This window comes from Chlorogloeopsis fritschii PCC 6912 (assembly GCF_000317285.1).
Classification (GTDB): domain Bacteria; phylum Cyanobacteriota; class Cyanobacteriia; order Cyanobacteriales; family Nostocaceae; genus Chlorogloeopsis; species Chlorogloeopsis fritschii.
The window spans coordinates 1-115,343 of record NZ_AJLN01000085.1 but is presented as its reverse complement, the minus strand read 5'-3'; the positions used below and the strand labels follow the sequence as shown (position 1 = coordinate 115,343).

Here is a 115,343-nt window from a genome sequence, read left to right as displayed (position 1 = left end):
TAGTACTCCCAAGCACAAAGCCAAGAGTGCAACAATTACAGCGCGAAACCTCATGGTCAACCTCAGTGTCAAAAATGAATATTTAATGGTTTTAGTTTGGGCGTATGAATAAGTACGCCCCAGCACACACAGGGACGCAAACAGATACCTCGCAGGAGGATACAAGCGTGGACTTCCGAACGCCTGCCCCAAGTTGAGAACGGTTATAATTGCCGTTGCTGCAACTTTTTTGGACAGCTTCCAGATGTCCCGTAAGTGCTGCTAGCTGGTTTACCTTTGTGGTATAACCTTTGTCGTTCTGCGTGACGTATGTGTCGCCACTATATACAGCCCATTTTGTTATGGGGAGATCAGCCAGATCATACGATTTTTTTAAACTCAAAATCAAAGCGCTCTAATATTTGTCAAGAATGCTGGGATCGCATTGAACTAATTAATAACTCTACCAAACCTAATCCCCTCTTGCTCATCAATCACAGCAATAGGCTTTAGGTACAAATGCGGTTACAGCCTACTTTGACAAAATTAGGTTCAATGGCGAACAAAAGAAAGTCAAAAATCTCCAGTAAATTTATTTAGACCTCATTTACATAAGGTGGCATGAAAAACGGCAGAATTTTTGAGCCAGAGAAATTATCTGGCAAGCTGCAAGATATTGCAACGGAAGTACATAACGCAGTGCAATTTTGTCAAGGGGATACTATAGCTCTTCTAGCTTTACTGCGGCAGTTGGAACGACTACACCGAGAGATCCGAGATGGAGCTTTTCAAGAAAGTTTGCCTAATAATCGTCAGGCACTTTACTCACTGTTAAAAGATATTGAGTCTGAAGGTGGATGGCCTTATATCGAGCGCATGAGGCTGCAAGAATTTTTAACAAATTTGCCACAACAAGTAGCCTTTGAGGAGGAGTGGGGAAGCGACGGAATCAGCGAATAATATAGCTTTTCCTCACCTTTACCTTTTAATTGAGAATTAGCGCTGGGTGGTAACACCATCACAACGCGTGCGATCGCACTGTTCTATATTGCGGTTGTACCAAAGATAATTACTTACCCAGTTGCAACCACGCACTAGCAGTTTTTCTAAGTACTTTTTTGTAGGCAGTACTTTCTTGACAAATTTTAAATCGGAGTATAATTGATGTCGCACTTCCCTCCATTTTGCCTGTTAGAGGGAAGTTGTCATAGTTACATCTGATTTGTCAATACTTTAGGTATAGCCATTTTGTGAAACGATGGCTGTTACCCTACAGCAATAAAGCTAAATTCTATTCAGAATAAGCACCGCAAACTTGAATAGTGAATAATCTCAGTGCCACAATCCTTGTTTGGTTGCTGTAAAGTGTTACTACATCAAAACAAATCTTGAAGAAGATATCTCCAAGTCAGCAGGCAGGTTTTCTGCGATTACTGAATAACAGGAGCATAATTAACGATTTGGAATAAAGTGTGGAAGAGGTTTGAATGGCTGGCATAGCATCAGTTTCCCGTAAACTTCTAGCAGGAAGACGTAAAAAATTACGTCAAAAGCGACAGACAAAAATTTTTCAAGCTATTTGGCGAACCCTTGCCGTTACGGGTTTGGCAAGTAGTTTGCTGTGGGTAACGCTTCAACCGATTTGGGTTCTCAAAAATCCCAAAGATATTGTAATTTCAGGCAATCAATTACTTTCGGATCAGGCAATTGAGTCTCTTTTGAAGCTTTCTTATCCCCAGTCTTTATGGCGGATTCAACCATCTCGAATTGCCTCTGCATTGCAGCAACAACCGACTATTGCAAAAGCGATCGTCACTCGTCGTCTTTTTCCTCCCGGATTAATAGTGCAAGTTCACGAAAGAATACCTGTAGCAGTCGCACAAATGCATCGAGAACAGACAAATAGTGGTAATGGTAACAAAAAAGTATCTGTGGGTTTACTAGACGCTAATGGAGTATTGATGCCTTTAGAACAATTTAATTCACTGAATTCCACAGTTAAAGTACCAACTTTAAAAGTAATCGGCTCACCAGAACAATACCGTCCTTACTGGACTCAACTATATCAAGCAACAAGTCAATCTACTGTGAAGGTAATAGAAATTGATTGGCGAGATCCAACAAATTTAATTTTGAAAACCGAAATAGGTAAGGTACATTTTGGTGTTCCCACCTCCCGATTACCTGAACAAATCAAATTACTTGCTCAGATGCGTCATTTACCCTTACAACTTAGTCCCAATCAAATAGATTACATAGATCTGAAAAATCCAGACCATCCAATAGTACAAATGAACCAAACTCAAAGGAAAATTAATTCCAAGACTCCCTAAAAACATTTGTATTTTTAATGTACAAAAGGTTTCTGATTAATAAAGAAGTTTTATGCTGATGAATCTTATTTATTACTTTTACTTTTATCGCACTCCATGCAATAATCAGCACTAACTTCTAATTAGAATAGTGAAGAATAATCACAAAACATCTCTAATTTGACAGAAAAAGCTCCTGTGTTTTTACCCTAAGATCTCACTGATAGGATGCAACTTTATGACCCTGTTCAATGTGTATAGAAAACCGACATGAGCATTCAAGGTCTTATGTTTAAACAACTTCAGGCGCAAGCAAGGTAAATTAAACCACAATTAATCGGGTATTAAATACCAAATCGAATTACTTTTTTGTTTCTCTAGCTCAAGGGTAGGTAAATATAAAAAAAGTTCTGTATTTTTAAGTTGCAATTATCTTCAATCAGGAATCCGATTGAACATATTATTAAGACAGGCAAGATGCATATTGGCGTGTCTTAGCAAGTAACATATCATTTACAAGTAATACAATTAGCTATTAAGTGCTGAAATACTTTGTACTGTGATAAATGTATAAAGAGAAACTAAAATATTACGAGTAAAATTTAAAAGCCGTAAAAGTTACTTCGTAATAGCTTCCAATTTAGTTATTTTCTCATACTTTTATACAAAAAACACTAGTAATTGTTGTGAGTAAAGAAAAAAACAACATCAACAACTGTAAAATTAATGAGCCATATAAATTACCAGTAGCAAAAAGAAGATGTTATTGGGATTACCAAAGGCATACCGAGCAAAATCAGCAAAAAAGCAGTGAATATATTAATCACCAGTGGGAGTTATACAGGTCAATTTTAGCTAAATATGGGTATACTTCTCTAGAATTAGCTGGTCAAACAGGTGCTTCGATCGCCGAACTCATCGCAAATTTTCGCGCCTCCAATCCTGAAAGGGTTGGAATTAGTGAGAACAAGAAAGAACAATGCTACAAGTTGTGGCAGCGTCAAACTATAGTTGACTCTTAGGTGAATAACACCTTAAAAAGTCGTTTATCTACCTTTGTGAATCCAATGACACTCGATAATAACCAAGGGCTTACCTATAGAAACTCTCAGTCTCCAGGACAGTCTGCTTTCTCGCTAGCAGTAAACTCTGCCAATCCCTTTAATCACTCAGGGTTGAACTTTGGGCAAAACAACGACAGCAAGAAGATTCCTAACGAGGATACCCGAATCGGTGACATTGTTCCAGGCCGGGTTGCCAACATCAAAGTGATTGGTGTTGGTGGTGGTGGTAGCAATGCCGTTAACCGCATGATCGCTTCTGATGTATCTGGAGTAGAATTTTGGTCAATTAACACCGATGCCCAAGCTCTAACTTTGGCAGCTGCTCCGAGTCGGTTGCAAATTGGACAAAAACTAACCCGTGGTTTAGGAGCAGGTGGCAATCCAGCCATCGGTCAAAAGGCTGCTGAGGAATCGCGGGATGAGATTTTAACCGCTTTAGAAGGTGCAGATTTAGTGTTTATCACCGCTGGCATGGGAGGCGGAACTGGCACCGGAGCAGCACCAATTGTGGCAGAAGTAGCGAAAGAAATGGGTGCCCTCACTGTGGGTGTGGTAACGCGTCCATTTATCTTTGAAGGGCGTCGTCGTACCAGTCAAGCGGAGCAAGGTATTGAAGGGCTGAAAAGTCGGGTGGATACGTTGATTATCATCCCCAACAATAAGCTTTTAGAAGTGATCCCAGAACAAACTCCGATGCAGGAGGCTTTTCGTTACGCAGATGACGTGCTGCGGCAAGGTGTACAAGGCATATCTGATATCATCACGATCCCCGGTTTGATCAACGTTGACTTTGCGGATGTACGGGCAGTAATGGCAGATGCGGGATCGGCTTTGATGGGAATCGGAATTGGTTCTGGAAAATCGAGAGCGAGAGAAGCAGCGATCGCTGCCATTTCTTCGCCATTACTCGAAAGTTCGATTGAGGGAGCCAGAGGCGTTGTCTTTAATATCACTGGTGGTAGTGACTTGACTCTTCATGAGGTAAATGCAGCGGCAGAAACAATCTATGAAGTCGTCGATCCGAATGCCAATATTATCTTTGGAGCAGTAATTGATGACAGGCTTCAAGGTGAAGTTAGACTTACTGTTATTGCCACTGGATTTACAGGTGAAGTGCAAACAGCACAACAACCAAACGTCACTCAAAACCGGGTAGTACAACCCGCACAGCCAAGACGCCCAATGCCACAACCTCCAGCAGCTAATCCTCCTACCCAAGTTCCGGAGCCTAAAGAAAAATCGATTTTGGATATTCCTGACTTCCTACGAAATCGGCGACCACCACGCAACTAAGCTATTAATAGCTGTTTTGTTGCTAGCTTATAGCTGTTCTATTAAAATATCAATCTCTTACCAGGGGCAGGGATAAGCTATTTCGTGCCATCCCTAAGTTGCTAATTGCTGGCGATTATCTCGGCAAAAAGGTTTCTCTTTTCGCCCCATCATCACTTGTCTGAGTAGGGGAAAATTTACCCAACTATAGAAGGCGAGACGCTATATGTACGCAGTCTATTTTTGCGACGATGCCCGTCTATGGTTGGAATCGGTACGGTTCTTAATCTCAATAGACGTTCATTTTGTTGCCTTTAAAAACAAGTTCATTTCCTACCAGATTGGTTTAAACGGCAGCGTTTCTTAAAGCTGTAACTTCCAATCTGTTGTCAATTATTAATTTTTACTGGGGGTGCAAGGAAAATTTTGTAGGTATAGTTCCAGCAAAATAAAGTTCATTTTTAACAAGGTAGCTGGAATGAATATGACAGTGATGTTGTGCAAAGCAGTAAATAACAGAGGCTGACCATAAAAAACCAGGGAGCGTTCAACCATACGCTAATGATAATTTTCTGGTCAGCGATTAACAGCAGCTAACTGTTAGAATCTGCGCAGGTGAGTTTTAGTTTTATACGTAAACTGTATCCATACGCAAAGAACGGCAAGCAAGAATCAAATCTAAATTATTTTTTATTTTTACTGTGTAGAGCCTGCTCAATCCATTTAATAACTTCATGGCCAAGACGAGTGCCGTCCAGTCGATCTATTTCGCGCACTCCTGTGGGACTTGTGACGTTAACTTCAGTCAAATAGCCACCAATAACATCGATCCCGACAAAAATTAAGCCATCTTGACATAGAGTTGCGGCTATTTGAGAGCAAATCTCGTGTTCTCTTGGGGTAATGTCAGTTTTGGCAACTGTGCCACCAGTTGCCATGTTGTTGCGAAATTCACCTGCTGCTGAAAGACGATTAACAGCACCAATGGGTTCGCCATTGAGTAGAATTATTCGCTTGTCTCCTTCTTTAGCATCTGGGATAAACTCTTGCACCATAACAGGCACACGACCTTGGAGGGTGCTAAGTTCGATGATAGAGTTGAAGTTGCGATCGCTTGGTTGCAAAATTAAAATTCCTTCGCCGGCTTTGTTACCAAGGGGTTTGAGAACCGCTGTTTCTTTGGCTTCTACAAATTGCCGAATAATCTGTTTATCTGCGGTAACGATAGTTTCTGGAATTACTTTACTAAACTGAAGGGCATACATTTTTTCGTTTGCTGCTCGAATCCCACTGGGATTATTAATCACCAAAGTTTTCTTTGGATCTATGTAGTCCAGAATATAAGTGGCATAGAGGTAGGGAACTGTAACTGGTGGATCTGTCCGCATAAATACGGCATCCATTGTTTCCAAACACATAAATGTGCGATCGCTCAACTTGTACCAAGGGTTTGCCGCTACCCAGCGTCCCTCCACCAGTTCTATAGGCACAAGCTCCACACGTTCTAAGACAGCCCAAGCTTTACCTTCTACCACACTTAACGAATTAACTTGGGCAATCCAAACTTCGTGTCCCATAATATGCGCCGCTTCCATTAAGGCAACGCTGGTATCATGGCATGGGTCAAGAGTAGAGATAGGATCGATAATAAAAGCCAGTTTCACGCTTTCTGCCTCAATTGCCAGCAACTTCCAAAGTCACTTTTAATTATCCCTTGATGATTTAGCTTCTTGGCGATCGCTTTTGCAGAAAAACCCGATCGCTACTCTGGCAATCCTACACACTATTGCTAGAAGCAAGTAGCGGATCTAGCTTGCCTTGAGCATCTAAAGCATACATATCATCACACCCGCCAATATGAAAATCGTTGATAAATATTTGTGGTAGAGAACGCCTTCCATTTGCCCTTTGAGCCATTTTGTTGCGCGCTGCCTCGTTGCCATCGATACTGTATTCGACAAATTCCACCCCTTTTTTCTTCAATAGGCTTTTGGCACGAATACAAAATGGGCAAGAACTCCAAGTGTAAATTTCTACTTTAGCAGCCATAACTTCCTCAACTGAGCGTAATAATTCTTAATTTTAGAATGTTGTTGCTGGCTGTGGGTACTGGCGATCGGGTATTAGGTATCGGGGATTGGGAAGAGGACAAGCGGACAAAGGGACGCGGAGTATAGCAATTTTTGTAGGGTGGGCACTGTCTAACTTTCCTCAAACCCTTATTTTTACGTTGTGGACAGTGCTCCGAAGTTCCCTACGGCGGGAAACCCGCCTGCAGGACTTCTCTCCACCTTACGGTTGTTGAGAACGGTGCAAGCTCTCAGTTAAGTTATAATTCCTAGTCCCTAGCCCCTAGTCCCTATCCACTGTCCTAAAAAAAGCTTAAAAGTGCTGATACACTTCTAAGCCTCGTCATTAAAGTCAATATAAGTTGAATAGTGTTGTTTAATTCTGAGAAAGAAACTGTTTGTTTTTCTTCATCAGTCGCCACGTGCCTACGGCAGCAAATAAACCGAGAGCAGCGGTTGCACTATGTTCGGGTACCTTTTGAGGAGGGGGTGGAGGAGGAGTGTAGTAAGGAGCCGTGCCTTTGAGCTTGCTACTTCCTTCACGACTATTTCCAGAGCCTACACTCATCAGACGCACTCCAAAATTTTGCTCAGAAAACTGAGCCAGAGTTAAAGCTTTGGAAATATGGGACAAGGTAAAAGTGGTTGATTGAATGTCGCCTTTGTTTCCACCTATACCTTCCTTACCAATTTCTACTCCAGCATCAAAGTAATTCCTCTGGTTACCATTGCCGTTGAGATTGTTGCTACTACTGCCAACAGAGGTAATTGTCCCAGCCGGGCCAAATTTGCTGGCTGTTACATCCGTACCTGCGACTTGAATACCGCTAAGAAGCGAGTCATCCAAAATGTTGAAGAAAATACCGCGTATATCAGCGATAGTGTTACTGCCAGTTGCTAGATAATCTACTTTAAATTGAACTTTACCCGATCCTGCTATTTGATCGTCCAAGGTAAACTTCACTCTGGTATCAGATCCGGTGAAGTCGTCGATGGTAAAAGATAAAGAAGCAGCATTGGCAGGAGCGAGAATAGAGGATGCTATTAGAACAGTAGTAGCAGCCAAAAAGGATGGTACTACTGACATTGAAAAGAAATTTTTCATGTTAATTCAGCACTTGCAAAACAGAATTGTGAGACTCAACTAGTAAAAAACAGACATGGTAAATTGCTACCGAACTCATGCTAAAAGTAACCCCTGAATGAGCCTTATCCAATCCTAAGTACTGACCTAGAAGTTGTCGATAATACAGTCTATATATTCAAAAACACTTTTTTTTTGGCTTCATAATATTAAAAAACTCAGTATTGCTACTGAGTTCTGAAATTTAAAGATAGAATGAAATTTGTTTATTTATTTACCGATAGTCAACGGCATACTGAACTAGTTGACCCAAGCGCTGACGCAAGGTTTCTAACCCCAGACGCTGACGCGCGGAAAGAAATACTCCCAAGGGAAACTCTTCTCGTGCTTGGGCGAGGGTATCGCTGTCTACTTGGTCAATCTTGTTAAAAGCGACTACTGCGGGGCCAGGTGTTACTGGCATTTGCGCCAAAATTTCCCTCACAGAGCGAATATGACTCAACCAAGCAGGATGAGATAAATCTACTAAATGCAGTAGGGCATCAGCTTCTGTCACTTCTTCTAAAGTGGCGCGGAAGGCATCCATGAGGGATGCGGGTAGTTCGTGAATGAACCCTACTGTATCTGTGACTAGAATTTCTTGGGGTTCGCCAGTTGCTGCATGGGGAACTACTAGGCGGCGCGTAGTTGGATCTAAGGTGGCAAACAACTGGTCAGCTGTGTAAACCTCGGCGTTAGTTAGAGCATTCAGCAAAGTAGACTTGCCAGCGTTGGTATAACCCACGATCGCCACCGAGGGAATTTCTCGATGTTGCCGTCGCTGGCGCAACCGTTCTCGATGGGCTTGTAGTTGGTTTACTTCTTGTTGCAGGCGGGAAATACGACGCCCAATGGCACGTCTTTCGGTTTCTAGTTTAGTTTCACCAGGGCCGCGAGTACCAATACCACCACCAAGTCGGGACATTGCCTGACCTCTACCAGCCAGTCGCGGCAGCATATATTCCAACTGTGCCAGTTCTACTTGCAGCTTACCTGCACGGGACTGGGCGCGTTGGGCAAAGATATCTAAAATTACTTCGGTGCGATCGACTACCCGGATACCAATTTGAGTTTCTAAATTACGGGCTTGGGAAGGTGAAAGATCGCGATCGAAGACAACAAGATTAGCTCCCAAGGTTTGGGCGGTGAGGGCAATTTCTTGCACTTTTCCTTCCCCGACTACAGTTTGGGGATGAATGCGCGATCGCTTCTGCCAGAGAGTCTGCAACACCTCTCCGCCAGCAGTGTCTACTAATCGTGCTAATTCTGCTAAAGTGTCTTGGAATTGTTGAGGTGTCATATCATCGGTCATTACCCCGATAATTACTACGCGATCGCGATCGCTACTTACTTCCTGGGCAACAAACTCCCGCTGGAATTCCTCTTCCAGCCCTTCCACCATTTCGATAAAATCCTGCTGCGAGAGCACATCCAAACTCATGGGTGGCGACACGCTCCAACTAGGAGATTGAACGTTGCTCACCTCTAGCTTGGCAGAAGCTGGACTGGTGATGAGGGCGCGAGATTCTTGGGGGACGAGGTGTGCTAAAAAAGCTTCTTTGACGTAACCTGTTACTCCACCACCCCGCTTTTGAAATCCTGTTCCCGTAACGTTAAGCACAACTAGAGCATCGAGACGCTGTAGTGCCATCGCTGTCAATGCCGCTTCACTGGGTGAATCTGGCTTGAGTTGAGTGGCGATACAACGGATACCGCTAAGTCGTTCTGCACCGTAACGGGGCAATTCTAGTGGTGGGATTTGCGTTTGACGCACAGTGCCTACCCCTACCCGGATAACTTGTCCACGACGATTGAGGTAGGCACATACAGGCTGATTGATTTCAGTACTGATTGCTGCCAAACGCTGGGCAAACTCAGGCGTTGTGATGCGATCGCCCGGAATGCGCTGGTGATACAGCCGCTGTAGTTGCTTAAGCTGGCTAGACTTTAAACCCTGAAGATTACCGAAGATAGTCTCGATAAGCGTCTTTTACCAGTAAACTGGTTCCTCGAATCCTACTTTTTATATTTTACAATACTGTTTTTGTGTCAAAACTCTTACTAATGGGGGATGCTTTAGGGATAATTGTTCCAGTTATCACGATTTAACGCTATTTTGTAATCAAGCCCTGCACCCTATAGAGCAATGGTAACTACACGCATTTCCTCGGCACAAAGGGTTGTATTGAGAAACATCAGCTGGCAGACCTATGAAACCATGCTAGCTGATATGGGAGAGGATCGAGCCTCTCGACTTACCTATGACCAAGGTATGTTAGAAATCATGACTCCACTCTTGCCTCACGAATATTGGAAATGTTTAATTGAGCGCTTAATTTTTGTGCTAGGGGAAGAGTTGAATTTAGAAATTTTTCCTACAGGTTCGACAACTCTAAAACGGGAAGATTTGAGGCGTAGTGCGGAACCAGATAGCAGCTACTATATCCGGAATGAAGCACAGGTGAGGAATAAATTTGAAATTGACTTGAACAGCGATCCACCACCTGATTTAGTAGTAGAAATAGACTTAACTAGTTCATCGCTGGATAAATTTCAGATATATGCTTCTTTAGGTGTTCCTGAACTTTGGCGCTATGAAGAAGGTGTACTGAGAATATATCAACTGCAACAAGGGCAGTATGTAGAGTGCAGTAATTCGCCCACTTTTGCACAATTGCCTTTAAATGGAATTCCGCGATTTTTGGAAGAAAGTCAAAGAGTTGGGGTGATGGGGATGACGCGAAATTTTCGGAATTGGGTGAGAGAACAGATTTAAGTAAGAGGAAGTTTTTCAGTTTTAGGTAGCTAATTATGAAAATTTTTACAGCTTATATTGAATGGGATGCTGAAACAAAATTATATGTTGGTATTGTACCTGGAATTCCAGGCGCTCATACTCAGGGTGCTACTTTAGATGAACTTAAGGAAAATCTCAAAGAAGTTTTGGAGTTGTGTTTAGAAGAATACAAAGATTCAATGGAAGATTTACCTCAGTTTGTAGGGTTACAGCAAATTGAAGTAGCAGTATGAGTCGTCTTCCTAAATTATCTAATACTGCTTGCTCAATATTCATTATTCATCGTAGTAACTACTCTTGAATTAATGCTTGAAAGCGTTTATCTTCTCTAATACTATCAAAATTAGAGTCAGTTTTTGCCATTTCTCGATATGCATCAGGATTGACATTAATTGCTTGTGCAAGAGCTTCTATTGCCTGCTCAAAATTACCTTGTAAGGCATAACAGCAAGCTTTGTTATACCAGATTCTGTTGATTTTCCTGCACCGCGATGACCTGCATAAAGTTGACAAGTCATCCTGTCAGAAAATAGTATTTCCCTACCTATTTCTACCAGGATGTCGCCTTCTCCCCGCACTTCTCGACAATCAACATAAGCTGGATCTCCTGCAGGTAAGGGTCGAAATGGGTCAAAAACATTATATAAGCGTCTTAAAAGCGCAAAGTCTTGCGTCATAATTCAAAATCCCCCCAACCTAGCGCTATAGTAACCTAGAACTTTATCTCTACCCCTATCCCATCGAGGTTTAGATACTCGTTGACGAGATTCTGCTCCTCGTTGCTGCAGTTCTAATACTCGTTATCGGACTTCTAATCCTTGTTGACTAAGTTTCAATACTCATTCATGAAGCTTAAATACTCGCTAGTGAGGTTCTAACACTCATTCATGAAGCTTAAATACTCTTGAAAGAGATTCTAATACTTATTAATAAAGCTCAAATACTCGCCAGTGAGGTTCTGATACTCATTAACGAGGCTTAAAGACTCGCTGACGAGGTTCAAAGAGTTGTTAACAAAAGGATTATAAGAAAACTCGAAAATTTTTACTCGCCTCTCCTTACAGGGGTTAAGGTATATACACAAATGATTTAATCACTCCAAACCCCCTTTTTTCTCTTTCCCAGGCTGGCAGCCCAAGAAAGCATTGATTGAGGCTCTGCCTCATGAAGAGGAGGCGGAGCCTCAGAGTTTTCATCACCATGCAGAGCATGGTAATGAGAAAAATAGACTTGTGTGTACACCGTAGCCTTACAGTAGAGAGACTAGGGCTAAAGTATTTCGCCACCGCATCACTGCTGTTTGTAACTCCTCCGACAACCAGGTATCAAACTGCGGATACACTGGTAACCTTGGCACTAACTCCCACCCCGCAGGCTGTAAAATTTCTCTCAATTCCTGCTCCTGAAGATGAGGATAATCGGGATTCACTTCATCTTTTGGCCCGATGCCGCCTAAGTCTCTTGCACCTGCTTCTACACAAGCGATTAACCAGCGCTCATCTTTGACTAAGTTCGGCGGTATTTGAATAGTAATATCTGAGGGTAAAATTTGACGTGCCTGAAAAATTACTTCTGGTAGTTGATGGGGATCGAAGGGTGGTGCTGCAAAACTTTGCTGACTTCCGGGGCTGTGGGGCTGGAGGATGACTTCTTGGATGTGATGGTAACGGTGATGGAGATTAGCGATCGCTACTAATGTCTCCCACCAATCAGCTTCATTTTCTCCAATTCCCAATAACAAACCTGTTGTAAACGGAATCTGTAATTCTCCCGCCCATTCTAATTGTTGCAGCCTGAGTTCTGGCTTTTTACTCGGTGCGTATTTATGCACGGTTTTCAGTAATTCTGGGGTTAACTGTTCTAACATCAACCCCATCGAAACGTTAACATTTTTCAGCTTTTGCATTTCTGCAAAACTCAATGGCCCAGCATTTGTATGCGGTAAAAAACCAAGTGATAGCGCTAATTGACACAATTCATAAATCCGCGCAAACCATGCTTGGCGCTGCGATGAATGGGGGTGTACTTCACCACTGAGTATTAAAATTTCACAGATATTTTGGTGTTGAAGTGGTTTAAGAATACTTTCTGCTGCTGCTATTGTCATCCAAGGACTTTGGCCAGGTTCGCTGCGAAAGTTACAGTAACTACAGCGGTTAAAGCATTCGTAAGTAGGAACGATTGTGTAAGCAGGACTATAAGTAACTTGGCGGGAATGGGAATTTGGCATGGAAGTAGTACTGCTAACCAAGGGAAAGAAATGATTGGGCGAATAGAATTTGCTACTACACAAACAAAGTCCAGATGGTGCGTGGACTTAGTATTTTTGACTTGTTTGTAGCGAATAACGAGATAAAATTCTTTTGATTTTCAAATCGCTGATTTTTGCGATCGCCTCTACTAGTTCTTTCTGTTCTCCCTGCAATTCTAACTTTGCTAAAGCTTGAGCAAAATTATCACCAGTCCGTAAATTTTGATTGAGTTGAGTAATTTGGGAAGAATCTAAAACTTTCATAATTTCCCTGTTTCTGCGCTGACGTACAGCCTGGAGTTGTTGGCGCATTTGGGGAGTCAGCTCCATCTGTGGGGATGAGTTGGCTATCTGGGCAACAATTACAGTTGAATTAGTATTAAATTTCACTATTTCTGCCCAAGCAAGTTCTGGCAAGAAAAAGAAATGGACAAGAATGATAGCTAATACAGACAGTAGTTTTGTAAGTTTGATAGCCATATTTATCTCAAGAAGAAGGCAGAGGGCAGGAGGAAGAAATAGGGACTAGGGACTAGAGACTAGGGACTAGGAAAGAAGCACCAGGGGCAGAGGGGAAGAATTCTTCTCCTTGTCTGGTTGTCTCCTTGTCCCCCAATCTTCTTTCTCCGTGTCCTCTTCACCCGTTCCCTTTTAATCCGACCTTTGAATTTTATTAATTTCTCTTTGCAGTTCTTCAATTTTTTTGCGCAAATTTTCTACTTCTTGATTTTGGTTAGTTTGTGCTGTCACATCTACTGCTCCGGATGCAGGCGATCGCTGATAATTTCCTTTTTTGATTTGTTGATATTCTTCCGATCCTGCCCACTGTTGTAGATAATGTACGCGTTCGACAGCAAAGGGATGACTGAGCATCATTCCTTGAGCACCGTTGTAGATTAAAAATTTATATATTTGATTGAGTCCATCTTCATCTAAAGCCTGGTAATTTTCTGATTGACGGATAAACTCTTGTAAACTGCATTCATTAGCATATTTTATACTGCCACCCGAAATCTTCATCATTGATGACATGACAGTATTTAAGTCATCAATTACTAACATGGCAGCCCGATCTGCTGTTAGCTCTGCTTTGCGTCGCCATTCAAAAAAGGCATATATCAAAGCACTACTGACGAAATTACCAATGCCAAAGGTTAATTCACCCAAGGCGGAAGCAGCGCTCATCGCCCACATGGCCATTTGAATTAAAATAGTATGACCACATTTAATATGCCCCAGTTCATGGGCTAACACCGCCCTAATTTCGGCTTCGTTAAGTAAGTCTAAGATCCCTGTATTTATGACTATATAAGGATGCTCTTGCCCCAGTGCATAACTATTTGCGAGGGGATTTTGTGATACAAACAGTGTTGGTTCTGGGTAAATATCCAAATCCCGCACGCATTCCCGAAACATATGGTAAATAGTGGAATATTGGCGAGGCCCGACTTGAATGGTGTTGCCCATTAGATAAACTAACTGGGGGCGTTCGTAAACAAATTCCACAAATTTACGGGCGATTAAATCAAATCCTGGGAAACTGCGTAGGGCTTGCTCGGCTTGCCGATCTAAAGGATGCCTGAAAGCTTCGCTGGAAATTCCTGTATAGGTTGGCATAATTCAGGATAATTGGTGATCGCTCATTAGTCATTGGTCATTGGTAAAAACAAATGACTAATGTCAACATACATAATGGTAATGGGGCTGTTACAAGTAAAATCACTTTGTATGGGATGAAAAGCGTGTGATTGAGGCAGAAGTTCATTTATCATTACATAACTTCCTGCGATCGCAGGCGGGCTTCCCTTCGTGGCCCCATCATTTGACGATGGCACGGTTGGTAGCACGCGCCTTGCGCTTGGAACGTAGTGCCCTAATTCAAGTTGGTGCAGTTTGTGGCTATCAAGGACGTTATCGTACAAGCTTTGTCGCTTCGGCATTGATGTGGCCTGGCCCTGTGATTATAGTTGCTCCAGAAGTTGTGCAGCAACGCTTGACAAAAGTAGAAATTCCCCGTCTTCAACAGTGGCTACAAGTCAGTAAGGCAATTAGGACAGGTGACGCTTGGCCTGGTGGTGAGTTCCAAGGACTGTTGTTGATTTCTCCTCAAGCTTGGTTAAGAGCACAATTGGCAGAAAAAGAAGAATTTCCCAGTGGCATTCCTACAATTATTGATGGCGTAGACGATTTAGAAGATTGGGTGCGCGAGCAACTCACCGTGACTTTGGCAAGCAGTGATTGGGATCAACTCATGCTGGCTTGCCCTCATCAAGCTGAGGCAATTCGTTCTGCGCGAGTACAATTGACACATGAACTATTCCAACATCCTGCTAATCCCTACGAGTGTTATCTAATTTCCCAACAAGAAGTAGAAATCCTTAGCCACCTTTATTCAATTTTGGAGCTAGGAGATTTACCGGATGCTTGGCAAAAGTTTTGGCAGCAATTTCAAAAAGTAAATACAAACCTTTCTTCCTCTCCCCTGTTGTGGGCTACAATTGCTCGCCGCCAAGGTTTATTTTCTTTGCACTGCGTTCCCGTTGAAATTGCGAAAATACTTTCACCGATTTGGCAACGACAACCAGTAGTGTTAATTGGCAATACTTTAGAACCGGAAACAGAGGCTCCAATTTTCCGTCAGCGCTTTGGATTGGGCGAGTTGACTTGTCTGAAGTTCTCGGATAGTCAAACAGAGGCAATTCAACTTTATGTACCATACCAATTGCCTTTGCCTAATACTCCAGAATTCCAAGCTGCTTTTATTCACAAAGTCCGTACTTTAGTTTGTCTGAGTGCTACATCACCAGGGTTAACGGTTGTGTTGGTGGGAGATGTGCCACTCAAGTCTCAGGTGGGGACAATTTTAGCCTCGGAGTTTGGTTCGCGGGTGCAAGTGGAAAAAACTTGTTTGGATGAAAATGGCATTTTAGTTACTGGTTGGGAATTTTGGCGAGAGCATCAAGCTTGTTTGCCTGCACCCCAACTAACTGTTATTGCCACTTTACCCTTACCATCATTAGAAAATCCTCTTGTGGCTGGCAGAGTTGCTTTTTATAAGCGATCGCATCAAGACTGGTTCCGTTTATATTTGCTGCCAACTGCCCTGAACGAATTGCAGCGGGCGATCGCTCCAGCTAGAGAAAATCAAGGAATCGTAGCATTACTCGATCGCCGTGTAGTCAACCGCAGTTATGGTGCTCAAATTTTGGCTGCCCTCAGTCCCCTAGCACGCATTAACTACCTTGATCCCAGCCTCTTCTCCCAATCCAGTCAAGATAATTCTCCGTAGTTAACTAAAATGTGCAACTTGCCCGTCTCGGTCGGGCAGGTATCTTGTCCAACTTATGAAAAAATATAAATGCGATCGTATTAAGTTAAAAATGACGTCAATAATTTTAACTATGTAAACGTTATTATCAGCCTTAGAAATAATTTAATTTCTGAATATAGGTGAAGCAAATGGGTGAAGCAAAGCGTCGTAAAGCCACACTGGGAGAAAAGTACGGAAAGGAACAGGATTCTCGGATTATGCCTTGGGTTCCAATCACTAAATCTCAAGCAGAACTATTTATGAAATGGACAACTCGCGGTGCCTGGATTGGGATCGGCGGTTTGGTTGTAGCTTGGGTGACAATCCGTTTTATCGGCCCCGCTTTTGGTTGGTGGCAAGTAGTTTGAATTAATACACCTAAGAATTTTGTAAAAAAAGACAGTTCGCCGAGCTGTCTTTTTTACATTTAATTTTTACGTCCCGGTAAAATCATGATGTTAATGACTAATAAATCAGGAATATTACTCTACCTAAATTAATTTATACTACTAATGTATATATTTTGATTTGAATTTACCTTATTTAATAGGTAATTTACAACTCTTATTTTATTCACAGATAGTGTAATTAGCTACATTTTTATAATGGTTTAATCAATAATACTGCCGAAATGGCAACATCTGTTAACAAGGTTTAGTTATTGTCAGGGATAAGTCAAACGATTTGGAATTTACATTTGGGATTGTGGATTAAGTAAAATTACTGTACAGTCATCCCTGTAAAACTGTTACTAAATCCCCGCAACTCTCAGATTACCAAGGTCATCTACCAAACTCTATCCAGGATACAATGGGTAGCTGAACCACAACTTGAGTAATTTCAAATCACGCAATTAAATAAAGCACATACCAACTACGGATGCAAATCACTCATAAAAGACGTGAAATGGTGTAAAAGTTGGCCAACAACCGATTCCTGGCTGTAAACTGCCAATTAAGACGCAATATGTAGTTTTTCTATTGTTGACTTGTGGTGATTATGAGTTACTCTTATAGCGGGTTGTTTTATGCAACCATCTGCCCTGATAGAAGTGTATAAAGATAATATTAGGCTTGGCAGTTCTGTCTGATATTTTGTTTTTGCAAATTGAATATTTTGATACGGCACCTATTAGCCGCAATCAACTACCTTAAGCTAGGTAGCTATTTATCAAATTTAATCATGTCTGGGAATTGTAATGAATAGTTTACAATACCAGTTAATGGGAAAATCTAAAGAAAATATAAAAGGGATCACGCGACCGTGGTGGTAGGAGGAAACTAGTGTTTCTAAGATTAGCGCAACAACATCGACAATTCGTCCAAGACTTGGTAATGAACCTGCAAGCCTTGGCTATTGTACTTGAGCGACGTGGTTATCCTGCGTCTTGCTATACATGTGGCGACCAAATGAATAGTGCTTCGTTTATGGTTAGCCTGGGAGAAAACCACCTGATTCGGTTTTTAGTGTCTGATTACGGTATTACTTGGACAGAAATGCGGGATGACCGTGAATTAATGAAGTTAGAGGGTGCAGAGGCAGTAAATCAGTTACAAGAACTAGCTAATATTGTCAAGTACCCTACTCAACCTCAGCTCGGTAATAAAACCCTTGCCAAGCGTTGCTAATGATACTATGCGCATCAAGGTAGTGCGAAAAAAGTGATATCTATATTTTCTGTTGCCAAGCTCTGACAGAAGTAGTGTTGCTTTACTGAAAACAATCACAATCCATTTCCAATCAAAATAAAAGGTGCCCAATAATAGGGATGATTGAGATTAGCTTCAATTGCTGCTGATAATTGGTTATTTCTGCTTTGTTGTTGAACAATAGCAGGCAACTTTCCTGTTATCAAAGCAATTTGTGCTTGTCGTAAGGCTTCGACTTTTGTCAATTTTCCGGAGGGTAAGAGTGTGTAAAAAGCACTCATTAAAGCTTGTGTACCACCATCATCTACAGTCCACAGCGAAGCAATAGCTGACTTTGCACCTGTTTTTTGGATCTGGTAACCAAAGCCCAAAATCTCCTCTCCGTTACCCAACTTGCCTCCTAATCCAGTTTCGCAGGCACTTAATACTACCAAATCTACGCGGGGTAAAGACCAAGTAGCGACATCTCTGAGGGTGGCGCGATCGCCATTCCCAAATAAGATAAAGGAATCTTCTGGCTTACCAACAATAAAGGCTGCATGAGTTGCCAGATGAACAATTGTGTAATCATCCATCTGGGGCACTGTCGTATCAAGGCTAAAGGCATCATCTAAAATTTTCTTGGTATCGGGTACCGTCGCTGCTAAACTTTCTACTTCCCTGGCAGCAAAAGGTAATCCGGAAAAGGTAAGTTGTCGGTTAGCGACTTTCACTTCATAGCTACCTTTGGTGAATGCCGCTGCTAAAACACGCATTGCTGATGGCGGTGGGCTGTTAAAGTTAGTTAAACTGGCTGCGGTAATGTGATTGATACCAAAGCGCTGAATTAGCCATTGTTTGCCATCGTATAAAGCGGCTAAAGGAATATAGCGCAACTGTCCATCTGGTGCGTAGACAATGGTTTTAACATTTGCTTGCTTGAAGTCGTTTTCAAGCGGTTTGATCAGCCAGTTATACAACTGACGTGCGGGCTTTTTGACATCTAAACTGGGATTTTCCAAAGCTCGACGAAAGGCAAGTATAGTTTGGTTGAGCTTGTCTTGATTAACAGCAACGCTACGGCGAATTGGCGGAGAATCGGGAGTTACCAATACCAATTCCAAGCTGTCTTTTAAAACTAAAGGATAGACAAGTACAGATTTTTCGGGTAATTGTGATAAATTATCCCGAATTTGGTTGAGGCTCTCTAAATCTAGATTTTGCCGCCTTGCCGTGCGGTTAATTTCTTCTACTTGCGCTTTTACATCTGGGCTATCGATGAAGTTGTTAAATTCCTCCAAAATTTGCTGCTGGTTCTTTACCAATTGTTGAATGCGCTGTTTTTGTTGTGGCAATCGCTGCTGTGGAGGAATCTGGCGTAGCTTTGTCAGTTCTTTTCCCAGCACGATCGCGCTATCTAGAGTTTTATCTAACTTTTGTTTAATAGGTTTTTCTGCTGGTGCCAATTCAATGCCTTTGGCAGTGCGTTGATTGCCTTGGACATTGTTAAGATACTCCTCTAGTTCTTCAACTTTGATTAAATCCATAATCCGTTGCCCTTCCTCAACGCGATCGCTTCTGAGCAACCCTTCACCCAAAGCGCGGTATGTCTGAGCAACTGTTAAAGTATAGGCATCTAGCTTTCGTCCAGAAAAAGCTGTTGGATTGAGGCGAACTTTTTCACGGTTGTTGACGCAGTGCTTGTAAAAGAAAATTGCTAATTCTGGTTGATTCTGGGTTGAGAGTAAGTATCCTAAATTACTATAAGTTTTGCCAAGAGCAATGTGAGCCTGTCCAGGAGTTTTTTCTTTCAGGCTAAGTTCCTTGTTTATAACTAAAGCTTGCAGATAAGATTTTAATGCTTGTGAATTCTGCCCTTGTTGTTGATAGACTCTGCCAATATTGTTAAATGTTGCCGCTTCCAGAGAGAGATCGCCAATTTCTCTGCTTATAGATAAAGCAGTTTGTAATTTCTGTTGTGCCTGTTGAAATTTACTTTGCCGAGATAGAGCGATCGCCTCTTGATGCAGTCTCACTACATCTTGAATAGAGGTTGCAGTTTTAGTGTTTTCCGCATTTTGGTTGTTGATATTTGTCTTTTTAGCTACTGAAATAGGTGTTGTAACTACTATTCCCGAACCCGCAACAATCAGTACGGTGGCAGTAACAAGATGGAAATAAAATTTTCGAGGGTACATCCAAAACCCCCTATATTGGTTTACTGGCTGCTAGAGGAAATTAGTTGCACAATGCGACTATTTTTTATGCTATTTCAGTTGTGGAACATCTTTAATAGTTGCTACGAAGATTTAAGATGTCTGAAGAAAAACAAAATAATCACCAATTACCTACCAGTGCTATTGCCAATCAATCGAGTCGTACACCTGAGTACTGGTTTGAATATCCGGTGAGAGTGCAACCTCACCATACCGACTATTTAGGCGTCGTTTGGCACGGTACTTATATAGCTTGGATGGAAGAAGCGCGAGTCGAATGCTTGCGCTCTATAGGTATTGATTATGCCGATCTAGTGGCTTTAGGTTGCGATCTACCAGTTGTGGAGCTGTCGCTACGCTATCATCGTTCTATTCAATTAGGTATGGTGGCGATAGTAAAAACACGCATGGCAGAAGTGACAGGCGTTCGTATCAATTGGGATTATGTGATTGAATCGCTTGATCGCCAGGAATTGTATGTTACTGGTACAGTCACTTTAGTGGCATTAGATCGTGAAAGAGGCAAAGTTATGCGTCATTTGCCTGCAAATGTTAAGGATGCATTGGCAAAAATTTCGACATCTTTAAATAAGTAAAAAAGAAATCAAGTATCAGAAAATTAAGTGGTTGTGCAAAATAAAAAGGAACTCTTAACTCTTAATTTCTCATTACCATGCTCTGCATGGTGATGAAAACTGCGAGGCTCCGCCTCTTCATGAGGCAGAGCCTCAATCAATGCTTTCTTGGGCTGCCAGCCTGGGAAAGAGAAAAAAATAAGTAAAAAAGAAATCAAGCATCTCGTGAACAATAAGATCCCCGACTTCTCTAAAAAGTCGGGGATCTGTGTCTTTTAATGTTTCACACATCAAATAGGACTAGTGACGTACTCCACACACTCCTTCGATAAGACGTGGAGCTTCTGTCGGTTTCAGCTAAATTATCGCGGTAGGGTTTGAGTCAACTTTACTATCTGATTCCAAATATCTTGAGGGCTAATGCCATAACCAACCTGTAACAAGACGATAACGGCAGCAATCATCAGTGCATTTTTTACAGTTGTTTTGATGACTTTAACTAATATAGTGAATACTATCCAAGCTATAATTAGCGCAACTAGCATAGTTATAAGTTCCTAAATAGTCGCCCTTTTTTGGGAAGTATTTCCGGAGAAAAGGCGAATTTATTTTTGTTAATAATTGTTAATTGTCAAGATTCTTAATTACAAAACACTCAGATATTAACTGTTTAGAAGTTAGTATCTCTATTCAATTTAGTTACAAATTAACTACTTCAAAATTCTTATTACTTTGTTGTTATATTTATTTACCAACTATTACTTAGAGAGTAGCTGTGGTGTTTTGTATAATTTATACCCATTTATCAATGGACAATAGCACAATTCAATATATTTTGAGTAGTCTTTTTTAAAGAGCCTTTGTAAATGTTTTTTATATTAATTAAATTTCTTATATATAGAACTTATAATTAGTTAGTAATAATTTTTTATTCAAAACCCTGATTTAACCTAGAAAACACTGAAAGTTTCTATCAGTTACTACTAAAATCAGCGCATTATACCGTATAAAATTTAGTGTGAGGTGTGGTGTGATTTGTAGGAGTTTCGTTCTTACGCTGTTCTCTGTTTTTGCACCATTATCGATTGTTTTTTCTGCATCGGCGCAACAGGCAAGTACTAATAACTCATGGCTGGATCGTCCGCTCGTGAACTGGAATCGGCAGGGAAAAGATTTTCCACAACTACCAAGCCCGTCTAAAACGGCAGGTGAATCGCCTTTAGTAAGTCGGTGTCGGGAACAGGTGCGTCAACCAGCGAGTGCAGCAGAAAGAGCTGTTGTGCAAAAGGGTTGGACTTTATACGGTCAAGTGTACAGCCATGGGACGACGACGGTTTTTACAGCGATGTCAGGCGTCGATGGAATGTGTCGACCGCTGGGCTATCAGGCTTTCGTGTATTCTGAAGGCAGGTATGCCGGAACACTTTCGCCTGTGCCAATGGATTCGCGCACAGACTCTTCGCTCACCAACATTCGCTTGATCGGTGCAACACGTATCGCTGCGGAGTTTGCACGTTACGGTAAGTCCGATCCGCTCTGCTGTCCGTCAAAAAAAAGCACCGTAAATTACAACCTTAGAAATGACGAGATTCCAGATCTTACGCCTGTTAACGTGAATACCGTAGCAATGTGTCAAACGAACAAGCCAGCGGAAGGCAGCAATAACAATGATGCGACTTCACTTTTTGGTAAGCGGTGGCTCTTAACCGAAATTGGAGAACAAAAATTAAGCGCTAACAAGCTCTACATAGAATTCGACAAAAAACAAAGCAGAGTCTCCGGCGACAGTGGATGCAATCGCTTTTTTGGTGGATTTGAAATCAACGGTACGTCGTTGAAGTTTTCGCCTTTAGCCAGTACCAAGCGGGCGTGTCTGACGCCAGAAGCAAATCGCCTGGAAACGAGTTTTTTGCGATCGCTTGAAGAAACGACACGCTTCGATGTTCAGGGAAAAACATTGCGCCTTTATGCGGGTGAGCGTCAGGTTCTTGTTTTTACGAGTGAATGATAAACGAATTTTGTAGAGACGCGAAATTACCCTACGGGAACCCCTGCGGTGTACGCGTCTCTACACCATATGCATTTGTATCAGAGTTTTGGTGAAACGGTGTAAAAACTTGGTTAATGGTTTCGGGAAAAAAGCAGCGTTCAGCTTACTACTGAACGCCGATCTATTTAAGCTTTTTATCGTAAAGAAATGATCCGCGAGCGAGAATCTATCTTTTCAGAGGCTAGTAAGACTTCTTGTCTAGCCCAGCGATCGGCAGCCAAAATGTCATCTAAAGAAGGATTTGAACAGTTATCGGATGAAAAGCGATCGCACGCCCATTCGATACACCGGGCAATATCTAAATAGTCAATTTTTTCATCTAAAAACAAAGCTACGGCTTGTTCGTTGGCGGCATTTAAGACAGCGGGCATGGAACCGCCAGCTCTACCGGCAGCATAAGCCAACTGCATACAAGGATATTTTTGGTGATCTGGTTCTCGGAATGTAAGATTGGCAACTTTGACTAAATCTAGTCGTTCCCAATCAGTATAGATGCGATCTGGCCAAGATAAGGCATACAGTAATGGTAAGCGCATATCAGGCCAGCCTAATTGAGCTAATACCGAAGTGTCTTGTAGTTCGATTAGGGAGTGAATTATGCTCTGGGGATGAATAACAATTTCAATATTGTCGTAATCCAACCCAAACAGGAAATGAGCTTCTATTACTTCCAGCCCCTTGTTCATCAAAGTAGCAGAGTCTACAGTAATTTTCCGCCCCATCGACCAATTTGGATGTTTGAGAGCGTCGGCGACAGTCACTTCTGCTAGTTTCTCTGTTGCCCAATCCCGGAAAGCACCTCCAGAAGCGGTAAGTAAAATTTTTCGCAACCCACCTTTTGGTACGCCTTGCAAACACTGGAAAATTGCCGAATGTTCGGAGTCAGCTGGTAGTAATTTTATTCCATGCTTTTCAACCAATGGTAGAACAACAGGGCCTCCAGCAATTAAAGTTTCCTTATTGGCTAAGGCAATATCCTTACCAGCTTCGATGGCAGCGATCGTGGGTAACAAACCTGCACAGCCAACAATACCTGTAACTACCGTTTGAGCATCGCCGTACCGAGCAACTTCTATGACTCCTGCTTCACCAGCCAGTAAGATAGGTTGGGGATCGACGTCGGCGATTAATTCGCGCAGTACTGGCAATTTTTCTTCTAAGCAAATTGCTGCTATAGTCGGTCGAAATTGCCGAATTTGCGAAGCTAACAATTCCACATTGTTTCCAGTCGCTAATCCCACTATCCGGAACTGATCTGGGTACTGAGCGACAATATCTAAAGTTTGAGTACCGATTGATCCCGTAGAACCAAGAAGAGTAATCGCTTTCACATTCACAATTATTTAAGGATTGACAGACAACTCCACTATAAATTGCTTAGGACTCCCAAATAACAGTATTTAAATTACATTCTTAAGTGATTATCTACGTAATTATCAATCCAACAACAACTAGTCTTTCCCAAACCACCAGTCTATGGTTCCAAAACAGTTAGTTCTCAAAAAAGATTTACTAAAAAACGATTTAATCTTTCCGGGCGCGATGTGGCTTGGCAGCAGAATGGTGATTTGGAGTGCCATGTTATTGATTGCCACTCTGTTGGGTGCGCCACCAGGAGGCAAGGCTGCTACATTTGGCTGGGATGTATTTGACGCTTGGGATAGCATACATTACCGCAGTATTGCTACTTCTGGGTATGAATACATGGCTGACGGCAAGGGACATAATATTGCTTTTTTTCCTTTGTTTCCCTTGATTGTTAGAGGTGTCATGAGCCTTGGCTTCCCGTTTGAGGTAGCAGGAACTTTGGTAAATAATATAGCATTTATTGCCGCTCTTTACTGCGTATATTTATGGGTGAAAGAATCTCACAGTATACAAGCTGCACGTTGGGCAACTGCTGTCTTGGCTTGGTGCCCGCCATCGCTATTCACAGCAGTAATTTATACCGAAGGACTATATTTGCTTTTAAGTACGATGGCTCTGCGTACATTTGAAGAACATCAATATAGTTGGACTGCCCTTTGTGGTGCAATGGCAACAGCAACACGCCCGACAGGAATAGTACTGATCCCCACATTTTTGATTGCTGCCTGGAAAGAGAGGCGATCGCCTATTGCTTATTCGGCTGCTTTAGCCACGTCAACGGGATCGCTGCTATTTAGCGTATACTGTGCCTTGGAATTTGACGATCCTTTAGCATTTATTCATGCCCAACGGGGATGGCGAGCAACTTTGGGATTTGATTGGCTGGGTTGGTTGAAAATGCTCATGCAAATTACAGTTGGCACAACTAACTGGAATCACGGCTATCTTAAAAATCCTTTGCATCCTCTATTGTTTGCCATCATTGTTGCTTTGGGATATTTGCTATGGCGCTACCGTCAGCAATGGGGTGCTGCGAAGGTAGATTATGGCTTTGCGATTTTATTCTTATTTTTATGGATACTAGCGGGCGATCCTTTAATTAATACTGTTTCTGTTTTAGGTGGTGCTTATTTGTTATGGTACTTACGCAAACAATTGACTTTGGTAACAGTGATTTATGGTTTTTGCGCCTTAGGGTTAATTCTTGTTTCTGGCGGAACTTGGTCACTTAATCGTATTGCCTACGGTATTGTGTCATTAAGCATCGCTTTGGGTGTATTGTTATCTCGCCAGCCTCGCTGGGGATATTTAACTATGTTCTTCTTCGCAATTTTACTTGCTAGTTTTTCTGTCAGATTTGCTCAAGAACTCTGGGTAGGGTAGGCAGGTAGAAAGTAGGGAACAGGGTTGAGGAAACAGTATAGAGAATGTGTAAATAATTTTATTTACTCATATCTTGGATCTGTACTCTTGTCCACCAAGAAATTTATTTCTTGGCTTAAAACTAAAGTCTGATAAATCAGACTAGGTAAGATTTTAAGTCAGTTTTAACTGATAGTAGCTCTAAGCCTAGAACTGAAGTTCTAGGCGTTTTAGGGACGAGGTACTTAAAAGTTAAAACTAAAAAAAAATAATTGCTTGTAACTGAGGGTGAAAAAACAACTCATAAAACTTCGCATTATTGGTTGGATGATGGGCGTGAGTACCTTAATTATGTTAGGGTGCAGCAGCTTACGGCACGAACTGTTTCAATCATCTGCCTGGGATCTGGGAATTTTCGATCAGGCGATCTACTTAATTAGCCAAGGGCAGTCTCCAATTTCTTCGTTTCTAGGATTTCACATTCTTGGAGATCACGCCGCGATCGTTTTGTATCCACTAGCTTTGCTTTATAAAATTTATCCTACTGTTTATTGGTTGTTGGTTGTACAGGCAATTGCTTTAACATTAGCTGCGCTGTTTATCAATTATCTTGCCCGTCAGGCTGGATTAACGGCGCGGCAAGCAACAACGATCGCAACAGCTTACTTGTTATATCCATTGGTATTTAACATTAATCTCTATGACTTTCACCCAGAAGTAATAGCTCTACCCGCACTCTTCGGAGCAATTTTAGCTGCTCGTCTGAAAAAAATTAGCTGGTTTTGTTTCAGTATTTTCCTCGTGTTGGGATGTAAAGCGGTATTATCCCTGACGGTGGCAGCGATGGGATTTTGGCTGTTGGTATTTGAGAAAAAGCGATTATGTGGTGCGATCGCTCTTTTGAGTGGAATTGCTTGGTTTGCGATCGCTACTAAAGCAATCATTCCTTTTTTTGGTGGCGAAGCCGCTTCAGTAGCACGTCACCTTTCACGCTACAGCCATTTCGGCAACTCTTTCATTGCCATAGCTCAAAATTTACTTCTCCAACCCAATTTAGTACTGGGAAAAATCTTTTCCCTCGCGACTCTAGAATATTTGGCTTTGCTGATTGCACCAGTCTTGTGGGGAATTTCACCTCGATATCTTTTGCCTTTGGTAGGCGCTATTCCCACATTGACTTTAAATATTCTCGCTAATGCTACTCAACAGAGAAATTTAGTTCATCAATATTCTCTACCAATCCTACCTTTTCTCTTCGTTGCTGTGATGCAAGCCTTTGCCAGTCGGTATGCTTGGATACAAAAACCACGGGCAATTATTCTTTGGTCTTTAGTAGCTTTTTTAGCCTTGGGTAAATACGGCTACTTTTGGACAATTTATCTAGATTCTTTGGATACTTGGCAGGCTACACGGAAAGCGATCGCCCTAGTTCAAACCAAAGGAGGTGTTTATACAACTGCTGAAATCGCACCTCATTTAACTCATCGCCCACTAATCAAATTTACAGATGCCAATTCACCACCAGTAGATTTAACAAAATTTGAATACATTCTCTTAAATGTTCGTCATCCAGGCTGGTTGAGTAATGAAGATTTTGCAACCAATTTGGTTAATCAACTCAAACGCACAGAAGTATTTCAACTCAACTACCAGCATGACGACGTTTATTTATTTGTCAAAAACTCTTCTGGTGAAAAGAGTAAAAAATTACTTTAAAACTCTCTATGTCTCCCCATTTTTCCTGAAAACAGAAGATGCGAAGATATGGAGGTACTCATAATGATTGTTACAACTTAGGGTGATAAAACAATTTTTTAAGCTTGGCGCTGTCGGTTGGATGATTGCCATTAGTGCCTTATTGTTCTTTGTATGCAGCAGTACGCGCCATACATTATTTCAGTCAGGCGCTCTCGATCTGGGGATCTACGATCAGGTAGTCTATTTAATCAGCCAAGGAAAGCCACATATCTCTTCTTTTTTAGGCTTTCATCATATGGGTAATCATGCAGCTTGGGCAGTCTATCCCCTAGCTCTACTCTATAAGATTTATCCAAGTGCTTACTGGTTATTAGCTGTGCAAGCTGTTTCCCTAGCTTTGGGTGCTTTGCCTACTTATTATCTTGCCCTTCAAGCAGGGTTAAAGGAAAGCCAAGCAATAGCAATGGCAGGTGTTTACCTGCTGTATCCGTTAGTTTTTAATGTCAATTTGTTTGAGTTTCACCCAGAAGTAATGGCAGTTCCCGTTTTTTTGGGGGTAGTTTTGGCAGCACGGCTAAATAAAGTAGCTTGGTTTTGTGCAGGCACTATCTTTATTTTGGGTTGTAAAGCTGTGTTATCGCTAACAGTGGCGGCAATGGGTTTCTGGCTGTTAGTGTTTGAAAAAAAACGCTTTTGTGGAATATTTGCCTTGATTGCAGGAATAAGTTGGTTTTTGATAACCAGCCAAGTTATTATTCCTGTTTTTAGTAATAATGAGGCAGCAGCAGTAGCACGTTATAGCTATTTAGGCGACTCTGTTTTAGAGATTGCCAGAAATCTAGTCATTAAACCAGAGCTAATTTTGGGGAGAATATTTTCACTCAAGACGCTGGAATATTTGGTGCTTTTAGTTGTACCACTGATTTGGGGGCTTACACCCCAACATCTCACTCCTTTGGTGAGCGCGATGCCGACATTGGTTTTGAATATTCTTTCTGAAAAGCCAGAACAACGCGATTTAATTCACCAGTATTCTCTGCCGATACTGCCTTTTTTGATGATCGCAGTAATCGCCAGTCTAGCTGCTGGTAAAGGATGGTTGCGTACCAAACGGGCAATTATTGTATGGGCGCTTTTAGCTTTTATTGTCCTAGCAAAATATGGCTATTTTTGGTCGCGATATTTAAGAAGTGTTGATAACTGGCAAGCAACCCGTGAAGCGATCGCCCAAGTTCAATCCTTTGGTTCTGTTTTAACCACCCATAGTATTGCCCCCCATTTGAGCCACCGCCAGACAATCCATTTTGTAGATGATATTAGTGGTTTACCTGCGGATATTACTCAATACGATTATATATTGCTCAATGTACGTCACCCAGATGGCACTCGTAACCCAGCGTTTGCTGCTAATTTCGTCAACCAACTTCAAAATAATCAGTTATTTCAACTGCGCTACCAACGCGATGAAGTCTATTTGTTTGTGAAAAATCCTTTAATCAAATGACAGTTATACCTATGAATACATAAATTATCTCTGGTTAAACAAAAATTCAAAAAATTACTAATCTATAATCTGTATCAATATGACCAGATTGAAAAATTTCTTCCATCAATTCATTATTATATTTCTCTTTATTTGTTTTGTACTCGCTATTAGATTTACACCAATTTCGCAAACTTTTGAATTCGATTACGATGAAGGATTTAATCTAATCAAAGCCTTCCTTTACTCGCAAGGCTTTTCTCTCTACACTCAAATTTGGAACGATCAACCGCCTCTTTTCACTGTCCTGTTATCATATTGGTTAAATTTATTTGGTCATTCAATCTTTGCCGCACGTATATTAATACTGATATTTTCCGCAGTATTAATACATTGTTTTTATAAAATTATTAGTACTGAATTAGGAAGATTACCAGCATTAATAGCCACAATTCTATTATTTACTTCTTGGTTATATATTCGTTTGAGTATTTCCGTAATGATTGGTCTTCCTTCCCTATCATTGGCAATGTTGTCGATTTATTTGTTGCATCTGTATCAACAAAATTATCGCAAGTTTTATATCATTTTCTCTGGAATTTCTCTAGCCTTATCTTTACAAACTAAGTTATTTACAATTTTTCTTGTACCTTTAATATTTTTTTATTTATTTAGTTTTAATAGTAAAACTATTGCTAGCATTAATTTCTCAAAACAAAATATTGTCAATGCTGCTTTATGGTTAGCCTCTCTGGGATTAATGTACATTTTAATCGGCATATTATTCCAGCAATTTTGGAACTACGAACAATTAATTATTACTCATCTTAATCAACCTCAAAATTCCAAAATAGAAAATTTTAATAATCAAGAATATCTTCGTTATATGATAAGTCAAGATTATGATTATATATTTCTAGCTTGTGTTGGAATTGGGGCAATTTTTTCTAAAAAATACAGAAACGGAATATTTCCTCTTGCTTGGCTAATAACGTCTGTACTAATTTTACTAAATCATCAACCACTTTGGTATCACTATTACCCTTTACTTGCTATTCCTATCTGTTGGCTAGCTGCCTATGGAGTGGCATTCTTAATTGATTCATTTTTCAAAAAAAAGTTAATTAACGCTAAACAGCTTATTATTCCTTCCTTATTAGTTGTAATCCTGATAGGTTTGGTGATTGCAACTCCTCCCAATCCAAAAGGAAGCGTCCCCAAAAATGCGGAGCTTATGCAACAGGTTTTGAAATATAAAGATGCCACAAACTGGATTTTTACGGATCATCCTATATATGCTTTTTATGCTAAATTACGCGTTCCCCCTGAAATAGCCGTGATGTCATATAAAAGGCTCAACTCTGGAGAACTTACATCCCCAGAAATACTTGCTGTTTTACAAAACTATCGTCCTGAGCAAATTGTTCTGAGCAGGTGGACTTCTCAACTGAAGAGTGATAATAAATTTATGGCTTATATTAACGATAATTACTCAAAAACTTACACAAACGAAATAGGTAGTGAGGAACATTATATTTTGAAGTAAGTCTGTTATTTAAGAGTACAGGAAAACTGTTTTTATTTTGAAGACTATTAATACACTCACAGATGAATATGGCTACTACTAATAAGTCTAGTCATTTTCCTTTTTTGTAAAATTGTGTATAACAAGACTGCTAACTTAAATAAAAATATTTAGGCTAATATTAATGGTATTTAAATATTAACTACTGAATACATAAATTACTTTCAGTTAGTTACTTGCTTGGGAAAGGAGTGAAATGCATAAATTATTACCAAGAAATTTTAGTGTCATAGCTATAAGCATAAGAATAACTTCAAAGGTATAAAATACTTAGGCTTATGGCTCAAGTTCAGATATTTATCAAAAAAGTTTTATGGAAAGATGATTTCCTATTTCCAGCAGCAATCTGGCTAATAAGCAGAATATTTATCTGGGCTGTCATGTTGCTAGTTGCGCCACATCTACCCCAACCTCCACAAGGAATTGTACCCAGCTTTGGCTGGGGGGTATTTGATGCTTGGGATAGTGTACGTTATCGCAGTATTGTGACTTCCGGCTATGAATTCATTAATAATGGGCAGCAATACAATATTGCTTTCTTTCCCCTATTTCCCTTAATTATTCGGGGTTTGATGAACTTTGGGTTGCCATTTGCAGTTGCAGGAGTGCTAGTAAACAACTTGGCATTTCTGGCAACGCTTTACTGCCTGTACTTTTGGGTTCAAGAACAACTTGGCACAAACGAGGCAAGGTGGGCAATTGCTGTAGTGGTTTGGTGCCCTCTATCCCTATTCGGGACTGTAATTTACACCGAAGGATTGTATTTATATTTGAGTACGGCTGCTTTGTATGCTTTTGATCGCAAGCAGTACGGTTGGGTTGCCTTTTGGGGTTCCCTGGCAACTGCAACACGCCCGACGGGGATGGCACTGATTCCAGCTTTTTTAATAGCAGCTTGGAAAGAAAAGCGATCGTCAACTGCATATCTTGCTGCTTGTGCTAGTGCGATCGGTTTGCTTTTATTTAGTCTCTATTGTGCAATTAATTTTGCCGATCCAATCGCATTTATTCATGCCCAGCGAGGATGGCGCCCTTCATTTGGATTTGATTGGCGGGGTTGGTTAAATATGCTGTTGGAATTAGCAGCAGGTACATCAGATTGGCAAAATATTCAGCTCAAAAACCTACTGCATTTGCTGTTGTTTGGCGTCATTGTCGCTAGCGGCTGTATTTTATGGGGCAAACGCAAACAATTGTCCAATACCAAAATAGTTTACTGTTTTTACGCTGTAGTTACATTTTTATTAATACTGGCTGATAGGCAATTTATTAATAACTTACTTAATGTGACTATGGTTTTAGGAGGTGGTTATTTTTTATGGCACTTACGCAAACGCCTAACCCCTGTTACTACCTGCTACGGCTTTTGCGGTATAGCTTTACTGCTAGCCTCCGGTGGTACGATATCTCTGAGTCGTCTAGCCTACGGTATTGTACCCCTGAACTTAGCTTTGGGTATTCGCTTGGTAGGTTATCCTCGTCTAGGTTTACTAATTTTGGGCTTGTTTTCCGTTCTACTTGCTAGGCTAGCGATCGGCTTTGCTCAAAATCTCTGGGTAGGGTAGAGGAATCTAACCAAAAAGACTATTCAGCCTCGTTTTAGGGCTGGTTTCTGATTTCATTTGAAAATCTAGCAATAAAAAATCTTTACTAATCCATATTGCTTTTTGTAATGTACAGAGTTTACAACATCTAATTGTAGATAAAGAAATTTGAATATATAAATCAAATGTGAAAATTGCTTCAATAAATTTTATAAATTATGTATATAATTTTACTTTTAAAGCAAATGTCAAATGCTTGAATAAAGTAACAACCCAATTAAATAGAGTTGCCGATCAAATACAGAATGTTCAGAACTTACGCAAAATAGCTCTCTAACTCTTATGTCTCCTTGCTCGAAACAGTTCTATTTGTTCGTGACTAGTGCGTAAGTCCTAATATTTTTTAAGTATTTGCACTGTTGTCATATGTATTAACATTGAATATGTATTATGTAAAAGATAATAGCTTATTTGCGCTTAAAAGCTTTCTTTGGAACTAGTGGAAATTTCGACTAGTCTGCATATACTTAAATTAACTAGCAAAAACTCAGTATTAAAACTGCTGCTTCATCAATAGCCTTGTCTAACAGAGCTATTAATAATATGGAATTTCAGTAGTTTGCCCAAGAGTATATCTAAAGCCAATCTTTTACTGTCGCTGAAGAAACTATTTTGACTGATTGGCGTCTACCTGCTTCAGGTAAGTTTGGTTGCAACAGTAATTTATAAACTTAACATTTGTTTTCAAGGTAGCGCTCTAGTTCCGCAGTAGAATATAATTTGTCAAGCGAGGAGAATTAATATTTTATATTTAAAAAGCCTAACAATTGTACGCATAAATATTGTGTTGTGCACCTATAGCTTTATTGACTTTTACTAATAGTTAACTTTGATAGGTAAGGTAAATCAAGCTGCTATTAAAGCTGTGATTTTATATTTATAATAAGCAAATTTCTGTGAGTCTATATTGCAATTTACGAGATACACAGAATTTTATTTGTATCTAAATATTATCTGAATAAATTATCTGAGAAATTGTTCTAGAAACTATTATCAGCAGGCTAACCGATGCTTAAATTTGCCAAGGAGCTGTGATGTGGAAAATAATAAATCGTTTTTCTGGCCGCAAGGAATATTACTTGCACTTATAGCCTTAGGTGGCAGCTTGAGCCTTGGCTTGATCGTGCCTATGAGTCTCAATAATTTTAATACTGAGACAACCAGTGCAGTGAATTTGAAGGATATCGAAATCAAAGGAGGAACTCAGCAGCGCCTCAATCAATTCAAGTTAGCAATGTTGACGAGTTGGCAACAACAAGCAAAAGTAAAAGGCTTATCCTACAATATCCCAGCACGCTTTCAAGGAGTAATAGTTAATCAAGCCAAACTTCCTCCAAACCAGAAAGTAATTGCTCTTACCTTTGATGATGGGCCTTGGCCTGAGTATACTGCAAAAGTGCTGAATATACTTAGAGAAAATAATATCAAAGCCACATTTTTTGTTGTGGGCCAAATGTTAAGAAATTACCCCGAATTAGGCAAGCAAATTGTGGCTGAAGGTCATGTTATTGGTAACCACACTTGGCATCATTGGTATCACTTTTTTAATCAACAAGCAGCTGCTTTTGAAATTGACCGTACATCAGATTTAATTTATGAACTAACAGGAGCGAAAACAACTTTGTTTCGACCTCCTGGTGGAATGCTGCATAATGGTTTGGCTGCATATGCTAAAGGTAAAAAGTATACTGTAGTAATGTGGTCAGCCGATCCCGTAGACTACAAAAGCCCTTCTGCGTCTGTTTTGACTAATAAAGTGCTAAAACAGGGATCGCCTGGCGGTATTGTGCTAATGCACGATGGTGGCGGTAATCGCTCCCATACTGTGACAGCATTACCACAAATTATTAGTAAATTTAAGCAGCAAGGTTATCGGTTTGTTACTGTTCCAGAACTCTTTGAATTGCAAGAAAAAAACGAAAAGATGATTGCAAATATAAAGAAATAACGGCGTTGCTGATTTAGGCTATGAAAATAATTTTTCTAATGCCAAAACCCCTGCCCAGACGCAATATATCGCGTCTCTACACATCAAATTCATACCGCGATTCAGTAACGCCGAAATAACAATCCATTATTAGTAATTGCTAATTAACTAGAGTAGTTTGGAGAAACAAGTCCCCAACTTCTCAAAGAAGTTGGGGATCTGTGGGTTTAAGTATCCATTTTTGAAGTTAATGCAAAAATTTAACTGAAAAGATATAAAGCAAAATACAGAAGGAAACACTTCTGCATTTTGCCTTTTTCCTCACAATTAAACCGGGCTTAACTGCTTTTCTTGTTGAGAATTGGCTTCTGGGCTATCAGCTTCAGAAGGTGGAACCAGTTGCCAGAACTTGGGTAAGAACTCTTGCCAGTTTTCTAGAATTCTCTTCGCTTTCGCAGAGCCAGTTCGCTGTGCGTGAGCCGCGATTAAATCTTTCAGTTGCTTTTCGCCTGCGGCTGTAACTACTCGCTGAAGTGTGACAATTTCCCGATTAACCAAATCAGGGAAATTACCATCTTCATCTAAGAAGTAACCAATTCCACCAGTCATGCCAGCGCCTACATTGCGCCCGACTTTGCCGAGAACGACAACTACGCCACCAGTCATGTACTCACAGCAATGATCGCCTGCTCCTTCAATTACCGCCGTACCTTTAGAGTTACGCACGGCAAAGCGTTCTCCGGCTAAACCATTGGCAAATAAAACGCCACCAGTTGCACCGTAGAGGCAGGTATTGCCAACGATCACGTTTTGTGATGGATCGTAGGTAGCATCCACAGGCGGCTTAATAATAATTTCACCACCGTTCATACCCTTACCTACGTAGTCGTTTGCTTCTCCTTCTAGGGTAAGAATCATGCTAGGCAGGTTGAAAGCTCCAAAGCTTTGTCCAACACTACCTTTGAAGTTCAGGTTAATTTGCCCTTCAAAGCCATTGTCACCATATTGGGAAGCGATCGCTCCTGCTATGCGTGTGCCAATTGTTCTGTCGGTATTGACAACTGTCACCGTCTTAGTTACAGCTGACTGGTTTGTGATCGCTGCTTTGATGTCAGAATCGGCAAGCAACTGATCATCTAAAACAAAGCCGTTGCTGTGAACTTCTTCATGTGCCAACCAACTGCGGTTTTCTCTGGTATCTGGCAACTGAAGTATGCAATCGAGATTCAATGATTGGGTTTTGGTAAGCTTTGCCTCTGCTCGTGTTTTCAATAAGTCGGCACGTCCAACTACTTCTGATAGCGAACGGTAACCCAAATGTGCCAATAAACTACGCACTTCTTCGGCAACAAAATAGAAGAAATTCACAACGTGTTCCGGTATGCCCGTGAAGCGCTTGCGTAAGTCTTCTCTTTGAGAAGCAACACCGACAGGACAGTTATTGGTGTGGCAGATCCGCGCCATGATACAACCTTCGGCAATCATGGCAATCGAGCCAAAGCCGAATTCTTCTGCTCCCATCAATGCGCCCATTAGCACATCCCAACCACTCTTGATGCCACCATCCACGCGCAAAATAACGCGATCGCGCAGGCTATTTTCCATCAAGACACGATGCACTTCAGTTAAACCGAGTTCCCACGGTGAACCTGCGTGCTTAATCGAACTCAAAGGTGAGGCACCCGTGCCGCCATCATGTCCAGAAATTTGGATGATATCAGCATTGGCTTTTGCTACACCTGCCGCGATCGTACCGATGCCGATTTCAGCAACTAACTTCACCGACACCTGTGCTTTCGGGTTAATTTGGTGTAAGTCAAAAATTAGCTGTGCTAAGTCTTCAATCGAATAGATGTCATGGTGAGGTGGCGGCGAAATCAAGGTGACACCGGGTTTTGAGCGCCGCAACATGGCAATATAAGGACTAACTTTTTTACCTGGTAGTTGTCCGCCTTCCCCTGGTTTTGCACCTTGAGCAATTTTAATTTCTATTTGCTTGGCGCTCATCAGATACTCTGGCGTCACACCAAAGCGCCCTGATGCTACTTGCTTGATAGCGCTAGAAGCAGTATCGCCATTTCGCAATCCTTTCAGGTGAGATAGGGTGGGCGAGTGCCCATTTTCATCTACATCATCCAAGATAGTAAAACGTACTGGATCTTCTCCGCCTTCGCCAGAGTTGGATTTACCACCGATGCGGTTCATGGCAATAGCCAAGGTTTCATGAGCTTCCCGCGACAAAGCACCCAAAGACATACCGCCTGTGCAGAAGCGCTTGACAATTTCGCTTACCGATTCGACTTCTTCGATGGGGATGCTGGGGCGATCGCTTTGGAAGTCCAACAAATCTCGCAGCGCAGTTATCGGTCTATCTTGCAAGTACTTCTTGTAAACTGCATAGTGATCGTAATTGTTGCCATCAACTGCCTTATGCAGTGCTTTTGCCAGTTCGGGGCTGTTCATGTGGTATTCACCACCGGGGCGATACTGCACAAAGCCCAGGTTTTCTAGCTTTTTCAGGTTTAGTTCTGGGAAAGCTTTGCTGTGAATACACAATACTTCTTGTGCCAACTCGCTCACACTCAAACCGCCAACGCGGGAAGTTGTGCCCAAAAATCCTAGTTCTAGTAAATCCTTGCCGATGCCGATCGCTTCAAAGATTTGCGCGGCTTGATAGCTAGAAAGCAGCGAAATACCCATCTTGGAGAGAATTTTTAGCAAACCACCCTCTACTGCCTGACGATAGTTGCCGATCGCTTGCTCTAGGGTGAGGGTAGTAATTTTACCCCGTTCCATAAACTGTTGCGTCTTTGGATCTGTCCACCAATCAAGCACCGTCTCTAGAGCCATATACGGGCAAACGGCAGCAGCGCCGTAACCAATCAAACAAGCAAAGTGATGGGTACTCCAACATTGAGCTGTATCAACTACCAGAGATGCTTTTGTCCGCAACCCTTGGCGAATTAGGTAATGATGTACCGCACCTACCGCCAACAGAGGAGGAATGTAGCTGTTTTCTGTACTGATACCTGCACCAGCGCGATCGCTAAGAATTAAAATTTTTGCACCCGCCCGTACTGATTCGGCAGCTTGTGCTTGCAATCTCTCGACAGCGGCTTGCAAACCTTCCGGCCCAGATGCTATTTCAAATAGTGTTGGCAACTCAGCCGTTGCAAAGCCAGATGTCTTAATAGCTTCTAGTTCCGCCTCCGTCAGTACTGGAGAATCCAGTTTTAGTCTCCGAGCATAATCTGGCTTAACATCTAATAAGTTGCCTTTTTCACCCAGTTCCACTTTCAAAGACATCACCAATTTTTCCCGCAAGGGGTCAATTGCCGGGTTTGTGACTTGAGCAAAGCGCTGTTTGAAATAGTCGTAAAGTAGGTGCGGTTTTTCTGACAGGATTGCTAAGGGAATATCATCACCCATGCAAAAAGTTGCCTCTTTACCTTCCATCGCCATTGGCTGAATCACCATTTCCACATCTTCTGTGGTGTAGCCAAAGGCTACTTGTTGGCGTAGCAGAGTTTGTCTGTCACTGCTATTGGTTGTCTGGAGTCCTTTACCGTTGTCATTGGTTATTAGTCCATTCCCATTAGTCATCTTTCCTTTGCCATTTGCTAATGACGAAGGACTACTGACTAAGGACTTAATTTCTTGGCGGTGCTGTCGCAACCACTCCCCATAAGGATGCTTTTTCGCAATGCGCTGCTTAATCTCCCAATTTTTCAGCACCTCATGAGTTTCCAAATCCACGGCAATCATTTGCCCTGGCCCTAGTCTGCCTTTTTCAATAATATTGGCTTCCGGCAATTGCACTACACCCGCTTCTGAAGCAACAATGATGTAATCATCTTTGGTGATGCAGTAACGAGCTGGTCTTAAACCATTGCGATCTAGGGTTGCTCCTACTTTCAATCCATCGCCGAATACCAAAAGTGCAGGGCCGTCCCACGCTTCTTGCAAACCGCTATAGTATTCGTAGAAATCAATAATTTCTGGGTAGTTACGCAATTCCGGCTGGTTTTGATAAGCTTCTGGAACCATAATCATTAAGGCTTCCAATGGGCTACGTCCGGAACGTACCAGTAACTCAAATACGTTATCTAAAGTAGCGGAGTCACTATTGTCAATATGGACGAAAGGCTTGAATTCTTGAATGCGATCGCCCCAAACTGGATGTTCTAAACTTGCTTCTCGTGCCGTCATCCAGTTGATATTACCCAATAAGGTATTGATTTCGCCGTTATGCCCCAACAATCGCATTGGTTGTGCCAAAGGCCATTTGGGCATCGTGTTGGTACTAAAGCGGCGATGATATACAGCAAAGGCACTCTTATAAGCTGGATTTTGTAAATCGCGATAAAACTCTCCCAAGACTGCCGAGCGCACCATGCCTTTGTAAACAATTGTGCGGCTAGACAGAGAACAAACATATAGTTCTTCTGACCAATCTTGACTTAAAGCGCGGATGGCTTTAAAGATTCTACGGCGGGTAATATACAGTTGCCGCTCAAGTTCGTCACCGCTTTTATCTTGTGAGGCAACGAAAACTTGTTCAATTTGGGGCTGATTGTCTCTCGCTTGTATCCCCAGTAAATTTGGCTGCACAGGTACTACTCGCCAACCTAATACAGTCAACTTTTCCTCAGCCGCTACTTTTTCAATTGTTGCTTTCGCTGTTTGCGCTGCTTGTGGATTTTGCGGTAAGAAAATCATTCCGACAGCAATGTTGCTGCTCACGGGCAGTTGTATTCCTCGTGCAGCAAAATCTTGTTGAAACAACTCCCAGGGAATCGCGGTTAAAATTCCCGCGCCATCACCAGAGTCTTGATCGGCACTACAACCACCTCGGTGTTCCAAACACGTCAAAGCTGAAAGAGCTTTGGCAACAATTTCGTGACTGGCATGATTTTGGCGATGGGCAATAAAACCCACACCACAGGCATCTCTTTCTTCTACTAGCCACCTTTGCCCTGGATAAATAGAATTTGAGGAATCATCTGCAAGTCTGATTTTCTGGTCTTGAGGCATCGGTTTTTTATTCATACACTATCCCTGTCAGCTTGAGTAAAGAATTTTGTCACTAAGTAGTGAGTAAATTTCTAAGTGAACGAAATTGAAAGCACGGAATAACGGAAATTTTAGGGAAAAAAAATTTTAACTTCGGTTTTTTGATTAAGACCGTGTTAAAATCATGGATTTATTTTTATGTATTTATCCTGAGTTCTGTTCGCGCTTGTTCCAAGAGTGTTTTATTTATATCTTGAGGCTATGTAATTTCTCAATTTTCTTTTTCCAAACCCAAATAAAATTCCAGGCTATGATGATTTTTGCTTTACCTGAAACAAAAATCCTATTTGAAACTTCTGTATCTTTTAGGAAACTAAAATTATTCCGAACCCACGCAAAAATCAGCGTATTACACTATATGCCCATTTGACAATTCCTAAAAAATTTCTCTCGGTTACTCTCTAGATTTTTACTGTCTAGTTTGTGTCACCTTTTTTGCTACAAGTTAAACTTCATCTAAGTAGCAAATATCAGGTAATATGTGGCTTGTCGGAACTCAACGTGATTTTAGGTTGGAAATTGCTGCAATAGTTGATTTAACGCTAGTGTGATTTAGCACACTCAATAGCTGTTTTAATCGTGGTAGCATTACTTGTTTGGTTCAACAGGATACAGAAATCCAATATATACATTATCACGTTAGTGTTCACAACTCTGGTCATTATTTTTTGACATTTAGCAAAGTCGTTAGTTTGTGCAATAGTTGGGAGTTATAAAAAATACTTAGCTACTTATGGTAAAAATGCCGAATTTTTGCCGACAATACCGCAGTGCTATTGAAGAAAAGAGCAATAGCAGATTTTTCAAGGTTTTAGTGTCGCCAGTAATTTTTTCAGTACTGTGTTTAACAGCTACTTATGATTCTGCAATTGCCCGTACCAGTTATGACCGTGTTATCCCCAACACATCCCCAGCTTCTCAAGAACAGAAATTAGGGGTTAGGGTTGCACAATCCTCAACTGGTGTGAAGCAAATACCAGGATCAAGTCCAAGACCGCCTGCACCTCCTGTGAAAACAGGGGTAATATCCTATGGTAATCAAATTTCTCTCAATGGTCGAATCTCATCCGGGGGATGGTTGCAGCGACGCACCTCAAAAGGTCAAGTCACCACTCTCCTTAGCGATGGCGCACTCAGGCAATTAATTGGGGTAGATTTGTTAGATACCAGCCAGCCAGCCAGACAGCCAATCCAGTGGTATTCCTCTCATGCCAAGCCCCAGATTTTAGGCAGCTTGTTGGCAGGGGGTTACCGTTATTTAGACATTAGCCGTTTTGCAAACACCTTTGGATGGCAGATGCAAGTTCAAGGTAAAACCTTGGTACTTTCCATGCCCAGTGCAAAAATTACAAATATTAATCAAGGAAAGCATGAGTTTGGCGATCGCATCGTTCTCAACTTAGATCGTCCGGCTCCTTGGCAAATTGCTCAAGGGTTACCAGTCAAGCCAAATCAACCTTTATCCGACGATCCGAATAGCCCAGCGATTACACCTTCCTCTCCCACTACCAGAGAGTGGAGAATTACTCTAGATGGAATTGCCGATCCAAGTTTAATTCAGCGCTATGCCCCTCCTCCACCTGTTCCCTTATCACCTCCAGACAACCAATCAAAGCAACAGACGCAGGAGAATGAGCAAGAACCACTTCAGCCACCAGCACCCCCTCCACTCATCAAGCAAGTACAGGTAGTCAACAATCAAACGATTGTTAGTTTGGAAGTTCCCTTGGGTTTAGCTCCTTTGGTTAGCACTTTACCTAACCCAAATCGCCTAGTCATTGACATTCGACCAGATGCACTTTTACAACGTTCAATTAGTTGGGCACCAGGATTGCGCTGGCAACAGCAATTTGTCAAATTAGGTCAAGAACGCTTTCCTATTGTCTGGTTAGATGTTAATCCTCGCACCGTCGGGTTAAAACTCAAACCAATTGTGACAAACTCCGATACCCTTGTCGGCACTGCTCCTTTAATTCAAACAGCTCAAAAGTATGTAGCAGTAGCAGCAATCAATGGTGGTTATTTTAATCGCAATAACAAATTACCTTTGGGTGCGATTCGTCGGGATAATCAGTGGTTGTCTAGCCCAATTTTGAACCGAGGAGCGATCGCCTGGAATGATTCTGGACAATTTTATATGGGTCGTCTGGCTGTGCAAGAATCTTTAATCGGCTTAAATAATCTGCGATTGCCGATTTTGACTCTCAACAGTGGCTACGTCCAAAGTGGCATTGCCCGTTACACTCCAGCTTGGGGAGCAAATTACATTCCTCTGACAGACAACGAAATTATTATTGTTGTTCAAAAAAACCAAGTTACAAGTCAGTTACCAAGTCTCAAAGCAGGGCAAACTGCTATTCCTATTCCTCAAGATGGATATCTGCTTGCTTTACGCGGCACTAGTGTTAGTAATGCCCCTGTTTTGCCTATTGGCTCTTCAGTGCGGATAGAAAGTTTGACTTCTCCTGCTGAATTTAGCCGTTATCCCTATATCCTGGGAGCAGGCCCGCTGCTCCTGCAAAATCGCCAAGTAGTACTAGATGCCAAAGGCGAAAATTTTAGCAACGCCTTTATAGCCCAAAAAGCTGTTCGTAGTGCTATCTGTACAACTGCAACAGGGAATCTCATTATTGCCGCCGTGCATAATCGTGTCGGTGGTGCTGGCCCTACTTTGGCAGAACACGCACAACTAATGCAGCAAATGGGATGTGTGGATGCATTGAATTTAGACGGTGGAAGTTCTACCAGTCTTTATTTGGGAGGACAACTTCTTGACCGTTTTCCCAACACAGCAGCTCGCGTCCACAATGGTATAGGAATTTTCTTGCAACCCCGTCGATAAGAGGACACGGAAGGGGACAAGGAGATAAGCAGAGTCAGAGCAATTGTAGAGACGCGATTAATCGCGTCTCTAGCAACCAATGACTAATGACTAACCCCTCTTTTTTAAAGCCCAGTAAAAAGTTTAATTTTCCTTAATTAAAGACTTGGTATAGATACACTAATTCAATGAGTTATATATGACACCTTCACCTGTGATTTTGCTATCTTGGCATAGGATGTATGACTGAGTTTTTAGGTTGGCAACATAGCACCATATTTATTCATCAATATCTTAAGAGCACCAAAATTTTTTATGTCTCAGGAAGTTACTATGGCTCATTATCAAGACACAACGCACGCTAATGCACTAACATTACCTCCAAGCGTTACTCCTAGAGGTGTTGCTGCAACTGAGTTGCGTCCTTGGGGTTCTTTTACAGTTTTAGAAGAAGGGCGCGGATACAAAATCAAGCGTATCGAAGTTAAACCTGGACATCGTCTTAGTCTCCAAATGCATCACCATCGCAGCGAACACTGGATCGTAGTGTCTGGTACAGCTAGGGTAATTTGCGGCGAGCAGGAAGTGCTGTTGAGTAACAATCAGTCCACATACGTACCCCAGTGTACGCCTCATCGTTTAGAGAATCCTGGTGTCATACCCTTGGTTTTGATTGAAGTACAAAACGGAGAATATTTGGGAGAAGATGATATTATCCGTTTCCAAGACGACTATGCTCGTACTGATGGTTAGATTCCGTACAATCAATTCGTTGTTGCTAGGCATAGCTGCTCGAATAAAAGCAAAATAAATACATTTAAATCAGAAGCGTTATCTGTTGACCTTAGCCTGTAAGATTTGAGGATGAGGTCTTTAATTATTGTCTGACAAATGTGATGATTAATTTGACTCAAGCAGCCACCAGCGAGATTCAAAGATTGCGGTCTAAGCAGCAGTCAAATCTTTTGTTTCGATTGGCAGTTAAACCCGGTGGTTGTTCCGGGTGGTATTATGATATGTCCTTTGATGAAACAGTAAAACCAGGCGATCGTACCTTTGAGTGTCATGGTATTTCAGTGATCGTAGATGCCGAAAGCTGGAATTATTTAAACGGTCTAACCTTGGATTATTCAGAGGATTTGATGGGCGGTGGCTTTCGCTTCCACAACCCCCAAGCAAGTGCTACCTGTGGTTGTGGTAATTCTTTTTCTATTAGTCAAGAGTTAGTAGTTGGTGGTTAGTAGGGGCGGGTTTTGCTGATAATCTTGCCTTTCAAATCGGGAATTTATCTTCTAAACCCACACGGCAGTCGCACTCGACGCGCTTAACCCGACGCCAGGTGCTACAAGTCGGCAGAGCGCAAGGGCGCACTGGCTCCGCAACGCGCTGCCTCCCGTACAGTGGTTAATGGTTAGTAGTTAATCACTATCTACCAACTACCAAAACAAAATAATTGACACAAAACCACTAAAAAAGATATAATCAGGATTTGTTGTTAAAACTTAGACTAGAAGCAGCTTCAGGCGCTGTAACTCATGCCAACAATACAGCAGCTAATACGTAACGAACGCGAAAAAGCGCGTCAGAAAACCAAGTCCCCAGCTCTGAAGCAATGCCCGCAACGTCGGGGAGTTTGCACCAGAGTATACACGACCACGCCGAAAAAACCTAACTCGGCTCTGCGCAAAGTAGCAAGGGTCAGGCTAACTTCTGGATTTGAAGTTACAGCTTATATTCCAGGAATTGGTCATAACTTGCAAGAACATTCTGTTGTGATGATTCGTGGCGGTCGGGTTAAGGACTTACCAGGCGTGAGATACCACATTATTCGTGGCACATTAGATACAGCCGGAGTCAAAGACCGCAAGCAAGGTCGTTCCAAATATGGAACCAAGCGTCCCAAACAATAGAGAATCAGCGCGATTAATCGCGCTGGTACTTAACTTCTTTGAATCTCACTCCTTTCAGGTATGAGATTGTCTAAAAAATCAAGTTAAATTAGTAAAGCCTCAACCTACACCTATGCATTTGCTAGTAAGTGTAGGAATTCTTTAGAATGCAGTTAGCGACAGCGGCATTTTAAGTTAACTATTAAGGTATATAATATTGTCGCCTTGTATGTTCTAGTTGAGGGCAGCAAGTAAATGGGTCAGCATCGCTGCAATTGTAGTGTAAAAGCTGTCCAGACACATAATTCATCTAGTAGCTAAATTCCAATTAAGGTTGAAGTATGTCTCGTCGTGGTGTTGTTCAAAAGCGCCCTGTTCCGGCTGACTCAGTTTATAACAGTCGTTTAGTCAGCATGATGATCCGTCGCGTGATGCGTCATGGCAAAAAATCCCTTGCCGCACGGATTGTCTATGACGCAATGAAAAGTATCGAGGAACGCACTGGTAATGATCCATTGGAAACGTTTGAAAGAGCTGTGCGCAATGCAACGCCTTTAGTAGAAGTAAAAGCTCGTCGGGTTGGTGGTGCTACTTACCAGGTACCTATGGAAGTGCGTTCTGAGAGAGGTACAACCTTGGCACTGCGTTGGCTAGTACAGTTTTCTCGGCAACGCTCAGGTCGGACAATGGCTGGCAAATTGGCTCAAGAATTGATGGACGCTGCCAACGAGACTGGAAATGCAATTCGTAAGCGTGAAGAGACGCACCGGATGGCAGAAGCTAATAAAGCTTTTGCACACTATCGTTACTAAATCAAGCCGTAATGTATCGCCTCTTCCCAGCGGCGGTATACGCTATCATTCTGAAATTTACAAAAAAAAATGACGGTTTACCGAAAAGGATAGAATCTTAACAAAGTGTAATATACAAGATATCATGAGGCGAAAAGTATAGGAGGCAGCTGTGGCACGTACGATCCCGCTAGAGAGAGTACGCAATATTGGTATTGCGGCGCACATAGATGCGGGCAAGACAACAACAACAGAGAGAATTTTATTTTACTCTGGTATTATTCACAAAATCGGTGAAGTTCACGAAGGAACCGCTGTCACTGACTGGATGGAACAGGAGCGAGAGCGGGGTATTACAATTACTGCTGCTGCAATTAGCACCAGTTGGAAAGACCATCAAATCAACATTATCGACACTCCTGGGCACGTAGACTTCACAATCGAAGTTGAGCGTTCCATGCGGGTTTTGGATGGTGTAATCACAGTTTTATGTTCTGTGGGTGGTGTACAACCGCAAACAGAAACAGTGTGGCGTCAGGCAGACCGTTACAAAGTTCCGCGCATCGTTTTTGTGAACAAAATGGATCGCACCGGCGCAAACTTCTACAAAGTTTACGAACAGGTACGCGATCGCCTGCGGGCTAATGCGATCCCCATTCAACTACCTATTGGTAGTGAAAGCGAATTTAGAGGTCTTGTGGACTTGGTGAAGATGCGAGCCTTCATCTACAACAACGACCAAGGAACCGACATTCAAGAAGCTGATATCCCTGCAGAAGTTCAGGAGCTAGCCCAAGAGTACCGCACTAAGCTGATTGAAGCGGTAGCTGAAACAGACGATGACTTGATGACCAAGTACTTCGAGGGTGAAGAACTCACTGAAGAAGAGATTCAAAAAGCCCTGCGTAAAGGAACAGTTGCAGGTACCATTGTGCCAATGCTTTGCGGTTCCGCCTTTAAGAATAAAGGTGTACAGAAGTTGTTGGATGCAGTCGTAACATACCTGCCAGCGCCAATCGATGTACCCGCAATTCAAGGTACACTACCCAATGGCGACACTGTTGAGCGTCATGCTAGCGATGAAGAACCATTGTCAGCTTTGGCGTTCAAGATTATGGCTGACCCTTACGGTCGCCTGACCTTCATCCGCGTGTATTCTGGCATACTCAAGAAAGGCAGTTACGTTCTCAATGCGACTAAGAACAAGAAAGAACGTATTTCCCGTCTGGTAGTTTTGAGAGCAGATGACAGAATTGATGTCGATGAACTCAGAGCTGGGGATTTGGGAGCAGCAGTGGGTTTGAAAGAGACCTTAACAGGTGACACCCTCTGTAATGAAAACTCACCAGTAATTCTGGAATCCCTTTACATTCCAGAGCCTGTAATTTCGGTAGCAGTAGAACCGAAAACCAAGAACGATATGGACAAACTGTCCAAGGCTCTGCAAGCTCTCTCGGAAGAAGATCCGACTTTCCGTGTCAGCGTCAATCCGGAGACAAATCAAACCGTGATTGCAGGGATGGGAGAGCTACACCTGGAAATTCTTGTAGACCGGATGTTGCGAGAATTTAAGGTAGAAGCGAACGTTGGTGCGCCACAAGTAGCTTATCGCGAAACCATTCGCAAGAACGTCAACAAAATAGAAGGTAAATTTATTCGCCAAAGTGGTGGTAAAGGTCAATACGGTCATGTTGTTATTGACTTGGAGCCAGGAGAACCAGGAAGCGGCTTTGAATTCGTCTCTAAAATTGTTGGCGGTACAGTACCAAAAGAGTACATCCCGCCCGTAGAGCAGGGAATGAAAGAAACCTGCGAATCCGGTATTTTAGCTGGATATCCGTTGATTGATATCAAAGCCACGCTGGTTGATGGCTCTTACCACGATGTAGACTCTTCAGAAATGGCTTTCAAGATTGCTGGTTCCATGGCAATTAAAGAAGCAGCAATGAAAGCAAATCCCGTTCTGTTAGAGCCTATGATGAAAGTTGAGGTTGAAGTTCCCGAAAACTTCCTTGGGGATGTAATGGGTGATCTCAATTCTCGTCGTGGGCAAATTGAGGGGATGGGTTCCGAGCAGGGCATCGCCAAAGTGACTGCTAAAGTCCCATTGGCAGAAATGTTTGGCTACGCTACTGACATTCGGTCTAAGACCCAAGGTCGTGGTATCTTCTCAATGGAGTTTAGCCACTATGAAGAAGTGCCTCGCAACGTGGCTGAGGCAATCATAGCTAAAAGCAAAGGGAACGCATAACTAGTAAAGGAAACGATTATTCATGGCACGCGCAAAGTTTGAAAGGAAAAAACCCCACGTTAATATCGGTACCATTGGCCACGTTGACCACGGTAAAACCACACTCACGGCTGCTATAACTATGACCTTGGCAGCTTTAGGCCAAGCTCAAGCTAGAAAGTACGATGAAATTGATGCCGCTCCGGAAGAAAAAGCACGGGGTATCACCATTAATACAGCCCACGTGGAGTACGAAACCGAAAAGCGGCACTATGCTCACGTAGACTGTCCCGGACACGCGGACTACGTAAAGAACATGATCACCGGCGCAGCCCAAATGGATGGTGCTATCCTTGTTGTGTCTGCTGCTGATGGCCCCATGCCCCAAACCCGCGAACACATCTTGTTGGCACGCCAGGTAGGTGTTCCGAGCCTAGTTGTCTTCTTGAATAAAGAAGACATGGTGGACGACGAAGAATTGCTGGAACTGGTGGAATTAGAAGTCCGGGAATTGCTTTCTAGCTATGATTTCCCCGGTGATGATATTCCGATTACAGCAGGTTCTGCTTTGCAAGCGCTAGAAAAAATGACTAGCAACCCCAAAACTCAACGGGGTGAAGATAAGTGGGTAGATAAGATCTACGCGCTGATGGATTCTGTAGACTCTTACATTCCTACTCCAGAGCGTGATGTCGACAAGCCTTTCTTGATGGCTGTAGAAGACGTATTCTCCATCACAGGTCGTGGTACTGTAGCTACCGGACGGATTGAGCGGGGTAGAGTCAAAATCGGCGATAACGTAGAATTGGTAGGTATTAAACCTACTCGTTCCACCACTGTGACCGGCATTGAGATGTTCAAGAAGAGTCTTGATGAAGGTATGGCTGGGGATAACGCTGGTATACTTTTGCGCGGTATCCAGAAGACTGACATTGAGCGGGGTATGGTACTTGCCAAGCCTGGTTCTATCACTCCCCACACTCAATTTGAAGGTGAAGTTTACGTTTTAACCGAAAAAGAAGGTGGTCGGAAAACACCCTTCTTTGCTGGTTACCGTCCTCAGTTCTACGTGCGGACAACAGATGTTACAGGCACGATTAAAGCTTTCACCTCTGATGATGGTACTGAAGCGGAAATGGTAATGCCCGGAGACCGTATTAAAGTGACTGTAGAACTGATCAACCCGATCGCTATTGAGCAGGGAATGCGCTTCGCTATTCGTGAAGGCGGTCGCACCATTGGTGCTGGTGTTGTTTCCAAGATCGTAAAGTAGCATCTCTTGAGCTTAATTAAAAAGGAGCAGAGATGGTATAATACCTCTCTGCTTTTTTAACTTCCCTCTTACCAGAGAGACTAAAAACTAGGGATTAGGGATGAAAGTTGTGGCTTTATAGTACTGCTAACACCAAATCCCCATTTTAAATACCCTTTTAGTCCTAGCGACTACGATCGCGGCTTTCTATCAAAGTTTTGTCTACCTCCAAGAAAGCCGCGCTACTATGTGCGTCTATGTTAAGTGTGAAATCAGCCTTTTACCCCTAACCCCTTGTAAATATCAATCAGAACCAGGACAATTGAACATGGCAACCTTACAGCAGCAAAAAATTAGAATTCGTTTACAGGCTTTTGATCGCCGCTTACTAGATACATCTTGCGAGAAGATTGTAGATACAGCAAACCGTACCAATGCTACAGCGATCGGCCCAATTCCCTTACCTACAAAGCGCCGGATTTACTGTGTTTTGCGATCGCCTCACGTGGATAAGGATTCGCGAGAACACTTTGAAACCCGTACTCATCGCCGCATTATCGACATTTATCAGCCTTCTTCTAAAACCATTGATGCCTTGATGAAACTGGATCTACCCTCAGGTGTGGATATTGAAGTGAAGCTTTAAATATTAGTGGTTAACAGCACTGCTTAGTGTGAATATTTACCTGCCCCGAAAGAGATATCTTTCAGGGCTTTTTCTTTAGCTGTAAAACCAATGGTAGAATGTAGAGAAGGCGCGGCAAAGACAGAAAATAGTACAAAATTATAAATATTATCAAAGATTAAATTTATACTAAGGTAACAATGACGTCTTCTTCTAAAATTGCCGTTCGTGAACTACCTCTGTTCCCACTATCAGAAGTAGTTTTGTTCCCTACAAGACCGTTACCCCTGCATATCTTTGAATTCCGATATCGAATCATGATGAATACGATTTTGGAGAGCGATCGCAGGTTTGGGGTATTAATGGTCGATCCAGCTAAAGGTACAGTTGCTAATGTCGGCTGCTGTGCAGAAATCGTTCATTATCAACGGTTACCAGATGACCGGATGAAAATGTTAACTTTGGGGCAGCAAAGGTTTCGCGTTCTAGAATACGTTCGCGAAAAACCTTACTATGTCGGCTTAGTAGAGTGGATTGAAGATCATCCACCAACAAAAGATTTGCGCCCTTTAGCTACTGAGGTAGAGCAACTACTCCAAGATGTTGTGCGTCTATCAGCCAAACTAACTGAACAAAATATTGAACTGCCAGAAGATTTACCCGATCTGCCTTTAGAATTGTCTTATTGGGTAGCAAGCAACCTCTATGGTGTTGCTTCTGAGCAACAGGCATTGTTAGAAATGCAAGACACGGTTGCTCGCTTGGAACGAGAAGCAGAAATTTTGACTTCCACACGCAATCATTTGGCAGCTCGTACCGTTCTCAAAGACACTTTTAATCAGAAGTTATGAAATTGTTAGTAGGGGAGGCAGCGCGTTGCGGAGCCAGTGCGCCCTTGCGCTCTGCCGACTTGTAGCACCTGGCGTCAACTGGCGTCGGGTTAAGCGCGTCGAGTGCGACTGCCGTGCGGGTTTTGTTGATTAACTTTGGGTTCGAACCGACAATTTATCTTTTAAACCCGCCCGTACAGTATTTAGTAGTTAGTAGGTTACAACTACTATCTACTATCCACTAACTACTAATTCCTTCTTCAAGAGCGCTAATTGGCAAAACATTGTAGCTGCCAAAAATTTTTAATATTTCTGTGTAAGCAGTGAGTTGTTGCAAAGCAGATTGCATTTGGGCTTCACGAGCATCTGCTTCTACATCAATGAAAAATAAATATTCCCCTAGCGATCGCTTCGTTGGACGAGATTCAATCCGACTGAGGTTAATGCCAAGTCGAGCAAAGATTTGTAGCGGTTTGACTAATGCTCCAGGTACATTTGCAGGTACGCTGAATGCAAGCGAAGTGTGACTGTTTTTTGTCACAGATGGTTGGTTGCCAACTGAGAGATTATCCTGACTTACTACCCAAAAGCGAGTACAATTTTCGGGATAATCATTAATGCCGTTGACTAGGATTGGTAAATTGTAGAGTTGTGCAGCTCTTTGGGATGAAATCACCCCTGCTGTTATTTCCTGCTCTAGTCTTTGCAATGGTTCAGTCGTGGAATTAGTAGGAATTAGCTGTACAGACGGGAGAAATCGTTCCAACCATCCTTGACACTGTGCCAAAGCTTGCGGATGAGAATAAACAGTTTTAATAGTTTTTACGCTCTGAGCACAGGAAATTAGTGTATGAACTATTGGCATGACTAAAGCCAACTGAATTTGTAAAGTATCTAGTTGCCAGAGCGTATCTACAGTCATAGTTACACTACCTTCAATGGAATTTTCCACTGGTACAACAGCTAACTGAGCTGCTCCCTGAGCAACTGCTCGCAGTGTTTGAGCGATACTGGGATAAGGGCATAAGATAGTTTCCAATCCCTTAATTTTGGTTAGCCAATTAACATATAAAAGAGCTGCTTGCTCTGCGTAAGTGCCAGGAGGCCCTAAATGTGCTATCGATAGAGTCATGGGGTTTATTATTTAGCCGTGAGTTTTAATCCAAAGTTGCATTCGTAAAATTGCTCCCAACACCCTACACCATGTAATTTATATTTATTTGACTGATATTAGCTATCAGAATCACAACTTAACTTTTTTACAAATATTTTTTCCAAATAATGGATAACTATAAATCAATATAGTTTTACAAGTAAATTAAGTCTCTTTAACCTGAATTTTGTACAGCAAAATTCCATAAATTAAAAAATAATAGAATTATAAAACAATTATTTTCATCAACACATGGCTATTCAGTTTACCGCCTCTCAATCGGTAGAAATTACTGTCCCACCACAGCCTATTCCCATTCAGCACTACTTGCGTCAACCCCAACGCCTTGTTCATGCTTTGGCTGATTCTAGCCGGATTCAGCTTTTGGCAGACGAAGTTTTTCGCTTGAAAATGCGACCTCTCAATTTCATGTCACTAAGCATTCAACCTACTGTAGACATGAAAGTCTGGGCAGCATCAAATGATACAATTTATTTGCGATCGCTAGGTTGTGAAATCCTTGGTGTTGAGTATATTAATCAACGCTTTGATCTGAATTTACAAGGTTATTTATCACCATATCAGGTGAGTAGTGGTTCTCGTTTACGAGGTAGAGCCGATTTAGAAGTACAGGTGGAACTACCACCACCATTTTGCTTTACTCCTAAACCCATTTTAGAAGCAACTGGTAATGGTTTACTGAAGAGCGTACTGTTGACAATTAAGCAACGATTATTACATCAATTACTAGCAGATTATCGTCTTTGGGTAATTTCGCAAATTCAAGAAGGGAAGCACACTAATAATGATGAAATTGCAGAATTACCTATCTTAAATCCTGAGTAATAACAATTTTGGATTTTGGATTAAAACCATTGATCTATAGACTATTTCAGAATTTTGAACCAAGACTCTCGCGCACCAATTTGGTATCACGATTAACTATCTTAATTTGGCAAGGACGAAAAGACTGGCGATGTAAGGGTGAAGGCCCATATTTTTGCAGTGCTAGTAAATGTTTTTTACTTCCATAACCCTTATTACGTTCCAAATCGTACATAGGATACTTAGAAGCAAAGCGCATTACTAGTTCATCTCGCCAGACTTTAGCCAAAATACTCGCAGCAGCAATACAGAGCGATCGCTCATCTCCCTTCACTATTGTTTGCTGCGGTAGTGCCAAATCTTGAATAAATTGATTGCCATCAATCAAGCAAAGTGTAGGTTGCACCTTCAGCTTCAAAACAGCTCGTTTCATCGCTAAAAGTGTTGCCTGTAAAATATTTATCCGGTCAATTTCAGCAACAGAAGCAAAGCCAATTCTCCAATCTATTGCCAAATCACGGATTTGTTGAGCTAGCTTGTGCCTGCGTGAGCTAGACAGCTTTTTACTGTCTTTAATTTCCGCTGCCACTAGTACCGATAAAGCGCTCTTTGGCAAAATCACGGCTGCTGCCACTACAGGCCCAAACAAACACCCTCTTCCAACTTCATCCACGCCTGCTATGTGTCCAGGAATGTCAGAAAAGCTGGAAAACTCTAGCCAAATTTCTTCTTTTAGGGTTTTAGGTAAATCCCCAAAAGCAACAGATGGCTCTATTGGAACCATAAATTTAAGTTTCTGAGGTGGGCGTATCTACCTCAGCAGCACGGGAACGACGGCGACGACGACGATTATCTGCGCTGTTTGCTTCAGTTTCATCTGCCATTACAGCAACTGCAGATGCCTCTATTGGAGTTTGAGGTAATGCTTCTGCTTCTTCTGAAGTATCTGAAGTCACTACCGTACTGCTTGTTGTTGCAGTAGTTACTTCTGGAGTTGGTTCGGTGGAAGTAGCAGCCTGTCCGGGCAATGTGACGTTAATAATTACAGATTTGGGATTTTTCACCTCTCTGTTCAACTTCACTAAGGGAGACACTCCCATGAGAGCGTAAACATCTTGCTCTGTTGGTGTCATTTCTACAGACACAATCTCTGGTGGTTCTACTACTGGCTTAACTAGTTCGACTCTAGAAACTTTAGTACGCTCGCTTCTCTCACCCCAAGTTGATTTACCAAGGTTAGCTGGAGATATATCTGAAACCTCTGCCAGTTCACCTTCGGTATCAATATCCATGTCTGAGTCGTTGACTAATGCCAGTGGGTTGCTATGGATACGCGGTTCGTCTTTGCCGTTTCCTCCATTCAATCCCAAGCGACGGCGGCGACGCCTTTTGCTATCGCCAATTTCTTGATAGCTGGGATGATTAACTAAATTGATGGCAGTCAAGTCGCTATCCTGCTCGTATCCCTCTGTTGAGAATCCATCGTAGGTTTCCCGTGGTTCAATCTGACGGGTAGATGGCAAACGAGGTTCTTTGGTAGGGACAGGTGTAGGTGAAAAGCGTTCTGGTAGTTCTACTGGTGGTGTTGGCATCAGCGATCGCCCTTCAGTTTCTCCAGGCAGATGGACGATATGCCCTAAGCCACCACAGGTAGGACAGGTTTCGCTAAATAATTCGTAAATATTTTGACCTTGGCGTTTACGAGTCAGCTCCACCAAACCCAATTCAGTTAACTGGGCAATCTGAGGACGAGCTTTGTCTGCTTTTAAAGCTTTATTGAAATGTTCAAGAACGTGCAATTGATCGCGCCGCGATTCCATATCGATGAAATCAACAACAATTACCCCAGCAATATTTCGCAAACGTAATTGGCGGGCAATTTCTGTTGCTGCTTCGCAGTTCGTCCACAACACTGTTTCTCTGGCTGTTGCCGATCGCGTAAACGAACCGGAGTTGACATCTATGACTGTTAATGCTTCGGTAGGCTGAATGATAATGTAACCACCGGAAGGCAAATCGACTCTGGGTTTAAGCGCTTCTTTAATCGCGGCATTGATCCGGAAGTATTCTAGAATTGCTGTGCGATCGCGGTGATGATCGATCAACAACCCTTGTGGTACCTGTCCGCCGCTCCAGTTTTGCAAATACAATTTCACCCGCTTTAAGCCGGTACTGGAGTCTACAACAATTCGGTTCACATCCGCGCCGTACATATCCCGCAGTACACGCTGGATAAAATCATCGTCTCGATTTAGCAGTGCTGGGGCACGAGTTGATTGTGCCTCCTGCTGAATCAGTTCCCATTGTTTCTGTAGGGATTCTAAATCTTCAATAATTGCTTCTTCTGGCTTACCTTCAGCTTCAGTGCGCACCAGCAAACCCATTCCTGCTGGCTTGATCAAAATTGCCAATGCTCGCAGGCGATTGCGTTCATTTTCATTTTTGATTCGACGGGATAAATTTACACCCCGCCCATAAGGCATCAATACTACATAGCGTCCGGGTAAAGTAATATTACCTGTGAGCCTCGGCCCTTTTGTACCTGTTGGCTCTTTCATTACTTGCACTAACACTTTTTGCTGTGGTGCTAGCAATTCTGTAATTGCTGCTGCTGTGCGCCTTAGTCGCAAAGGCCCTAAGTCAGTCACATGAATAAAACCGTTGCGCTCTGGATCGCCAATATTTACAAAAGCTGCGTCTATACCAGGTAATACATTTTCCACTACTCCTAAGTAGATATCACCAATTTGGTGATGTCCCGTAGCTACAACAAGTTCTTGTATTTGATCTTCAGAAAAGACTGCAGCTATTTGATGCTGCTCCGCGATAATAATTTGTTTTGGCATTCAATTTCCTCAAAAATCGGCAGCACAAAATGACTTGGGGGATTGATTGTTCCTGTTACCCCTGCAAGCCCAAAAAGGCGCTGCTGGTAATAAAAATTGCGAACGTAAGCCCAAACTTAAAGAGCTATTAAGACCGTAATTGCGTTTACACGCCCGATTATTCCACAACGGCTGCATATTATTTAAGCAATTTAATCACCCGTCCGTGGTGAATTTCTGATCCAACGCCTTCATCCTCTAGGAATTGGGCATTTAGCATTGTTTTAAAAATCATAAAGTTTAGAGAAGCCGACGTAGCTTGTTATTAATTACTGATTCACAAGGTAGCTTCTATCAAGAGAGAGTGTTCTTGAATTTGCCTCTGCTGGTCTGGGATGAAATCCTAGATGTTACTCTCTGAAATCTTTGCTTTCAAACCCTGAGTACCAGGGTTGTGAATCAGATAACTCAATGCAGCGCCAGAAAAATTCTCTTCATCTCATTCTAACGCAACCTTGTCAAAAATCAATTCCTATTATGTATGACCTAAGGGTAATTAACCTAGCAAATTACCCTCAGAGGATTAATCCCGCAAAACCAGACGATTGCGGTGAATGTGTAGCAGTTGGAATTCTATACCTGCTACCTGCTCTAGCATAAGCAGAATTTGTTCAGGACGCAACAGTATGCCGTCATGACGACAACTCCCTAGATAACGCAATATCGCTGCCGACTCTGGGGAATTGGAAGTTGATTGCATCAATTCGAGTTCATACAGGCGATCGCGCAGATTTATGAGTTGAGTTTTGCCTGACTTTGTTGTTTGTTCTGACCAAATCTCGTTTTTTTGCCCAATTGTATCAATCCAGTCTTGCCATTGTGAGGGTGTTGCTGGTGGTTGGGTGTCTACAGTCAGCAAATACTCGGCAGCATCTAAGACTTGGGTGGCGGCGGGAGCTTTTAAATCCAACTGTACTACCTGATAGATCGGGATATTGGTTGGCAGTGCCTGCGCCAATTTTTCTCGGAAAGTCTCAACCTCAAGAGATTGAGTTAGCTCAAAATCGACAATTTCACCGCTACTGGTAGCTCCCACAGGTAAAGCCCAAGCCACAGAAATGCGGGGTGTGGGATGATATCCGCCGGTAAAAGCAATAGGCAATCCCACACGTCGGATAGCGCGGTCAAATAGGCGTATTAAATCAAGGTGGCTAAGTAAAGCCATATCACCCTGCTTGCCAAACCATACTCGCAGTCTCTGGGCTTTTGTAGTATTTGGTACAAAATGTCCAGTAAATTCTGGTATCTTGGGAGGCGGTATTACAATATTGTGACCAAAGTCAGTACTGCAGACGCCACAGTGAGAACAACCATCAAAAGAGCAATCTGGGACAGTAGCAGCTTCAAGGGCACGTTTTAAGTCTTCTTTGAGCCATTTTTTATCGATTCCCGTGTCTAGGTGATCCCAAGGTAGGGGTTTGTCGAGGGAGTGGGGGAGTAAAGGAGTGGGGGAAGATAGGGAAGACTTGTCTTCTTCAACTTCTCCTACTTTGCTTATTCCTTTATCTATATCTGTTCCGCTAATTTCTTCTACTCCAAACAAATTCCACTCACCATTTTCAACTTGGCGATATTTCCAAGTTAATCCCGCTTCCGCAATAGCTTGTCCCCAAGCATTGTATGCTCGTTCGACGCTGTCATACCAAGAATCCATGCCTGCGCCCAACTCCCAGGCACGACGCAAAACTGGAGCGAGAGTGCGATCGCCTCTACCGATAAAATCTTCCATTGCTGAGATGCGGACATCGGTGAAATTTACTTTCACTCCCTTGAGGCGACGAAATTCTTGCCTGAGCAGTTGCTGCTTGCGCTTAAACTCGGTGGTGGAAACCGAGTGCCATTGAAAGGGTGTATGAGGCTTGGGTGTAAAGTTAGAAATTGTCAAGTTAAAAGCGAGGGTTTTTCTACCTTTGGAGCGGCACTCACGCTGTAGCCAACTCACTGTTTCTACAATTCCCAGCACATCGGCATCAGTTTCACCTGGCAAGCCGATCATAAAATATAACTTTATCTTATCCCAACCTTGTTCCCAAGCTGTTTTGACGCCCCGCAGCAATTCTTCGTTTGTTAAACCCTTATTAACGATATCTCGCATTCGCTGGGTGCCAGCTTCGGGGGCGAAAGTTAAACCACCTTGGCGCATACCACCAAGGATATTGGCGATATTCTCATCAAATCTGTCTACCCGTTGACTGGGTAGAGATAGAGTAATATTTTCATTTTTCAGGCGATTTTTAATTTCTACCCCCACTGCTGGCAGAGATAAATAGTCGGAACAACTCAGGGACAACAAAGAAAACTCATTATATCCAGTTTCCCGCATTCCCTTTTCAATTGCTGCCACCACTTGTTCTGGTTCTACATCACGCGCCGGACGTGTTAACATTCCTGGTTGGCAGAAGCGGCAACCGCGAGTGCAACCACGTCGAATTTCAATCGTTAGGCGATCGTGTACTGTTTGAACGTGGGGAACCAGCCCAATCGAGTAAGCTGGCATTGGGGTAGCAACCCGGCGGAGAATACGTTTGGGTACATTTGGGTGGATGGGATGTACCGAACCGTCTGCCGCCATGTTGTAAAACTGAGGAACGTATACACCTGGTATTTGGGCTAAGTCGAGCAATAGTTCTTGGCGACTTAATCTGGCTTGTTTGCCCTCTTCTAAAACTAAACCGATTTCCGGTAGGAGTTCTTCACCATCACCCAAGGCAAAAAAGTCGAAGAAATCGGCGTATGGTTCAGGGTTGGATGTCGCCGTTTGTCCTCCTGCAAAAATTAGAGGATAATTTCCCGCTAATCGTTCGCGCCACGTCAGGGGAATACCAGCTAAATCCAACATTTCTAGGATGTTGGTGGCACCAAGCTCATAGCTGAGGCTAAAGCCTAAAATATCAAACTCTGTGAGCGATCGCTTTGATTCTACAGTGAATAAGAGCGTCTCGGTTGCCCGTAGTTTTGCTGCTAGATCTTGTCCTGGTAGATAAGCGCGATCGCATAACTGGCGTGGTTGGGCATTCAAAATGTTATAGAGAATGATATGCCCTAAATTAGAGGCCCCTACTTCGTATACTTCTGGGTAAGTTAACACCCAACGGATTACTGCTATGTGCCACGGCTTGTGTACTGCCAAAAGCTCGTTACCCAGGTAACGAGCTGGCTTGAGTACATCCGATGTGATTAATTTTTCTACTGCAACAGCCACTGTGCTATTCTTCTAGCGATTTTAAATTACTGCTATTCACCTCCAACCTTAGCATTTATTATGACTGACGAGAGCGCTGATTGCTTTGTGCTAAAGTCTTCGAGGCGAACAAACTTAACATTTAGCCTACAAGCAATCTGTGCTGCTCTAATAAAACAAGCGGCTTACAACACCGCTTGACTTTCCAAGATTTCAAATACTCTATCCAGTTGAGTCAGTTCAAAGATAATTCTAATGGATGGGGAAAGGGAGCAAAGACTGAAGCGTTGCCCTAAACTTTGAGCTAGCTTGAGCGCTGACACCAATGCCATCAAGCCTGCACTATCTAATGACTCTACTTGCTCTAAATCCACTAGCAGGAAACTATTGCTATTTTTGGTCAATGCTGTTGTTAGGTTTCGCTCAAATTCCAAAGCATTAGCAGCGTTTAAACTTCCTTGGGGGCGAATAACTGTTATTTGTGGATTTTTAAGTACTGCTTGCATCGTTACATCCTATGAAAATTTCTAAATTGTGAAGATAGATGTATTTGAACATAAACTCTTTATTCCCACATCGACCATTCGTATTAAGTCTCTTAGTCGAATCTTTATTGCTTTGACGTCTCTGTTTAAAGATTGTCACAATTACCCAAAAAACTGTAGTTAAATATACTTTTTATTAAAAATTTGGCTCAATAATAGTTTGCTATGCCTATGATTCCTAGCATAGGTTATTACTCAAACTTGTCTATAAAAACAGGAAACCGAGATTAAATCTCTAGACTTGAAACTTTAGTATTGGTGAATGTCTTAAGCAATTATGACTAAAATCACTGGCTAACTGTGATTTAGATCACTCAGAATTTAAGTGTATAATCACAATTTATACTTAGGTCTGGCTGGGATAATAACTATACAAACTATTTGGATTGTTACTTATGAAAACAAAGTACGTTATTCGTCAGTTAGTAGAAAAAGCCCTTTTTATTAAGAAATTAACTCCTGAAATAGAAAGTGAAATTAACTCAGAACTAACGGCAATGGGTTACATTTCTGATGTTGATTACGAAGCTCTAGAATTATTAATGGCAGAAATGGATGCCGGTCGAATTCAGTTGGTTCCTAGTATCTGATCGTAGTTTGAAACTAAGATGTTTACTGAAATTGAAGGAATGGCAACAATACCTGACTTAAAAAGGCAGAGGAGCGACTGCGTTGCGGAGAGAAGTCTGTAGACGCTTCTGCGGCTTCGGTGCAGGGTGCGGCGGTTTCCGCCGTTTGCGAAGCTCCTCCACAAGGAGGCTCAGAACTTCGGGAGGTTCCCTCCGTTGTAGCAAGTGGCGTGGTAGATGGCATCAGGAATAGACAGGGACTAGGGACTGGTGACTAGGTATTAGGAATTAAGAAATCCCAGTACCCAATCTCTAGTACCCAGTACCCTTTTAGTGTACGTAGTTCAGCAAGTGCTACTTACATTGAACTAAAAAAATTGGCAATATAGGCAATACAACTCATACTAACGGTAGTGTGGGCGTCTAAATTGATACGACTGCTAGTATTTTTTTGAAAAATTAGCTATTTAATTTCTTAATCCTTTTTATAGGCATACCAAACTTGATAAATAAATTGGTTGAGTTGCTGTTTAGCAATTGTGTCTATTCCGGGTTTGGCTTCTTTGGCTAATACTTCACTTAATATAGAAATTACTTCCGTGTCCAAGGCAGGATGGAATAAATTTAAAGGCCAAAGTAGATCTGATGCCTCTCGCAAATCGTTTGTTATGTGGGGTTCCGAAGAGCAGGCGACTAGTAGCAAAGGACGTACCCAACATAACTGACGGGAAAGCACAACTTGAATCACTTCTGCATAGAGCCTGCGATCGCCATGCTCTAGATAAACTATTTGTCCTGGTTGAAAGTCTGAGACAATCTCCATAATCAATCACAGGGCTGTCTTTGGTGGCAACCACTGTTAGTTGCTACTTTCTTATTTTAAAAGCTAAACATAACTCACTTGTAGTGACAATACTTGACGAGCAAAGGCAGTAAAATCAAAACATAAGCATACCATAGCCAAGTGATCGTGGAGTTGTGGCGATTCAACTAGTAATTGCAGTCATTGTCCTACTCGAATATTCAATCTCAGTGCTATACAATAGTTAAGAAAATATCAAACAACCTCTGAACAAAAACTTTTGTTGTAGTAAATAACACAAGAGAGCAAAGAGCCGTGTCACTCGAAACCCTAGAGAAGCGTTCAACATCCAGTAAATTAGCGCCTCAGTATCGTGTTTTGCTCCATAACGATGACTACAACTCTATGGAGTATGTGGTGCAGGTTTTATTGACTACAGTGCCAAGCCTTACTCAACCCCAGGCTGTCAGTATTATGATGGAAGCTCATACCAATGGCATCGCTTTAGTCATTACCTGTGCTCAAGAACACGCGGAATTTTATTGTGAAACTTTGAAAAATCATGGTTTGACTAGCACTATCGAACCAGAAGAATAAATATTGCTTGATAATTGTAAATTGCTATTTGCTAATGGTATGACTTACGATTAGCGAGTAGCTGATTACTGCATGAACATAAACCTGACTCCTCTAGCCCAGCGCCCTTTCCCAATTCGGCTGGGTATCTTTATTTTGACTTTGTTGCTGTTGTGGTTGCCCATCGCAGCACCTATATATCTACTGGTAAAAAATCCTAATTTAGTTACTATCTTCACAATGGTGCCACTAGCCATTGAGTTTTTGATTTTGCTTCCGTTTTGGGGCAAATATGTCCATCAGCAACCCAAGATATTCCAACATTATGGCTTAGAACTAACGCGTAAGAATAAAGTAGAACTGCTCAGAGGTTTAGCAATTGGATTCGTCAGTATTTTGATTTTGTTTAGTTTAGAAGGATTGCTGGGTTGGTTAGTGTGGCAACAAACTAGTTCTTTTCAATTGAGATTTGTTTTAGAAGGGATAGTTACTGCTTTGGGTACAGCGTTTGCCGAAGAATTATTTTTTCGGGGGTGGATGTATGATGAACTGCAACGCGATTACAACCCTTCAGTAGTACTGTGGGCAACTGCGACGATTTTTGCTGTCGCTCACTTTATTAAACCCCTGTCAGAAGTAATTCGCACATCGCCCCAATTTTTTGGGTTATTACTTTTAGGGTTAGCACTGGTATGGGCAAAGCGCCGTTGTCAGGGAAGATTGGGCTTCCCAATTGGTATACATGCAGGGTTGGTTTGGGGTTGGTATATTATCAACGTCGGACAGTTGGTGAAATATTCTGGGCGAGTTCCCGATTGGGTGACGGGTGTGAATAATAATCCCTTAGCTGGGGTGATGGGGTTGGTGTTTATGGGAGTTTTGGTATTGTGGATGCGGGGGAGAGGTGAGCGATCGCGTCTTTGATTTGATAGATTCTAAGGATGGCAAATATAACCGCACTTATCGCCAATTGCTACTGCTGCTAAACCTTCTTGAAATTGATCGGCGTAATCAAATTGTGGCTGAATTACTACCTCGCCGCTCTTGCTAATATAGCCGTACTTGTTGTCACTCCGGTGACTCCAGAATACTGCCAATCCTTGAGAAAAGTCACCAGCATCGTCAAATTGTGGCTGAATTGTCAACTGACCGCTCTTATTTATATAGCCGTAGTAGTCGTCAATTTTGACATATGCCAATCCTTCAGTAAAGTCCCCAGCATCGTCAAATTGTGGTTGAATTATTAACTGACCACTTTTATCTATATAGCCATACTTATCATCAATTTTTACCAATGCTAGACCTTCCTTAAAGTTCCGAGGTCTATAAAATTGTGGTTGAATAACTACCTGACCAGTCTTATCAATATAGCCTGATAAGGCATTTTCTTTACCAATATCTATCAATGCTAATCCTTCGTGAAATTCTCCTGCCCAATCAACTTCAAGTTCAATAACTACCTGAGCAGTCTTGTCAATATAACCACTTCTATTGTCAATTATGACAGGAGCCAATCCTTCAGAAAAGTCGCCAGCATCATCAAACTTAGGTTCAATAATAACTTGACCACTTGTATCGAAATAGCCAACCTTGCTTTCAACAACCACCCATGCTCGCCCTTCAGAATAAGTCGGAGCAAGCGCCAAATAATCAAATTGTGGTTCAATCACAAATTGACTACTTTTGTTTATGTAACCCCACTTATCAACTACCTTTACCAATGCCAGCCCTTCACAAAAGCCTAAAACTGAATCAAACTGTGGTGGAATGACAAAGTTAACGTTATTGTTAATGCTCATGATGAGTGGGAAGTAACTATACCAATGGGTAAAATCATCATATTAGTCTCAAGCGTACTGTTGGGGGCGATCGCCTTGAGATTGTTCGGCGTTTACTGACTGCACGGAAGAACCGCACTCATCTGTGCAGTTGAAAAGAGTCGTTGAAATAGTTATACCTTTGCTTTGGTGGTAAGAGTGTCAATCTCAGTTACTTCCTAAACTCCGATACTTGGTTTATTTCTCAGCTAGCGTGCCAATTAGACACGCTTTCTCCAAATTTACTCCATTTAAATTTACATTTTCTAACTCTGCACAGAGTAAATTTGCACCTGTCAAATTCGCGCCCCCCAGATTCGCTCCCCGCAAATCAGCTTCTTCTAAGTTAGCTTCGCTCAATAAAGCTCCTTGTAAATCTGCGCCACTCAAGTCTGCGCCTTTGAGATTTGCTCCAGCCAAGTTTGCACCACGTAAATCAGCAGCCCGAAAGTCAACACCCTGCAAATTGACATTCATCAAGTTGGCACCACTCAAGAAAGCTCCAGCAAGCGATACTTCACTTAGTTTTGCTCCCATTAAATTAGCACCCCGCAAATTACTACCCCGCAAGTCAGCACCTGTTAAATCTGCTTGCATCAAATTTGCTCCCATCAAATTTGCCCGTAAATCGGTTGTTTGCAGGTTCGCTCCCATCAAATTAGCACCTTCTAAATGTCCTCCTTCGAGTTTGGAACCAGCAAAGTTAGTGCCTACAAGGGTAGCACCTGCAAAATTAATGTGTTTTAAATCAAGATTTGATAAATCTTCGTCTTCTAAATCTGTCCCTGGTAAGTGTTTGAGTTTCCCTGATTTGATCGCTTCTATATTCATAAAATTTATAATGAATCCTTTTTGCATTCTTTGTGTATCTTGGGTTCTTTAAAAATTTATTTAACCACGTAGACATCTACAGAACAGTTTCCTTTACAATAAGCACAAAGAACACGATGAAGATAAAAATACAAGAATTAAGAACCTACACATAAATATTTAGCCATTTTTCAACACGACTAAAATCGCTATATTCTTTCCCTGTTCCCCGTTAAGGTTTCCTCCGCACCCTATGGAAAGCTGCAGAAGCGTCTACAGAGTTCTCTCTGTTCCCTTGCCTGACTAGATAATTTATTTTGCACGACTACTTATTATCTTGCAGGCAAGTTTTGATTTATATCTATATTAGTCTTGCTTTCGCTATCTAGTCTGCGATCAAGCAGCCACATACCACTGCTAACCTTTGGTGTAATTTGAGGTAATTCTAGCCCCTGCTGTAAACCCATAACCAAAAGTGCTAGGGTATCTACCAACTTAGGATCGAAGCGATGCGAATGTTGTTGTCTGCATTCTTCCAAAGCTTGAGAAAATATCTCTTCTCGACTTAATTGGGAGTTTTTTTTCTGATTGACTCGCCACTGAAAATCGGCGGCTAGCGATAAAATTCTTGATTCGAGAGGAATTTCATCACCAGCTAATCCTGCTGGTTCTCCTGTACCATCCCACCACTCGCTTTGGTGAGTGATAATTTGTGCGATCGCCCGCAATCTTGGCATGGTTCGCAGTACTTGCGCTCCTGGTATTAAAGGGCAAGTCAAGGGACAACTGGGTGCATCTTCACGGTATTGAGTAGATGCTGTAGGAGTTAGTATGCTTTCTGCCCTTTGTAATGGATCGATCCGATGTAACAAGCCAGCAAGGCGCAATCTTTTAATTTGCCATGCAGGAAGATCTAAAAGCTGCCCCATCGTTTCTGAGAGCACCACAACTTCTGCTGCTGCCATTGGATTTGCTATATCAGCAGCATCAATTATTTGTGCCATCCGTAAAAATGCTTGGATTTCGTTAGAAACTAGGTTATTGTCTAAGGCTTGATGTCGTGCTGTTGTGGAGACAGATATATTCAATTGCCCAGATTGGAGGTAATCTACTACACGGGAAACTACCGTACCTAAAAATTCTGGTGTGGCAAGATTTGGCTGAATGGCTTTTTGAGCGGTAGTAAGCTGTGCTGCCACCTGGGGATTGTAGCGCTGGATGTGAGCGATCGCCAATTGGGCTGTCTCTTGAACTAGCTCTGGCTCAAATGTCCACAAGCCATAAAATTTTCGTTCTAAATCCGATGCAGGTATTCCAGAAGCCCCATAATCAGCTTCTGATAATTCTTGACAAATTACCATAGCTGTGTATTGAGGTGACAGAATAATTAAGTGCCATTCCTGTGCAACTGGATCGGCAGGATCTAGTGCAATTAAGTTGACATTGGGTAGCTGGCTGGTAGAGTGCTCTGCCCAAACACTATCAGGTGATGCCATGATAGCTATTTGGCGGGATTTTTTAGCAATATCTGCATATCTTTCTGCTTCTTGCAGGTACCATTTCCCTTGTTGAAAGGCAGTTATCATTAAGGGAGATGTGACATCTTGCAATATTTGGTCTTCTAGAGCATGACACAGAGCGACCAGAGTATTTTTGTAGTATACACCGAATCGAATTGGTCTTTTGGTATTGCGATGGGCAAGTTCCATCTGTTGGAGTAGAGAGCCTTGTAACATGGGTTTGGTTAAACGAACCACAAAGGACGCAAAGTACGCAAAGAGAAGAAAGAATTTTAAATTTTTGCTTATGACTCTTTAGTTTACTGTTTGAGTGATTAATTACGCTATTTAATCAATACGCCTTCAGCTAATCAGTGAGAAGTGAGTGCTAAAGTTTGTAGTCATAATTCACATAGCAAAGGATGGGCGATCGCACGGATAATTCATAAAAGAAATTATCCCAATGGCGCGATCGCTCTGTGTCCATCCATCAAGAAATAGTTGCTAACTGCTTCTGTTGAACCTCAATCGGCGCAGATAGCGCCGCTTCTAAGTTGGCACAACCCAGTCTTTCTTCTAGGATGTTCATGACTTCCCGTCCGAAGTCATTGGGATTTTGCCGCCAAGCTTGCAAGCATACCTCTCCAAAGAAGGAACCAAGTGGTTCGGGGTTCCACAACATTTTTTGGACAGTCCAGGGTGTAATATTCATTGGATCGTACCCTGGTTTGAGAATACCTTCTTTGAGGGCGTATTCTTCTAAATGGGTGTGGGGTTGCAGCCCGATAAAGAAGATGGCAGGTTCAACTTTATCGGCACCAAAAATACGTTCGAGTTCACGGTGGTAGGCAATTGTTTGGCGAATAGTTTCTGGGCGCTCGTCAATGACGTTAAAGGAGTAGTTGACAGAAACTAAGTCGTTAAAACCAGCTGCTTTTAAATCCCGACAGTTTTGCAAGACAGTGCGGAGATTGTATCCCATCCGCATTTTTCGTACCAGTTCTTGCGAGCCGCTAGTGATACCGATTTCAAAATAGTTCATGCCGGTTTTCACCATCAAGTCACACAATTGAGGCGTAAGGTTATCTGCCCTGATGTATGCTGCCCAGTGAATATCTTTCATCCCAGAATCGACGATTTTTTGTAAGAGTTCTATGGTGTCGTCGATAAATCTTCGAGCAGGGATGAATTGCGCATCGGTAAACCAGAAATTGCGAACACCGCGATCGTATAATTGTTGCATTTCGGCGACGACTTCATCGGCGGGGTTGATGCGTACCTGCTTACCTTCTACAACTGTGTAGACGCAATAACAGCAATTATGGGGACAACCACGTTTAGTTTGTACGCCAATATAGAAGTCTCCATCTTGTAGATAATATTTGAACTCTGGCCAGATGGTTTCGATATAGTCGTAGTTACAAGCAGTTTTCTCTAACGGTGTAGGTTGTTCGTGAATTAGGCGATCGCGTGGTTTGTCTTCCCCAACGACATAACACCTTTCATCCCGAAATTCTTGCCCGCTCAATAGTTTTGTTAGCAGGGTTTCCCCTTCGCCAACGGAAACAATTGTTCCCTTAGGCAAGCTTTTACCTAACTGTTCATAAAAGACGCTGACAGCACCTCCACCAACAATAATGCGAGCATTGGAGTTATAACGTTTCGCGCGTTTGATACCCCGCTTCACTAAGCCCAGATTCCGCCACAGTTCGCCGTAATATACTGATGCAATCCGCAGCAAACCAATAGCTCCCCGTAGCTTGAGAAATGGGTTGCGGGAATAGAAAAATTCAAAAGTATACTGCAATGGGTTACCACCACGCCCGCCCACGGGGGCATATATCTGGATATCCCGCCAAGAAAACACTAATAGTGTCGGCTTAAATTCATCAATACAGCGATCTAAGGCTTGAGCATAATCTAAAGGTGGGACTGTTCCTAAATCAAAGATACGCTGTTCAATATTGGGAAACAGTTTGTGAACGTGATCGCTAAGATAGACAACCCCAATAGGAAAGATGGGGTTACACGGAAGGCGAACGTAGAGAATTCGGTTTTCCATTAAGGATGCTTTAACTTCCATCTTGCCTTTACTTAGGGAAAATCTGGTTTGAAAATTAGTTTTGGTTTTTATTGCCCTATCACAATCGTACTTGACATTCAAGACGAGTATGGAGCTAATTATTTTCGCTGTAGATAACGGTGAAAATGGACAAATTTGCTATGCATTTACAATGCAAAGCATCAATAAGATTTTATGAAATTAGCAAGCTTATACTTTTACCATAACATCGACCTTATTCTTACAGGGATCGTTACTACCAATTAGGTCGTGAGGAAGAAGACACAAAAATAAATCCTCAGGATTCAACAAGAGTAATTAAAATGACTGGATTCTCTGAGTTTCTAGTTAATTGCAAGGTATTGTCAGCTTAGGGGTTTACCTGCAACTATAAAAAATTTTGCATCTATAATGTATAATTGCGTAAAAGGCATAAATTTTTACAAAAATTTCATAACCCGACCCTATCTGTAGATAGAAATAATATAGAAAATTGCAGTTGGTAGTCGGGGTTACAGCAGGTGGGGATCAGCCGGTGCTAGCTTGGCTTATGTAAGATAAAATTGTGGCGTAAAGCTCCTCAGCAGTTATGGCTCAAATATTAGATCCCTTACCACCGGAGCAATCGAGAAATATTCTCTGCTGCTACGTTAATGCCACGAGTAAAATCCAGGTGGCTCGCATCTCAAATATTCCTAACTGGTACTTTGAAAGGGTTGTTTTCCCCGGACAAAGACTAGTGTTTGAAGCACCAAGCGAAGCTCAACTTGAGATTCATACAGGCATGATGGCTAGTGCAATTTTGTCGGATAAAATTCCGTGCGATCGCCTTGCTATCAATGAAATTAGCAGTTATGAATTAGAAACAAACTCTGAAAAACTAGAAGACCCTATCAATAAAAAACCAATTGTACACTCAATTAAGACAAAAACTGGAGATACAACAAAACCCTTAACTATTGCTGGTTTTGCATCCATTGATTAGAAAAAAAATAACTGAATTTTAGGGTTGCTAACTTATGCAACCCTTTTTTATTTAGTACAAAATTTAGTACGAAACTGAAAAATACCCACACAGTCAGAGGTATTATTTCCCTACAAGGAAATAAACTAAGCCTAATATACTAAGCATATATTTGGATTAATTATCTTGAATCTACCCTCTTTTTTGTGGTTGTGGAGAATCGCAGCGTGGTCGATGGGTTTATCGCTACTAGCCTATGTGCTACTAGCGAGTATGGGTATTTGGATGTTTCGTGCTAGAACTTTACAACAAGGTGAACCTGACTGGTTACGCTCTCTCCACTACATTATCGGCTTTTGCATGGTTAGTTTAGTGCTGCTTTTGCTACTTATTGGTATTATCGGCACTTATGGTCACTTTGGTTCTTTGGGACACTCGCCACACCTTTGGGCTGGGTTAATCAGTGTGGTGTTAGTTTTGCTGTCTGCTGGCAGTGCGATGCAAATTCGTGTGAGAAAACCTTGGGCAAGGCGCATTCATATCGGTGCTAATATTGCCCTATTCTTTGCCTTTGCTTGGGTTTCACTCACTGGTTGGATTGTGGTACAAAAGTATTTGCCTTAATAGTCAAGAGCAATTAGTTATTGGTAAATGAGAAAAAGAGCGATCGCATTTACAACCTCGATTTTTGGTTATGAAATGACGAGGTTTACAAAGTGCGATCGCCTAACTTTTAGCTTTTGTCCTGCCTAGTAAATGCTCACACTACCGAGCATTTTAAGTTATGCTTAAATTGATGCTTTTATTTACATCAGTTTAAGCATCAAAATAATTATGAAAAATCAGACTGTCCGCACGACGATAACTCTACCTGCGGAACTTTTAGCTGCTGCTGACAAGGCAGTCAGTCAAGGAAAAGCTAAGAATCGCAATGAATTTGTAGCACAGGCACTTATACACGAGCTTGAAGCACTCAGACGAGCAGAAATTGATGCAGCACTGGCTGAAATGGCACAAGATCCAGAATATCAAGCCCAAGTGCTACAGATGGAGGCTGAGTTCGCCGTAGCGAGTTGGGAAGCCTTACAATTGGAAGAATCTCCAGCATGAAGCGGGGAGAAGTCTATGATGCTCGACTTGAACCGATTGAAGGTTCTGAACAAGGGGGAACTCGTCCTGTCATTATAGTTAGTCGAGATGCAATCAATGCTTATAGCCCCGTAGTTTTGGCTGTTCCCTGTACTACTTATCAAACTGGTAAGCGAGTTTATCCCACTCAGGTGTTAATTCAAGCCCCATACGGTGGATTAACCAACGACTCTATCGCTATGGCAGATCAGGTACGAGTATTATCCAAATCTCGCTTTTTGCATATACGTGGAATACTTAGTGATGAAGCAATGATTTTATTAAATCAAGCTTTGTTGATTGCGTTGGATTTACCAGGTCAAACTTGAACAAGCTATTCTCGATCGCTCTGTTAAACAAAAAATGTAAGGAGCGATCGCATTTACAACCTCGATTCTTGGTTATGAAATGACGAGGTTTACAAAGTGCGATCGCCTAAAATTTTAACTATCCTTGCCGGAAGTCCCCCGGTTATGAAGCGCTCTTTGCTTAATCCTGTCTTGAAAATAGGGGCTAGGGACTAGGGACTAGGGGCTAGGAAAGATAGTTTTGATTTCCTCGTCGTGTGATGTATCACATGACCGTCTAGCTAGTATATAGTTAAAGTTAAGAATTGTGATGGAGCCGTGACAGCTAACTCAGTTAATTCCTCACCTGCAATTTTTCGCCTATCTCCTTTAATTCGGATAACACTTTTAAGTTTATATGTAGCACTAACAGTACCTTTACCTTTTTTAGCTCAGGTAACAAATGCACCTGTACCACCAATACTATTGTGGTTAGGAATCAGTATTGGCTTAGTTGTGCTATATGCGGCATTAACAGAACGTGTGATTGTAGACGATCAAGGAATTCAAGTAGCGTATCCTAACTGGGTACCACGTTTTTTTCGTAAAGGTTGGTTGTTAACTTGGGCAGAGGTAAAACAGTTAAAACCCCGCACTACCGGGCAGGGGGGACTAGTTTACTATTTCCTTGCTCAAGATGGGAAAGCTTATTTACTGCCGATGCGCGTGGCAGGTTTTTCTCGGTTGGTAAAGCTGGTGCAAGAAAAAACAGGCATTGATACAACTGATGTCTACCCTTTAGCCCAACCGTGGATGTATTTAATTTTATTAATATTTACGCTCTTTTTGTTGCTGGTAGATGGTTGGACAATTTCCACTGCCTTAACGCAAATTCATTAAAGCTCAAGTCTAGCAATAGATGAAGCAACGGATTTTTTAAGAAGAACTCAGAACTCAGAATAATTTTTTCTATTTTCTGTATTCACTAGTTCTGATTATAGAGATCTAAAATTAGTAATCACTTAGTAAAGGCTGAATTTGGAAACTCTCCTCAAAGCAAAACTGCGGTTAGAACAAGTTAATTTATATACAAAATTATCGGGTAATGCCCAAGGATATCCGATATTACAAGATATTTCTTTTGAGGTGTCTGAGGGCGATCGCATTGCTATTGTTGGGCCTTCAGGGGCTGGAAAAACTCACTTATTGCGCCTGCTTAACCGTCTGAGTGAACCAACTAGCGGCAAAATATATCTAGACAATCAAGAGTATCATCAAATTCCTGTTTTGCAGCTGCGCGCTCAAGTTACACTTGTACCCCAAGAATCAAAGCTGTTGGGAATGACGGTGAAAGAAGCTTTGGCTTATCCCCTTGTTTTGCGCGGTTTGCCCAAACAGACAATTCAGCAAAGAGTAAGTGACTGGATAGAACAACTGCACATTCCTGATGATTGGCTAGGAAGAACAGAAGTGCAACTTAGTGCTGGGCAACGCCAGCTAGTAGCGATCGCTCGTGCTTTAATCATCCAACCGCAAATTTTATTATTAGATGAGCCTACTTCTGCTTTAGATGCAGGTACCGCTTACCGCGTGATGCACATCCTCACCCAGTTGGCTCAAAGTCATAAAACTACTATTTTGATGGTAAATCATCAACTAGATATAGCTCAGATGTTTTGCACGCGGTTGTTACACCTAGCACAAGGACGTTTATTATCAAATCAGAGCGCTTCGAGTGTGGATTGGAATAAATTACGAGAAAGTTTAATACAAGCAGAAGCAGAAGTTAATGAAGAATGGGGATAGATAGTGGATAGTGGTTAGTAGATAGTGGAAAATTGGCAATTAACTACTAACTACTAACTACTAACCCTTATCTTTGAGTACTAACTGTTGATTGATGATTAGTGAATCTCTCTGTTGTTAACTTTGCTTGTGAGTGTACCATATTAGTGTTATTATTTAAAATTTCCATGTTGAAGCGATATCCCACGTTACGAATAGTTTGAATTAAACTTGGTTGTCGCGGATCTAATTCAACTTTTTTCCGCAACGATAAAACGTGAGTATCTATAGTGCGGGGATTGTCGATAGCATCAGGCCAAGCACGGCGCAGCAACTCCGATCTACTCAAAGGCACTCCTCCGGCTTGTGCCAAAACATACAGCAAGCTGAATTCTTGGGGCGTTAAATCAATAAACTCCCCTTGAAAACGGACGCGACGCTGCACTAGATCGATTTGCAACGTCCCATAATCCAAGTAAGCTGGTGCAACAGGTGTGCGCTTGCGACGAATCAGCGCCTCCACTCGTGCCAGAAACTCCTGCATCCCAAAAGGTTTACAGAGGTAGTCATCTGCCCCCGCCTTCAAGCCAGCAACAATGTCAGCTTCAGTACTTCGGGCAGATAACATTAAGATTAATGGCTGCTGCTGACGATGTAACCAACGGCAAAACTCAATGCCATCTCCATCGGGCAAGTCAGCATCCAAGATGACTAGTGTTGGTTGATGGCTTAAAAAAACTTCCCTTGCCTGATAAATACTTGCAGCTTGATGCACCCGATAGTCCAGTTGTTGCAAGTGCCAGCCAAGCAACGACCTCAGATGGGGATTTCCCTCAACGATTTCAATACAAACCGAACCCACGGTGGCAAGACCCCTTAGCGTGCATGACTTTCAAAGTAACAAAGCCTCTGTCTTAGGTTTTGTAACCCTTGTTACTTCAACAGCTATTGACTTTTAATTTACTCATACTACATCTGACCAAATATTCACTCAAAAGCCTTGCCCTAAGCCAAGTTAGTCATTTTATTAAATTTTTGTTATTATTGTTAAAAGTTTTTTGGTTAAGTATGCTGTTGGCAAACCATTTACCAACGAAAAGCGAGTGCGCTTATTTTCCACAAATAGGAATTTATATCGTCTATCCGTTGAGGAGAAATTAAGAGCTATTAAATACCAATCCTTAAGCAAATCGATAAATTTTAAAGCTCTACTCGTAGATTTTGAATATAACAATACCTTACCAAGCCACCTATTTTCCTGTTTTCTAACTTAGGATTGATTTAGACAGCAACTTATAAGGTGTATCTCCCAAAGCAGATGATAGAGGTTTGAAATTTATATCAAACTGAAAGTGATACTTCACTTTTAAGCGTGAATAATTTACAATTCTCATTCCAAAGAGATTTTTATAGCAGTATATGCTCCAAGACACACAAACCATCCGCTATTACCAAAGATTAACCGACGCCTTCGTCGAGTTGTGGAATCGCGGTTATCGTCCTGATGATATGCGGATGTATTTGGATGGTTATCTAGCCGCGCTACGACACAGTAATGCTATTGAACCTTATTTGATCCATCGCCTAGAGGAGGAAGCAACTCGCTACTTATATGATGTATCAAATTTTACGATGACACAACCTGAGCCAGAACCAGATTACTATAAGTGACATTTTATATTAATCATTCATAGTTAATACTGATTGACGCAGGCTATTGTAACATAATTTTTGTCTGAGTCAACTATGGCAATGGTATGAAATTTGGAGATTTTTGAGGAATAAATCCCCTTGTTGGCGTTTAAGACTTACGGCTGAGGGGATTTTTTGTAGGGTAGTACAAAAATTAGGACACGGAGACGCGCAAACATGGGGAAAGAGGTAGCTCACGCTTTTGTAATTTAGGCATCCATGAAAAAGGTGCGTAACGCGATCGCATCACCCACCCAATAAATTTGATATTTCTTTACGATTTATGAAGCTAAAGCCACTTCTACCATTTGCTGCAACTCGCCTTTTTGGTAAAGCTCAATCATGATATCTGAACCACCAATGAATTGACCGTTGATATAAACTTGGGGAATTGTCGGCCAGTTAGAGTATTCTTTGATTCCCTGACGGATTTCGTAGTCATCTAGAATATTAACGGTTTCAAAGGGAACTCCTAATGTGTTTAAAATCTGAACAACGTTGTTGGAGAAGCCGCACATAGGCATCAACTTAGTTCCCTTCATGAAAACCAGAATCTTGTTTTCTTTTACTAAGTTGTCAATTCGCTCTTTGAGTTCTGGTGTCATAGTCTTTTCCGATTTTCTGTTACTTATAAGTCGTTAGTCATTAATCCATAGTACCTAGTGCAAAAATTTTTGACTATTGGCTGCTTTGCCAACCTTCAGGAGTATAGGTTTTTAGCGCCAAGGCATGAATCGCTTCAGTAGACATAGCTTGTTGCAGCGCACCATAAACCAACTGGTGTTGTTGCACTAGTCCCTTACCTGCAAACTGCGATGAAACTACTGTGACTTGGTAGTGATCGCCGCCACCAGTCAAGTCTTGCACCTGAATTTGGGCATCTGGCAGTTCCGCCTTGATCATTGTCTCAATCTGCTGCGGACTAATCATCGCAATTCCTACAAAACTTCTTTTCTATTATTAGCAATAATTGACGTTATTACGTGCCAATGTGAGGATTTGGCAAGGTTAAGCAGAAACGCGCTTTCTAGCAGTATTTTTAGAAAGTGCGTACTCTTTGAGATTCACAAACCCATCCTACCATCAGATACGCAAAAGTCCGCCTACCTACTGGCGGCGGTCTATAAAAGAAATTGATGCCAGCTATAGTGCTTGTAATTATTTCTGGGATGAGGAAGAGGTGCTGTTTGCTCCTCTAGGGAAAGGAGCATCAACAAATCCTAACTCCAACAATTGCTGGTAAGCTTTCTTACCTAAATCCCGTGTGGGATTTTGACTTTTAACAATTTGAATGAGCAATGGCACTGCTAATTCTGGTTTATTTTGCGCTCTGTGTACAAGGGCTAATTGATAGGTAGCTTCGTCTCGCATTTGAGCAGTTTCTAGTGCCTTTTTCCGCTGGGCGTCGGCAACTCTGTTATCAATACCAGAAAAACTAGAGTTGAGATCTTGGTAGAAATTTGATAGCTGATTAAAAACTAATCGTGCTTCTTGAAGTTTTTTCGCAGCAGCATCATAGTTTTGGGAATTGACAGCTTGGCTTGCCTCTGACATCAAACGCTTACCTCCGTCAAGGCTCAATATACTGTTATTTTGCACTGCTGGACGGAGAGTATTAGGGTTATTGGGATCAATAGGTTGTGGTTGGTTGGGAGTATTTGTTAGCGTTGGTTTTTGAGCATGAACGGGTAATAGCAGGCTAAGGGCTGCTATGACTGATAAAAAACTGCAGCGAATTAAGGGGACAGTTACTGCCGACTTCATGGGATAAATTTGTGCAACAACTAAACAAAAATTTATAGGAACTTCGCGTATCTTAACTCTGTTTTGGACTTTGACCAAACAAAGTCACATATTGAAGTTTCTCCGATCTAGACTGCAAATGAATCAAATCATGTTCCCATTGCCTCTTTAGCGTATTTTAAATGAGTAGCCATGAACGATCGCCTAAATTCTTCTGATGTTTCTTCTGTTGGAGTACCCACAACTAGTCTGGGGTTGATTTTACAACGTGGTGGCGAAGAATTGATATTAGAAAAGGTGAGCGATCGCTTCACCATTCGTCCCATTGATGACATTTCACCCAAACAACTATCTCAAGCAAATTGGGGCAGTTGGTGTCGTAGTATTCCCAAAGCAGAACTGGCATTATTTACAGTTGCACCCCCACAGCTAGATAAAGCAATGTCCGTGGCGCGTGCTTCCCACAATGTGGCATTTGCCAGTCATGTTTATCAAATCAAAGATAATCCTGCTGCGAACATTTATTTGACTAACCAAATTACCATTCAATTTGCCTCCTGGGTAGATGCTGCCACCATTAATGCCATTACCACAAAATTTGGCTTAATCCAAGCTAAATCTGTTCCTACTCTTGCCAATACTTTTGTTTTTTTAGTCAGCGAACAAGCTACAGAAAATCCCATTAAAATTACCAATCATTTAATTTCATTGCCAGAGGTTTTAGTTGCTGAACCAAATATCATTGTTCATCAGCAACATCATTACCAACCGCGCGATCCTCTCTATCCGCAGCAATGGTATCTCAACCACAAAGGCGGCAATCAATTGGCTAATGGTTCTCATATTTTTGTAGAAAATGCTTGGGATATCACTCGCGGTGTTCGTTCCGTGGTGGTGGCAGTGGTAGACGATTCCTTTGATTTAAATCACCCAGATTTTCAAGGTAGTGGCAAAATTGTTGCTCCCAGGGATTTCAAAGAAAATGACTTTTTGCCCTTACCTGACGAGCAAGAAACTAGCCACGGTACAGCTTGCGCCGGAATAGCACTGGCAGAAGAAAATGGTACGGGAATTGCTGGGGTTGCTCCTGGTTGTGCTTTGATGCCCATTCGTACTACTGGCTTTTTAGATGATGAATCTATCGAAGCGATTTTCGATTGGGCAAGCGAAAAAGGAGCTAGTATAATTTCTTGCAGCTGGGGAGCATCAGCGATTTACTTCCCATTGTCCTTGCGCCAACGCGCTGCTATTACTCGTGCTGCCACTAGAGGACGTAATGGCAAGGGTTGTGTGATTTTATTTGCTGCTGGTAATGCCAATCGCCCAATTAACGGTAGTGTGTACGAACAGGGTTGGGAGAAAAATATTATTAAAGGTAATACAAAATGGCTAAGTGGATTTGCGGTGCATCCAGATGTAATTGCGGTGGCTGCTTCCACTAGTTTAAATAAAAAAGCTGCTTACAGTAATTGGGGCACTAATATTTCAGTATGTGCGCCTAGCAACAACGCTTCACCAGGGATGTGGTTTCAACAGACAGGTTATATCTACACTCAGCCTGCGATCGCCACAGCAATTTCTGGGCGAGGTATGTTTACTACCGATCAGGTAGGGGCTGCTGGCTACGATCCGAGCAACTTTACCGATAACTTTGGCGGAACTTCCAGTGCTACTCCCGTAGTTGCAGGTGTAGCAGCACTGATTTTATCGGTGAATCCAGACTTGAGCGCTAAACAAGTAAAACGCATTCTGGAAGAAACCGCTGATAAAATTGTTGACCTTGATGCTGATGCCCAGTTAGGTTTGCGTTATGGCAGTTACGATGAGAACGGCCATTCGCAATGGTTTGGTTATGGGAAGGTGAATGCTTTGCGGGCAGTGCAAGCAGCACAACAGCTACGAACAGTTATGGTGAGCGCTACCCGGCAAATCGGAGGACAGAATCAGAATCAGGTTGCAATCCCAGATAATGATTTACAAGGAATTAAAAGCGCGATCGCAATCTCTGACTCCAGTCTAATTAAAGATATTCAGGTAAGCGTCAATATTAGCCACGATTTTTTAGGCGATGTGGAGATTTATTTGATTGCTCCTAACAATCATCTTGTACTACTGCAAAATCGCACCTTAGGACGCCGTAGCGAATTACAAGCTACTTATACAGTGGAATCTCACCCAATCCTCCAGCAGTTACTATCTTTACCAGCCAATGGACGTTGGCAATTGTGGGTAATTGATCGGGTATTGCAAGATGTGGGCAAATTGAATAACTGGGAGTTAACTTTGGGGATTTAGGGAATAGGGGACAGGGGACAGGGGATAGGGGACAGGTGATAGGGGGAGTAATTGTAGAGACGCTTCGGTTCCTCGCGTCTCTACCCAATGACCAATGACTAATGACAAATGACTAATAACTAACAAATCAAGAATTCGGCATTTCGACAAATGTATGAGTAGCGATCGCTGATTCATCATGGCTCAATAGTTTAAGTGCCTTTGCTAAATCAGTTGTCAGGCGTTTGGCATCTTGTTTGCTATTACCACTTACGTAATCTGCTACCTGAATAGGTGAACCGATGTGAATGCTGACATTAGTACCCCAATGAGGGTAAGGATCGCTGTAGTTGATACCGATGGGTACTATTTTCACTCCTAGTTCTGGGTAGCCAGATTCAGCAGTTAAAGCCAGACGAGCAATTCCAGGTTTCAAAGGATGCACTTTACCATCACGGAAAATACCACCTTCTGGGAAAATAACTAGGGGTTCTTTTTGCTGAAGTATTTGGACTCCGTGACGTAAAGTCGTAACTGACGGGTGTTTAATATCTACAGGAAACCCCCCCATCCGGCGAACAAACCAGCCTTGTAAACCTTGGCACTCTGTAATAGTTACCATGTAGCGTAAGTCTCGTCCTGTAATCCAGCGTCCTGCTACGTAGGGTACAAGTATTGCATCCCAACGCGAGCGATGGGTAGGAGCAAAAATTACAGGGCCAGTTAGGGGAATATTTTCTTTTCCGGTGATTTGAATCTGCCCAAAAAATAATGGTAGAAAGTTATACCCTAAAAAATAAGCTAAAGGAGTTAACCAAGGAGAAATCCATGAAGTAGTAGAAGCCACCTTCGCATTTACTTGGGTGCTGGCTAATTTGTTCTGACAGGTATAGTCGGAGGAGTGAATTTCCATCATGACGGTGGCTGCTGACTGTTGGGTAAACTTTTGCAATGTGATAAAAGTATGGACTAAATACACCGTAGATTTTCTTTCCAGACTTGTGTCACACCAGCTGGACAGTTTTACCTCTGTCCGTTAGTCTTTTGGATGTCGCAGATTAGCAAACCAGCTTTGCAACTGCTGACGACAGGCAGATTCTTGAATGCCTCCAATTACACGCAAACGGTGATTAGACACTGCACTGTCGGGGATATTGGCAACAGTACGAATTGCACCAGTTTTGGGGTCATCTAACCCATATACTAAAAGTTTGATCCGGGCTTGGATGATTGCACCTGCGCACATCGGACAAGGTTCGAGAGTAACGTAGAGAGTACATTGATTTAGACGCCAAGTTTTTAACTTACTAGTGGCTGCTCTGATGGCAATTATCTCCGCATGAGCTGTTGGATCTTGGTCGCGTTCTTTTCTATTTTCGCCTTCTGCGATCGCTTCCCCAAAAGAATCAAGAATTACAGCACCGACAGGAACTTCACCTGCATTACCTGCTTGTTCTGCTAATTGTATGGCGCGATCCATCCACTGGCAATGTATAAGATATTCTGTGTATTTGAGTGACATATTTTGAGGCAAAGAATGCCCTTAGACTAGAAGTCTACGGCTACACAAACAAAGCCCGTCTGCACGGGCTAATGACTTTCAGACAATGTTTAAAGTGCTGGTTGGGCTAAAAGAGTGTCGAGTTGACCTTTTGTGTCTAACTCATACAGATCATCACAACCACCAACGTGTTGATTATTAATGAAAATCTGCGGTACAGTACGGCGTCCGTTGGCGCGTTCTGCCATTTTTGCTCTCGCTGCTTCGTTACCGTCAATCTTGTATTCGGTGAACTTGACACCCTTCCACCACAGCAGCATCTTGGCGCGGATGCAGTAAGGGCAGGTTTGCCAAGTGTAAATCTCAACGTTGGCTTTCATGCGTTCGGGATGACGATTGAGAAGAGGATTGAGAAAGTCCAGCATAATAGAAAAATCGCAAGCTAAAAGTGTGACGTTCTATAAACGTCTGTATGGATTCTAATAAATTTATTTGTCTCAACATTAAGGATATTCATCTGTCCAGTGAACACTTTTGATACCCCTAAGTAAATAAAACCGACAGTTAAGACTATTTTCCACGTTCCCAGTGGTATCCGCCCTTTGGTAGACTGTAAAACTGAAATCGCCAAATGAAAAGTCGCAAAATCAAGCTATCGAGAGGGCAGACTCTGTGGAAAATACTCTTGGGTTAGAGATTATTGAGGTAGTTGAACAAGCCGCGATCGCTTCTGCTCGCTGGATGGGCAAGGGCGAAAAAAACACTGCTGACCAAGTGGCTGTAGAAGCTATGCGGGAGCGGATGAATAGAATCTATATGCGCGGTCGTATTGTGATTGGGGAAGGTGAACGCGATGATGCCCCTATGCTCTATATCGGGGAAGAAGTCGGTATTTGTAGCCGTCCAGATGCTAAAAACTTTTGCAACCCAGATGAACTAATTGAAATTGACATTGCTGTTGACCCCTGTGAAGGTACTAACCTAGTAGCATATGGTCAACCAGGCTCGATGGCTGTTTTGGCAATTTCCGAAAAAGGTGGTTTGTTTGCCGCTCCCGACTTCTACATGAAGAAGTTAGCAGCTCCTCCTGCTGCCAAGGGTAAAGTGGATATCAACAAATCTGCAACTGAAAACCTGAAGATTCTTGCGGAGTGTTTAGATCGCTCGATCGAAGAACTTGTTGTAGTGGTAATGAAGCGTGAGCGCCACAATGATTTAATTAAAGAAATCCGGGAAGCTGGCGCTAGAGTTCAACTAATTTCTGATGGTGATGTCGGTGCAGCTTTATCCTGTGGTTTTGCTGGTACTAACATTCATGCCTTAATGGGGATTGGTGCGGCTCCAGAAGGTGTAATCTCTGCTGCGGCGATGCGTGCTTTAGGTGGGCACTTCCAAGGGCAGTTAATTTACGATCCGGAAATCGTGAAGACTGGTTTGATTGGCGAAAGCAAGGAAGCTAACATTGAGCGGCTAAAGTCTATGGGTATCAACGATCCTGATAAGGTCTACGATGCTGATGAATTGGCATCTGGTGAAACTGTTTTGTTTGCTGCTTGCGGCATTACCTCTGGTAACCTCATGCAAGGTGTACGCTTCTTCAATGGAGGGGCACGGACTCAAAGTCTGGTAATTTCTAACCAGTCAAAAACTGCTCGGTTTGTCGATACAATCCATATGTTCGACGAACCAAAATCACTGCAACTGCATTAATTAATGAAGAATGGGGATGGATAATGGTTATTAGATAGTAGTTAGTAGTTGGTAGTTTGTCGTTAGTAGGGACGGGTTTAGAAGATAAATTATCGGTTTGAACCGTTCATATAATCAACAAAACCCGCCCGTACAGTATTTGGTTGTTAACCACTATCCACTACCCACTAACTACTATCAGCCATTTATTCCCTATTCCTTAATTTCCAATTACAATCACCGATTCGTAACTAAGATTTAGCAGATGAATATAGCAGTGGTGGGGTTAAGCCATAGAACAGCCCCAGTAGAAGTCCGGGAAAAACTGAGCATTCCAGAACCACAAACCGAAAGCGCGATCGCACACCTGCTTAGTTATCCCCACATACAAGAAGTTGCCATCCTCAGTACTTGTAATCGTCTTGAAATTTACATTGTGACTGAGGAGTCTGAGCAAGGTGTCCGAGAGGTCAGCCAGTTTCTCTCAGAACACAGTAAAATACCCACGCCGCTTTTACGACAACATCTATTTGTGTTGTTACACCAAGATGCTGTTATGCATTTAATGCGGGTAGCTGCTGGTTTAGATAGCTTGGTACTCGGAGAAGGCCAAATTCTTGCCCAGGTAAAAAATACCCATAAACTGGGGCAACAATATAACGGTATAAAAACAATTTTGAATCGATTATTCAAACAAGCCATCACAGCCGGCAAGCGGGTACGTACCGAAACTAGTATTGGTACTGGCGCAGTCTCCATCAGTTCTGCGGCTGTGGAATTGGCACATATGAAGGTAGAAAACTTAGCGGCTTGCCGAGTGGCAATTCTGGGCGCTGGCAAGATGTCGCGGCTGTTGGTACAACACCTCGTCTCTAAAGGTGCTGCCAAAATTTGTATTTTAAATCGCTCTGTGGGACGGGCACAGGAGTTAGCTCAACAGTTCCCCGAACACAATATCCAAATTTGTCTGCTCTCGGAAATGATGACAGTAATTTCCGAGTGTGACTTAGTATTTACAAGCACCTCTGCAACAGATCCGATTCTCGATCGCGCTAAGTTAGAACTGGTTTTAGAACCGAATCGCGGTTTGATGTTAATCGATATTTCTGTACCCCGTAACGTCCATGCTGATGTCAACGAATTAGCAAACGTGCAAGCGTTCAATGTGGATGATTTGAAGGCAGTCGTGGCACAAAACCACGAAAGCCGCCGCAAGATGGCACAAGAAGCTGAAGGGATTTTAGAACAGGAAGTAGAAGCTTTTGATGTGTGGTGGCGATCGCTAGAAACTGTCTCCACTATCAGTTGTCTGCGAAATAAAATTGAAACCATTCGGGAACAAGAATTAGAAAAAGCTTTGTCCCGATTGGGTTCAGAATTCGGTGACAAACATCAAGAAGTGATTGAAGCCTTAACACGAGGAATAGTTAACAAAATTTTACATGATCCGATGGTGCAATTGCGAGCGCAGCAAGATGTTGAGGCAAGACGTCGTTGTATGCAAGCTCTGCAAATGTTGTTTAACCTAGATGCAGGTGAGCAGTTTAGTTGAGTAGGGTCTAGAGGCTAATTATCAGTTATCAGTTATCAGTTATCTCAACAGAATCCAGGAGCCAGGAGCCAGAATTCACCAATTGCATTTTGACTCCTTGGCAAAGCAACTCCATCTCCACTTCTGACTTCTTTTTTGTTCACTGATTACTGTTTACTGTTCACTGTCTTTAGTTCCTAATCCCTACTTCCCAGTTCCTTGTATATGAAACAAATTTCTCGATTAATTTGGCTGCTGTTGGGTTTGTGGTTAATGTTTGAATTAGCCTCACGTCTGACAGCAGAAATTTTCTGGTTTGATGAAGTTGGATATTTACAAGAATTTTTATTGCGCTTAATAACGCAATTTGGGACGTGGGCGATCGCTTTTGTCTTTTCAGTGATTTTTTTATTGGGCAATTTAGCGATCGCACATCGGCTGAAACATCCACAAGGTTATAAGGTATCGGGTACAGGGTATAGGGTAGACATCACAAGTAATATTACAAATTTTCCCTTAAAACTGCGCTTTCTCATGCCAGTAGTACTGGGATTGAGCGCAGGAGCAGGGTTAATTCTGATTTACTACGCCCAAAAAGCCTTAAACTTTTGGTATCCAAATATCAAGCTTCCCGCTACCTCTTGGCAGTTGCCACCCCAGTTCCAGCTATTTGCCCAACTGTTGCAATTGCAGGATATACCGATTCCCCTTGTACAGCTGGGTTTACTAGTAGTTTTGACAATCGCAATTTTAATTTATTATCAATTTTTATTAGGGGCGATCGGGCTGCTGATCAGTTTGCTGATGGGTTTTTTGCTATCAGGACGCTGGGCTATCATTTTACAATATTTCCGTGCCACTAGTTTTCAAGACAAAGATCCACTTTTCCATCGTGATATCAGCTTTTATATATTTTCTCTACCGATTTGGGAACTGTTAAATTTTTGGTTATTAGGATTGTTTTTATACGGACTTATCTCCGTAGGATTAATTTATTTACGCTCTGCCAATAGTTTAAGTGAGGGAAGGTTTCCAGGATTTTCCGTACAGCAGCGACTCCACTTAAACGGTTTAACGAGTTTGCTAATGCTAGCGCTAGCCCTGCATTATTGGCTACAGCGCTATCAACTTTTGTATTCCACCGATGGTGTCAACTACGGTGCTAGCTATACAGAGGTGCACGCACAGTTGCCAATTTATACTGCCCTGAGTTTTTTGGCAGTGGCGATCGCTATTTATCTGCTATGGCGAGTATTTGTTTTGTCTCGTTCCAGACAAATCAGATTAAAACCTATTCCCTTTCCACGCCAATTGGTTTACTTGCTGGTGCTGTATCTGTTATTAGCAGGAGTTTCTGGCGAAATTTTGCCTACAATAGTACAACGTTTGATTGTCCAACCTAATGAACTAGCAAGAGAAAGACCGTATATTGCCCGTACCATTGCTCTTACCCGTCAGGCATTTAATTTAAACGCCATTGATGCAGAAACCTTCGATCCGCGAGGTAGATTGACAGCAGCCGATTTAAAAGAAAATGACCAGACAATTCGCAATATTCGCTTGTGGGATACTCGTCCTCTTTTAGAAACTAACCGCCAACTCCAACAAATTCGACCTTACTACAAGTTCCCTGATGCTGACATTGACCGCTACACACTTTTGCGGGACTTGACAACTCAAACAACAGAATATCAGCAAACTATTATTGCAGCACGGGAATTAGACTACGGCGATGTTCCCGAACAGGCGCAGACATGGATTAACCAGCATCTAGTTTATACTCATGGTTACGGGTTTACACTTAGTCCTGTCAATTTAGTTGCCCCTGGTGGGTTACCTTATTATTACGTTAAAGATATTGGGGTAAATGACGGAGATAAAGAAGGTTCGTTGCAGATTACAAGAGCGGAAATTCGTGCCAGCATTCCCATTGGTCAACCGCGAATTTATTATGGGGAAATTAGTGATACTTATGTCATGACTGGGACAAGAACGCAAGAGTTAGATTATCCCAGCGGTAATGAGAATGTCTATAACGTCTATGACGGACAGGGTGGAATTTCTATAAGTGCAATGTGGCGGCGTTTGTTGTTTGCTCAGTATCTCAAAGATTGGCAAATGCTGCTGACACGCAATTTTACTCCCCAAACCAAGTTGCTATTTCGTCGCAATATCCGCCAAAGAATTCAGGCGATCGCTCCTTTTTTACGTTTCGACGGCGATGCATACTTAGTTGCTGCTGATGGGGGAGGCGAAACACAAGAAAGCGAACCAACTTATCTTTACTGGATTATTGACGCTTACACCACAAGCGATCACTATCCTTATTCCGATCCAGGTAACAATCGATTTAATTACATCCGTAACTCTGTCAAAGTTGTTGTCGATGCCTACAATGGCACAGTCAATTTTTACGTTGCCGATCCAAGCGATCCAATTATCGCGACTTTAGGGAAAGTTTTTCCCCAAATGCTAAAACCACTCTCGGCAATGCCACTTCCTCTACGCAGCCACATTCGCTATCCATTGGATTTCTTCAGTATTCAATCAGAACGACTGCTGGCGTATCACATGACCGATCCACAGGTATTTTACAATCGAGAAGACTTGTGGCAGATACCTACAGAAATTTATGGCAGGGAACAGCGTCAAATACAACCCTACTACCTGATCATGAAGTTGCCAAAAGCGCAAACAGAAGAGTTTATTCTCTTGATGCCTTTTAAGCCTGTACAACGTGCAAATTTGATTGCTTGGCTGGCAGCACGTTCCGATGGAGAAAATTATGGCAGGTTGTTGCTATATGAATTCCCGAAACAGCAATTAGTCTATGGTACTCAGCAAATCGAAGCTTTAATTAACCAAGATCCGGTGATTTCTCAGCAAATTTCTCTGTGGAATCGCGAGGGTTCGCGAGCAATTCAAGGTAATCTTTTGGTGATACCGATTGAACAATCGCTGCTTTACGTCGAACCTTTATATCTGGAAGCAGAACAAAATAGCTTGCCAACTTTTGTGAGAGTGATTGTTGCTTACGAAAACCGAATAGTGATGGCAGAAACTTTAGAGCAAGCATTAGCTGCAATATTTCAGCCACAGCAACCTACTTCTCCAGCCATCATTCGCCCCCTACAGGAAAATTAAAACTAAGTATTAGTAATTAGACTGCCATATCAACAATTACGCTTTATTATTTTAAATAGTTCAATCATCATAGAAGTTTTGTGCAAAAGCAATCAAGCATAGAAATCCGGCTTGAATTTTGAAAGCATACTGAGACTAAAATATTTGCCCAGCAAGGTTTTTACTGAAATCTGATACTATACAAAAATTGCAATCAAGCAATCGATGCAAAATGCTAAACCCAAGCGAGTATAGTCCTTTTGCAGAATCACAAGACCTTGATTCTGCTGGAAAATCTGAACTTGAGGATGCAGTAGAGCTTTTGTGGGAACAACTAGAAACTCTCAAGCAAGAGTTGCACTACAAGGAGTTGGATCTGCAAGACATGGAGCAACAGTTGAGTTATATAAATAAGGAGTTGCGTGCTGCACTTAGATCGGAATGGCCACCACTTGATGAGGCTAAACAATTATTTAAAAACATTTTGGTAAGTAAAAAGCCTATTAGTGAGTCTTTAGCTGAACTCCTCAGCCTTATCTATAATTCAACTGTCCAGGCTTCAGAGTTGGAGCAGATAGACAAATCGGATTCTGTTACACCTTCGACAATCCCTCTAGACAATCCCTTGGTGACTGAGCTTGAGGCGTTTAAGACTAAGAATACAGTACTGAGAGAGCAAGTTGCTGAAATTAGGGCAAGATCTGGGATGCTGAGAAAGCAAGCTTGTCAAATTCAGGCTAGATTTAGAAAACTCCAAGCTCAGTTTAATGAACTTGGAGTTCACTTGATTGGCTTGCGGGCTTCTTACCTATCTCGTCAAACTAACTTTAGCCAGAGTCAACCCTTTAGCAATTCATCGGAGCTAACGCTCCGATGAATTGCTCGATTTTTTCTGTCATAACTAGGTTTACCAAGGTAGAGGCGATCGCATCTAGAGGAAAAACAAAATCGACTTTCCCTGTGTCAATCGCAGATTTGGGCATACTGAAACACTCACAACTAGCCTCATCTTGAGCGATCACCGTACCGCCATACTTTTTAATGGCTAGTATCCCCAAAGCGCCATCACTATCTTTACCAGTCAGAACAACGGCGATCGCTCGACTTTGAAAAGTAGCTGCCACTGACGCGAACAGTTTATCAGCTGCCGGACGGACGAAGTTCACTTTTGGTGTGTCTGAGAGAGATACAGTGCCATCTAGGTTAACCAGCAGGTGCTTGTTTGGAACAGGGGTGTAGACTGTTCCTGGTCGTAAAAGCTCTCCTTGCTCTGCCTGCTTTACCCGTAAAGCTGTGCGACGGCTGAAGATTTCTGCTAGATAGCTGGGGTAATGAGGAGATGAATGCTGTACAATCACGATCGCTGCCGGAAAGTCATCTGGCAATGCAGACAAAATTTTGCTAATGGCTTTTAGCCCACCTTTAGAAGCGGCGATCGCTACTACGTTGTAAGCAACATTAGGAAAGTGAGAAATAACCTTGTGTCTCATGTAATATTACTTATTTTTTTTCTGCTTGCTGATGTTTTTGTAAGCGATCACCTCAGGCAGGTGCGGCGGGGCAGAAAATCGGAGATTTTCTGCCCCGCCGCCTCATCGCTACTACAGTGCCTGGATATAGAGAGTGAATAGAAATTGTACGTTCCAGTACAATCCCCATTGTATGGAGAAATTTATGAAATGTGTCTGAGCGTACAAAGTTTATTTACAAAAGAGTTCATCTTTCGCCAGAGGGTTTCGACCAATGATTTGAGCTATCTGATAGAGATAAGACTGGCTCAAAGAGGCTCTTTATGTGCGCGTCCCAAAACCCCCGTAATTCAATTAAAAATCGGCTGTTGGCTGCCCTGCCCCCAGAGGAATACGAACGCCTCCTGCCTTACATGGAGTTAGTCTCTCTAGATTTCAAACAAATCCTTTATGCACCTAACGAACCGATCCAATATGTCTATTTCCCCAACAGTGGCGTCGGTTCTCTGCTCTCTTTAGTAGAAAGTGGGGATGCGGTGGAAGTGGGTACGGTGGGCAATGAAGGGATGGTGGGTTTGCCTGTATTTTTAGGAGCCAACTCAATTCCCGGTGAGGCTATTCAACAAATTCCTGGTGAAGGGATGAGAATGGGGGCGGATGTATTTCAACGTGAAGTGACTCCAGGTAGCCCGCTTTACAGACTGCTGCAACTCTACACGCAAGCGCTATTTAATCTAATCGCTCAATCTTCTGCTTGCAACCGCCTGCACTCGATTGAACAGCGGTTTTGTCGGTGGATGCTGATGACTCGCGATCGAGTGGGAGCAGATCAATTTCCTCTCACCCAAGAGTTTCTAGCACAAATGCTAGGGGTGCGTCGCGCGAGTGTGAGTGAAGTTGCCGCTACTATCGCGAGAGCAGGGTTCATCAGCTACAAGTATGGCAAGATGACTCTTCTTGACACAGAAGGTTTGGAGTCTACCTCCTGTGAGTGTTATGCAATCGTCAAACGAGAGTTCGAGCGCTTGCTGGGTGGTAATTCAGCTTTTAGCTAGATTGCAAAGCTCTCTTCGCTTCAGACGCAACAGCTTCTACTTCATCATTAGCCAGAGTTTGCAATACCGAATTCGCTTCTGCACCTCCCAAACTAGCAAGGGCTTGCACCACTCTATAACGAACTTGCCAATCTGGATTGTTGGCATAGGGAGTTAAGAGCGGAATTGCTTGTGTATTTCCCAATTCTCCAAAGGAGCTAATAGCAGCAGTTTGTACTAACTCATTATCTGAAGAAAGTGCTTGTCTAAGTAAATCAAAAGAACGCGGATCGCCCAACTCTCCCAAAGCCGCAATGATACTGAATTTAACGATCCATTCATTGCTGGTTTGATAAAGGTTTTGTAAATCTTCAAAAGCTGCATCTAGCTTCAGAGCGCCCAAACAGTCTGCGGCTGCAGCTTGCACGTCGGGTTCCGGATCGTTGAGCAAGCGATCGCGCAACACATTCAAAGATAAATCTAAATTCTGTCCGCCCAATGTATCAAACTGACTCACTGCCGAGTATCGCACGCGAGAATTGCTGTCATTAATGGCATTTTGTATCAACTCAAAACCAATTGTTGGTTCAAGTTGGCGGATTTGATTTACTGCTCGCAAGCGATCGCCCAAATCCTCAGAACTTAGCAATTGCTTTACAGAATCAGGAGTAACACTCATTTTTTATCTCTCTTTTTTTAAAATAGTTGTCATGAACCGTGTATTAAAGAGGACAAGGGGAGATAAAGACACGGAGACGCGGAAGGGGAGGTGGGGACAAGGTGCAGGGGTGCAGGGGAGAATAACTACTAACTACTAACTGGCTCCCCTACTAACCATTAACCAATGACTAATAACCAATGACTAATCTTGGCTTGCTGCCATTGCCCGAATAATGTCACCACGGGTGAGAATACCAATAACTTGGCCCTCGCTGTCAAGTACCGGTAAGCGGTGAACTTTGCGATCGTTAATGATTTTTGCAGCTTCTTTTAGAGGTTTGTCAGGAGAAATAGTAATCGGATTTTTACTCATCACTTCCCCTACAGTTTGCCCCAGTGCTTTGTGTAAGTCACGTTCGTAAGTAGCAGGATTCTTTAAATAGATGACGCTATCAAGAAACATAATATAAGCCGGAGGAGTGACACCAGTTTCTTGCCACATCAAATCTGTTTCCGAGATAATACCTACCAACTTCCCGGCATCATCTACAACAGGTAGCCCACTAATGCGTCGTTCTGCCAAAATATGGATGGCTTCTTGAAGAGGAGTTTCTGGGTGGACAACAATTGGATCGCGGCTCATCACGTCGGCAACGGTTCTAGGCATGGGCTTGCTGATACCTTTTATCAATGACTCTGGGTTTATTGTAGAAAATTGCAGGTCTTAACTTGATGGAGTGAAATAGATTGTTACTTATGTAGCTTTGGGTAGAACCTAGTAAAATTCAATCCACTAGCAATATGATCGCACTTAAAAAAGCCCGTTAGTTCTTCTAGCGTGATTTTGTTAGATTAGTAAAATATTGAAGGAATAATTATTTTTTAAATCAGTACAATAAAGTAAAAATGAGTATAAAATATTTTCTGCTGAAAGAGATTGAACAAGCTCTAGAATTCCTCTTAGTGGAAGTGCTTGATTTTATCCAATTTCTTAAGGCTAAATATCTAGAAGAAAAAATAGAAATAAGCATACTGAGTGAATCTTCTTTAGAAAAAGACTGGTTGAAACCAGAGGAGGATGAGGCTTGGCAGGATTTATAATGTACACAAATTTTTTCAGTAAGTGTTGTTAATTTCTGTTTCTACTTCACTAGTGAAGTGGTGCATAACCAATTCTTCAATTATTTTAAAAAGTGATAGCAATCTCAAAAATTATACTAAGCAAAATATCTTTAAATTTTTAACTCAATCATCTTAATATTAGGTTCCCATGATGCAAACTATATCCCTTAACAAGCCCAATCTGCCTGAGCCTCCCACCTTTGCTTCAGCAGAAGAAGAACGTCTGCATCGCAAGCAGCGACTGGCAGCAGCATTTCGGCTATTTTCTCGCTTTGGATTTAACGAAGGCGTGGCAGGACATATCACCGCTCGCGATCCAGAATACCCTGATTGCTTCTGGGTTAACTCTTTTGGAATGCACTTTAGTTTAATTCGGGTGAGTGACTTAATTTTGGTTAACCAGCAAGGTGAAGTGATTGAAGGCGATCGCCCAATTAACCAAGCAGCTTTTGCCATCCATTCTCAAGTGCATACCGCCCGCCCTGATGTAGTAGCAGCAGCCCATGCTCACTCACTTTACGGTAAAAGCTGGTCTAGCCTTGGTCGTCTGCTTGATCCACTTACCCAAGACGCTTGTTCTTTTTATGAAGACCACAGCTTATTTGATGATTATACAGGTGTAGTTTTGCAGCCAGAAGAGGGCAAGCGCATTGCCAAAACTCTAGGTGACAATAAAGCCATTATTCTTAAAAATCATGGATTGCTCACTGTTGGCCACTCTGTTGATGAAGCAGCATGGTGGTTCATTACAATGGAGCGCAGTTGTCAAGCTCAATTACTGGCAGAGGGTGCTGGTAAACCTGTTCCCATTCAACATGAATATGCTCATTTGGCACACAGTCAAGTTGGTTCGCACTTTATGGGTTGGTTTAGTTTTCAACCACTGTATGAGATGATTGTGCGTCAAGAACCCGACTTGTTGGAGTAATATCGTTTATCTTTCAAGAAATAAGTCAGAGGGCAGAGAGAAGTTTGTAGACGCCGGAGGCGTCTTCCCGTAAGGGTGCGGAGGTTTCCTCCGAAAGCGTTGCTCCTCCACAAGGAGGCTCAAAGCTTCGGAGAGGCAGAAGGAAAGAGGATTTGACCTGTTTGTTTCATTCGTAGCGGGTGGTGCGCCGCCTGTGCAACTGCTATTAAGGAGCTTCTTAATATAGCCTGCTTGCGCGGGCTTAGTTCTTATAGAGTTTGGGTGATATTGACTATTTTTGTTGGCACTGGAACACTTTTACTGCTTAAAAGCTGCAAATGCAAATCTTTTAGTTTCACCCAAGGTTTGGCTACGTACTCAACACCAAGCGCGGAGAATGCTGTTTCTGCTATGAGATTATGCACAAGTGTTGTAGGATGTACACCGTCCCAAAATAAATAATTCTCCGGGTTGGGACATACACTAAAATTACCTTGTATTACTTCCTCCAAACTGCCTACTAAACAAGCATCAGTGACATTGGTTAAATTTAAGCCAAACTCGCTGGGTGCAGCCTGCACTCGATTAAACAAAGACTCAATATCAATAGGAATGAGCTTAATGCCAGGAATTAAGCTAAGTTTCTGTAAAGCTTCTGCCAATGCTTGGTTATGTTTTTTAGTTAAAGCACTTAGTTGGCTGGCATTTTCTGTTTTTGATGTAAAAGGAATTTTGCCCAAATCTGGCAAGTTAGGCACAATTATATTTTTGGCACCCGACACGGCAAGTAATGCGATCGCCGCTGATAAGTTAGCGATCGGTTGTTTAACGTCGGTAACGTTACCAAATAAATAATCATTTCCACCTGCCCACACAATATAAAGTGCGTTTGGGTCAGCTTGTTGAGAATTTGTAAATAATTTTACTTGTCCCAGCGCCCCCGGAAATAAGTCTTTAGGGTCAAATAAGGTATTAAACAGACCAGAGCCAGCACCACCGAAGGCATAATTAATACCTTCAGATGGGGTAGAATTCTGCAAATCAGCGAATAAGATTGGCTCTAGCCCCAGTTTATCTCCAAGATATTCTACCCACACTTTTCCATTGGAAAAACGTCCTTCAAAGTAAGGTGGGCTTGGAGGTGCTTGGAAATTTGTGGCTTTATAGAGATTACCCGCGTCAGAAAGGCTATCACCAAATATGTAGATTTTCTCAGGATTTGTATTTGCAGCCGCAGGTTTGAGCGGCGACAGCAAAGATAAGAGAAAAAACCCTGCCGCTACCAGTTTTATTTTCATGCAAATTAGTCCCTGCTTTTTAGTTGTTACAAAAGACAAGTACTGCGCAGGCGATTATACTTAAGTATTTTTTGATATCAAAATAAGCTTGACTATTTTATGGTGCGTAATTAAACGCAAATCAACTCTGTATTCTCTTATATAAAAGAGGGTAAAGTTCCAGAGAAAATTTATCTTGATTAATTTTTTATAATCAAGTAGTTTTTTATAAAGTAACTATAAAGCTGTTCAAAATTTGTAGTTTGAGAATTGCCTATTTTACTGTGATTGCGGTTGGGAAGTAGCCTGCTGTGGCGATCGCTGTAATTTCAAAGCCTCAGTTGCCGACATCCCCTCACCTTGAGTTCCGAAATACCACAATGCGGCAGCAGCTTCAGCACGAGTCACTGGTTTTTTTGGTTGAAAAAGTGTCGTATAGCCAAATACCCGCCGAATATTTGATTGTTCGCCATTCTGAAAATCTGCCAATACAGCTCGTAACGCTTTAGGGTCAATTTTGCCGGCATCTTGAAAGCCCCAAGTTTGTTTTACCGCATCTAAGTTAGCGGCAGGCAAAGCTTGACGAGTGTCTAGAGGCACTTTCCACAGAATCAACTGCTCTCGTGTCAAAGGTGCATCAGGACGAAACAAAACTTGGGTGGAATCACCGGATAAAGGACTAGGAATCAAACCAGCTTCTGCTAATCCTTGAATCACCGAAAAATCAGGATCTGTTTTTGGCACATCACTAAAAGCTGGTTGGGCACTTTCTGCTGCCAAGCGAATCTGCTTAGACGGATTGTTGGGATGCATGGCATTATTAGCCGCTACTAGCCAACGAGCGTATTCGCGGTGGGTAATAGTTCGATTGGGTTCAAACTGGTTAGTTGTGTTGTTGGAGTTGCTTTTGGTAGCATTAGATTCTACAGATAAAACACCCAAGGCTGCCAAATCTTGAATGTATGTCCGTAATTCTTGTGGCACCTTATTCAGGTCGCTAAATTCCTGGGGACTTGTTCCAGATGCGCCTATAGTGTTATTTGTGGTGTTAGGTGTACTAACTGGCTGTGATACCGAGTTGTTGTTTGGTTGCACTGGTCCTACAAACTGCGAGTCACTCGGCTGAGGAACTATATTATTAGTACTTTGCCCAGCTTGTGCTGTGGTTGTAGTGTTTGGTTGATACTCAATGATTAATTCAGTGGCTGTTTGTGGTTGATTGGGTGCCGCGTTAGTCACGGATTTAGGTGCAATAGCTACTTTAACCTGTAAGTCATTGTGCCGTGCTTCAAAAGAGCCTCCCTGCTCGTCGGTTGGCTGTTGCAAAATCTGCCAGTTATTTGTCTGAAATTGGTTGCGGTAGTAGCTGGCGATGAAATTAGTCGGATCGGAGCTCAACCAACGTGTTGATACTTGACTTTCTGTGTCGCTACTGGGAATAACTTCCTGTAACTGGGCGTTGGGATAAAGGGGGATTTCTTTAGGAAAATCAGCTGGCAACTGCGGTGCTGAGTTATTTTGTTGATTTTGGCGATCGCCTGTTTGGTTAGCGCCAAAAATAACAGGATTGTCTTTCAACCTTGAGTCTGCCGCCAAAGATTGTTCAAGGTTTTTGGCGATTTGACTGTTGGAACAGGCTGTTAGTGAGGTAAGTAAAACTGCCAAGCTGATCAAGACAGCTGAACGGTTTGAATGCAGCACGGTCAATCACAAATTGAGTGTCAATCCCTACCCTAGCGCATCCAAGCAACTAAAAGCAGTGGCTATTAACTTTATACCCGATCGGTCTAATAAATTTGTTACTGTACTACCTGAGTTATAGTCAGTATAAAAACTTTCATTCGCTCTTGACGAAGGATGACAATCGGCGCGAAGATTGCGACTGAGATTTTGGTTGCAAACGGTTTGCCAGGAACAGAAATCTGCCAAAAGAGTAGGTAAGGCTCAAAAATTTAGATCTCTGCTCAAAAACCAGTATGGGATAGGCGTATGAAAAATCTAAAATAGATATTAAATTGAAAACAACGAAGATCATTACTATCGACAAACGCCAGTCAAATTTACTTTCACCCAAAGCGTCGTCGGTTTGTTACCAGTGCTAAAACACGATTACATGCAAGCTTCACAGGATCAGCCTATTTATTCTGAGGCTCCACTGCAGTTGTTACTGTTTGTCGATGGGCGACCAAAGTCCAGACAACAAGTGCAGCGAATTCGTGCTTACTTAAAAGAATTAGAGGCTGACTATAAGTTTGAACTTCAAATTATTGATGTCGGGCAACAACCCTATCTGGCGGAACACTTTAAACTGGTAGCAACACCAGCTTTAATCAAAATTCACCCAGAACCCAGACACACTCTAGCTGGTAGTAATATAGTCGCTCAACTAAAAAGTTGGTGGCCGCGTTGGCAAGCCGCAGTAGATGCTTACGTAAAATTACAGAATGGATTACAGGACAATTTAGAGGATAATGGGCGCACCCCATCATCACCTAAATCCTCTATTCGTTCAGTTGCTTTTTCTGCCGAACTCATTCATCTATCAGATGAAATTTTTCGCTTAAAACAAGAAAAAGAGCAACTAGAGGAGCAACTCCAGTTTAAAGACCGGGTGATAGCAATGTTAGCCCACGACTTACGCAATCCCTTGACTGCGATCGCTATCGCCATAGACACTTTGCAATCTAACTACAATCAAGAAAAAGGTGGATTTGAACGGCTGACACCGACTATGGCTGCACACTTGTTTAAACAAGGACGCAACCAAACTCGGCTCATTGACCGTATGATTACCGATCTTTTACAAGTAGGTCGTAACAACGAAAGGGAATTTCCCATTCAACCGCAAAAAATAGATCTCGGTCAACTCTGTTTTGAAATGCTTGAGGAATTGCGCGATCGCTACACCATAAAATCTTTAAAGATAGAAAAAGATATTCCTAAAGATTTACCTTGTGTTTACGCCGATCCAGAACGTATCCGCCAAGTATTAATGAATCTGCTGGATAACGCGATTAAATATACACCTGAAGGTGGTACTATTAGCGTGGCAGGACTGCATCGCACGACGCAAAAAGTTCAGTTCAGCATTGGCGATTCAGGCCCCGGCATTCCTGAAGAAAATCGCGATCGCATCTTTGAAAATCATTTCCGTTTAGAACGAGATGAAGCTAAAGAAGGTTACGGCATCGGCTTGTGTTTATGCCAGCGTATTGTCCGCGCCCATTACGGTCAAATTTGGGTAGATACTGCACCTAATGGTGGAGCATGGTTTCACTTTACGTTACCAGTTTATCCAAGTTAGTTATGCGTCTAACCTTGCTTTAATTTGCGTTGCCTTGATGAGAAATTAAGTGATACTATTTCACAAAAAATCTGATGCAAATAACAGACTCTGTAGAGACGCGATATATCGCGTCTCTACTCTAAAACCGGAAAGTAGTGCGCAGAGTACCTACAAAAATCGTGTCATTATCGGCAATATGCCCTGGATTGGTAACAACGAAAAAGCCAGGTGTAATCCAGACGTTATCACTCACTCTGAAGCGGTAGAAAACTTCAAAGTGGAGTGAAGTTGCTCTATCTCTTACTCCCACTCTCTTAGGCAAGTTACTAGGCAAGTTACTTCCTGGTGGTGGTAAGTTTGGTTGTCCATCAGTGGTGAATTGTGAAACGGTGTTGAGGTTATCATTATTATCTGTAACCGGAGTAGGATCTTCTTCTCTGACTACCTGTTCAAAAAATGGTACGGGTGTACCTGGTGTTCCAGGTCCAGCATCAACCAATTTGGGTGGCATACCAAACAGAAAGCCAAATAAATCGCCTTCTCTACCAAATGGATCGGAGATACCTAAAGAAAACAGGTATGTAGCAGAAGTACCATAAGGCTTTTGACCAGCAGAATCACCTAATACATCATCGTTAGGAAGTGCTTCCAAGAAATTGGTGAACATATAACCTCCCCATGCTCCCAGAGTCAAGTTATCTGTTACACGCCATTGCAAGCTACCGCCAACAGCATTAATTTGTGCTGGTAAATTTCCAATATAATTGGCACAACAGGGACCAAAGCCAGACGGAGCATTTACCTGTTGACCAAAAGGAACTCCTGGACTATTGAACTGATCGTTAGGAATCGATGAACCAGACCACAAACCAGCAGTTTCTGCATTTACGCTACCAGTATATGTTCCCAAAGAGCCGTCACTGGAATAAGCATTAACATAAGAGATTCCCGTAACAATGTTTTGAGTAGGTCTCACTACTAACTGCACACCAAGCGCACTATGGTCTGCGCCAAAAATTCCCTCCCCAAAGTCACCACTATCTCTAGTACCATAAGCTACCTGTAGCCTTACAGGATCGGCAATTAACCAATCAAAACCTACCCCAGCATCCATTGGCCCGCCTATTCTTAAAACTGGATTAAGTTGTCCAAAACGCGAAATTGAACCTCTTCCTATATCAAAGTAAGGAGAGTTAGCACTGAGAACACTGCTTAACTCAAATCCAAAGGGAATCACAGAGAATACAACTTTGTCATCAAAAGCAGGAAATCGATATTCCAGTAAGTCTAAGAAAACCTTGTTATTTAATCCTGCTTGGTGAGAAAGTCGAGCCATGTAGGTATTGAGTGACTCAGGGTTTGTAAAACCACCGTCATCAAAATTACCAGTAGTTAGATAAGTTCTTAAAACGTCTTTACCAGTAAAAGATGACTGTAATCCGATGCGTGTTAGGTGGGAGAAAACAGTATTCCTTGCTGGTTCTCTTCTATCTCCACAGTCAACCTCAGGATCTGTATTTTGGTCTCCAGACCTACCAGGGTTTGAGGGTAATTGTGTTACATTCTCGAAAAAATATCCAGTATCATCATCTAAAACTCTACATCCTCCCGGTGGGTCACCACCAAAAGCAGACGACACAGCAAAAATGACTTCTGCGTTCATAATTGTTGTCGTCGAAAATTGCTGCGCTTCTATTTCTGCTGTGCGAGCTTCAAGAGTATCAACACGACCTCGCAACGTAGCTAATTCAGCAGCAAACTCTTCTTGTAGTTTTTGCAGTGTTACTAAATCTTCTTTACGGACATTATTTTCTGTACCAGCAGCAATTATTTGATTAATTTTGTCTAAGGCTGCATTTAATCCTGCTGCAAACTCGTAGCGAGTCATAGCACGATTTCCTCGGAAAGTGCCATTTGGATAACCAGCAATTACCCCATACCGTTCTATGAGAGATTGCAATGCACCAAATGCCCAGTCAGAGGGCTGCACATCTGATAATTGCGACACGGATGTCACTTGCTCGATGTTATCTTCTGGGCTATTTCCGTCATCTTTTAGTTGGGAAACGTTAGTCAAGCGATCTATTGATTGTTCTGCATCGATATCAATATTTAAATTTGATTGTAAATTTTTCTCTAATTTAACTGATTCCTTTTCGCTTAATTGAGCCACACTTGTATTAATAGATTGTAGTGCTTCTTCTATTTTTGGCTGTTCAATGGCTTTTGCCATACTGATTGATAAAGCAAAGACAATTGCTGAAGCACCAGTTAGGAGAAAATATTTTATTCCTATCATTTTCTTAAACCCTCACACTACAAAAAAGTATTAAAAATTAACTCTTACTTTGTTACAAATGTAAGAGCTGATAAACTAGTAAAAATAAGTTATTTGCCGGATAAAATCCAGCTATATCTAGCTTTTGAGTGATGGTTAATTATTTAGACTTGATATTCAAATGTTATTTAAGTGTTGTTTGAAATTATCATGGATGACTATACATCCTTAATAACTTTGGATACAATATTGCTTTATTAAAATTAATATATAAAAAACTAAATAAACGATATTAAAAAATCTTAAATTTGTAAAAAATGGGCAATATTATGTTATTCACCACTGCACATAGCTAATTTTCAGGTTATATATTTATAGAATTTTAAGTATATGCTTATTAGATATCAGTAAAAAATATAACTTTTAGCGAATTGAATCCTAAGCGTTTTATCGAGTTAAATGTGAGACGCGATTTTTTTTAACTTAGATAAATTTTGCTAAATTAGATAATATGCCAAAATTGATAAGTTAGTCTACATTTAACTTCCATTTTGTATAAATGAATGTTAGGAACAACCCTCCGAGGGCGCTACGAAATCATCAGGCAATTAGGAAAAGGATGGTTTGCTGAGACTTATCTGGCTAAAGATAAGGATTTACCCGGTAATCCTTATTGTGTTGTCAAGCGGCTAAAACCCAGGTCAACTGAACCGTTTCTTTTACAGACGGCGAGACGATTATTCGAGCAGGAAGCGCAAGTACTTTATAAATTAGGCAACCACGAGCAAATACCACGGCTTTTAGCTCATTTTCAGGAAAATGAAGACTTTTATTTAGTTCAGGAATTTATAGAAGGTAATGTTATTAGTCAAGAACTAAAAGCAGGTACTAAATGGAGTGAACAAGAAGTAATAAAATTTTTAGAAGATATATTAAATATACTCAAGTATGTCCATCAACAAAATGTTATTCATCGGGATATTAAACCTGCAAATTTAATCCGACGTACTATTGATGGCAAGTTAGTTCTAATTGATTTTGGAGCAGTTAAACAAATCAGTGTCTTGGCTGCTAACTTGCAAGGAAAGACGATCGCTATTGGTACTCCTGGCTATATGCCGTCTGAACAAAATAGTGGTCATCCAAAATTCAATAGTGATATTTATGCTGTAGGGCTGATTGCGATCCAAGCTCTTACAGGTATGCTACCAGACCAACTCCCAAGAAATCCCAACACTTATAAAATTCATTGGCGAGGGCTAGTAGATATTAAATCTTGTCTAATAGATGTTTTAGACAAAATGGTAAACTATGACTTCCGCGATCGCTATCAATCTGTAACTGATGTGTTACAAGCAATTGCAGATATTAAGAAGGAGAAAAAGCAGAGCCTAAACAAAAAAGTTGCGATCGCAGTAGTGGTAGTTGCCTTCATCTTATCTATAACAGTATTAGCTTTTCCACAAATCAGGCAATTGTTCATCCTACCAGGGCAAGATTCACCAATTAATACCGAATTCTCTGTTTATGAGAATCCTAACTATAGCATTCAGATACAATATCCTCTATCTTGGAGAGTTCTACCCATTGGAGATCCATTTACAGGAGATATAGTTAAATTTTGGTCACCACCAACAAGTAGTACAAAAAAAATAACAGCAGAGGTAAATATCAATGTTGAAAACTTGAAAGAACCTATTTCATTAGAAGGATATACAAATATATCTGTGAATGAAATAACCCAGTTTTTCACTGATGCAATAATTCATGAGTCCTATTCTACTAAACTATCAAATCTCCCCGCTCATCAAGTAATTTATAGTGGTAAAGAAGAAGGATATAACGTTAAGCGAATGGCAGTTTGGACTTTGAAAAATAACAAAGCTTATATAATCACCTATACAGCAGAAGAAGGTCAATACGATAGATATTTGAGCATTTCACAAAAAATGATTAATTCATTAAAAATTTATTAGTTAAGAAGTCAGAAGCCAGGAGTCAGAAGTCAGAAGCAATTTTTGTAGGGTGGGCACTGCCTACTTTTCTTCAAAACTTTATTTTTACGTTGTGAACAGTGTCCACCTTACCCTTACTTTGTAATTCTCTTATTTTTTGAATTGCGTCTTGGTAGTATTGAGTTTTTCCTTGTTGTTTATATAAATCTGCTGCTTTTTGAAAATCTAACAGAGCTTCTTTGTTATTTCCTAAATTAAGATAAATCAGACCACGATTGTAGTAAGCTTCTGCAAAGTCTGGAGTGAGACTAATTATCTTGCTGTAATCGGCAAGGGCACCTTGATCGTCTTGCAGCCTGCGACGGACAAAAGCCCTGCCAAAGTAGGCAGATGCGTAGTCTGGTTGAATGCCGATCGCGATGTTATAGTCCAAAGCAGCTTTGTTGTACTCTTGAAGTTGTCTATAAGCAAAACCCCGTCTGGTGTGGGCAAGAGCGCTGTTTGGTTGCAGTCTAATTGCTTCATCTAAATCAGCGATCGCTCTTTTATAATCTTTAAGAGCAATATAGGAATCACCTCGATTTAAGTAAGCAAGAGCATAGTCAGGTTTAAGGTTAATTGCTTTATTTAAATCAGCTATTCCTCCTTGATAATCTTGAAGTTCATTCTTAAGTGCCCCTCGGTTTAAGTAAGCTGCTGCATAGTCAGGATTAAGGCTAATTGCTTTACTGTAATCTTTAAGAGCTTCCTGATTTCTCTGCAGAAGATCTTGAGTTAAACCCCGGTTCATGTAAGCAATTGGACTATTGGGAGTCAGGCGAACTACTTGGTTTAAATCTTCATATGCCGCTTGATAATTTTTGAGATCGTAGTAAGCGACAGCCCTTTGGAAGTAAGCATCAGGATGGTTCGGATTCATCCGCAAAGCTTGTTCATAGGCGGCAATAGCTCCTTGGTAGTCTCTTTTTTGAGCTTTAGCTCCACCTGAACTGATCAAACTTTCAGCACTTCGTTGTTGTTTGCCTGATTGCGTTGTTCTGATGGTTGGTTTTTGTGTGGTAGTTGGTTTTTGAGCGGTAGTTTGTTGTTGAGGAGTAGTTGGCGCTCTTAAATTACCTCTAGTGGCTACAAACGTATTGCTCGGAATTCCCAATCGCAAAACAGTTTTTGTGGAAACATCAGGTTCCGTGGCTCGCCCATTAATACCTACTACCAAACCATTTTCGTCTAGTAAAGGGCCACCACTCATTCCGGGTATAGCCTCGTTGTCATAAACTAAGGCATAACCTTGATCTGGTTGTTGCAACCGACTGCGAATATATCCCCTAGTAAATTGGTAACTGGGCTGATCCAAACCTGGTATTTGCGCCCACCCTACCGCATAAACTGTCATTCCCTCTGTTAATTGATCGGAGTTTCCAAAATTGGCAGTGGTGTAATTTTTTTGACTTGTAAACTGTAACACAGCTAAGTCCAAACCAGGCAATTGTGTGCTGTAGTAAATGGGATAGCGATCGCCATCGGGAGTCTGAATTTCGTATCTCCCAGGTTCTTCTATGACATGGCGATTCGTCAGCACAAAATAAGTATTTCCCTTGCGCTCAAAAATTATCCCAGAGCCAATGCCTACTCCATCTATGCGAATGGTAAATTGTCTTGCAATATCGCTAACTTGCTTGGGAGATAATGCAACGCTAAATTGAGGCTGTATGACTACGACTGCTGCACCAAATAGCACAGCTGCAATAGAGGAATAATACTTCATTTTCAAACCTGCTACGTAAAAATACTGAGCGAGCTAACAGGTAGAACTGCTTGGGGCTTTTGGAGATGCTTGCGATCGCATTTGTAAGTGAATGAAAATTTGGAGTTACCATCTTTGAGAGAAGATGGCTCCAATTCCACAATCGTTTCAATCGGAATACCCCAGCTATATTTACTCATTCGTTGCCGTAGAGGTGCTTCTGGCGGTGTCCCATCTTGATAAGTATAAGGCTCGCCCCAAAGAGGTTCCGCATGTATTCCATTAATAGCTACTACCTTTCCTTGCCGATTTAGTAAAGGCCCCCCACTCATACCCTTTTGAATATCATTGGTATACCCAATGCTATAGCCACCATCCAAAGCTTTGTCCAACACCCAGGAAACCTTACCTGCTTTGAAAACAAAACCTACATCCTGGGTTCCCTCAACATTAAACGGAAATCCAGCGGCAAACACTTGATTTCCCACACTCAAATTTGATGTCGAGCCAAGGGATGCTACAGCATATTTGTGAGTGGGACTGTAAAACTGTAAAATCGCTAAATCTTTGCCATTAAAGCAAGTAGCGTCTAATTTCTTTACCTGATGGGGAAGTTTAGCTTCATACACCCGGCGATCGGGCGTTTGAATTCTATAGGGAGGATCTCCCGAAATCATGACGTGGGCATTAGTAACTACTGTATAAACAGAGTCTTTCTCTTTAAATATAATTCCTGAGCCTAAAAAGCCCTCCGCAAGCACCTTGACTGTGATTGACTCAGCTAATGGCTGTAGTTCCTGTTCCCAACCTAGACTTGAGGATTGTTCAACTGCAACCCTAGTACTTAGCGGTACTGTTACTGGTAATAAAATTGATAAACCCCCAATACAGGCAACCGCGAGTAAAAAGCGCCATTCCATGTTGGTTTACCTTACGATTTCTTCAACATTCCCATACTGGTAGTCCAGATGGGCAACTTACGGATTCACTTTCCTCTCCGATTAGTTTTTGTACATCAAGATAGGAGGCATCACGAACATTGGAAATAACGTTGTTGTTGTCATCCTTCAGTTCAATGATTCTGCCACCACCCCCTATCGGTTTATAAAGCAACCGATTTAGAATCAGCTGGGGATCTGTTCCTGGTTTGAGGGTTACTAATACTCCATTCGGCAAACAAGGGCCACCATTATAACTGGCGACACACAACACAGGTTGACGCTTATATTCTCCTGCTCTGATAAACTTGAGCGTACCGTTTTGATAGAACCTATTGAAGCGATCGGATATTGCCTCGCAGCGTTCCCCAGGTGTCCAAGGTGGCGGAAAAGCTGTATCAACCCAGCTAATTATTGGTTTATTTCCCCTACTAGTATTAACAATTGTTGCTGGGTTACCCCTGCTCATACCGCAGAAAAATTTAGCTCTTTGAGCATAGCTAGGCTGAAGATTAATAGCAGTAGAACTGAGTGTAAATGCTGCTACACTAAGGGATTTGGCAAATAAACTGAATTTCATGGTTATTTCTCACTTGATGTAAAAGTCTTAAAATATAAATTTTTTTAAAATATCATGCACATATTTATGATTTCAGTATAAATCCAGGCGGATAACTCTTGTTTTCGGAAAAACATTTGTTATTGTTACTTTTTTTAATAAAACTTGTTAGGGTATGTGTGTTGTGATTCCTAAGTTGCAAGAGCGCTCACTCGGCACAGTCGTCCCTACCTTTACGATCTACAGAGAGCTTCTTGGACATTTATCTCCTAGCAATATACTTCCACATCCCAAAGAAGGTTTATTTCTCAACATTGCATCTAAATCAAAGGTAAACAACTTGTAAACGTCTGGAATTACGTCTGCTGTTGATTTATTTGCTAGTCCCCGTGCAATCAGTTTTGGATCTACCGAACCGCGATCAAAACTCAAGCGCATATCCTCTGCTTCGATCGCATTTAAAATACGACTGATTGGCAAACCACAACTATTGTTACCGCTCAGTTTTGGTTCGAGACAATATCCGTGTTCCTGGGAGCGATCGCTTCCATGAATAGCAACAACTAGTCCATCTTTACTAAATACCGGGCCGCCATCCATGCCCTGACGGGTTTGAATGTTGTAAGCTAAACTATATCCGCTTTCAGAATGAGGTTGAGAATCAATTTGATTTAATGATGTGGCTTGGGTAATCCGTTCTCGACGAGGAGCTTGATTTTGGGGTACGGGCCAACCAGAAACATATAATACATCTTTGTTTCTAAGTTTCTCTGCATCTCCCACAGCAGCAACAGGGTAGTCGTGTTCGCTCTCAAATTTAACCAGCGCTAAATCAAGATCTTTTGCTCTTGTTCTCAGTTCACCGTCTTCTCTACCTAAAGGATAAATGCTGGAATTATCTTCGTTATGTTCCACTAAGTGTACTTTGCCGTCACTTGTGCGTACTCCATAAAATCCTCTAGTTTGTACAACACTAAGTGCAGTGAGTGCGTAATAGCTTTTACCTTTTCGAGCCACGATCGCTCCAGAACCTGTTTCCCACTCTCTGCGTGCCTTTGCATCCCCTTCTTGTAACGCTGGTGCAATTAAGACGGTTGTCTGAGATGCGATCGCATCAACTTCGTGTTCGGGAAACGCTAAAACAAATGTATGAAAAAATGCAATAGTTATTACTGTCACTATTGCTAAAACAACAGTAGCTAAACGCTTGTAAAATTTCATAGTGATAACTCCTACGCTGTTGTGCTTTTAATTGTCACAAACAGCATCTTCCTTATTTTTTATATATCTTCACCCCTTAATAAATTGATTTTATGATTTTAATTTGACGACAGATGTTTATATTCATTTTTCAACATATATCCATTGCACCAGAATTTTAACGTCTACGGTAGCTGTACAGAACTCAACATTTTCAAGCTACCCTTCGTTGATTTTTCTATGTTGAAGCCGCAGTGCTTCAATAATCTGAACGTTAGCCTTTGGAAAAGCAAACTGCTCCAGTTCATCTAAACTTACCCAACGAAATTCATCGCATTCTATTGGTTGCGGAATGCCCGTAATATGGCAGCAATTATGTACTGTAAGGGTAACTCTTAGATGTGTATAGGTGTGGTCAATAGTGATGAGATGTTCACCCACTTCTATCACTATTCCCAATTCTTCGTAAATTTCTCGTTTAATACAATCAAAGATTGTTTCACCAGGTTCGATTTTACCCCCAGGGAATTCCCACAAACCACCCATTACTCCTGTTGGGGGACGCCGATCAATCAAAATTTGTCTCTTGTCGTTCCAGATTACAGCAACACCGATAATTTTATGGGGCGGGAGGGGAGTAGTTTCGTTCATGGAAAAGCTGTTGGTTAGTAGATAGTAGGTAGTAGTTAGTAGTTGACTTTGATGCTAAATAAAAAACTCGACAAGAACTTGCCGAGTTTGTATTGTATTACAATTTGTAAAAATATTTTATTATTTATCAACTTTATTCATTATCTTTCAGATTTTTAGAATATTTTATTTTGAATAAAAATAAACTGATGAAAACAAGTCTGAGCAAGAGTTTGAATTTTAAATTCTAGATGATTCAACATAGGGGATATGTATTACCCCTATGCAGATCAAGTAAAACTGTGAAATTGTTAGCACAGACACAGGAGTATTGAATTTATTAGGTATGGTTGGCATAAAGGCAGGAACAAAACAATCTAAAGTTTCTATTTAGATAGCCAATTTCTAATTGCTACTCATGTTCTGTGTTGTGGGGTTCCGTTCCTTGCAATGCTAGTTCAAAGTTCATTCTCTGCTCGGCATTACGTAGAAAGTAACCGCTAATCATAGCTGATGCCAACAAACGGCCGAGGTTTTCTCGACTGGTAGTAATAGTAACATCAAAGTGTTCAGAAGGCAGATTCCCCAATAGCCCGATGATGTTACGTTCCATTACCTGAAGGACTTCTGAAGTACTAGGTTTGGAAAGCTGACTGATAGTCTCTGGACTTAGAGATTTAACATATTGCCATAATGGGCTGCCAGCCTCTGATTCACTGTTAAAAAATTCTGAAACTCGATTGGATGGGTTACTCACGTCTTTTCCTCCTGTTCTATTACCAGTAACACTTAAAGTTATTTGAATAGATATGATTTACTAAATCCTTATGTTCTATTCAATGTATGGATTTACTATTGTGTGTTCCTGGAAACTAATGTAACAGGCTATTTTCTGATTGGCAGTCGTTGTAACCGTACCAAATAAACCGGAAAGTATCACCTTATTAGTTAGTGGTTAGCAGGGGCGGGTTTTGTTGATGATCTTTGGGTTAAAACCGACAATTTATCTTTATAAACCCGCACGGCAGTCGCTACAACGCGGGGAACCCGACGCCAGTTGACGCCAGGTGCTACAACGCGGGGAACCCGCGCAACGCACTGGCTCCTTTATGCCGGGGAACCCGTCCACCCTCCGGGTACCCTGCGGGAACGCCTCCGGCGTACAGCAGTCCCCCATCGCCGGAAACCGCCAAGACGGGGGCTGCTTCACCGCACTGGCTCCGCAACGCGCTGCCTCCCGTACAGTAGTTAGTGGTTCTAGGTTCTACAACTCTGGAAGATCAACGTACTGGCTCCTCTCCCACTCCTACACTGCGTTGTTTCCCACTAACCACTATCCACTATCAACTATCTATCAACTAACTTGCTAAGTACTCTCCCATGTCAGATTTTGACTTGCGGAGTTTACTTAAAGCTTCTCGCTCGATTTGCCGCACTCTTTCCCGGCTAATATTCAGCATTTCACCGATTTTAGCCAGAGTAAGTGCTTTGCCATCACTTAAACCAAACCGCAGAGATATTACTTCCCTCTGTTGTGGTGTTAGTTCTGCCATCAAACGCTCTATGTCGGTAGATAGGGAAGATTGAGTGACAAACTCTTCTGGAGATGCTGCTGTGTCTTCTAGCATTTCTCCCAGTTCGGTATCGTAGTTGTCTCCCAACCGTATATCTAAGGATAGAGGTACACGTGCTTGTTCTAAGTATTCTCGCACTTGCTTGGGAGTTAATTCTAATTCTTGGGCTAATTCAGAAACTGTGGCAGCACGTCCTAATCTTTGGGATAGCTGGCGTTGTGCTTTTTTTATCTTGTTAAGTTTTTCGGTAATGTGAATTGGTAGGCGAATCGTGCGTCCTTTTTCTGCGATCGCGCGGGTAATGGCTTGCCGTATCCACCAGTAAGCATAAGTGGAAAATCTATAACCTTTGGTAGGGTCAAATTTCTCTACACCCCGCTGCATCCCAATGCTACCTTCTTGAATTAAGTCGAGCAAATCGACGTTGCGCTTGATGTACTTTTTCGCAACCGACACTACTAGCCGTAAGTTGGCTTCAACCATCTTACGCTTGGCAATTTCACCTTCGGCGATCGCTTCGTTTAATTCTGCTGCTTCTAGTTTCGTCGCTTTTGCCCACTCTTCTAAAGTTGGTTGACGACCTAACTGGGTAGCAAGAGATTCCCTTACTTCATACAATGCTGTTGAACGTTGCACCTGTTTGCCATAGAAAATTTCTTCCTCATGGGTTAGGAGTGGCACGCGGCCAATCTCACGCAGGTAAGTCCGCACAAGGTCTGTAGCTGTCTGAGCGGTCTTCATGGCACTACTCTTTAGTAATTTTGGGTTTAACAGTAGGGTAGTTAACTGATATGGATGTCTCTCGGTGGGTGCCTACCCAGTCAGGCTGGGAACCCGTTGTTTGACTTGCAACTCACGCACTTGATAAATTCAGCGCCTCGTAAAAATCCAAATTTGTTCTTAACTGCTAAAAATTACATTTCTTTTTTCTTTGTACAAGTATCTATAGTTAGATAAAAGGTAGCTTGTCGAACATATCTTTTAATTTGACAACGTAAACAAGTGTAACATTTATGATAAATCTTTGACTACAAAGCAAATAGAAATTTTTATTTTTGGCGGTTTAGTTTAACCCTTTGTTTTCGAGAATATACTGGCATCTTCATTCCATAACTTTAGCAGCGCTCAGAAAAGTTTCTCATCTTTCTTAATAAAACTCAATAATAATGATAATAATCTTTTTATAATGCTTGTTAAATTTTTCCTGATTTTTGGAATTTATACGGAGAACTGGGGATTGGGGAAGTATTTAGAATATAATTTCTATTCCCTGTCCCCTATTCCCTGTCCCCTATTTAACGAACCATGCAGTATTCTTGGATAACTTTGACATCCAAAGTCGTATTTTGCAAGGAACGGATGGCGGCGACGGTGGCTTTTGCCCCAGCAATGGTAGTGATGATGGGGATTTTGTAAGCTAAGGCTGTACGGCGGATGAGTCTAGCGTCAGTTTGGGCTTCTTCTCCAGAAGGGGTGTTGATAATGAGTTGGATTTTGTGATTTTTAATTGCGTCTAGGACGTGGGGACGCCCTTCATGGAGTTTGAGCACTAACTCGACTTTAAGTCCATGTTCTTGGAGAACGCGGCGCGTACCATCAGTTGCCATCACAGCAAAGCCTAAATCGAGAAATTCTTTGACTACAGGCACCGCAGCTGCTTTATTGCGATCGTTCATTGACACAAATACTGTGCCACTTAAAGGTAAACGTTCGCCTGCGCCTAATTCTGCTTTGGCAAAGGCGCGTCCAAAATCGCTGTCTATACCCATCACTTCACCAGTAGAGCGCATTTCCGGGCCGAGGATAGTATCTGTACCGGGAAATTTATTAAATGGCAACACTGCTTCTTTAACAGCGATATGGGATGGTATGACTTCTTGGGTAAAGCCAAGTTCTTCTAAAGTCTTACCGGACATAATTAAGGATGCCAATTTCGCTAGAGGCACACCAGTGGCTTTAGAAACAAAGGGCACGGTGCGAGAGGCACGGGGGTTAGCTTCTAAAATGTAGACTTGGGGAGAATAGCCTTGAGTACCGACAACGGCAAACTGAATATTCATCAGCCCTACCACATTTAACGCCTGTGCTAATTGCACTGTCCACTGGCGAATTTGATTGAGAATTCCTGGTGATAGAGAAATTGAGGGTAAAGAACAAGCCGAGTCTCCGGAGTGAATGCCTGCTTGTTCGATGTGTTCCATGATGCCACCAATTACAACTCGTCCGGTTTGATCGGCGATCGCATCTACATCTACTTCAATGGCATTTTCTAGAAACTTATCAATTAAAATCGGATGTTCTGGTTCAACCTGCACCGCAAAAGTCATATAGCGTTCCAATTCTGTATCGGAGTAGACTATTTCCATAGCCCGTCCCCCCAATACGTAACTGGGACGCACTACCACCGGGTAACCGATACGTTTGGCGACAATCAGCGCATCTTCGTAAGTACGGGCGATTCCATTCGGAGGTTGAGCAATATTTAATTCTTTGAGAACTTTCTCAAACCGCTCCCTGTCTTCGGCAATATCAATAGAATCAGGAGAGGTTCCCCAAATGCGAGTGGTGACATTTGCTTCTGTTGCTGCTTGGGAGTGCAAATATCGCTCGATTGGCACTGCCAACTTCAACGGTGTTTGTCCGCCAAACTGCACAATTACTCCCACCGGGTTCTCCGCTTCGATGATGTTGAGTACATCTTCTTTTGTCAGCGGTTCAAAATAAAGGCGATCGCTAGTGTCATAGTCTGTTGACACAGTTTCGGGGTTGGAGTTAACCATGATGGTTTCATACTCTGCTGTTTTTAAAGCAAAGGCAGCATGACAGCAACAATAGTCAAATTCTATTCCTTGCCCGATCCGGTTGGGGCCACCACCCAAAATCATTACCTTGGGTTTATCAGTGGGTATAATCTCTGTTTCTTCTTCGTAAGTAGAATAGTAATATGGGGTAAACGCCTCAAACTCAGCTGCACAGGTATCTACTGTTTTGTAAACGGGGATAACACCTAACTGTTTGCGGTAAGCTCGGACTTCATCTTCGCTGGTTTTGGTGGCGTAGGCAATTTGGCGATCGCTAAATCCTTGCCGCTTCACCTCATACATTTGCTCTTTTGTCAGTTGCTGCAAGGGCGTGCGCTTGAGAAATTTTTCCCACTCCAGCAGTTCCTGCATTTTATCGAGGAACCACGGATCGATACCAGTTAATTCGTAGATTTCTTCAATACTCAGCCCTAACTGCATGGCATGACGCACGGCAAAAATCCGTTCTGGATTGGGTGTGCGCAGTTGGGCGCGAATTTGCTCACCACTGGGAAGTTTTTCTTTGCTGTCGCATCCCCAGCCAGCCCGCCCGGTTTCTAAAGAACGCAGTGCTTTTTGGAAAGACTCGTTAAATGTGCGCCCCATTGCCATTGCTTCGCCAACGGACTTCATTTGTGTTGTCAGCACAGGTTCGGCACCGGGGAACTTTTCAAAGGCAAAGCGGGGAACTTTGGTGACTACATAATCAATTGTCGGTTCAAAGGAAGCGGGTGTTTTCTTGGTGATGTCATTGTTAATTTCATCCAAGGTGTAGCCGACTGCTAACTTTGCCGCCATTTTTGCGATCGGGAAACCAGTTGCTTTCGATGCTAAAGCCGAACTGCGAGACACGCGGGGATTCATCTCAATCACAACTACTTCCCCATTTACGGGATTGACAGCAAACTGGATATTGGAACCACCAGTTTCTACACCAATCTCGCGGATAATTTTGATTGCCATGTCCCGCAAGCGCTGATATTCTTTATCAGTAAGGGTTTGAGCGGGAGCAACGGTAATTGAGTCTCCAGTGTGGATACCCATCGGATCGAGATTTTCAATTGAGCAGATAATCACTACGTTATCTGCTAAATCGCGCATTACTTCAAGTTCGTATTCTTTCCATCCCAACAAAGATTGATCGATGAGAATTTGCGATACAGGCGAAGCATCTATACCTGTTTGTGCCATTTCGGCAAATTCTTCTTCGTTATAAGCAATACCGCCACCAGTACCGCCCATTGTAAAGGCGGGACGAATAATTAAAGGATAAGTGCCGATGCGACGGGCGATCGCCTTTGCTTCTTCTAGTGATGAAGCCGTACCGCTAGGGCATACCTTCACCCCAATTTTTGCCATTGCTTCGTTAAACAGTTTTCTGTCTTCGGCTTTTTCAATGGCTGGTAACTTTGCGCCAATCAACTCAACGCCGTATTTTTCTAAGACTCCATTTTTTGATAAAGCTACAGCAATATTGAGGGCGGTTTGTCCCCCCATTGTTGGTAGGAGGGCGTCGGGGCGTTCTTTGGCGATAACTTTTTCGACTAATTCTGGTGTTAGGGGTTCAATATAAGTGCGATCGGCTGTTTCCGGATCGGTCATGATTGTTGCAGGATTGGAGTTGACTAGTACCACTTCGTAGTTTTCTTCTCGCAACGCCTTGCAGGCTTGGGTGCCAGAATAGTCAAACTCACAGGCTTGTCCAATCACTATAGGGCCAGATCCTAGTAGGAGAATCTTTTTAATGTCGTCACGGCGGGGCATAGTTGTCGCTTTGGAGTAAGAGAATACAAATCCTGATTATTTTAAAGGTCTTTACCCACCACTAATGCTGTTTATTATCAACTTTTCTGTAACCGTTTGCAGGGAACAGACAAGGATCAGGATACTTGATGTTGATTTGTTTAGAGTCTAAGCAGGTAGTCTTTAGTCTTGTCTAAGTCAGGATGGCATGACAAAGAGCAATTTTTGTAGGGTAGACACTGTCCACAACTTAAAAATAAGGGTTTGAGGAAAGTTAGGTAGTGCCCCGAAGTTCTGAGCCTCCTTGTGGAGGAGCAACGCTTTCGGAGGAAACCTCCGCACCCTTACGGGAAGCCCTCCGGGTACTCTGCGAGAAGGGCTTCGCATACCCTTACGGGAAGCCGCCTCCGGCGTCTACGTGACGGAAACCGCCAAGACTGCGACCCCCTCACCGCCTCCGGCGTCTTGTGACTTCTCTCCACCTTACGGTTATTGAGAATTATGAAAGCTCTCACGGTAACTAGAACAATTTCATAGTAAAAAATATATTATTTACATTTACATTTTTAATTTTGACATTTTTAACTCTCATTTTTACTGCTTTAGTATGTCTAAGACTGTATATAGTAATTCTGAAGAAATTTATCAATTGTCTGATGATAGCAAAAATATTATTAGTGATTTTTCTCAATTATTGAGTTAGTTTTTGGTAATTGTAACTAATGAAAAATTTAATACATCGATCCAATTAAACAAGAATATTTGCTAATAGCTGTCTTAAAGATATACCTAAAAGTAAGGTTTGTGTTTTTTTGTATATATATATTAAAAAAGACAGAGATGTTCAAACATAACCTTCTCTGCCTTTTCTTTATGATTTATTTAGAACTAAAGCATCTAACTTTTTCTTTGTTTGGACTTATACAGACAGCTTGAGTTGGTAGGATATTAGTTTTGAGCGCGCTGGACAAATCCTAAGGTTAAGCTGTCTTTAGCAAGGAAGTGAGCCAGATGGTAAGCGCGTTCTTCTGTTTTCAACAGAATTTTTTCGTATAAATAACGAGTAGCGCGATCGCCTAAACTCTCAGCTTGTGAAGCTTGGCTGCGAATCAGTTTAATCATCGCTTGTTCTGCTTTGAGGTCATTTTCCACCATTTGACGGCAAGAGAATACACCATCTGCTTCTGGTTCAAAACAGCATAATTCCGCTAATTTGCTGAAGCTAGCAGCCGGCACACCGCCTAGTCCATTTAAACGCTCTCCAATCTCATGGATGTGTTCTTGAACTTCTTCGTAGCTTTCGTTAAAAAACTCGTGCAGTGAGTAAAATTCTGCACCTTCAACCACAAAATGGTGTTTTTGGTACTGCAAGTACAGTGCTTGGAAACTAGCTAAAGCGACATTAAAGCCTTCACAAACTGGTGTAGTTACACTGCGATCTAACAGTACAGGATTGTCATAAACTTGACCAAAGTTTTGTAATAAAGTTTGTGTTTCAGACATGGTTCTCCTCGCTTTGAAGCAGTTATTCTTTACTAACCGCTTGGTCTCTACATACTAGCATTTTAAAAAATGAAATCAAGACCAAGCAATACGATGAAAGTTTGACTTTTTAGAAGTAATAAAACCTCTAATTTTGTGAGTTAACGACGATAAATCTCATCAATATTTCATCAATATCTCATTAACAGCATTAACAGTTTTTCTATTTATCTATATACAGTCCTTGATTTCCTTGTCAGGAATAAGAGTAACGACATGGGCGGTTATTAGGTGTTAGTTATCAGTTTCTCTCCCCTATCTCTTGTCCCCTGTCTCCTGTCCCCTATCACCTATCACCTGTCCCCTATCCCCTATCCCCTGTCCCCTGTCCCCTATCCCCTATCCCCTAGCCCCTAGCCACGCGTTTGAGATTTTTTTTCAAAAACTACTGAGAAAAGTTCGCACTTGGGTTATCCTGATTTAAGGAGCTATACTCCGCTAAATAAAAAACCATAAAAAAGCGATAACACACCATTTACTGCGACTTTCTAGCACCTTGAGGGCAGGAATCTTGAAGTCATTCAGTTCAAAATTAGAAGAAAAACACGTTATAGAAGTGAATTGGGCAGAGCGCTGGCAAGTTTATCAACGCTTACAGGAACTAGATATTCCTTGTTGGTGTGAGGCTAACGAGCCATTAACAGCCCAAATTGACAATACTCTTGCAGCTATTCAAGTTTGGAGTGTGATGCGACAATTCACACTCTCTCGTCAAGAATTGATTTGCACTTTAGAACTTTGTTGGCAGCATCGCTATCAGTAGTTGAACGGTAAAAGCCTTGAATGCCGATGGGAAGCTGTTGTGCATCAAAAACCTGCCTTCCCAGATAGCTGGTTTTCGTAAAAACTAATAAAGAAGGTTATAAACATGAGTAATTCCCATAGCAACGAAATATCAGAATTTTGTCTTGAGGGAAGATTTCTCGATTTTGTTATTAAAGATGGCTTTAAACTCAAAGGCTTGCTACTGGCAACTTCTGAAGGTGAATGCTACGTAAAGCTAGCTAAACATTTACGAGTGGCGTTTGACTGGCGCTTACCGCCTGGTACTTGGTTGCAAGTCATGGGTGATAAAAAATACGATCGCAAAACAGGCGAAGTGAAGCTGAAAGCCCAACAAGTAATGGCAGCACAGCGAGACGCAAACAGAGAAAATTTCCCCGCGTCTTCGTGTCCCCGCCTCCCCGCGTCCTCTTCTACTGACGTTAAGGCAAAACCAGCAAAAGCGACGATTTTGGTGTGTCAAAAGTCTGATTGCGTGAAACGCGGTGCTGATGGTCTATGTCAGGCTTTACAAGGAGCTTTGCGCGATCGCGGTTTAGCAGATCAAGTGACGATCAAAGCGACTGGTTGTATGAAAAACTGTAAAGCGGGGCCTAATTTAGTGATGCCAGATAAAACTCGTTACAGTCGCATTCAAGCTACTCAAGTTCCTGCATTGATGGAAAAACATTTTGCTGATAGCAGTGTGAACCAGAAGCAAGAGAATGTGAGAAAAGTAGCAATGCCAATTTCAAGCACAGCTACTATCTAGCTCAAATTTAGTTAAAAAGTAATTGAAAAATTTATTTTTTACTTATTTTTTACATATTCAAGTCATACTTTTCTGAAAATTATGTAAGTAAAGTATGGCTTGTATAAAAATTTTTATGCACAAAAAAACTTTGTTCAATCAAGCATAAGCTAAATTGCTTAGTGTCAATTAGAATCTTAAGTAAATTAACTAAATATTTAATTTATAACTAAAATACTTAACTTAATTTTAAATATATCTCTTGATATTTTAGTATACTAATGTATTATCCATTCACTTAGTGCCCTTGACTTCCTTGTAGAAGCTAGGGCTTTTTTCTTACCATCAAATAATTAGTTAACGGTAAATCTACCTTTAGAGATATTTATCATACCTGGTTATAGTATGAAATTGCAACAAATACTACCTCTCAAACGAAGATTTGCTTAGTAAATCTAAGTTCACAGGCACATTTTTTATATGTAGATTATTCGCTTGCAATTATCCATCCAGCTATTAACCTAAGCTTTTTGACCTCTGAATATTTGAACAGATAAAAAATTTAATAACAACTATCTATAGGGGGTAGGCAATATAAAAGATTTTTTGTGTTATCTAATCACAGCACGGGCGATCGCTGTTCCTATCCGTCAGAAAGTGGAGTGGTTTTTTGCTCGGCTTGAGGGGTTGCGGGTATGAGGGGACTGCCACTGCAATCATTAATGCCATAGTGACCAATATAATCTGGATCGATGTTTCCTCCAGCTGAGGAGTGACTCGGAGCGATCGCGTATACGGAACTCATTGCGATCGCTTCTTATTTAATTTGTAAGTATCGATCAAATTCATGTTTGATGATGTGATAGCACTCACAAGTCACTTCTTCCATTTCTTTGCGGTTGACGATAGTAATTTTACCGCGAGTGGCACGAATCAATCCGGCGGTTTGGAGGGTTCCGGTAACAATGCTAACGGCGGGACGAGTTGAGCCAATCATCGAAGCGAGGATGTCTCGCGTGAGCAACAGTTCGGAGGTTTGGACGCGATCGTGGGCTGCAAGCAACCATCGGCAAAGACGCTGCTCAACGGTATGAAAACGGTTACAGAGTGCAGATTGCGTCAGTTGCATCAGCTTTAGATAAGTAAAAGCCGTCACTTTTTGCCGTAGAACGACAGACTTGTTTAACACCCTGGCAAAGATTTCGGTACTGAGTTTAAATGCTTCGCCTGCAAGATGCACCTCAACTTGCCAAGGCGCGGAATTTGGATTGAACAGAAACGTTGTTCCCACCACTCCTTCAAATCCAGTAATTCCAACTTCTACGGTTTCGCCTTCTTGCGTTGAATATACCCAGGAAGCAAGGACAGTTGTAGGGAAATAGACATAAGCGATCGGTTCTCTAATCCGGGTGAGAACATCGTTTTGGTGCAAATCAACTCGTTCTAAATGAGGATGCAGGCGATCGTATTCATCTTGCGGTAGCGAATTGAGAATGAAATTTTTCGACCGCTGAGTCTCACTGGAATTTAGCATAATTTTCTTGGATCATCGTGCCAAAGGGAGGGAATTTGTACGCTAATAAATTTAGATAGATTTCGAGCACCTCCCAAAGCCTTATACCGTTTTACTTTTAGGCTGAGACATTTAGGCAAGCTGGTGGAACTGGAGAAGCTAGCTGTGCATCTGCAACCCCAGCATAGTAATAGTTTGGCAGTATGAGCATATGTGCTTAACGTACAGTTTTCCCAAAATTGCATGAGTGCGCCTCCTTCGTCCGTTCTCCAGCGAACGGAGGGGGCTGCTTTATAGTAGAGAATAGGGAACGGGGGACAGGAGATAGGGGACAGGAGATAGGGGACAGGGGACAGGGGATAGCGTAGAAAATACTTAAAAGAGTAGCTGTGGTTATAGTTCTTTCTGTGAAAAAACGAATTCTCTGCATCGATGATTCACAGGAAAACATTCTTCAGCAGTGAAGTAGTTGTGCTTAGTTAAAAGTGTCCTGGGATAAATTCAAATGCACACAGAAAGTGTGTAAGCAGAGGAATTATCTCTCAGTTTTGCTGGAGATATCGAGCAAATTCCTGTTTGATGATTTGGTAGCACTCACAAGTTGCTTCTTCCATTTCTTCACGGTTGAGAATGGTGACTTTACCGCGAGTGGCACGAATCAATCCCGCTGTTTGGAGAGTTCCGGTAACAATGCTAACGGCAGGACGAGTTGAGCCAATCATCGTGGCTAGAACGTCTCGTGTGAGCAACAGTTCAGGGGTTTGGACGCGATCTTGGGCTGCGAGTAACCAACGGCAAAGGCGTTGCTCAACAGTATGGAAACGGTTGCAGAGTGCAGATTGTGTTAGTTGTATCAGCTTTAGATATGTAAAATCAGTGACTTTTTGCCGTAGAACATCGGACTTTTGCAACACGCTGACAAAGATTTCGGTACTGAGTTTGAATGCCTCGCCTGCAAGCTGCACTTCAACTTGCCAAGGCGCGGAATTTTGATTGAACAGAAACATTGTTCCTTCCATTCCTTCAAATCCCGTGGCTCCAACTTCAACAGTTTCGCCTTCCATTGTCGAATGCACCAAAGAAAGGAGGACAGTTATTGGAAAATATACGTGAGCGATCGGTTCTCTAATCCGGGAGAGAACTTCGTTTTGGTGTAACTCAACTCGTTCTAGATGAGGGTGTAGGCGATCGTATTCATCTTGCGGTAGCGAATTCAAAATGAAATTTTTTGATCGCTGAGGCTTGCTGGAATTCAGCATAATTTTCTTCCTTCGTCCGTTTGCTAGAAAACGGACAGGTATTACTTGAGCTTGGTAATCTTACCCAGAGCAAAAGAGCATCTAAAGCAGGATGGTAAAAAAGTAGCTGTGGTTTTTCCCATCAAAAAACGAATTCTCTGCATTGATGATTCCCAGGACAACTGTGAGTTGTTAAGTTTCATTCTAGACGATGCAGGATATGAGACCGAGACGGTGCAGAGCGTGACTGACGGCTTACGGATTGCTCAAAGTGGGGAGTTCAATCTTTACCTGATAGATTTATATTTCTGGGATGGTACAGGGTTTGAGTTGATCGAAAGAATTCGTACTTTCGATCAATTGACTCCGATTGTGGTGTGTTCGGGAGATGTGCGCGATTCGGTGCAGGAAGAAGTGATGCGGGTTGGTGTCCAAGCTTTCTTAACGAAGCCTATCGATCCCGATCAAGTTGCTAGAACAATTGCCGAAATCCTTGGCGACGATTTGAAATTTTAAGGGTGTGTTGTTGCCAAGCGCCGCACTATCCTAATTTTCGGTATGTTAGGACTAACGTCTATAACGCACCCAACCTTGTATCTTAAGAGAAGTAGTAGGGGCTTGAGCCGCTTAAAACCCATGTGCAGAGCGATAAATCGCTTACTACGAACAAAATTCTCACTTGAAACAGGAAAGTTCTCTCTTGAAACAGGAAAGTTCTCGCTTGAAACGAGAAAA

100 protein-coding genes and 1 pseudogene (1 of these 101 running past the window's edge) are annotated in these 115,343 nt (G+C 42.0%); 50 read left to right on the top strand and 51 right to left on the bottom strand.

Annotated elements, in window-relative coordinates; genetic code table 11:
- Nucleotides 1-54, bottom strand: partial view of a photosystem II manganese-stabilizing polypeptide gene (gene psbO / locus UYC_RS0116895; protein ID WP_016872421.1) — the 5' portion only. 780 nt of this gene lie to the left of the window's left edge; the window shows 54 of its 834 coding nt (coding positions 1-54); the start codon lies at nucleotides 52-54; its stop codon lies beyond the left edge, outside the window.
- Between the two features lie 546 nt (nucleotides 55-600).
- Between psbO and UYC_RS0116890 the strand changes: the two genes are divergently transcribed.
- The gene (locus tag UYC_RS0116890; protein WP_016872422.1) at nucleotides 601-939 is read left to right on the top strand and encodes a hypothetical protein; all 339 of its coding nucleotides are present in this window, start codon (nucleotides 601-603) and stop codon (nucleotides 937-939) included.
- Between the two features lie 36 nt (nucleotides 940-975).
- On the opposite strand, the gene UYC_RS37880 is transcribed toward UYC_RS0116890, so the two are convergent.
- Entirely contained in the window at nucleotides 976-1,152 is a 177-nt protein-coding gene (locus UYC_RS37880) for a hypothetical protein (RefSeq protein WP_157171252.1), read from the bottom strand.
- Between the two features lie 314 nt (nucleotides 1,153-1,466).
- Between UYC_RS37880 and UYC_RS0116880 the strand changes: the two genes are divergently transcribed.
- The 3 genes from UYC_RS0116880 (at nucleotide 1,467) to ftsZ (ending at nucleotide 4,648) form a co-directional block, all read left to right on the top strand.
- Nucleotides 1,467-2,312 (top strand): cell division protein FtsQ/DivIB, encoded by an 846-nt coding sequence (locus UYC_RS0116880; protein WP_016872423.1) that lies wholly within the window; start codon nucleotides 1,467-1,469, stop codon nucleotides 2,310-2,312.
- 665 nt (nucleotides 2,313-2,977) lie between these two features.
- Nucleotides 2,978-3,313 (top strand): hypothetical protein, encoded by a 336-nt coding sequence (locus UYC_RS0116875; protein WP_016872424.1) that lies wholly within the window; start codon nucleotides 2,978-2,980, stop codon nucleotides 3,311-3,313.
- 45 nt (nucleotides 3,314-3,358) lie between these two features.
- Nucleotides 3,359-4,648, top strand: a complete 1,290-nt coding sequence (ftsZ, locus tag UYC_RS0116870) for a cell division protein FtsZ (protein WP_026087296.1) — start codon at nucleotides 3,359-3,361, stop codon at nucleotides 4,646-4,648.
- 662 nt (nucleotides 4,649-5,310) lie between these two features.
- Here ftsZ and gshB read toward each other — a convergent pair.
- The 4 genes from gshB to hflX all read right to left on the bottom strand — a co-directional run bounded on the left by gshB (nucleotide 5,311) and on the right by hflX (nucleotide 9,800).
- Nucleotides 5,311-6,291, bottom strand: a complete 981-nt coding sequence (gshB, locus tag UYC_RS0116860; protein WP_026087297.1) for a glutathione synthase — start codon at nucleotides 6,289-6,291, stop codon at nucleotides 5,311-5,313.
- A 112-nt stretch (nucleotides 6,292-6,403) separates the two neighbouring features.
- A complete protein-coding gene (gene grxC / locus UYC_RS0116855) occupies nucleotides 6,404-6,676 on the bottom strand; it encodes a glutaredoxin 3 (protein WP_016872428.1) in 273 nt (90 codons plus the stop codon).
- 396 nt (nucleotides 6,677-7,072) lie between these two features.
- Nucleotides 7,073-7,783 (bottom strand): hypothetical protein, encoded by a 711-nt coding sequence (locus tag UYC_RS0116850; protein ID WP_016879582.1) that lies wholly within the window; start codon nucleotides 7,781-7,783, stop codon nucleotides 7,073-7,075.
- 271 nt (nucleotides 7,784-8,054) lie between these two features.
- Nucleotides 8,055-9,800, bottom strand: a complete 1,746-nt coding sequence (hflX, locus tag UYC_RS0116845) for a GTPase HflX (RefSeq protein ID WP_200862383.1) — start codon at nucleotides 9,798-9,800, stop codon at nucleotides 8,055-8,057.
- A gap of 165 nt (nucleotides 9,801-9,965) precedes the next feature.
- On the opposite strand from hflX, the gene UYC_RS0116840 reads away from it, so the two are divergent.
- Complete coding sequence (locus tag UYC_RS0116840) at nucleotides 9,966-10,595, top strand: Uma2 family endonuclease (RefSeq protein ID WP_026087298.1); 630 nt, start codon at nucleotides 9,966-9,968, stop codon at nucleotides 10,593-10,595.
- A 35-nt stretch (nucleotides 10,596-10,630) separates the two neighbouring features.
- The gene (locus UYC_RS0116835) at nucleotides 10,631-10,849 is read left to right on the top strand and encodes a type II toxin-antitoxin system HicB family antitoxin (protein ID WP_016872433.1); all 219 of its coding nucleotides are present in this window, start codon (nucleotides 10,631-10,633) and stop codon (nucleotides 10,847-10,849) included.
- A 58-nt stretch (nucleotides 10,850-10,907) separates the two neighbouring features.
- Here UYC_RS0116835 and UYC_RS36600 read toward each other — a convergent pair whose 3' ends face one another.
- From UYC_RS36600 to UYC_RS0116815, 5 genes and pseudogenes are all read right to left on the bottom strand, one after another.
- Nucleotides 10,908-11,129: a tetratricopeptide repeat protein gene (locus UYC_RS36600; RefSeq protein WP_071588403.1), complete on the bottom strand. Its 222-nt coding sequence runs from the start codon at nucleotides 11,127-11,129 to the stop codon at nucleotides 10,908-10,910.
- Nucleotides 11,084-11,293: pseudogene (locus UYC_RS0116830) on the bottom strand (hypothetical protein); the annotation flags it as partial. The pseudogene UYC_RS0116830 and the gene UYC_RS36600, both read right to left, overlap by 46 nt.
- 572 nt (nucleotides 11,294-11,865) lie before the next feature.
- Nucleotides 11,866-12,846, bottom strand: coding sequence for a 7,8-didemethyl-8-hydroxy-5-deazariboflavin synthase subunit CofG (gene cofG / locus UYC_RS0116825; RefSeq protein WP_016872435.1), 981 nt, complete (start codon nucleotides 12,844-12,846; stop codon nucleotides 11,866-11,868).
- Nucleotides 12,847-12,933: 87 nt separating this feature from the next.
- Nucleotides 12,934-13,347: a hypothetical protein gene (locus UYC_RS0116820; RefSeq protein WP_016872436.1), complete on the bottom strand. Its 414-nt coding sequence runs from the start codon at nucleotides 13,345-13,347 to the stop codon at nucleotides 12,934-12,936.
- 171 nt (nucleotides 13,348-13,518) lie between these two features.
- Nucleotides 13,519-14,484 carry a M48 family metallopeptidase gene (locus UYC_RS0116815; protein ID WP_016872437.1) on the bottom strand — a complete coding sequence of 322 codons (966 nt, stop codon included), beginning with the start codon at nucleotides 14,482-14,484 and terminating at the stop codon, nucleotides 13,519-13,521.
- A 127-nt stretch (nucleotides 14,485-14,611) separates the two neighbouring features.
- Between UYC_RS0116815 and UYC_RS0116810 the strand changes: the two genes are divergently transcribed.
- The 3 genes from UYC_RS0116810 to UYC_RS0116800 all read left to right on the top strand — a co-directional run bounded on the left by UYC_RS0116810 (nucleotide 14,612) and on the right by UYC_RS0116800 (nucleotide 17,805).
- Nucleotides 14,612-16,156 (top strand): helicase C-terminal domain-containing protein, encoded by a 1,545-nt coding sequence (locus UYC_RS0116810; protein WP_200862381.1) that lies wholly within the window; start codon nucleotides 14,612-14,614, stop codon nucleotides 16,154-16,156.
- A 170-nt stretch (nucleotides 16,157-16,326) separates the two neighbouring features.
- Nucleotides 16,327-16,545 carry a DUF2839 domain-containing protein gene (locus UYC_RS0116805; RefSeq protein ID WP_016872439.1) on the top strand — a complete coding sequence of 73 codons (219 nt, stop codon included), beginning with the start codon at nucleotides 16,327-16,329 and terminating at the stop codon, nucleotides 16,543-16,545.
- Nucleotides 16,546-17,460: 915 nt separating this feature from the next.
- Nucleotides 17,461-17,805, top strand: a complete 345-nt coding sequence (locus UYC_RS0116800; RefSeq protein ID WP_016872440.1) for a DUF1815 family protein — start codon at nucleotides 17,461-17,463, stop codon at nucleotides 17,803-17,805.
- Nucleotides 17,806-17,900: 95 nt separating this feature from the next.
- Here UYC_RS0116800 and UYC_RS0116795 read toward each other — a convergent pair whose 3' ends face one another.
- On the bottom strand, nucleotides 17,901-20,003 hold the full coding sequence (locus UYC_RS0116795; RefSeq protein ID WP_016879581.1) for a CHAT domain-containing protein: 2,103 nt from the start codon (nucleotides 20,001-20,003) through the stop codon (nucleotides 17,901-17,903).
- A 116-nt stretch (nucleotides 20,004-20,119) separates the two neighbouring features.
- Here UYC_RS0116795 and UYC_RS0116790 point away from each other — a divergent pair, with 116 nt between their 5' ends.
- Entirely contained in the window at nucleotides 20,120-20,617 is a 498-nt protein-coding gene (locus tag UYC_RS0116790; RefSeq protein ID WP_016872442.1) for an acyl-CoA thioesterase, read from the top strand.
- 341 nt (nucleotides 20,618-20,958) lie between these two features.
- Here UYC_RS0116790 and UYC_RS0116780 read toward each other — a convergent pair whose 3' ends face one another.
- Nucleotides 20,959-21,141: a hypothetical protein gene (locus UYC_RS0116780; RefSeq protein WP_016872444.1), complete on the bottom strand. Its 183-nt coding sequence runs from the start codon at nucleotides 21,139-21,141 to the stop codon at nucleotides 20,959-20,961.
- 602 nt (nucleotides 21,142-21,743) lie between these two features.
- On the opposite strand from UYC_RS0116780, the gene UYC_RS0116775 reads away from it, so the two are divergent.
- Nucleotides 21,744-22,604, top strand: coding sequence for an META domain-containing protein (locus tag UYC_RS0116775; protein ID WP_016872445.1), 861 nt, complete (start codon nucleotides 21,744-21,746; stop codon nucleotides 22,602-22,604).
- 176 nt (nucleotides 22,605-22,780) lie between these two features.
- Here UYC_RS0116775 and dxr read toward each other — a convergent pair whose 3' ends face one another.
- Nucleotides 22,781-23,977 carry a 1-deoxy-D-xylulose-5-phosphate reductoisomerase gene (dxr, locus tag UYC_RS0116770; protein WP_016872446.1) on the bottom strand — a complete coding sequence of 399 codons (1,197 nt, stop codon included), beginning with the start codon at nucleotides 23,975-23,977 and terminating at the stop codon, nucleotides 22,781-22,783.
- A 145-nt stretch (nucleotides 23,978-24,122) separates the two neighbouring features.
- Between dxr and UYC_RS0116765 the strand changes: the two genes are divergently transcribed.
- The 6 genes from UYC_RS0116765 (at nucleotide 24,123) to UYC_RS0116740 (ending at nucleotide 33,694) form a co-directional block, all read left to right on the top strand.
- Nucleotides 24,123-25,397 (top strand): mannosyltransferase family protein, encoded by a 1,275-nt coding sequence (locus tag UYC_RS0116765; RefSeq protein ID WP_016872447.1) that lies wholly within the window; start codon nucleotides 24,123-24,125, stop codon nucleotides 25,395-25,397.
- A gap of 306 nt (nucleotides 25,398-25,703) precedes the next feature.
- Nucleotides 25,704-27,092 (top strand): DUF2079 domain-containing protein, encoded by a 1,389-nt coding sequence (locus tag UYC_RS0116760; RefSeq protein ID WP_016872448.1) that lies wholly within the window; start codon nucleotides 25,704-25,706, stop codon nucleotides 27,090-27,092.
- 121 nt (nucleotides 27,093-27,213) lie between these two features.
- Complete coding sequence (locus UYC_RS0116755) at nucleotides 27,214-28,578, top strand: DUF2079 domain-containing protein (protein WP_392408659.1); 1,365 nt, start codon at nucleotides 27,214-27,216, stop codon at nucleotides 28,576-28,578.
- A gap of 79 nt (nucleotides 28,579-28,657) precedes the next feature.
- A complete protein-coding gene (locus UYC_RS0116750) occupies nucleotides 28,658-30,103 on the top strand; it encodes an ArnT family glycosyltransferase (RefSeq protein ID WP_016872450.1) in 1,446 nt (481 codons plus the stop codon).
- A gap of 317 nt (nucleotides 30,104-30,420) precedes the next feature.
- The gene (locus tag UYC_RS0116745; RefSeq protein WP_016872451.1) at nucleotides 30,421-31,707 is read left to right on the top strand and encodes a mannosyltransferase family protein; all 1,287 of its coding nucleotides are present in this window, start codon (nucleotides 30,421-30,423) and stop codon (nucleotides 31,705-31,707) included.
- 1,075 nt (nucleotides 31,708-32,782) lie between these two features.
- Nucleotides 32,783-33,694, top strand: coding sequence for a polysaccharide deacetylase family protein (locus tag UYC_RS0116740; protein ID WP_016872452.1), 912 nt, complete (start codon nucleotides 32,783-32,785; stop codon nucleotides 33,692-33,694).
- 306 nt (nucleotides 33,695-34,000) lie between these two features.
- Here UYC_RS0116740 and UYC_RS0116735 read toward each other — a convergent pair whose 3' ends face one another.
- The gene (locus UYC_RS0116735; RefSeq protein ID WP_016872453.1) at nucleotides 34,001-38,722 is read right to left on the bottom strand and encodes a glutamate synthase-related protein; all 4,722 of its coding nucleotides are present in this window, start codon (nucleotides 38,720-38,722) and stop codon (nucleotides 34,001-34,003) included.
- 757 nt (nucleotides 38,723-39,479) lie between these two features.
- On the opposite strand from UYC_RS0116735, the gene UYC_RS0116730 reads away from it, so the two are divergent.
- From UYC_RS0116730 to UYC_RS0116690, 9 genes are all read left to right on the top strand, one after another.
- A complete protein-coding gene (locus UYC_RS0116730; protein ID WP_016879579.1) occupies nucleotides 39,480-41,588 on the top strand; it encodes a phosphodiester glycosidase family protein in 2,109 nt (702 codons plus the stop codon).
- Nucleotides 41,589-41,900: 312 nt separating this feature from the next.
- Complete coding sequence (locus tag UYC_RS0116725; RefSeq protein WP_016872455.1) at nucleotides 41,901-42,320, top strand: phosphomannose isomerase type II C-terminal cupin domain; 420 nt, start codon at nucleotides 41,901-41,903, stop codon at nucleotides 42,318-42,320.
- A gap of 143 nt (nucleotides 42,321-42,463) precedes the next feature.
- Entirely contained in the window at nucleotides 42,464-42,808 is a 345-nt protein-coding gene (locus UYC_RS0116720) for a HesB/IscA family protein (RefSeq protein WP_016872456.1), read from the top strand.
- A 294-nt stretch (nucleotides 42,809-43,102) separates the two neighbouring features.
- Entirely contained in the window at nucleotides 43,103-43,477 is a 375-nt protein-coding gene (gene rpsL / locus UYC_RS0116715; RefSeq protein ID WP_009456043.1) for a 30S ribosomal protein S12, read from the top strand.
- Nucleotides 43,478-43,797: 320 nt separating this feature from the next.
- The gene (gene rpsG / locus UYC_RS0116710; RefSeq protein WP_016872457.1) at nucleotides 43,798-44,268 is read left to right on the top strand and encodes a 30S ribosomal protein S7; all 471 of its coding nucleotides are present in this window, start codon (nucleotides 43,798-43,800) and stop codon (nucleotides 44,266-44,268) included.
- A 151-nt stretch (nucleotides 44,269-44,419) separates the two neighbouring features.
- Nucleotides 44,420-46,498 (top strand): elongation factor G, encoded by a 2,079-nt coding sequence (gene fusA / locus UYC_RS0116705; RefSeq protein ID WP_016872458.1) that lies wholly within the window; start codon nucleotides 44,420-44,422, stop codon nucleotides 46,496-46,498.
- A gap of 22 nt (nucleotides 46,499-46,520) precedes the next feature.
- Nucleotides 46,521-47,750, top strand: coding sequence for an elongation factor Tu (gene tuf, locus UYC_RS0116700; protein ID WP_016872459.1), 1,230 nt, complete (start codon nucleotides 46,521-46,523; stop codon nucleotides 47,748-47,750).
- Nucleotides 47,751-48,057: 307 nt separating this feature from the next.
- Nucleotides 48,058-48,375 (top strand): 30S ribosomal protein S10, encoded by a 318-nt coding sequence (rpsJ, locus tag UYC_RS0116695; RefSeq protein WP_008232935.1) that lies wholly within the window; start codon nucleotides 48,058-48,060, stop codon nucleotides 48,373-48,375.
- 179 nt (nucleotides 48,376-48,554) lie between these two features.
- Nucleotides 48,555-49,205, top strand: a complete 651-nt coding sequence (locus tag UYC_RS0116690; protein ID WP_026087299.1) for an LON peptidase substrate-binding domain-containing protein — start codon at nucleotides 48,555-48,557, stop codon at nucleotides 49,203-49,205.
- 220 nt (nucleotides 49,206-49,425) lie between these two features.
- Here UYC_RS0116690 and pheA read toward each other — a convergent pair whose 3' ends face one another.
- A complete protein-coding gene (gene pheA, locus UYC_RS0116685; RefSeq protein ID WP_016872461.1) occupies nucleotides 49,426-50,316 on the bottom strand; it encodes a prephenate dehydratase in 891 nt (296 codons plus the stop codon).
- Between the two features lie 273 nt (nucleotides 50,317-50,589).
- Between pheA and UYC_RS0116680 the strand changes: the two genes are divergently transcribed.
- Complete coding sequence (locus UYC_RS0116680; protein ID WP_016872462.1) at nucleotides 50,590-51,183, top strand: DUF1997 domain-containing protein; 594 nt, start codon at nucleotides 50,590-50,592, stop codon at nucleotides 51,181-51,183.
- Between the two features lie 46 nt (nucleotides 51,184-51,229).
- Here UYC_RS0116680 and UYC_RS0116675 read toward each other — a convergent pair whose 3' ends face one another.
- From UYC_RS0116675 to UYC_RS0116660, 4 genes are all read right to left on the bottom strand, one after another.
- Nucleotides 51,230-51,946 carry a ribonuclease HII gene (locus UYC_RS0116675; RefSeq protein ID WP_016872463.1) on the bottom strand — a complete coding sequence of 239 codons (717 nt, stop codon included), beginning with the start codon at nucleotides 51,944-51,946 and terminating at the stop codon, nucleotides 51,230-51,232.
- 4 nt (nucleotides 51,947-51,950) lie between these two features.
- A complete protein-coding gene (gene rne / locus UYC_RS0116670) occupies nucleotides 51,951-54,008 on the bottom strand; it encodes a ribonuclease E (protein WP_016872464.1) in 2,058 nt (685 codons plus the stop codon).
- Between the two features lie 562 nt (nucleotides 54,009-54,570).
- Nucleotides 54,571-57,249, bottom strand: a complete 2,679-nt coding sequence (locus tag UYC_RS0116665; RefSeq protein ID WP_016872465.1) for a TIGR03960 family B12-binding radical SAM protein — start codon at nucleotides 57,247-57,249, stop codon at nucleotides 54,571-54,573.
- Nucleotides 57,250-57,413: 164 nt separating this feature from the next.
- Nucleotides 57,414-57,734, bottom strand: a complete 321-nt coding sequence (locus UYC_RS0116660) for an STAS domain-containing protein (protein WP_016872466.1) — start codon at nucleotides 57,732-57,734, stop codon at nucleotides 57,414-57,416.
- Between the two features lie 434 nt (nucleotides 57,735-58,168).
- On the opposite strand from UYC_RS0116660, the gene UYC_RS0116655 reads away from it, so the two are divergent.
- A complete protein-coding gene (locus UYC_RS0116655; protein ID WP_016872467.1) occupies nucleotides 58,169-58,363 on the top strand; it encodes a hypothetical protein in 195 nt (64 codons plus the stop codon).
- A 22-nt stretch (nucleotides 58,364-58,385) separates the two neighbouring features.
- Here UYC_RS0116655 and UYC_RS37870 read toward each other — a convergent pair whose 3' ends face one another.
- Entirely contained in the window at nucleotides 58,386-58,586 is a 201-nt protein-coding gene (locus UYC_RS37870) for a hypothetical protein (protein ID WP_127011289.1), read from the bottom strand.
- Nucleotides 58,587-58,817: 231 nt separating this feature from the next.
- Nucleotides 58,818-59,165 (bottom strand): hypothetical protein, encoded by a 348-nt coding sequence (locus UYC_RS0116650; RefSeq protein ID WP_016872468.1) that lies wholly within the window; start codon nucleotides 59,163-59,165, stop codon nucleotides 58,818-58,820.
- A gap of 294 nt (nucleotides 59,166-59,459) precedes the next feature.
- Between UYC_RS0116650 and clpS the strand changes: the two genes are divergently transcribed.
- A complete protein-coding gene (gene clpS / locus UYC_RS0116645) occupies nucleotides 59,460-59,741 on the top strand; it encodes an ATP-dependent Clp protease adapter ClpS (RefSeq protein ID WP_016879578.1) in 282 nt (93 codons plus the stop codon).
- A gap of 72 nt (nucleotides 59,742-59,813) precedes the next feature.
- On the top strand, nucleotides 59,814-60,644 hold the full coding sequence (locus UYC_RS0116640) for a CPBP family intramembrane glutamic endopeptidase (protein WP_016872470.1): 831 nt from the start codon (nucleotides 59,814-59,816) through the stop codon (nucleotides 60,642-60,644).
- A gap of 11 nt (nucleotides 60,645-60,655) precedes the next feature.
- Here UYC_RS0116640 and UYC_RS0116635 read toward each other — a convergent pair whose 3' ends face one another.
- The 4 genes from UYC_RS0116635 to UYC_RS0116620 all read right to left on the bottom strand — a co-directional run bounded on the left by UYC_RS0116635 (nucleotide 60,656) and on the right by UYC_RS0116620 (nucleotide 65,929).
- Nucleotides 60,656-61,519, bottom strand: coding sequence for a WG repeat-containing protein (locus tag UYC_RS0116635; RefSeq protein WP_016872471.1), 864 nt, complete (start codon nucleotides 61,517-61,519; stop codon nucleotides 60,656-60,658).
- Nucleotides 61,520-61,735: 216 nt separating this feature from the next.
- On the bottom strand, nucleotides 61,736-62,368 hold the full coding sequence (locus UYC_RS0116630) for a pentapeptide repeat-containing protein (RefSeq protein ID WP_016872472.1): 633 nt from the start codon (nucleotides 62,366-62,368) through the stop codon (nucleotides 61,736-61,738).
- 311 nt (nucleotides 62,369-62,679) lie between these two features.
- The gene (locus UYC_RS0116625; RefSeq protein ID WP_016872473.1) at nucleotides 62,680-64,083 is read right to left on the bottom strand and encodes a DICT sensory domain-containing protein; all 1,404 of its coding nucleotides are present in this window, start codon (nucleotides 64,081-64,083) and stop codon (nucleotides 62,680-62,682) included.
- Nucleotides 64,084-64,336: 253 nt separating this feature from the next.
- Complete coding sequence (locus tag UYC_RS0116620) at nucleotides 64,337-65,929, bottom strand: photosystem II high light acclimation radical SAM protein (RefSeq protein WP_016872474.1); 1,593 nt, start codon at nucleotides 65,927-65,929, stop codon at nucleotides 64,337-64,339.
- Between the two features lie 568 nt (nucleotides 65,930-66,497).
- Between UYC_RS0116620 and UYC_RS0116610 the strand changes: the two genes are divergently transcribed.
- The 6 genes from UYC_RS0116610 (at nucleotide 66,498) to UYC_RS0116585 (ending at nucleotide 70,093) form a co-directional block, all read left to right on the top strand.
- Nucleotides 66,498-66,893, top strand: coding sequence for a DUF1830 domain-containing protein (locus tag UYC_RS0116610; protein ID WP_016872476.1), 396 nt, complete (start codon nucleotides 66,498-66,500; stop codon nucleotides 66,891-66,893).
- Nucleotides 66,894-67,058: 165 nt separating this feature from the next.
- A complete protein-coding gene (locus UYC_RS0116605; RefSeq protein ID WP_071588404.1) occupies nucleotides 67,059-67,496 on the top strand; it encodes a DUF4079 domain-containing protein in 438 nt (145 codons plus the stop codon).
- A gap of 210 nt (nucleotides 67,497-67,706) precedes the next feature.
- Nucleotides 67,707-67,982 (top strand): ribbon-helix-helix domain-containing protein, encoded by a 276-nt coding sequence (locus UYC_RS0116600; protein ID WP_016872478.1) that lies wholly within the window; start codon nucleotides 67,707-67,709, stop codon nucleotides 67,980-67,982.
- Nucleotides 67,979-68,329, top strand: a complete 351-nt coding sequence (locus tag UYC_RS0116595; RefSeq protein WP_016872479.1) for a type II toxin-antitoxin system PemK/MazF family toxin — start codon at nucleotides 67,979-67,981, stop codon at nucleotides 68,327-68,329. The genes UYC_RS0116600 and UYC_RS0116595 overlap by 4 nt, the downstream gene beginning before the upstream one ends.
- A 297-nt stretch (nucleotides 68,330-68,626) precedes the next feature.
- Nucleotides 68,627-69,187, top strand: a complete 561-nt coding sequence (locus UYC_RS0116590; RefSeq protein WP_016872480.1) for a hypothetical protein — start codon at nucleotides 68,627-68,629, stop codon at nucleotides 69,185-69,187.
- Nucleotides 69,188-69,325: 138 nt separating this feature from the next.
- The gene (locus UYC_RS0116585) at nucleotides 69,326-70,093 is read left to right on the top strand and encodes an ABC transporter ATP-binding protein (protein ID WP_016872481.1); all 768 of its coding nucleotides are present in this window, start codon (nucleotides 69,326-69,328) and stop codon (nucleotides 70,091-70,093) included.
- 67 nt (nucleotides 70,094-70,160) lie between these two features.
- Here UYC_RS0116585 and UYC_RS0116580 read toward each other — a convergent pair whose 3' ends face one another.
- Nucleotides 70,161-70,934 (bottom strand): response regulator transcription factor, encoded by a 774-nt coding sequence (locus tag UYC_RS0116580; protein ID WP_026087300.1) that lies wholly within the window; start codon nucleotides 70,932-70,934, stop codon nucleotides 70,161-70,163.
- A 557-nt stretch (nucleotides 70,935-71,491) separates the two neighbouring features.
- On the opposite strand from UYC_RS0116580, the gene UYC_RS0116575 reads away from it, so the two are divergent.
- A complete protein-coding gene (locus UYC_RS0116575) occupies nucleotides 71,492-71,743 on the top strand; it encodes a DUF6761 family protein (protein WP_016872483.1) in 252 nt (83 codons plus the stop codon).
- Between the two features lie 302 nt (nucleotides 71,744-72,045).
- Here the strand turns inward: UYC_RS0116575 and grxD are convergent, their stop codons facing one another.
- The 3 genes from grxD to UYC_RS0116560 form a co-directional block, all read right to left on the bottom strand.
- The gene (gene grxD / locus UYC_RS0116570; RefSeq protein ID WP_016872484.1) at nucleotides 72,046-72,369 is read right to left on the bottom strand and encodes a Grx4 family monothiol glutaredoxin; all 324 of its coding nucleotides are present in this window, start codon (nucleotides 72,367-72,369) and stop codon (nucleotides 72,046-72,048) included.
- 73 nt (nucleotides 72,370-72,442) lie between these two features.
- Nucleotides 72,443-72,694: a BolA family protein gene (locus tag UYC_RS0116565; RefSeq protein ID WP_016872485.1), complete on the bottom strand. Its 252-nt coding sequence runs from the start codon at nucleotides 72,692-72,694 to the stop codon at nucleotides 72,443-72,445.
- Nucleotides 72,695-72,922: 228 nt separating this feature from the next.
- Nucleotides 72,923-73,528 (bottom strand): hypothetical protein, encoded by a 606-nt coding sequence (locus UYC_RS0116560; RefSeq protein WP_026087301.1) that lies wholly within the window; start codon nucleotides 73,526-73,528, stop codon nucleotides 72,923-72,925.
- A 171-nt stretch (nucleotides 73,529-73,699) separates the two neighbouring features.
- On the opposite strand from UYC_RS0116560, the gene UYC_RS0116555 reads away from it, so the two are divergent.
- Nucleotides 73,700-75,802 carry a S8 family serine peptidase gene (locus UYC_RS0116555; protein WP_016872487.1) on the top strand — a complete coding sequence of 701 codons (2,103 nt, stop codon included), beginning with the start codon at nucleotides 73,700-73,702 and terminating at the stop codon, nucleotides 75,800-75,802.
- Between the two features lie 127 nt (nucleotides 75,803-75,929).
- Here UYC_RS0116555 and UYC_RS0116550 read toward each other — a convergent pair whose 3' ends face one another.
- The 3 genes from UYC_RS0116550 to grxC (UYC_RS0116540) all read right to left on the bottom strand — a co-directional run bounded on the left by UYC_RS0116550 (nucleotide 75,930) and on the right by grxC (UYC_RS0116540) (nucleotide 77,707).
- On the bottom strand, nucleotides 75,930-76,694 hold the full coding sequence (locus UYC_RS0116550) for a lysophospholipid acyltransferase family protein (protein WP_200862382.1): 765 nt from the start codon (nucleotides 76,692-76,694) through the stop codon (nucleotides 75,930-75,932).
- A gap of 123 nt (nucleotides 76,695-76,817) precedes the next feature.
- Nucleotides 76,818-77,303, bottom strand: a complete 486-nt coding sequence (gene tadA / locus UYC_RS0116545) for a tRNA adenosine(34) deaminase TadA (RefSeq protein WP_200862380.1) — start codon at nucleotides 77,301-77,303, stop codon at nucleotides 76,818-76,820.
- An 89-nt stretch (nucleotides 77,304-77,392) separates the two neighbouring features.
- Complete coding sequence (gene grxC, locus UYC_RS0116540) at nucleotides 77,393-77,707, bottom strand: glutaredoxin 3 (protein WP_016872490.1); 315 nt, start codon at nucleotides 77,705-77,707, stop codon at nucleotides 77,393-77,395.
- A 247-nt stretch (nucleotides 77,708-77,954) separates the two neighbouring features.
- Between grxC (UYC_RS0116540) and glpX the strand changes: the two genes are divergently transcribed.
- The 4 genes from glpX (at nucleotide 77,955) to UYC_RS0116520 (ending at nucleotide 84,502) form a co-directional block, all read left to right on the top strand.
- Complete coding sequence (glpX, locus tag UYC_RS0116535; RefSeq protein WP_016872491.1) at nucleotides 77,955-78,992, top strand: class II fructose-bisphosphatase; 1,038 nt, start codon at nucleotides 77,955-77,957, stop codon at nucleotides 78,990-78,992.
- A 244-nt stretch (nucleotides 78,993-79,236) separates the two neighbouring features.
- Nucleotides 79,237-80,523: a glutamyl-tRNA reductase gene (locus UYC_RS0116530; RefSeq protein WP_016879577.1), complete on the top strand. Its 1,287-nt coding sequence runs from the start codon at nucleotides 79,237-79,239 to the stop codon at nucleotides 80,521-80,523.
- 204 nt (nucleotides 80,524-80,727) lie between these two features.
- On the top strand, nucleotides 80,728-83,646 hold the full coding sequence (locus UYC_RS0116525; RefSeq protein ID WP_016872493.1) for a UPF0182 family protein: 2,919 nt from the start codon (nucleotides 80,728-80,730) through the stop codon (nucleotides 83,644-83,646).
- 211 nt (nucleotides 83,647-83,857) lie between these two features.
- Nucleotides 83,858-84,502, top strand: coding sequence for a hypothetical protein (locus UYC_RS0116520; RefSeq protein WP_016872494.1), 645 nt, complete (start codon nucleotides 83,858-83,860; stop codon nucleotides 84,500-84,502).
- On the opposite strand, the gene UYC_RS0116515 is transcribed toward UYC_RS0116520, so the two are convergent.
- Nucleotides 84,471-85,115, bottom strand: coding sequence for a chemotaxis protein CheB (locus UYC_RS0116515; protein ID WP_016872495.1), 645 nt, complete (start codon nucleotides 85,113-85,115; stop codon nucleotides 84,471-84,473). The genes UYC_RS0116520 and UYC_RS0116515 overlap by 32 nt on opposite strands.
- Nucleotides 85,116-85,417: 302 nt before the next feature.
- Here UYC_RS0116515 and UYC_RS0116510 point away from each other — a divergent pair, with 302 nt between their 5' ends.
- Nucleotides 85,418-86,149 (top strand): Crp/Fnr family transcriptional regulator, encoded by a 732-nt coding sequence (locus tag UYC_RS0116510; protein ID WP_016872496.1) that lies wholly within the window; start codon nucleotides 85,418-85,420, stop codon nucleotides 86,147-86,149.
- Here UYC_RS0116510 and nblB read toward each other — a convergent pair.
- The gene (gene nblB, locus UYC_RS0116505) at nucleotides 86,142-86,807 is read right to left on the bottom strand and encodes a phycobilisome degradation protein NblB (RefSeq protein WP_016872497.1); all 666 of its coding nucleotides are present in this window, start codon (nucleotides 86,805-86,807) and stop codon (nucleotides 86,142-86,144) included. The genes UYC_RS0116510 and nblB overlap by 8 nt on opposite strands.
- Before the next feature lie 183 nt (nucleotides 86,808-86,990).
- Nucleotides 86,991-87,455, bottom strand: coding sequence for a CBS domain-containing protein (locus tag UYC_RS0116500; protein ID WP_026087302.1), 465 nt, complete (start codon nucleotides 87,453-87,455; stop codon nucleotides 86,991-86,993).
- Nucleotides 87,456-87,694: 239 nt separating this feature from the next.
- Between UYC_RS0116500 and UYC_RS0116495 the strand changes: the two genes are divergently transcribed.
- The gene (locus UYC_RS0116495; RefSeq protein WP_016872499.1) at nucleotides 87,695-87,889 is read left to right on the top strand and encodes a hypothetical protein; all 195 of its coding nucleotides are present in this window, start codon (nucleotides 87,695-87,697) and stop codon (nucleotides 87,887-87,889) included.
- Between the two features lie 172 nt (nucleotides 87,890-88,061).
- Nucleotides 88,062-88,838, top strand: a complete 777-nt coding sequence (locus UYC_RS0116490) for a class II aldolase/adducin family protein (RefSeq protein ID WP_016872500.1) — start codon at nucleotides 88,062-88,064, stop codon at nucleotides 88,836-88,838.
- Nucleotides 88,839-89,086: 248 nt separating this feature from the next.
- Here UYC_RS0116490 and UYC_RS0116485 read toward each other — a convergent pair whose 3' ends face one another.
- Entirely contained in the window at nucleotides 89,087-90,115 is a 1,029-nt protein-coding gene (locus UYC_RS0116485; RefSeq protein ID WP_016872501.1) for an SGNH/GDSL hydrolase family protein, read from the bottom strand.
- Between the two features lie 258 nt (nucleotides 90,116-90,373).
- Nucleotides 90,374-91,795: an S-layer homology domain-containing protein gene (locus UYC_RS0116480; protein WP_016872502.1), complete on the bottom strand. Its 1,422-nt coding sequence runs from the start codon at nucleotides 91,793-91,795 to the stop codon at nucleotides 90,374-90,376.
- Nucleotides 91,796-92,207: 412 nt separating this feature from the next.
- On the opposite strand from UYC_RS0116480, the gene UYC_RS0116475 reads away from it, so the two are divergent.
- Nucleotides 92,208-93,398, top strand: a complete 1,191-nt coding sequence (locus UYC_RS0116475) for a histidine kinase (protein ID WP_016872503.1) — start codon at nucleotides 92,208-92,210, stop codon at nucleotides 93,396-93,398.
- Between the two features lie 121 nt (nucleotides 93,399-93,519).
- Here UYC_RS0116475 and UYC_RS0116470 read toward each other — a convergent pair whose 3' ends face one another.
- Nucleotides 93,520-95,679, bottom strand: a complete 2,160-nt coding sequence (locus UYC_RS0116470) for an iron uptake porin (protein WP_016872504.1) — start codon at nucleotides 95,677-95,679, stop codon at nucleotides 93,520-93,522.
- 542 nt (nucleotides 95,680-96,221) lie between these two features.
- On the opposite strand from UYC_RS0116470, the gene UYC_RS0116465 reads away from it, so the two are divergent.
- Nucleotides 96,222-97,634 (top strand): serine/threonine-protein kinase, encoded by a 1,413-nt coding sequence (locus tag UYC_RS0116465; protein WP_016872505.1) that lies wholly within the window; start codon nucleotides 96,222-96,224, stop codon nucleotides 97,632-97,634.
- A gap of 70 nt (nucleotides 97,635-97,704) precedes the next feature.
- On the opposite strand, the gene UYC_RS0116460 is transcribed toward UYC_RS0116465, so the two are convergent.
- The 9 genes from UYC_RS0116460 to dpsA form a co-directional block, all read right to left on the bottom strand.
- Nucleotides 97,705-99,378, bottom strand: a complete 1,674-nt coding sequence (locus UYC_RS0116460) for a serine protease (RefSeq protein WP_016872506.1) — start codon at nucleotides 99,376-99,378, stop codon at nucleotides 97,705-97,707.
- A gap of 11 nt (nucleotides 99,379-99,389) precedes the next feature.
- Nucleotides 99,390-100,277 carry a S1 family peptidase gene (locus UYC_RS0116455; protein ID WP_016872507.1) on the bottom strand — a complete coding sequence of 296 codons (888 nt, stop codon included), beginning with the start codon at nucleotides 100,275-100,277 and terminating at the stop codon, nucleotides 99,390-99,392.
- A gap of 22 nt (nucleotides 100,278-100,299) precedes the next feature.
- Complete coding sequence (locus UYC_RS0116450) at nucleotides 100,300-100,875, bottom strand: COP23 domain-containing protein (protein WP_016872508.1); 576 nt, start codon at nucleotides 100,873-100,875, stop codon at nucleotides 100,300-100,302.
- Nucleotides 100,876-101,094: 219 nt separating this feature from the next.
- Complete coding sequence (locus UYC_RS0116445) at nucleotides 101,095-102,075, bottom strand: S1 family peptidase (RefSeq protein WP_016872509.1); 981 nt, start codon at nucleotides 102,073-102,075, stop codon at nucleotides 101,095-101,097.
- 198 nt (nucleotides 102,076-102,273) lie between these two features.
- Entirely contained in the window at nucleotides 102,274-102,705 is a 432-nt protein-coding gene (gene mutT, locus UYC_RS0116440; RefSeq protein ID WP_016872510.1) for an 8-oxo-dGTP diphosphatase MutT, read from the bottom strand.
- 391 nt (nucleotides 102,706-103,096) lie between these two features.
- Complete coding sequence (locus tag UYC_RS0116435) at nucleotides 103,097-103,441, bottom strand: DUF760 domain-containing protein (protein WP_016872511.1); 345 nt, start codon at nucleotides 103,439-103,441, stop codon at nucleotides 103,097-103,099.
- Between the two features lie 601 nt (nucleotides 103,442-104,042).
- Nucleotides 104,043-104,999, bottom strand: a complete 957-nt coding sequence (locus tag UYC_RS0116430) for an RNA polymerase sigma factor, RpoD/SigA family (protein ID WP_016872512.1) — start codon at nucleotides 104,997-104,999, stop codon at nucleotides 104,043-104,045.
- A gap of 554 nt (nucleotides 105,000-105,553) precedes the next feature.
- Entirely contained in the window at nucleotides 105,554-108,823 is a 3,270-nt protein-coding gene (gene carB / locus UYC_RS0116425) for a carbamoyl-phosphate synthase large subunit (RefSeq protein ID WP_016872513.1), read from the bottom strand.
- A gap of 927 nt (nucleotides 108,824-109,750) precedes the next feature.
- The gene (dpsA, locus tag UYC_RS0116420) at nucleotides 109,751-110,305 is read right to left on the bottom strand and encodes a DNA starvation/stress protection protein DpsA (RefSeq protein ID WP_016872514.1); all 555 of its coding nucleotides are present in this window, start codon (nucleotides 110,303-110,305) and stop codon (nucleotides 109,751-109,753) included.
- A 550-nt stretch (nucleotides 110,306-110,855) separates the two neighbouring features.
- On the opposite strand from dpsA, the gene UYC_RS0116415 reads away from it, so the two are divergent.
- The gene (locus tag UYC_RS0116415) at nucleotides 110,856-111,107 is read left to right on the top strand and encodes an Asr1405/Asl0597 family protein (RefSeq protein ID WP_016872515.1); all 252 of its coding nucleotides are present in this window, start codon (nucleotides 110,856-110,858) and stop codon (nucleotides 111,105-111,107) included.
- Between the two features lie 105 nt (nucleotides 111,108-111,212).
- A complete protein-coding gene (locus tag UYC_RS0116410; RefSeq protein WP_016872516.1) occupies nucleotides 111,213-111,878 on the top strand; it encodes a (2Fe-2S) ferredoxin domain-containing protein in 666 nt (221 codons plus the stop codon).
- 622 nt (nucleotides 111,879-112,500) lie between these two features.
- Here UYC_RS0116410 and UYC_RS37865 read toward each other — a convergent pair.
- From UYC_RS37865 to UYC_RS0116400, 3 genes are all read right to left on the bottom strand, one after another.
- Nucleotides 112,501-112,662: a hypothetical protein gene (locus UYC_RS37865; RefSeq protein WP_157171250.1), complete on the bottom strand. Its 162-nt coding sequence runs from the start codon at nucleotides 112,660-112,662 to the stop codon at nucleotides 112,501-112,503.
- A 12-nt stretch (nucleotides 112,663-112,674) separates the two neighbouring features.
- Nucleotides 112,675-113,391, bottom strand: coding sequence for a Crp/Fnr family transcriptional regulator (locus UYC_RS0116405; protein WP_016872517.1), 717 nt, complete (start codon nucleotides 113,389-113,391; stop codon nucleotides 112,675-112,677).
- Between the two features lie 521 nt (nucleotides 113,392-113,912).
- Nucleotides 113,913-114,629: a Crp/Fnr family transcriptional regulator gene (locus tag UYC_RS0116400; protein WP_016872518.1), complete on the bottom strand. Its 717-nt coding sequence runs from the start codon at nucleotides 114,627-114,629 to the stop codon at nucleotides 113,913-113,915.
- 45 nt (nucleotides 114,630-114,674) lie between these two features.
- On the opposite strand from UYC_RS0116400, the gene UYC_RS0116395 reads away from it, so the two are divergent.
- Nucleotides 114,675-115,124 (top strand): response regulator, encoded by a 450-nt coding sequence (locus UYC_RS0116395; protein WP_016872519.1) that lies wholly within the window; start codon nucleotides 114,675-114,677, stop codon nucleotides 115,122-115,124.
- Nucleotides 115,125-115,343: the final 219 nt, after the last annotated feature.

Coding starts and splice junctions, on each gene's coding strand:
- UYC_RS0116635 (WP_016872471.1), bottom strand. CDS start 61,519: ATGAGCATTAACAATAACGTTAACTTTGTCATTCCACCACAGTTTGAT.
- UYC_RS0116485 (WP_016872501.1), bottom strand. CDS start 90,115: ATGAAAATAAAACTGGTAGCGGCAGGGTTTTTTCTCTTATCTTTGCTG.
- UYC_RS0116500 (WP_026087302.1), bottom strand. CDS start 87,455: ATGCCTAGAACCGTTGCCGACGTGATGAGCCGCGATCCAATTGTTGTC.
- UYC_RS0116890 (WP_016872422.1), top strand. CDS start 601: ATGAAAAACGGCAGAATTTTTGAGCCAGAGAAATTATCTGGCAAGCTG.
- rpsG (WP_016872457.1), top strand. CDS start 43,798: ATGTCTCGTCGTGGTGTTGTTCAAAAGCGCCCTGTTCCGGCTGACTCA.
- UYC_RS0116660 (WP_016872466.1), bottom strand. CDS start 57,734: ATGCAAGCAGTACTTAAAAATCCACAAATAACAGTTATTCGCCCCCAA.
- tuf (WP_016872459.1), top strand. CDS start 46,521: ATGGCACGCGCAAAGTTTGAAAGGAAAAAACCCCACGTTAATATCGGT.
- cofG (WP_016872435.1), bottom strand. CDS start 12,846: ATGCCAAATTCCCATTCCCGCCAAGTTACTTATAGTCCTGCTTACACA.
- tadA (WP_200862380.1), bottom strand. CDS start 77,303: ATGTCACTCAAATACACAGAATATCTTATACATTGCCAGTGGATGGAT.
- UYC_RS0116595 (WP_016872479.1), top strand. CDS start 67,979: ATGAAGCGGGGAGAAGTCTATGATGCTCGACTTGAACCGATTGAAGGT.
- UYC_RS0116745 (WP_016872451.1), top strand. CDS start 30,421: ATGGCTCAAGTTCAGATATTTATCAAAAAAGTTTTATGGAAAGATGAT.
- UYC_RS0116405 (WP_016872517.1), bottom strand. CDS start 113,391: ATGCTAAATTCCAGTGAGACTCAGCGGTCGAAAAATTTCATTCTCAAT.
- UYC_RS0116530 (WP_016879577.1), top strand. CDS start 79,237: ATGAATATAGCAGTGGTGGGGTTAAGCCATAGAACAGCCCCAGTAGAA.
- UYC_RS0116620 (WP_016872474.1), bottom strand. CDS start 65,929: ATGGAAGTTAAAGCATCCTTAATGGAAAACCGAATTCTCTACGTTCGC.
- UYC_RS0116835 (WP_016872433.1), top strand. CDS start 10,631: ATGAAAATTTTTACAGCTTATATTGAATGGGATGCTGAAACAAAATTA.
- UYC_RS0116680 (WP_016872462.1), top strand. CDS start 50,590: ATGGCTATTCAGTTTACCGCCTCTCAATCGGTAGAAATTACTGTCCCA.
- UYC_RS0116820 (WP_016872436.1), bottom strand. CDS start 13,347: ATGGCTATCAAACTTACAAAACTACTGTCTGTATTAGCTATCATTCTT.
- UYC_RS0116630 (WP_016872472.1), bottom strand. CDS start 62,368: ATGAATATAGAAGCGATCAAATCAGGGAAACTCAAACACTTACCAGGG.
- UYC_RS0116730 (WP_016879579.1), top strand. CDS start 39,480: ATGGTAAAAATGCCGAATTTTTGCCGACAATACCGCAGTGCTATTGAA.
- UYC_RS0116460 (WP_016872506.1), bottom strand. CDS start 99,378: ATGAAGTATTATTCCTCTATTGCAGCTGTGCTATTTGGTGCAGCAGTC.
- UYC_RS0116790 (WP_016872442.1), top strand. CDS start 20,120: ATGTCTGAAGAAAAACAAAATAATCACCAATTACCTACCAGTGCTATT.
- rpsL (WP_009456043.1), top strand. CDS start 43,103: ATGCCAACAATACAGCAGCTAATACGTAACGAACGCGAAAAAGCGCGT.
- UYC_RS0116725 (WP_016872455.1), top strand. CDS start 41,901: ATGGCTCATTATCAAGACACAACGCACGCTAATGCACTAACATTACCT.
- UYC_RS0116805 (WP_016872439.1), top strand. CDS start 16,327: ATGGGTGAAGCAAAGCGTCGTAAAGCCACACTGGGAGAAAAGTACGGA.
- UYC_RS0116750 (WP_016872450.1), top strand. CDS start 28,658: ATGACCAGATTGAAAAATTTCTTCCATCAATTCATTATTATATTTCTC.
- grxC (WP_016872490.1), bottom strand. CDS start 77,707: ATGCTGGACTTTCTCAATCCTCTTCTCAATCGTCATCCCGAACGCATG.
- UYC_RS0116430 (WP_016872512.1), bottom strand. CDS start 104,999: ATGAAGACCGCTCAGACAGCTACAGACCTTGTGCGGACTTACCTGCGT.
- UYC_RS0116510 (WP_016872496.1), top strand. CDS start 85,418: ATGTGCGCGTCCCAAAACCCCCGTAATTCAATTAAAAATCGGCTGTTG.
- UYC_RS0116735 (WP_016872453.1), bottom strand. CDS start 38,722: ATGAATAAAAAACCGATGCCTCAAGACCAGAAAATCAGACTTGCAGAT.
- UYC_RS0116465 (WP_016872505.1), top strand. CDS start 96,222: ATGTTAGGAACAACCCTCCGAGGGCGCTACGAAATCATCAGGCAATTA.
- UYC_RS0116795 (WP_016879581.1), bottom strand. CDS start 20,003: ATGTACCCTCGAAAATTTTATTTCCATCTTGTTACTGCCACCGTACTG.
- UYC_RS37870 (WP_127011289.1), bottom strand. CDS start 58,586: ATGCCATCTACCACGCCACTTGCTACAACGGAGGGAACCTCCCGAAGT.
- UYC_RS0116760 (WP_016872448.1), top strand. CDS start 25,704: ATGATGGGCGTGAGTACCTTAATTATGTTAGGGTGCAGCAGCTTACGG.
- UYC_RS0116515 (WP_016872495.1), bottom strand. CDS start 85,115: ATGAGACACAAGGTTATTTCTCACTTTCCTAATGTTGCTTACAACGTA.
- mutT (WP_016872510.1), bottom strand. CDS start 102,705: ATGAACGAAACTACTCCCCTCCCGCCCCATAAAATTATCGGTGTTGCT.
- UYC_RS0116470 (WP_016872504.1), bottom strand. CDS start 95,679: ATGATAGGAATAAAATATTTTCTCCTAACTGGTGCTTCAGCAATTGTC.
- UYC_RS0116455 (WP_016872507.1), bottom strand. CDS start 100,277: ATGGAATGGCGCTTTTTACTCGCGGTTGCCTGTATTGGGGGTTTATCA.
- UYC_RS0116495 (WP_016872499.1), top strand. CDS start 87,695: ATGAGTATAAAATATTTTCTGCTGAAAGAGATTGAACAAGCTCTAGAA.
- UYC_RS0116675 (WP_016872463.1), bottom strand. CDS start 51,946: ATGGTTCCAATAGAGCCATCTGTTGCTTTTGGGGATTTACCTAAAACC.
- UYC_RS0116625 (WP_016872473.1), bottom strand. CDS start 64,083: ATGTTACAAGGCTCTCTACTCCAACAGATGGAACTTGCCCATCGCAAT.
- pheA (WP_016872461.1), bottom strand. CDS start 50,316: ATGACTCTATCGATAGCACATTTAGGGCCTCCTGGCACTTACGCAGAG.
- UYC_RS0116765 (WP_016872447.1), top strand. CDS start 24,123: ATGGTTCCAAAACAGTTAGTTCTCAAAAAAGATTTACTAAAAAACGAT.
- rpsJ (WP_008232935.1), top strand. CDS start 48,058: ATGGCAACCTTACAGCAGCAAAAAATTAGAATTCGTTTACAGGCTTTT.
- nblB (WP_016872497.1), bottom strand. CDS start 86,807: ATGAGTGTTACTCCTGATTCTGTAAAGCAATTGCTAAGTTCTGAGGAT.
- UYC_RS0116850 (WP_016879582.1), bottom strand. CDS start 7,783: ATGTCAGTAGTACCATCCTTTTTGGCTGCTACTACTGTTCTAATAGCA.
- grxD (WP_016872484.1), bottom strand. CDS start 72,369: ATGACACCAGAACTCAAAGAGCGAATTGACAACTTAGTAAAAGAAAAC.
- rne (WP_016872464.1), bottom strand. CDS start 54,008: ATGCCAAAACAAATTATTATCGCGGAGCAGCATCAAATAGCTGCAGTC.
- UYC_RS0116880 (WP_016872423.1), top strand. CDS start 1,467: ATGGCTGGCATAGCATCAGTTTCCCGTAAACTTCTAGCAGGAAGACGT.
- UYC_RS0116655 (WP_016872467.1), top strand. CDS start 58,169: ATGAAAACAAAGTACGTTATTCGTCAGTTAGTAGAAAAAGCCCTTTTT.
- grxC (WP_016872428.1), bottom strand. CDS start 6,676: ATGGCTGCTAAAGTAGAAATTTACACTTGGAGTTCTTGCCCATTTTGT.
- UYC_RS0116640 (WP_016872470.1), top strand. CDS start 59,814: ATGAACATAAACCTGACTCCTCTAGCCCAGCGCCCTTTCCCAATTCGG.
- UYC_RS0116780 (WP_016872444.1), bottom strand. CDS start 21,141: ATGCTAGTTGCGCTAATTATAGCTTGGATAGTATTCACTATATTAGTT.
- UYC_RS0116650 (WP_016872468.1), bottom strand. CDS start 59,165: ATGGAGATTGTCTCAGACTTTCAACCAGGACAAATAGTTTATCTAGAG.
- ftsZ (WP_026087296.1), top strand. CDS start 3,359: ATGACACTCGATAATAACCAAGGGCTTACCTATAGAAACTCTCAGTCT.
- UYC_RS0116525 (WP_016872493.1), top strand. CDS start 80,728: ATGAAACAAATTTCTCGATTAATTTGGCTGCTGTTGGGTTTGTGGTTA.
- UYC_RS0116490 (WP_016872500.1), top strand. CDS start 88,062: ATGCAAACTATATCCCTTAACAAGCCCAATCTGCCTGAGCCTCCCACC.
- UYC_RS0116400 (WP_016872518.1), bottom strand. CDS start 114,629: ATGCTGAATTCCAGCAAGCCTCAGCGATCAAAAAATTTCATTTTGAAT.
- dpsA (WP_016872514.1), bottom strand. CDS start 110,305: ATGTCTGAAACACAAACTTTATTACAAAACTTTGGTCAAGTTTATGAC.
- UYC_RS0116600 (WP_016872478.1), top strand. CDS start 67,707: ATGAAAAATCAGACTGTCCGCACGACGATAACTCTACCTGCGGAACTT.
- UYC_RS0116520 (WP_016872494.1), top strand. CDS start 83,858: ATGCTAAACCCAAGCGAGTATAGTCCTTTTGCAGAATCACAAGACCTT.
- UYC_RS0116575 (WP_016872483.1), top strand. CDS start 71,492: ATGCTCCAAGACACACAAACCATCCGCTATTACCAAAGATTAACCGAC.
- UYC_RS0116560 (WP_026087301.1), bottom strand. CDS start 73,528: ATGAAGTCGGCAGTAACTGTCCCCTTAATTCGCTGCAGTTTTTTATCA.
- UYC_RS0116610 (WP_016872476.1), top strand. CDS start 66,498: ATGGCTCAAATATTAGATCCCTTACCACCGGAGCAATCGAGAAATATT.
- UYC_RS0116720 (WP_016872456.1), top strand. CDS start 42,464: ATGATTAATTTGACTCAAGCAGCCACCAGCGAGATTCAAAGATTGCGG.
- UYC_RS37865 (WP_157171250.1), bottom strand. CDS start 112,662: ATGAGTTCCGTATACGCGATCGCTCCGAGTCACTCCTCAGCTGGAGGA.
- UYC_RS0116565 (WP_016872485.1), bottom strand. CDS start 72,694: ATGATTAGTCCGCAGCAGATTGAGACAATGATCAAGGCGGAACTGCCA.
- UYC_RS0116690 (WP_026087299.1), top strand. CDS start 48,555: ATGACGTCTTCTTCTAAAATTGCCGTTCGTGAACTACCTCTGTTCCCA.
- UYC_RS0116550 (WP_200862382.1), bottom strand. CDS start 76,694: ATGGAAATTCACTCCTCCGACTATACCTGTCAGAACAAATTAGCCAGC.
- carB (WP_016872513.1), bottom strand. CDS start 108,823: ATGCCCCGCCGTGACGACATTAAAAAGATTCTCCTACTAGGATCTGGC.
- UYC_RS0116755 (WP_392408659.1), top strand. CDS start 27,214: ATGATTGCCATTAGTGCCTTATTGTTCTTTGTATGCAGCAGTACGCGC.
- UYC_RS0116475 (WP_016872503.1), top strand. CDS start 92,208: ATGCAAGCTTCACAGGATCAGCCTATTTATTCTGAGGCTCCACTGCAG.
- UYC_RS0116815 (WP_016872437.1), bottom strand. CDS start 14,484: ATGCCAACCTATACAGGAATTTCCAGCGAAGCTTTCAGGCATCCTTTA.
- UYC_RS0116410 (WP_016872516.1), top strand. CDS start 111,213: ATGAGTAATTCCCATAGCAACGAAATATCAGAATTTTGTCTTGAGGGA.
- UYC_RS0116555 (WP_016872487.1), top strand. CDS start 73,700: ATGAACGATCGCCTAAATTCTTCTGATGTTTCTTCTGTTGGAGTACCC.
- UYC_RS0116445 (WP_016872509.1), bottom strand. CDS start 102,075: ATGAAATTTTACAAGCGTTTAGCTACTGTTGTTTTAGCAATAGTGACA.
- UYC_RS0116840 (WP_026087298.1), top strand. CDS start 9,966: ATGGTAACTACACGCATTTCCTCGGCACAAAGGGTTGTATTGAGAAAC.
- UYC_RS0116450 (WP_016872508.1), bottom strand. CDS start 100,875: ATGAAATTCAGTTTATTTGCCAAATCCCTTAGTGTAGCAGCATTTACA.